The following is a 100,068-nucleotide window of genomic DNA, read 5'->3' as shown; positions in this document are numbered from 1 at the left end:
CTGAGATATGAACATGTTCATATCTCAGAAAAAAATTTATTTTATTCAACTGTAAACTTAAGTGACATCAGGTCAGTCCGAGTTTTTTTATTGCCCTGGCGGGTTTTTTGGCGATGCAATTTTTCCTGCTTTTCTTTCCTTATGCAGTCTGTAACGATAACCCGCTAGAATGATTGCAATCACAATCAGACATTCCGCTACCGGGTAAAAGGCACCGAAGAATGTTAAAAAGATGACACCAATAAACATCAAAATATAGATAACAATGGTTTGCCACCATTTTACTTTACGGGCGAAGCCTAAGTGATAAACAATCGCACAAAGTACAAATATTGTGATTAACAAGTACCACATTCCAGTATCAGGATTTGAATCCAGACCATATAATCTCCCGAAAAACGTTAATCTCTCTTGGACGTTACTAACATCCGATGCGTTTAGGAGAATGAGTTGGTTTAACAACTGCCTCACTCCACTTCAGATAATTAATTACTCTTCTTATTCGCTTTTTCACGTGCATTTTTTTCAAGAATTTTTTTACGCATACGGATTGATTCTGGTGTAACTTCAACGAGCTCATCGTCGTTAATATATTCTAGTGCTTCCTCAAGCGTTAAAGTTCTTGGTTTCTTCATTGTTGAAGTTTGTTCTTTAGTCGCTGAACGAATGTTATTCGCCGCTTTAACTTTAGTAATGTTTACAGCAAGATCATTTTCACGTGAGTTTTCTCCTACGATCATACCTTCATAAACTTCAGTTCCAGGTTCAGTAAAGTTTGTACCTCGACCTTCTAAAGCTAATATTGCGTAAGTACTTGCTGCACCTTTATCTATTGATACAAGTACACCATTTCTTCTACCACCGATGCGTCCTTTAACTGCTGGACGGTAATCCTCAAATGTATGGTTCATTATACCATATCCACTTGTCATGGACATAAATTCAGTTCTATAACCAATTAAACCACGAGCAGGAATCATAAATACTAAGCGTGTCTGGCCGTTACCAGTTGACGCCATATCTAACATTTCACCTTTTCTTTCACCCATGGACTCAATAATGCTACCTGTATTTGAATCTGGCACATCTATTTGTACACGTTCAAACGGTTCACATGTTACCCCATCTATTTCACGATGGATGACTTCAGGTTTAGACACTTGTAATTCATAGCCTTCACGGCGAAGATTCTCAACTAAAATGGATAAGTGTAACTCACCACGTCCCGAAACTCTCCATGCATCTGGACGATCAGTTGGATCAACGCGTAGTGAAACGTCAGTTTCTAATTCAAGTTCAAGACGTTCTTCAATTTTTCTAGCTGTAACATGTTTACCTTCTCTACCTGCAAATGGTGAGTTATTTACAGAGAAAGTCATTTGCAAGGTCGGTTCATCAATTCTTAAGACCGGCAATGCTTCTTGTGCATCTACAGGTGTAATTGTCTCACCAACGTTGATGTCTTCCATTCCACTGATTGCAATTAAATCACCAGCTTTGGCACTGTTAACCTCTACACGGTTTAAACCTAAGAAACCAAAGATTTTAGTGACACGGAAGTTCTTAATCGAACCATCTATTTTAAGTAGTGATACGGTTTGGCCGACCTCAATTGTTCCTCTGAACACTCTACCTACACCAATACGACCAACGTATTCGTTATAGTCCAGTAGCGCGACTTGGAACTGTAACGGTTCATCACTATTGTCTATAGGCGCTGGTACATAATCGATAATTGTGTCATAGATAGATTGCATGTTTTCATCTTGCTTATCAGATTCAAGACTTGCAGTCCCGTTCATAGCTGATGCATATACAACTGGGAACTCCAACTGGTCGTCATTTGCATCAAGCTCGATAAATAGTTCTAACACATCGTCAACGACTTCATTCGGACGTGCACTCGGTTTATCTATTTTATTAACTACAACAACTGGTTTCAAGTTTTGTTCTAAAGCTTTTTTAAGTACGAAACGTGTCTGAGGCATTGTACCTTCATAAGCATCTACAACTAAAATTACCCCATCAACCATCTTCATAATACGTTCTACTTCACCACCGAAATCGGCGTGTCCTGGGGTATCTAAGATGTTGATACGTGTACCGTTATAGTCAATTGCTGTATTCTTAGCAAGTATTGTGATTCCACGCTCACGCTCAATATCATTTGAGTCCATAGCGCGTTCTTCTACATGTTCATTTTCACGGAAGATTCCTGATTGTTTTAATAGCTGATCTACTAGTGTCGTTTTTCCGTGGTCTACGTGTGCGATAATTGCAATATTTCTTACATTTTCTCTCAGGTTCATCAAGAGGATTTTCCCTTCGTATATAGAGTTACTTTATAACCGTAACATTATATCATATAATTTACATATCTGAATATATTCTCATGCAATTTTTTTATGATATAATTTTGAATAAGACAAAAATTTAGGGGCTACGTTTCAAATGGAGAAAAAGAAATCTAAATCTATATTTTTTATACTTGCCTGTTTAGCAGTGGCAACCATGGTTGCATTTTCTGTTTTTATAGCTGAAGAAATGGTCATAATGGCAATCTTGTCAGTGCTGATTTTCATTGGTATTTTTGGCGTCGGCTTTACATTAAAAAAGAAATATCGTGAAAATGGTTGGTTTTAATACTAATTTTATAAAATTGTGTTCAAAACATAACAGTTTTAAGAATTTATACCGAAATTCTGCTAAAACTGTTATATTTTTTTGCATTTTTTAAATTATTGTCTTTTGACGACAATTTCTAAAAAATTAATAATGGTCTTATCATCAATAAGGAGACTATCTATGAAACCCAAAAATGAAAAACTGAAGGTTTACGAATTTCTTTATAACAGACTGCCTTTTAACAACGACGAAACTGAAGAGTACGAAGCCTTGCAAAAAATGGAACTTCTTGAAGAACACTTCGATTTGTATTTAAGAAAGATTGATTTAACAAATATTGAGGTTCACTGGCACTCTGAAATCTACATTGGTTCACAACATGAACTTATAAATGTGCTACTCGCAACAGAATACTGCTATTACTTATTTATACTCCATGATTTCTCTGGTGAACATTATATTAATCCATTCAATATATTAGTAAATCAAGCCCACGAGCCAGTCTATGATCTTAACAGATCTATATCAATCTATGAGAAATTTAAGGAAACCTTAATTGATGAAGGCAATTATCAGCGTCCTGTCATCGTTAAACATGTCGTATTAAATGAAACATTTAAGTTAAACAGACGCCCTAGTGAGAACTTCCTTTCCTTAAAAAACTTACCATTCTATTTAAGAGCCATCGAACATAGTGCAGTCATTAGAAAAAAGCACTTGCAGCCGGATTTAACAAAGTAAAGACGCCCCTTAATCTACCGGCTGCACGAAATAGAGCTTTCAAACAAGGTTTGAAATGTACAGATTGCCATAACTTTAATCTCTCGACGCTCAGTAGTAAACTAGTAATCTGTTCAGCTTGCCATACAATTCATAACCTTAAAGAACTAATCGTTGACTATTTCAATACTCTTTCTACAACAAACATCGCACTCTCTTTTTCAAAAAAAGAATTAAAAACACATATCGGATTATCACTCAGTAAATATACACTTTTAAAATACATTACGACCTTGTTTTATAAGGAATCAAAATATGGCCAACACTATCATTATAAATTATGAAAGTCATCGTGATACTTATGAAGCGCCTTATCGTCTTTAAAATACTGTAAAATTTCCTCGTGGATTTTAGGGTTACCACTGATTACACTTGTTGAATTAAATAACGGTAAGGATGAACCGTAAATATCGCTTGAGATATAGCCTAGCTCATTAGTAATAATAATGCCGCCTGCATAATCCCAGGGGTACAATCTGAAGAACAAGAGTGCTGAGATTTGTCCTTTGGCTAACATTGCAAATTCTAGAGCTGCAGACCCGTATGATCGTACACTTCTTGACTCCGCCATAATATTGAAAAATGAGTCCCTTGTTGTCTCTCCTAAGATTCTTTTAGGATTTACTGCTATCAATGAACTGTTTAATGGTTCATTTTTTGCTCGGTGTAATGGTTCATCATTTAAATAAGCACCTTCACCGAATTTAGCATGATATAAGTCGTGATTCATGCAATCATAGATCAATCCACAATAAGGTTTACCATCAATGAATACACCAATTGAAATGGCAAAATGCTCAGCTTGATGAACAAAATTTAAAGTACCGTCTATAGGATCGACAATCCAAATAACCCCTTCATCATCCTTAATATCTTCACCATGTCCCTCTTCACCTACTATTCTGTGTTCTGGGAAATGTTCTAAAATTTGATTATATATAAAGTTCTCAGTTTCTTTATCAACATCGGTTACTAGGTCATTTGGATTCGATTTACTATTTATATGAAAGCTTTCCAACATACGTTTTTCGATAAAACTACCAGCTTCTACAATTAAGCCTTTACCAAAGTCATATATATCCATGAAAAACACCTCAATTATTTGATTGCCGTGCATCTTTATTTTATCATAAGAGAGACCTTTTGAAAGGAGAACACATATAGATGAAATACGCATTTACACAAGCTGACTTTGATGTATTTAAAATCGATGGCCTCGATAATCGAATGGCAGAACTAATCGAACAAACAAGACCTAAATTAGAAAATTTAGGTGAGTATTTTGAAAATTATTTAACTGAATTAACTGGTGATGAAACAATTGCTCACGTCGCAAAACATGCACGGAGAACGACAAACCCACCAGATGATACTTGGGTTGCATTTAGTACCAATCCAAGAGGATATAAAATGATGCCACATTTTCAAATCGGACTTTATCAAGATCATGCATTTTGTATGTACGGTATTATATATGAGTCTAACGATAAGGAAAGGCTCGCTAAAAATTGGTTGAAAAATATAGATAAATTCGACAAACTTCCTAGAACATACCAGATATCACTCGATCATATGAAGCCAGAAAAAACGCCACTAAATAAGCTTAGCGAAGAAGAATTAGAAGCAGGACTCATTCGTCTAAGAGACGTTAAAAAAGGCGAATTCTTAGTCGGTAAAGTATATAAACCCGGTGACAAAGCATTTGAAAGTGATGAGGCCTTCATTAAAGACCTTGAAAAGGTAATGAAGCATTTACTACCTTTTTATAATGTAGACTAATCTTTATAGTTTTCATTTTAAACATATTAAAGCTTAAAAGGGGCAATCTCGATATCGAGATTGCCCCTTTTTAATACATTCATAATTTAACTCAATGAGATTCGTTCTTTTTCTACTGATGTGTGATCACATGAAGCTGCTAAGGTTTGAATTTCAGCCATTTTAGCTAGGTCTAAATTTCCACCACTCACGATTACACCAGTGTGTGTTGAGTCAATCTTGTCACCATATGCTAAGAGCGCTGCGAGTGCTGATGCACCTGCACCTTCAACCAATGATTTAGTACGCTCTAAGAGATAAATCATCGCATTTGCTATCTGACTTTCAGAAACACAGTATATCTCATCAACGTAGTCTCTTACAACTTGTTGAGTCAGCATTCCTGGAGCCTTAACTGCAATACCTTCTGCAATAGTTGAAGCTGAGGAAAGCATGACATGATCATCCTTAGTGTAATAAGACTTAAACATTGAAGGTGCATTTGCTGCTTGTACACCAATGATTTTAATAGATGGCTTGATCGCTTTTGCCGCTACAGCAATACCACTAATTAAACCACCACCACCAATCGGAGCAACAATAGTATCGAGTTCTGGTATATCTTCTAAGAATTCAAAACCAATCGTACCTTGCCCCGCCATAATGTCATAATCGTCGAACGGATGTATATACGTCGCACCCGTTAATTTCTTATGTTCTAAAGAAGCTGTGTAGGCCTCTTGGAAACTTTGACCAACTAGATTAACATCTGCACCGTAACCTTTTGTCGCCACTACTTTAGCACTTGGCGTGCCTTCTGGCATAAAGATTGTCGCTTTGGCACCGACTTTTTTAGCCGCTAATGCAACACCTTGGGCATGGTTTCCTGCTGAGGCAGTTACTACACCAGCTTCAATTTCAGCTAAGTTTAGTTTAGATATCTTATAAGATGCGCCGCGGAACTTAAACGCTCCCGTTTTTTGATGATTCTCTAACTTCATATATACGTTTTTACCTGTCATTCTATTTGTCGTTTGTGATGTAATAACAGGTGTTTTGTGCACACTTCCTCGCAAGTATTCCATAGCATCTCTGACTAAGTCACCATTTAACGAATTCCCAAAGAACCACGCTCCTCATATTGATTTATTTTATCTTCATTTAGTAAAGTAAGTGAAATATCATCCCAACCATTAATTAATTTTTCTTTATGATAGGCTGGTATGTCGAATTCAATTACTTCACTATCTGAAGTTTTAATTGTTTGATTTTCTAAATCTACATCTAAAGTAAATGTTCCATCTAAAGCTTTACCTTGCCATTCGTTTACTTTTTCTTCCCCTAGCTTTATTAATATCATGCCGTTTTTAAAAGCGTTTGAATAAAAGATATCGGCAAAACTCGGTGCAATAATGACTTTATAGCCATAGTCCAACAATGCCCAAGGTGCATGTTCTCTTGAAGAACCACATCCAAAATTATCTCCTGCAATTAGTACAGAAGCACCGTCAAACTCTGGGTCATCCATATTGAAATCAGTTCTTTTAGTACCGTCATCGTGGAATCGCCAATTATGAAATACAAATTCTCCAAAACCTGTACGTTCAATACGTTTTAAAAACTGCTTTGGAATAATTTGATCGGTATCGACATTCGAACGATTTAGAGGATACACTTTCCCACTATGATATGAAATTGCCTCCATTATTCTCCTCCTCCTTACGCCATTACTTTATGTTGATATCGTCTGACATCTACAAAGCGTCCGTTAATCGCTGCTGCTGCTGCCATTTCAGGGCTGACAAGATGTGTTCTTGCACCATTACCCTGACGGCCTTCAAAGTTACGATTTGAACTAGAAGCACAACGACCACCAGCTGGGACTTGGTCATCATTCATACCAAGGCAAGCACTACATCCTGCATTTCTCCATTCAAATCCCGCTTCAATAAATACCTTATCAATACCAAGTGCCTCTGCTTCTTGTTTAACAAGGAAGGATCCTGGTACCACAATCGCTTTGACACCTTCTTTAACTTTGTTTCCTTTGATGATGTCTGATGCACGTTGTAGGTCAAGCACTCTAGAGTTAGTACAAGAACCGATGAAGACGTGGTCGATTTCTATGTCAGTAATCGGTGTGTTTTCTTCAAGTCCCATATACTCCAGTGCACGCTTAGTACCATCTCGATCTTTTGACTCACTAATTGACGGTGTGGTTGCACTAATCGGTACAACCATGCTTGGGTTTGTTCCCCATGAGACTTGGGGTTCGATTTGACTGGCATCTATTTCAAGTGTGGTATCATACTCTGCGCCTTCATCAGTCGCTAGACTTAACCAGTCTTTGGCAAGCTCGTTGTATTCCGCTTCATCTCTCGGTACGTAGCGACGACCTCTAAGAAAGTCAATTGTCGTTTGATCTGGTGAAATCAGACCCGCTCTTGCCCCACCTTCAATGGACATATTACATACAGTCATACGACCTTCCATTGTTAGGTTACGAACTGCTTCACCTGTATATTCAACCACGTGTCCATTACCAAAATCGACACCAAATTTAGAGATGATTGCTAGAATTAAATCCTTAGCTGTGACACCCACACCTAGCTCGCCGACCACTTTAACATTCATTGTTTTTGGTTTTGATTGATTTAATGTTTGGGTAGCAAATACGTGCTCTACTTCACTTGTACCAATACCAAAGGCTAAGGCACCAAAGGCACCATGTGTTGACGTATGAGAGTCTCCACAAACGATCGTTTTCCCTGGTTGTGTTAAACCAAGTTGTGGTCCAATGACATGAACAATCCCTTGATCTGGGTGATACATATCCGCCAATTTAATACCAAAATCAGCACAGTTTTTCTTTAAAGCATCCATTTGTTTTTGAGCGATTTCATCTTGAGGATTCTCTCTATCTTTTGTAGGCACGTTGTGATCCATAGTTGCAAAAGTAAGGTCTGGACGTCGTACTTTCCTATTATTTAGCCTTAACCCTTCAAAAGCTTGAGGTGAAGTCACTTCATGGATGAGATGTTGATCAATATATAATAAATCCGGCTTTCCTTCTTCTTCATGAACGATATGACGTTCCCAGATTTTTTCGATGATTGTTTTCTGTTTTGCCATGTTAACCTTCTCCTTTACTTTATTTTAGGTAGCTAATAATTTTTTCTGTCATTTCCGTAGTCGATAAAACTGTCGCATCTTCAATTTTCAAATCTGTCGTTACATACCCATCATTCAACACTCTATCTACTGCGTCTTCTATATTTTTAGCCTGCTCATGTAAGCCAAATGAATATTTAAGCATCATAGCAACAGAAAGAATCATGCCGATTGGATTTGCTTTATTTGTACCTGCAATATCCGGCGCTGAACCATGAATCGGTTCGTAAAGACCAAAGTCATTTTCATTTAAACTCGCTGATGGTAAAACCCCTAGAGAACCTGTAATGACAGAGGCCTCATCACTTAAAATATCACCAAATAAATTTTCTGTAACAATCACATCAAAGGATGTTGGATTAGTGATTAATTTCATTGCTGCTGCATCAACAAGTTCATGATGAACATCCACTTCAGGATAGTTCTGACTAACTTCTTCAACAATTTCTCTCCACATTCTACTCGATTCTAAAACATTCGCCTTATCCACGGATGTTAGTTTTTTTGATCTTGCCATAGCAGTTTTAAAGGCGGTATCTATAATTCTAACCATTTCTTGTCTGGTGTACGTTAGAGAATCCACTACACTATTTCCACCATCGCGACGTTCACTAGGTTGACCAAAGTACAGTCCACCCGTCAGTTCTCTAACTATCATCAAATCACTATTAGTCACAATGCTTTCTTTTAGTGGTGAGGCATGTAACAGTGCATCAAAAATTGTAACGGGTCTGAGATTTGCATAGAGATTAAAATGTTTTCTAATCTGTAAAAGACCTTGTTCCGGCCTTAAAGTAGTGTCGGCCCATTTAGGTCCACCAACTGCACCGAGTAGGATTGCGTCACTTTGTTCACAAGCATTAATTGTTGATTCTGGTAGTGGCGCGCCATGATTATCTATGGCGCTGCCTCCTATGTCATGTTCTGACGTTGTTAATTGAATTTTTTCTGTCTCTGATATTGCAGTTATAACCTTTTTCGCAGCTGCCATTATCTCTGGTCCAATACCATCGCCAGGAAGTAGTGCTATATGTTTTTTCACTTTATACGCTCCTTCTACGATTGAACCGTCTCAATTTGATTATTTGCTTTCTCACTCATTAAATAGCGATTTACTGCATTTATATATGCATTTGCAGATGCTTCTAACACATCTTGAGCAGTTCCTCGACCAGAGAATCGGTTATTATTAACGTTAATCTGAACTCTTGCCTCGGCGAGTGCATCTTTGCCTCCACCAACTGAAGACAATTGATAATCTAAAAGGTTAGTCTGTTCACTTAAAATGCCTTGTATTGCTTCATAGAGCACTTCAACGCTACCTTTCCCTGTAACTTCATGAGTCGTTTCTTCATTTGTAGGTGTCGTAACGACTATACTCGCTCTCGTCTGTCCATCCTGTTCATAGTTAACTTGAAAATTATTTAAAGTGTAGCGTTCAAGATTGGCTGCATCAGTTTTGATTTCCATTATAATTGCGTAGATATCATCGTCTGTTACTTCTTTTTTATGGTCCGTTAGAACCTTGAAGTTTTTAAAAGCTTCACTTAGTTCATCTTCAGTCAATTCAATTTTGAACGACTTCACCTTATCTTTAAAAGCATGGCGTCCAGAATGTTTACCTAGGAAGAGCGTGTTTGCAGATTCTGCTGACACACCCACTAGAGCTGGTGAAATAATTTCATATGTTTCAGAATTTTTCAACATGCCATCTTGGTGTATTCCAGCCTCATGTGCATAAGCATTTCGACCGATGATTGCTTTATTTGGCTGAACTGACATACCAGTTAATTTAGCAACAATATCACTGGAACGTTTAATCTCATTTAATACAAGATTCGTCTTAAAATTGTATGCATCCGATCGAATATGAAGTGCGACTGCAATTTCCTCTAATGCTGCATTGCCTGCTCTTTCACCAATACCATTAATTGAAACTTCAATCTGACGTGCACCGTTTTCGATGCCTGCAATAGAATTTGCAACTGCCATACCTAAATCGTTATGACAATGCGTGGATAAAATTGCCTTTTCTATGTTCGGTACATTTTCACTCACATATTTAAACATTTCACCGTATTCTTTTGGAGTCGAATACCCAACCGTATCCGGTAAGTTAATGATTGTCGCACCGGCGTCAATTACAGCTTCTATGATTTCAGCGAGGAAAGGGAGTTCTGTTCTTGAAGCATCTTCTGCAGACCACTCCACTTCATCAAATAATGTCTTCGCATATTTAACCATCTCTACAGAGGTCTCAAGCACTTCTTGTTGTGTTTTTTTGAGTTTAAATTCCCTGTGGATCGGGCTTGTAGCCAAGAATACATGAAGTTTTGATTTCTCAGCATTCTTCAATGCTTCATAAGCTCGGTCGATGTCACTTTTCTTTGCTCTTGCAAGTGCGGTTACAGTAGAATTTTTTACTGTGTCGGCTATGAGTTTCACTGCTTGAAAATCACCTTCTGAAGAGGCAGGAAAACCCGCTTCTATGACATCAACTCCGAGTCGTTCTAATTGTTTTGCAATCTCCAGTTTTTCTTCTTTATTTAAATTGACCCCAGGAGATTGTTCTCCGTCTCTAAGTGTAGTATCAAAAATTTTAATGTCAGTAATATCAGTCATAACGAACTTCCTCTCTTCAGTGTTTTTTATCTAATTGGATTTTGGACAAAAGGCATTAGTTCTCTTAGGTTTTGTCCTACTTCTGTAATTGGATGCTTGTATTCACTATTGTTGATTGCGTTATATTGTGGTCTACCTGCTTGGTTTTCTGTAATCCAACCTTTAGCAAATTGTCCATTTTGAATCTCTTTAAGTACCTCACCCATACGAGCTTTCGTTTCTTCATTGATTACTCTAGGTCCACTTACGAAGTCACCCCACTGCGCTGTATCAGAAATTGAATAACGCATATTTTCAAGACCGCCTTCATACATAAGGTCAACAATTAGCTTTAATTCGTGAAGACATTCAAAGTAAGCAACTTCAGGCTGATAGCCCGCTTCGGTTAAAGTTTCAAAACCTGCTTTTACTAATGATGTTAAACCACCACATAGTACAGCTTGTTCTCCGAATAGATCTGTCTCAGTTTCCTCTTGGAAAGAAGTTTCTAATACACCGGCTCTAGCGGCACCGATACCACTTGCATAAGCCTTAGCAACTTCACTTGCCTGACCTGTTACATCTTGGAATACACCGTATAAAGCTGGCACACCTGCTTCTTCTTGGAATGTACGGCGGACTAAGTGACCCGGTCCTTTCGGTGCAACTAAGAATACATCGATATTATCTGGAGGTACGATTTGGTTAAAATGAATATTGAATCCATGGGCAAATGCCAAGGCACTATTTTCTTTTAAGTTATCTTTAATTTCATCTTCATATACCTTTGGTTGACCTTCATCTGGTAAAAGTACCATTGTGATATCCGCTTCTTTAACTGCTTCACTAACAGCTTTTACGTCGAAACCATCTTCCTTAGCTCTTTCAAATGATTTACCTTGACGAAGTCCGATAATTACATTATGACCACTGTCTCTAAGATTTTGAGCGTGGGCATGTCCTTGTGATCCATAGCCCACAATCGCTACTGTTTTTCCTTGTAATACTTCATTGTTGATATCTTTGTCATAGTAAACTTTAGTCATAATAATAACTCCCTTTTATATATAATTTATTTGATTAAACACTAAGTGTTTTTAAATCCTGAATATTCTTTTGCTGACCACGCCTGAAGGCTGTGACACCTGTACGTGATAAATCTTTTAATCCATATGGTGTTAAGAGTTCAATTAATGCATCCACCTTATCGGGCTTCCCGGTGACTTCGATGATTAATGAGTTTTTTGAAACATCAAGTACCCTGGCTCTAAAAGGCTCAATTATGCTTTGAATTTCTGCTCTTGAAGTATTATTTGCACCTACCTTGATTAAGGCAAGTTCTCTTGCAACTATTTTCGATTCAGTTATGTCATCAACTTTCAGTACATCAATTTGCTTGTGCAATTGTTTTGTTAATTGCTCTGCACTTTTATCATTTAGCATATCGACGACAATTGTCATCTTAGATATACCTTCAATTTCTGATGCACCTACAGTGATGCTTTCGATGTTAAATCCTCTTTTTGATAACATGCCTGTAATTCTGTTTAAGACCCCACTGGAGTTTTGAACGGTTAAAGTGATTACTCTTCTCATTTTTTCACTCCTATCATTTCATGATTCCCTTTACCTGCAGGTACCATCGGGCAAACGAGATCCAGTTTTTCTACTCTTGCATCGATTAATACAGGTTCATCAGAGTTTAGAGCCGCATATAATTCATTTGATACTTCATCACACTTAGTAAATCGATAAGACTTTATTGAGAAGCTTTCACCGAGTTTTACAAAGTCAGGATTAGTCTGCATCAATGACTCAGAATAACGCTCATCATAGAACGCTTCTTGCCACTGTCTAACCATTCCTAGCGCTTCATTATTAACAATGACAACTTTAACTGGTAAATTGTATTGTTTTAAAGTTGCTAATTCTTGCATCGTCATCTGAAAACCACCGTCACCAACGATTGCTACTACTTTCTTATCTGGACGCGCAAGCTGTGCACCAATTGCTGCGGGTAAACCGAAGCCCATCGTTCCAAGACCACCAGATGTAACAAAGTGATTTGGTTGATTAAACTGATAAAACTGTGCACTCCACATTTGATGTTGTCCAACATCTGTTGTCACAATTGCTTGACCTTCCGTCGCCTTATAGATATCTTCGATAAATTTTTGCGGTGATAGTAAATCTCTATCTTCGTCATACCAAAGTGGATACTCACTCTTATTTCTGGCGATTAACTGCATCCAAGCATCTGTGTTTTTCATTTCAAAGGATTCTTTGTTCATCATCTCCAAAGCTTCCTTAGCATCTGCAACAACTGGTATTTGTGTTTCAATGTTTTTACCGATTTCAGCTGGGTCTATATCAATATGTGCGACCTTGGCATGGGGTGCAAAGTCTGAAATCTTACCAGTCAACCTGTCATCGAAACGGGCTCCGATATTGATGAGTAAATCCGATTCATGGATTGCCATATTAGCAGTGTAGGTGCCATGCATCCCTGCCATTCCAAGGAAGTGCTCATCATCTGCTTCAAACACACCCAGACCGAGTAAAGTCGATACCACTGGTAAGTTGTACTGCTTAACGAATCGTTTCAATTCATCTGAAGCTTTAGCAAATTGAACACCTGCACCAGTTAGGACCACTGGCCTTTCTGCCTTTTCTAAGGCATCCATCAAACGGTTAATCTGTAAGGGGTTCGGTTTTGTTGTTGGTTGATAACCTGGTAGACGGAGGTCACTTGGATAATCACTTTCTACAGTTGCTTCTGAAATATTTTTCGGTATGTCTACTACGACAGGACCTGGTCTACCAGTTGATGCGATGTGAAAGGCTTCTTTTACTGTACGTTTTAAGTCTTTTACATCAGTTACTTGGTAGTTGTGTTTAGTAATTGGTGTCGTTAAGCCGATGATATCTGCTTCTTGAAAGGCATCTGTACCGATTACTTTCGTTGACACTTGACCAGTAAAAACGACTATTGGTAGAGAGTCCATCATGGCATCCGTAATACCTGTTATAAGGTTAGTAGCGCCTGGTCCACTTGTTGCGATAACAACACCAGGTTCTCCGCTTACCCTTGCATAACCTTCCGCTGCATGTATTAAGCCTTGTTCATGTCTACAAAGAATGTGTTTAAATGAACGCTCCTGGCGATATAAAGCATCGTAGATTGGTAAAACAGCACCACCAGGGTAACCAAACACTGTATCAACATTCTGTTCAGCGAGTGCTTCGACAAGTAGGTCTGCCCCTGTTTTTATATTCGTCATCACTTCTTCGGCACGTTCAACTTCAACTTTCATATTGTCTTCCTCCTTATAGCATAAACTTAAAATAAAAAATCTCTTTTCTCCTAAGAGTGTCATAATGACAATCTTGGGGAGAAAAGAGATTTCCACGGTACCACCCAACTTTACATATACCTTAAGATATATGCCTTAGAAACTAGCCAAAACGACTAGTTAAAATAAATAACGAGTTTTAACCCGTCCCAGCCTACTACTTTTCAGCCGGGCACTCAGGGATGAGAATCAATGCTGCGGTATTTCGGATTTCCACCAACCATCCGATCTCTGTGAAGTACACTTCAGCTTCGACGTTCCCTTCAACGTTTTGTTTTTAATTTTGAATTATTAGACTATTTAAATTTCTTAATGAATGTATAATAACCCGTTAAATTAGTAAAATCAACAGCTAAATCCAAATAATTTTAAATTATCTAACATTTCTGAAAATGAAATCGTTTACAACATTGTTATATCAATATTTTAAAATTTTAAAAGTTTTTGTGTATATTTACATCAAATTCTTATGATCGATTGGCTATAAAAAAGCTGCTACTAGACAACAAACGTCTAGTAGCAGTGATATTTTTAATTTTTATAATTTAGTTTTTACCTGCTAGATCATCTCTATTAAAGAAGTCAGTAATCGCACCCTTAGATGACGACGATACGATATGTGCATATTTACCAAGCACACCTTTAGAGAACAACGGTGGTAAAATTAAATCTGCACGACGTTGACTCAGTTCTTCATCAGATACATCGAAGGACAGTTCTTTTTTATCCTGATCGATTGTTACAATGTCACCGGTTTTAATTAAAGCGACATTCCCTCCATCTTGTGCTTCTGGTGCAATATGTCCGACAACTAAGCCGTGGGTTCCACCACTAAAACGTCCGTCAGTTAGGAGCGCGACATCTTCGCCGAGTCCCTTACCAACGATTAAGCTAGATAATGAAAGCATTTCTGGCATACCTGGACCACCTTTAGGACCAACATAGCGGACGATTACAACGTCACCTTTAACGACTTCATTGGCCATAACAGCTTCAATCGCCTCTTGTTCTGTATCGTAAACTTTTGCAGGGCCCACATGACGTCGTACTTTAACCCCTGATACTTTGGCAACAGCACCTTCAGTTGCTAAGTTACCTTTAAGTACGATAAGCGGACCGTCTTTACGCTTAGGATTCTCTAATGGCATGATAACATCTTGACCAGGTGTTAAATCTTCTACTTCATTAAGATTTTCAGCAACTGTCTTACCAGTTACTGTTAAGCAGTCACCGTGGATATATCCTCTGTCATAAAGATATTTCATAACACCATGAACACCACCGACTTTAAATAAATCTTGGAAAACATATTTGCCAGATGGTTTTAAGTCAGCAAGATGGGGAACTTTTTCTTGGAAAGTATTGAAATCTTCAATTGTTAAATCTACTTCAGCTGCATGTGCAATCGCCAGTAAGTGTAGAATAGCATTTGTAGAACCACCAAGTGCTAAAACGACAGTAATCGCATTTTCAAAAGCCTCACGCGTTAAGATATCTCTAGGGTAAATACCTTTTTCAAGCAAATGCATTACTGCCTTACCAGCTTCATATACATCTTGTTCCTTTTCCTTTGTTACCGCAGGATTAGATGCAGACCCTGGTAAACTTAACCCCATAGCTTCAATAGCAGCTGCCATTGTGTTTGCAGTGTACATCCCACCACAAGCTCCTGGTCCAGGACAAGCTGAACACTCTACACGTTTTAATTGATCATCTGTGACGTCACCATTGTTCCATTTACCGACACCTTCAAACACAGATACTAAGTCTATATCTTTACCTTCATGACGTCCAGGTGCGATCGTACCACCGTAGACAAAGACTGCTGGGATATTAGTATTCGCAATTGCTATTGCACAGCCCGGCATATTTTTATCGCACCCTCCGATAGCAACAAAAGAATCAAAGTTCTGACCCTGAACCATTGTTTCAATTGAATCAGCAATAATGTCACGGGACGGTAGGGAGAAACGCATACCTGGTGTCCCCATTGCAATACCATCTGCGACTGTAATCGTATTAAATTGAATTGGCACACCGCCGGCTTCTGCAACACCCTCTTTCGCGAATTTCGCAAGATCATTCAAGTGAATGTTACACGGTGTCGTCTCTGCCCAGTTACTAACGACACCAATTTGTGGTTTTTCAAAGCTTTCATCAGTAAAACCAACAGCTCTTAACATTGCTCTGTTTGGTGCTTTTACATTACTTTCTGAATAAACATGTGATCTGATTCTGATATCTTTCTTCCCTGTCATATTAGCCCCACCTTATTAATTCTTAATATTATTTAAGTTTTCTTCTGACATATTATTCTCCTGTTTACTATCTTGTGAATTCTGCTTCATCTTACTCATCCAGTTTGCTACGAGTGAACCTGATATATTGTGCCATACGCTAAATAGTGCACCTGGTACTGCTGCAATTGGAGAGAAGTGTGTTGTTGCAAGTGTCGCTGCTAATCCTGAGTTTTGCATGCCAACTTCTATAGATACTGTTTTAGTATCACTTAAGTCAAAACGTAAAACTCTACCTAGTAGAAAACCAACTAAATAGCCTAATAAATTATGCAAGATTACAACGCCAAAAATTAATAAGCCTGAACTGATAATGTTTTCTACATTGTTAGACACCACTGCTGATAACACTCCAATAATACCGATAACAGAAATCAGTGGGAGTATTCCTATTGCTTTTTCTACTTTATTACCAAGTAGATACTGCACTAATATACCTAGGGCAATGGGTAATAAGACAATTTGTATTATAGAAACAAACATTGAGGAAAATGACACTGGTAACCATGCACTAGCGAGTAAAAGTGTCAATGATGGTGTTATAATCGGTGCTAACAAGGTAGAAACAGCTGTTGCAGTTACCGATAAAGCCATATTTCCTTTGGCAAGATATGTCATTACATTTGATGATGTCCCACCTGGTGAACAACCAACAAGAATGACTCCAATCGCAATTTCAGCTGGTAATTGGAATAAAAAGACAAGTCCAACAGCAATGAGTGGCATGATTGTATATTGAGCAATTACTAAAGTAATTACCTCTTTAGGTGCTGTAATGACCTGTTTAAAATCTTTAAATTTTAATGTTAATCCCATACCAAACATAATGATACCTAGTAGGATATTTATGTATGGTGAAATCCATTGAAAACCACCAGGTACTACAAATGCTAGGACTGCAAAAATGATGACCCAAACTGCAAAAGTATTTCCTATAAATGTGCTAAAACGAATTAATGCATTCAAATGATGACCTCCATGGCGTTGTGATTTAGTTATAAAAGGTATCATATCAGAAAATTATGAGTTTTAGAATGATAATAATTGATTATTTATTAAATTCTGATAACTATATTTACACTTTTATTTTTAAATCATTTGATTTTATAGCATTGTTATCGTTTACAAACCTCTTAACTTTAAGTATAAATTTACACATAAAAATAACCAATCCCAGCACATACTAGGATTGGTTTTCTGTAAAATTCTATTCTCTATTTCTTCGATCTACATTATTTCGTCTTGTTTGTGACGGGTCTTCCCTATCGATATCATCAAAATCATCTAACTTACTTTCATTATTATAATCATACTCTTTATCTGTCGTTGGATGTTCTCTTGTGTCATTTTGTTGATAATCTGACTCATCTATACGATCGAATTTACGAGTACTTTCAATATCATCATTTGAGGTTGTCTCATCGACATAACCTGAGTTATCCGATTCATTCTCATAGCGTTTAACATCTTCATCTTCATGTCTGACAGCTTGACGATCTCGGTAGTTATTATCTAGCGCACTTTCTCTCTCTGGAGTAGCATCATGTTTGATTACAGTGTCTTTTCTAGCGAACAATAGAATTGCTGCAATTACAAAGAATAGTGATGAAATTAATGTAACAAATAATGGCGCTGCTAATATTGCTGCAATAAGTAAGAGAATGCCTGCTAGAATTCTACGTTTCATATTCACCAGACCAAGAATAGCAACTATTAATGGTAATGCTAGATATAAAGCAATAGCCCAGAAATTACCTAATATATCAATTGTCATATCTATGACCGCTTGAGGGTCAGTACCTTGTAAGTTTTGATTCGCTAACTCAGTTTCCATCTGTGATGTAAATTGATCAATTGTTGCCTGATCGTTCATATAAACTAAAGAAAAAAACAGTAGTCCTGCTGCAATAGCAAGTAAGATAAGCCATCCTAGCCATCCAAAAATTCTTTCAGCGATACGGCTAGCTGGTTTTACAGTTTGTACATACTCCTTTGCCATAGTAATCCTCCTAAAATGTCTTTGTATTGTTCATACCCACTAAAGACTAAAGTTAATCAAGCTTCATTTTAAATTCTAAAAAAAGTTCATTATAATAACTAATCATTTCAGGGCCTAAATCTCTGTACATCTCTAATGAGTCTAGGGCTGCTTCATCCGGATAAAAGCGCTCATCATTTTGTGTATCATCATCCATCATTGCTAAAGCGGCTTCATTAGGCGTGGAGTAGCCCACCCACTCTGTATTAGTTGCCGCAATTTCTTCTTCTAAAAGAAAATCGATAAAACGATGTGCACCTTCAGGGTTATTAGCATTTTTAGGAATTGCCATACCATCAAACCACAGATTAGAACCCTCGTCGGGTACTATATAATTTAAGTTCTCATTTTCGGCCATGGTATCTTTAGCCATACCACTCCATACAACTGCTAAACTTGCTTCATCTTCAGCCATCATAGATGAAATTTCATCACCAACAACACCTCGAATGTTTGGTGCTAATTCAAAAAGTTTTTGCTGTGCCGAGTTAAGAACATCTCGGTCAGTTTCATTTAAAGATTGTCCCATACTATTTAAAGACATCCCAATTGCTTCGCGAGCCCCATCTACCATGAGTATGTCATTTTCTAAATCATCATCCCATAATGTGTTCCAAGTGGTTAAATCTAAATCAGACACAACATCTTCATTATATAGAATACCTACAGTGCCATAGAAATAAGGCACGGTATAATCACTTAGACCGGGTGCTAATCGTTCAGTGATATCAGGATCAATATTGTCATCGTTTTTTAACTGTTCGTAATCTATCGGCATCAACATATCATCTTTAATCATTTTCTCAACTGCGTATTCACTTGGAAATACCACATCGTAATTTGTACCACCTTGATTGACCTTCACCATCATCGCTTCGTTGGAATCAAAAGTTTCATAGATTACCTTTATACCTGTCTCTTCATAAAACTTATCTAATAGTTCAGGGTCGATGTACTCACCCCAGTTATAAACATGAATGGTATTATTTGATGAAGTATCGGCATCATCTGTAAAGTTCGTTGACACTAAAAGTAATAGTCCTATTGCAAGCGGTAGGATAATGAGCGTTATAAATGTTTTCATTAAACACTACCTCCCTGCTTTTCTTGCCTTTTACTGATTAAATAATAGATAAATACACAAGTGAGAACAACGGCAAAAACCATGGTAGATATGGCATTAATTTCAAGCGTAATACCTCTACGTGCCATTGAGTATACCTCAACTGATAAGAGTGAGAATCCACTACCTGTTACAAAAAATGTAACTGCAAAATCATCTAAGGAATAAGTCAGTGCCATAAAAAATCCCGCAATGATACCCGGTTTAATATAAGGAATAATCACTTTCATAATCGTTGTCTTTGTATCTGCACCAAGGTCTTTTGCTGCATCAACTAATGATGTATTCATGCTATATAGTTTGGGGAGAATTAATATAACAGTTATCGGTACTGAAAATGCAATATGCGCTAAAATAACACTCACTGACCCTAAACTCATGCCAGCTAATGTAAAAAGTATTAACAATGACGCACCAATAATAACGTCAGGCGAAACAATCATGACATTATTAACAGCAAGTAGAATTTTCCTTCTTTTTTCTTTTATATTGTACAGGTACAAAGCACCACATAGTCCGATTAAAGTCGCTATACTACTAGAGATTAAAGCAACAGCAATCGTATTAAGCATGATGACAATCATTCTCGAATCTGTGAGTACTGATTTATAATAATCAAGCGTAAAACCATCAAAGTGACTCATATTACCTGCACTATTAAATGAGTAAAACATGAGGTAGAATATCGGAAAGTACAATAATAATATCGAGACAAGTAAGAAAATATTAGAGATCTTTTTCATAGTTTCATCACCCGTTTATCTGACTTTCCACTCGTTATCACCATGATTAAGAGCATAAATATCACTAGAAATATACCAATTGTGGAACCCATTCCCCAATTCTCATTTGTTAAGAATTGTTGTTCAATTGCTGTCCCTAAAGTAATTACCTTATTACCTGTAATTAGCCTTGTAATCATAAACAGACTTAAAGCGGGTATAAACACAACTTGAATGCCTGCTTTAATTCCATCAGCTGTTAACGGTAAGATAATCTTACTAAATACTTGAACACGTGTTGCACCGAGGTCTTTGGCAGCATTTAATAAATTATTATCGATACCGTTTATTGCATTAAATAATGGTAGAAGCATAAAGGGTAAGAAAATATAAACACTGACAATAATAAATGCTGTGTCGCTAAAGAGTAACTGCATTTCATCGATATTAAATACAGCAAAAAAATCATTTAAGATTCCGTTTTTCCCAAAAATACCGATGAATGCATAGGTTTTTAGCAGTAGGTTTATCCAGGTAGGTAAGATAATAATCAGCAGCCATATTGTCTGACGTTTTGTTGCATTTACAGCTAGTGCAAGTGGATAACTTACGACTAGGGTAAATAATGTGATTAAAAATGCATACCAAAATGACGATAAGGTCATCTGTATATAATTACTTGAAAAAAATGATGCATAGTTGTTCAAAGTGATATTACCAGATAAGTCTATAAAACTATATGCTGTCATGAGCAATAAAGGAAAGACGACAAAAATTAGCATCCATAGTGCATATGGAATCAGCAATAGTTTCTTCATTCGTCCTCACCTTGAAAAGATTCCAGTCGCTCTATAAAGTTTTCTTCATCTTCTCCTGGAATCATAATATGGATATCTTCCTTATCAAAATTTAAAGAAATATTACTCCCTACTTTAGCATTCCTCGTGGAGTGCATCACCCACTCGTATCCATCTTCGTCAAGGCAACAAATCTCATAGTGGACACCTTTAAAAAGTACTGAGTCAACCGTGACATTAAGTTTATCTTTATTGTGTTCACCAAAGTAAATATCCTCAGGTCTAATCATGACATCTACACTTGTATTAGGCATAATCCCACCATCAATGCAGTCATATGAGCGTCCATAAATACTGACCACTCTATCCTTGACCATCGTACCTCTTACAATATTGGATTCCCCAATAAAATCTGCAACATAACGGTTGAGTGGTTCATCATATATATCTTTAGGTGAGCCTGTTTGGACGATATTCCCTCGGTCCATGACGATAATTTCATCACTTAGTCCAAGGGCTTCTTCTTGATCATGTGTTACAAAAATAAAGATAATACCGAGTCGCTTTTGCATTTCTTTTAACTCATACTGCATATCTACTCTCAAGTTGTAATCCAGAGCACTCAGTGGTTCGTCGAGCAGTAAAATATCTGGCTCATTAATCACCGCACGCGCGATTGCAACACGCTGTCTCTGACCGCCAGATAAATCACCGATATTTCTATTTTTAAATTCTTCTAAATTGGTTAATCTCAAGACTTCATCGAGTTTTTTATCCATTTCTTTTTTTGAAGTCTTTTTAATTTTCAGGCCAAAAATAATGTTCTCTAAAACATTTAGATGTGGAAAAAGCGCATAGTCTTGAAAGACCGTATTCACCTTTCTTTGATTAGCTGGAATCTTGTTCATCACCTTATCATCAAAACGCACTTCCCCACTGTTCGGTTCGATAAAACCCCCAATAAGTTTTAGTATCGTCGTTTTACCACAACCAGAAGGCCCGAGAATTGTATAAAATTTATTATCTTCAAATGTATAATTTATATGTTTAAGAACTTGTGTATCTCCATATGTATAAGCGACGTTTTCTAGTTTAATTGTTGTCATGTATACCTCCTCGTTAAAATTAGTACAATTCATTATATGCGAGAAGGTATAGATATGACAATCAAATTTTTATGGTTTTAAAATGTCTTTAGGCTCACTATCTTTTAGCTGTTTAATAATTTTAAATGGCACCATGCCACTCGCTTTTTCAAAATCTTTAAATAGTGTTTTCTCTTCAGCTTTCGACGGTACAATTTCTTTGAAATCATCATAGGCTTCTTGAAATTTACCAGCAAGAACACCTTCTGTATAAGCAATCTCAACAGCCTGGTAGAAAGACATAACGTGAAGAATTTCTTCAGTCGACCAATCATAGTCTAAGGGATATGTGTATTCTTTATTTTCCATCTAACCTCTCCTAAAAAAATAAAGATCAGAGTAAATACCCTGATCTTTAATGTTTATATATTACATAGAGTGAACTGGACGACCTAGTGCAACTTCAGCTGCTTCCATAGGTACTTCACCTAGTGTTGGGTGAGCATGAATTGTCAATGCAATATCTTCCAGTGTCATTCCTGTTTCAACTGCTAAACCAAGTTCAGAAATGATATCTGAAGCACCGTTTCCTGCAACTTGTGCACCAAGTACTAAACCGTCTTCTTTACGGGCAACAACTTTAACGAAACCGTCTGTTTTGTTAAGTCCTAAAGCACGACCGTTTGCTTGGAACGGGAATTTACCTGTAGAGACTTCGAAGCCTTTGTCTTTAGCTTGTGATTCGTTAAGTCCAACAGTTGCTAATTCAGGTTCTGTAAAGCATACAGCTGGCATCGCAATATAGTCCACTGCTGATTTTTCTCCAGCAATCGCTTCTGCAGCAACTTTACCTTCATAGCTTGCTTTGTGTGCAAGTGGTAATCCATCAACGATATCACCAATTGCGTAGATGTTTGGAATACTTGTACGTGATTGCTCATCTACCTCAATGATTCCACGATCAGTCATCTTTATTCCAAGTTCTTCAAGACCAATTTCATCTGTATTCGGACGACGTCCTACTGTAACTAATACGTAGTCGGCTTCAACTTCATGAGTTTCATCTTTAGCTTCATATGTTACTTTAACGCCATTGTCAGTTTCTTCTGCTGATTTAGCCATGGCTTTAGTAACGATAGTCGCATTTTTAGATTTAAGATTTTTCTTAACTAACTGTGTCATTTGTTTTTCAAAGCCACCAAGAATATCTGCAGTACCTTCAAGGATTGTTACCTCTGTACCGAAGTTCGCATAAGCCGAACCTAACTCAGTACCGATGTAACCGCCACCGATAACGATAAGTTTCTCTGGTGCTTCTTCAAGTGCTAATGCACCTGTAGAATCTAATACTCTTCCACCAAATTTGAATCCAGGGATTTCAATTGGACGTGATCCTGTTGCAATGATAGCATTTTTAAATTCGTAAGTTTGAGATTGTTTTTCATCCATTACTTTAAGTTTATTGCTGTCTACAAAGTAAGCTTCCCCATTAACAACGTTTACCTTATTACCTTTAAGTAACATTTCAACGCCACCAACAAGTTTGTTAACTACGCTTTCCTTGAATGATTGCACTTTAGAGAAATCTAATTTTACACCTTCTGTAATGACACCCATATCTTCTGAATGTTGTGTTTCGTGGTAACGGTGTGCTGATGAAATCATTGCTTTAGATGGAATACATCCAACGTTTAAACAAACACCACCTACTTTATTTTTTTCTACTAATGTTACGTTTTGGCCAAGCTGTGCTGCTCTAATTGCAGCGACATACCCACCTGGTCCGCCACCGATTACAATTGTGTCTGTTTCAATAGGAAAATCTCCAACTACCATTTTACTATCCCTCCATAAGTAATAAATCCGGATTATTAAGCAGGCGCTTAATGTGATTCAATGCATTTTGAGCAGTTGCCCCGTCAATTTGTCTATGGTCGTAACTTAACGATAAGGCAAGTACACGCGCTGGTACAACTTCACCATCTTTAACAATTGCTTGCTCTTCAATACGTCCGATACCTAAAATCGCAACTTCAGGCTGGTTGATGACAGGTGTGAACCATTTACCACCCGCAGAACCAAGATTGGAAATAGTAACTGAACCGCCTTTCATTTCTTCAGACGTCAGTTTACCGTCACGTGCTTTTGTTGCTAAGTCGTTGATTTCATCTGAAATCTCAAACATAGATAACTTATCTGCATCTTTAACAACTGGCACAACTAATCCTCTTTCAGTATCTGCTGCAATACCTACATTATAGTAATATTTCTGAATGACTTCAAATGTTTCATTGTCAATAGAAGTATTAAGTACTGGGTATTTTTTAAGTGCAGAAACGAGTGCTTTAACCACATATGGTAAGAACGTTAATTTAACATTTTGTTCAGCTGCGATCTCTTTGAATTTCTTACGGTGTGCCCATAAGTCATCCACTACAACTTCATCAATGTGCGTCACATGTGGAGAAGTTTGCTTAGAATTCACCATTGCTTTAGCAATCGCTTTTCTCATTCCTGACATTTTCTCTCTAGACTCTAAATCACCAGTATTTTGAACTGGAGCTGAAACCTTGCTCTCTTCTTTAGTTTCAGAAGCTTGGTCAACAGCAGTACTTTCTTCACTACCGAAATTCTCAATGTCTTCTTTTAAGATACGGCCATTTTTACCACTACCTGAAACTTCCTTGATATTCACACCTTGTTCACGTGCAAATTTTCTTACAGCAGGCATAGCAATAACAACGGTATCATCTTTGTCTGAACTAGCTTTTGAAGCTGTCTGAGTTTCTACTTCGTTCGGTGATTCTTCTGTTACCTTGTCTTCATCAGCAGGTTTGTTTGCATCGTCAGTGACTTCTGTACTCTCTTTAGTTTCTTCTTTAGAAGATTCGCTTTCATCAGAAGCATCTCCACTGTCTTCTGAACCGTCATCAATGGTTACAATAGTTGTACCAACAGTCGTTACTTCACCTTCAGCAACATGGATTTTTGAAATTGTGCCATCTACAGGAGATGGGATTTCAACCACAGCTTTATCATTTTGTATTTCAGCTAATACATCATCTTCACTAATTGAATCGCCTTCAGCTACTAACCACTTAGCAATTTCGCCTTCGTGAATACCTTCACCGATATCCGGCAATTTAAATTCATATGCCATAGTAATTCCTCCTGTTTAATAGAGTTTAGAAATCTAGAACTTCTTTTGCACGTTCGATAATAAGATCTTTATTTGGAAGCCATACACTTTCTGCCTGAGTAAATGGATATACCGTATCCGGTGCTGTCACACGTAGGATTGGTGATTCTAAGTGTAATATCGCACGCTCTGATAACTCAGAGACAACATTTGCTGCAACACCAGCTTGACGTTGTGCTTCTTGGATCATTACAGCACGGTTTGTTTTCTTCACTGATTCAACTAAAGTTTCATAGTCAACAGGAGAAACCGTACGTAAATCAATTACCTCAGCACTGATATTTTCCTCAGCAAGTTCGTCCGCTGCCTTAATTGCTTCTTGAACCATTGCACCGTAGGCGATTAATGTTACGTCTTCACCTTCACGTTTTACGCTCGCCTTACCAATTTCAACTTCATACTCCTCATCAGGTACTTCTTCACGGAATGAACGATAAAGTTTCATGTGCTCTAAAAAGATGACTGGATCTTCTGAGCGAATAGCTGAAATTAAAAGCCCTTTTGCGTCAATTGGATTAGATGGAATAACAACTTTTAATCCTGGTGTTTGTGCCATTAAACCTTCTAGTGAGTCAGCGTGTAATTCAGGTGTGTTAACACCGCCACCAAATGGTGCACGTACTACGATAGGTGTTGTTTTTGATGCACCAGAACGAATTCTGTGACGTGCAATTTGACCAGCAATACCATCCATTGCTTCGAATAGGAATCCGAAGAATTGAATTTCAATGACTGGACGATAGTTTTCTAGAGTCAAACCAAGACCGAGTGACACGATTGCACTCTCTGCTAATGGTGTGTCAAATACTCTATCTTCTCCGAACTCTTTTTGTAAGCCTTCTGTAGCTCGGAATACACCACCGTTAACACCAATGTCCTCACCGAAAACCAAAACATTTTCATCGTTTTTTAACTCTGTTGCCATAGCATTAGTGATCGCTTGAATCATTGTCATTTGTGCCATATTATTTTGACTCCTTCCCTTTGTAGTACTCGTACTGTTCACTTAGGTTAGATGGCATTTCATCGTACATTAATTCCATTAATCCTGTAACAGTTTGTTTTTCTGTTGCGTCTGCTTCTTTAATAGCAGCTTTAATTTCTTCTTTCGCACGTTCGATAACTTCGTCTTCTTTTTCTTTAGTCCATAAATCTTTACCTTCAAGATAGGTACGGAATCTTACTAATGGGTCTTTCTTCTCCCATTCAGAATCTTCGTCAGAAGTTCTATATTTAGTTGGATCATCACCAGCCATAGTATGTGGACCATAACGGTAAGTTAACATTTCAATTAATGTCGGGCCTTCACCGTTAACCGCTCGGTCACGTGCTTCCTTAACCACTGAATAGACTGCAAGCGCATCCATACCGTCTACTAAGACTCCAGGGATACCTGCTGCTACTGATTTTTGAGCAAGTGTTTTTGCTTTAGACTGTAATTCTCTTGGTGTAGAAATCGCATAATTATTATTTTGTATTACGAATATTGCTGGTACATTATAGGCACCTGCAAAGTTGATACCTTCGTAGAAATCACCTTGTGAAGAACCACCGTCACCAGTGTAAGTAATCGCTACATTTTCTTTACCACGTTTTTTAAGGCCAAGTGCAACACCTGTCGTTTGCACAAACTGAGCACCGATAATAATCTGTGGGCTTAAGGCGTTCACGCCTTCAGGGAACTGGTTACCTTTATAGTGTCCACGTGAGAACAAGAAAGCTTTTGTCAACGGTAATCCATGCCAGATTAACTGTGGCACGTCACGATAGCCTGGTAATATATAATCCCCTTCAGATAATGCGTACTGACTTGCAATTTGTGATGCTTCTTGACCAGCTGTTGGTGCGAAGAATCCAAGGCGACCTTGGCGGTTTAAAGCAGTAGAACGTGCATCCAATACACGCGTCCAAACCATTCTAGTCATTAGCTCAACGAGTTGATCGTCAGATAAATCTGGAACTAAATCTTCGTTAACGACTTCCCCTTTTTCATTCAGAACTTGAAATGTTTCAAATTTAGCTTCAATATCTGATAGAACATCCACCGGGTTAAACTTTTCATTTGCTGCCATGTGTGTTCACAATCCCTTCTTGATATGATTAATTAATTTCATTCTAACATAAGGCTGTTATAACAGTAAAACTTATATAACTATAACAGAATGATACAGGTCTTATATATCAAGGGTTGTAATAATGTAACAGTTAAATCTGTTATAGTAACACTCTGGAATTAGCCTTATTGCGCTTCTAAAATTTGCTCAATTTCTGTTTTAATCTGATTTACTTTCTCTGTTTCCTCCGTAAATGTAGACGATGCTTCGTTAATCGGTTCGCTGTACTCTGCAATCTGATTTAGGTGTTCATCGATCACATCTTGTGTCACTTCTTCTTCACCAAGGTATTCAAATAATTCCATCTCGCTAGCTAAAGCTTCTTTGTATGTATTATTTAGCGTTTCATGAGCTTCAAAACGTGCCGCCATAGACTGAACAAGTGATTCTGCTTCTTGTTTATATGATTCATCAGATATTTCTTCTACAGATGTTTTTGCCTCTTCAAAAGCCTCTTTAGCACTTGTCATCATCTCTGATTCCTCATCTAATAATTCGAGACGTTGTTCAGTGTTCTCAATCAAGTCTGGACTAATATTATTAATTTCTTCTAAGTTTGCATCATTTAATTGTTCTTGAAGCTCTGACTTTTCACTTTCAAGCGTATTATATTCCTCGTTAATATCTGCCAAGTCTTTTTCTTCAGTTAAACTCTGAGTAAAATCATCGTAGAAATCATTTAATTCTGATTTCGCGTTGCTACATGCCGATAAAAATAGCAAAGCGCCTAATAGTAATATACTGAATTTTTTCACTGACTATATACCTCCAAAGTTAGTATCATTTAAAATATATTAAATCTGACAATATCATTTTAACTTAAATATATTGTATAATAAACAAGTGTTTGAATTGAGGAGGTTATATCATGCTGACAATGGCAGACATTGTAAAAGACGGAGCGCCGATACTCCGCACTAAAACAGAACCGATTGAAATCATAGATGATGAAACAATTGCCGAGTTAAAAAGTATGAGAGAGTACCTGGTTAACTCACAAGATCCTGAGATGAGTGAAAAATATTCACTCAGACCTGGTGTTGGTCTTGCAGCACCTCAAATCGGTTTAAATAAGAGAATGTTGGCAATTTATGTTGAGGGTGAAGATGGTAAACCGGAATATGATTATATGCTAATCAATCCAAAAGTAAAAAGCCATTCAGTTACAGAAACTTTTCTACCAAATGGTGAAGGTTGCTTGAGTGTTGATGAGGAAATTGAAGGCATTGTGCAACGAAAAAAACGCATAAGAGTAGAAGCACAAACTATTGAAGGTGAAAAGATTGAGATTAAAGCAAAAGGCTTTTTAGCAGTCGTTCTCCAACACGAACTTGATCATCTAAATGGCGTTATGTTCTATGACCACATAGACGATGATGCACCGTTTGAAGCGAAAAATGGTGCTCAACCACTCGAATAACAAAGTACTTAATTTAAAACCGTCCGTTAATTTCCCTTAGGGAAAACGGACGGTTAAATTTTGGCCAATTATATAAATTCATCTTTTCTAATCGTATAATAAATATTTTTATCTTTTAATTTATCTAGAAGTTCATTCATTTCATCTTCGTTCATAAAGACCGGATCACTATCATGCGGGATGATGAGGTCACCACCACTTCCCTGCTCTGTATTTTGATCTTGATCGTATACATAGTTCATTACAATAGTGTTGCCCCTTACGTTAAACTCCACACCAGTAAAAACCTTATCTGTACGTTCTTGTTGCCTTTCTACCCCTATCATAATCTGTTCTGCCTTCATCTTTCATCCTCCTTTTGAGTCCATTATAAAGTCTTTGCAAGTACTCGGTCTATAAGGTAAAATGAAATTAAGTATATAAGGGTGTGATCGTATGCTGAAAAAGTTACTCGGTAAGCTTAAGAAAAAGTTGAAGGGCATCCTAGGCAGGAAAGGTTTATTGCGCAATGAATATATGAAGGGTAAATAAACCCTGAAATAATGTGCCTTAAAACATATAAAAAGGCACATATTTTTATTGTGTAGACGACATAAAATATACAATTATCTAATTTATAAAGGAGTCATCATTTATGACAGTATTTAAAGTATTATATCAAGAAGACAAAGATACGCGTATCATTAGAGAAGATACTCAGATCTTATATGTCGAAGCTGAAACAGAAGAACAAGTTAGAAAGTCACTTAAAGACACTAACAGTAACATAGAATTTGTCCAGGCACTTAGTCCCGCGCATCTGGAATATGAAAAAAACAATAATGAAGACTTCAAAGTAGAGTCTATCGACTAATGTCATTAGAAACAAATGAAGTTGGTGTATTTTCTCTCGGGGGACTCGGAGAAATCGGGAAGAATACTTACTGTATCGAATACAAAGATGAAATTATCATCATCGATGCGGGTGTTAAGTTCCCTACAGATGACGAACTTGGCGTAGACTATGTCATTCCTGATTACACTTACTTAAAAGAGAACGAACACAAAATTAGCGCATTAATCGTAACGCACGGTCACGAAGACCACATCGGTGGCATTCCTTTCCTACTGCGCCAAATTTCAGTACCCATCTACTCAGGCCCACTCGCTTTAGGCTTAATCAGAAATAAATTGGAAGAACATAACTTACTAAGTCGTACAGAGCTTATTCCTATTGATGAAGACAGTGTACTTAAGTTTAAACATATGGATGTTGAATTTTATTTAACGACACACTCTATACCAGAGGCTTACGGTGTTATTATCCGTACACCTGAAGGTAACATTGTGCACACAGGTGATTTCAAATTTGACTTTACTCCTGTTGGTGAACCTGCCAACTTATCTAAGATGGCACAGTTAGGTGAAGAAGGGGTACTATGCTTACTTTCCGATTCTACCAACGCAACAGTGCCTAACTTCACCATTAGTGAAAAGGAAGTAGGTCAGAACGTCGAAGACATCTTCAGAAAATGTAAGGGGCGTATCATTTTCGCGACCTTCGCATCAAATATTTACCGTGTACAACAAGCTATAGAAGCAGCTGTGAAATTTGACCGTAAAATTTGCGTCTTTGGTCGTAGCATGGAAAATAACATCAAAATCGGTCAAGAACTCGGTTATATCACTGCACCACCTGAAACTTTTATAGAAGCAAAAATGATTAATAAGATTGATAAGCATAAGGTGATGATTCTGTGTACGGGTTCACAAGGTGAACCAATGGCTGCCCTATCACGAATTGCTAACGGCACACATAGACAGATCAGTATTATTCCAGAAGATACGGTAGTATTTAGTTCTTCACCAATACCAGGTAATACCTTAAGTGTGAATAGAACAATTAATGCACTTTATAAGGCTGGTGCTGATGTTATTCACGGAAAACTTTCTAACATTCATACATCAGGCCATGGGTCACAAGAAGAACAGAAATTAATGTTGCGTCTAATGCAGCCGAAGTTCTTTATGCCAATCCACGGTGAATACCGAATGTTGGATCTCCACAGACAACTTGCTATTTCAACTGGAGTTAAAGAAGATAACATCTTCGTCTTTGAAATCGGAGATGTACTCGCACTCACTAAAGATAGCGCAAGATTTTCTCACCGTGTTCAGGCAGGTACTGTTTTCGTCGATGGAAATGGTATCGGAGATATTGGAAACATCGTCTTACGTGACCGTAAATCACTTTCCGAAGAAGGCCTGGCTGTTGTTGTCTTAACAATTGACTTCTCTACCGGCGAATTATTAAGTGGACCAGACATCATCTCACGTGGATTTGTATATATGAGAGAGTCTTATGGTTTAATTAGAAGTGCAGAGAAGAAAATTAAAGATGAAGTCAATAAATTACTTAGTACCAAAGACAATGTGGAATGGTATAATGTCAAACAACTAATCATTGAAGAATTAAGTGGCTTCTTATACAACAAAACGAAACGTCGTCCAATGATTTTACCAATCATTATGCGTGTAAATGACGATAAATAGTAAAAAACCTGCGAATAATATTCGCAGGTTTTTGTTTATTTCAACCGATCCATCTTATCTTCAAATAGACCTAATTGTTCATCTGTACCGATTAATATTAATATGTCACCATCTAGTATCGTTGTATTTGCATCGGGGCTGACGATAATGTCGTGGTCTCTCTTTATTGCAATGATTGAAATCCCAAACTTCTCTCTTAATGTTAAATCCAAAATTTGTTTGTTTTCAAATTTTTGATTTGCACTAAATTCAATTATTGAATGGTTATGAGAGACTTCTAGGTACTCTACAACAGATGATGAGACCAACCTATGAGCAACACGTCTACCCATGTCTCTCTCTGGATGAATCACGGAGTCGGCACCAATTTTTTCTAACACTCTACCGTGATGGGCAGTTTGTGCTTTAGATGTTACTTTCTTTACACCCAAGTCTTTTAAAATTAAAGTCGTTAAAATACTAGCCTGGATATTATCACCAATTGCTACAATGACATTATCATAATTATCAATACCAATATTTTTTAGCATTGCCTCATCTGTTGAATCTCCGATAATACCTTCAGTAGAGAATTCTTGATACTCATTGACCCTATTCTCGTCTGAGTCAATTACTAATACATCAACATCCATATCGTGAAGTTCCATAACAATACTTCCGCCAAATCTTCCTAGACCAATTACCGCAATTTCTTTTTTCATGCTTTCAACCTACTCTATTTACTAGTATTTTTTATTTCCTTTAACGTAGTCTTTATCGAACAAGAATAATCTCGCTAAGAGAACAAGTGAAGGAATCAATATTAGTAAACCTAAAACAAAGACGATTGTCAATGCAAATGCCATGTTTTCATTCACTACTGCATCATTTATATTAATGTAAGGATAAAGGAGATAAGGTAACTTACTTATGCCATAACCGAAAAATGCAAAGGCAAATTGCAGCATAATTAAAATAAACGCTGTGCCGTAATTACGACGTCTCCATACTAAGAACACTGCTAGGATCATAGAAAGTAAACTTAGACCAAATAGATACCAATAGTTCTGAGCATTTTCAAAGTGTACCTGGTTGTGGTCTCTTAAACCTAGGAAAACAAACTGTGTGATGACCAAGGTAGGTAAACTCCAAATTAAGAACCAAGTTCTTGTAAGCTCACTTGCCTTTTCGTCTTCTGCCTTGTTGGCATAGAATGTTAGGAAACCACTTGAAATATATAATACTGAAATAATCGCTAAGAAAACAACTGACCAACCATAAGTTGAAAATAGAAGTTCTTCTACATTTAACGTGAGACCTTCAGCAGTTTCTTCAATATAGCCACCCTCTGAAATTACAAGTGCAATGGATAGCGAGGCAGGAATTAAAAGTCCTGTTAGACCATATAATGCATCCCAACTCAGCTTACTCTTAGTATTATAAGAGTTAAAGGCGTAGTATGCCCCCCTGATAGATAACAGTATGAGTGCAAGAGACCCTGGTATTAATAAGGAAGTTCCTAAATAATAAGCAGTATCAGGGTAAAAACCGACGATTCCAACGAAGAAGAAGACGAAGAAAACGTTGGTTGTTTCCCACACTGGGTTCAAATATCTTGAGATTATCGGGCTAATGATATTGTCATCACCAGTTAGTTTAGAATAAAAGTTAAAGAACCCCGCACCAAAATCTATGGAAGCAATGATCACATATAAATATAAAAAGCTCCAGAGCACCGTAATACCAATAATTTCATAATCTAAACTCATCATGGTAAACGACCTCCCGTCACATCTTCAGACTCGATGCCAGTTTCACCGTACCAATTTAGCTTCTCTTCTTCAGCGGACTTATCTTTAAACATCTTAATTAGTACATAGATTGACGTAATACCTAAGATGACATACAGCACTGCGAATGCAATAAGTGTAATACCGAGACCGTCTGCTTGTGTCACCGCGTCTGATACTCTCATATATCCTCTAACAATCCATGGCTGACGTCCCATTTCCGCTAGGAACCAGCCTGCTTCAATCGCTAAGAAACTAAGTGGTCCAGTTAAAGCGTAGAGGTAGAGTAAGAGCGGGTGGTGCTCATTAATTTTAGTCCATCGTTTCGTCCATTTTACTAGGAAGTAAACGATCGCAACGCCAAGTCCGTACATTCCAAAGAACACCATTAAGTCAAAGAAGTAGTGAATGATTAGAGGTGGGTGTTCATCTTCTGGTATATCGTTTAAACCTGTGACTTCAGTATCAAAAGAGTTACCTGCTAAGAAGCTAAGCGCCCATGGAATTCTTAGCTCATATTTTACCTCTTGGGTCTCTTCATCCAGAATACCGAATAATACTAAGTCTGCTCTTTCCTCTGTTTCAAAATGCCATTCAAAAGCTGCTAGTTTTTCTGGTTGTTCTTCGTGTAAGAATTTAGCAGATAAATCTCCTGCAAGCATAGTTAGTAAAGCCATCACAACACCGATTGACATCATGACTTTTAGACCTTTTTTATGATAGGTTTTATCCTCTGTAAATTTCGCTTTTAGTAATTTAACTGCACTAATTGTTGCGAGTAAGAAAGCAATTGTCATATATGCTGTCACTACAACGTGGAATACTCTTACCCATGTTGATGGGTTAAACATGGCAGCAAGTGGATCAATATTTAGAAATTCCCCATCGACAAAATCAAAACCGGCAGGTGTATTCATAAATGAGTTCACTGTCGTTATAAACACTGCAGATAAACTTGACCCTAGCACGATTGGTATAGTTAATAGCCAATGGTACCACTGATTTTTAAAACGATCCCATGTGTATAAGTATATGCCTAAAAATATTGCTTCAAAGAAAAAGGCAAATGTTTCCATAAATAATGGCAGTGCGATAATCTGTCCACCAAGTCTCATAAAATCAGGCCAAATTAATGACAGTTGCAAGCCAATAATCGTACCTGTCACAACACCCACGGCTACAGTTACTGTATATCCTTTGGCAATTCTTCTTGACATGGTTAAATAATGTGCGTCTTGCTTTCTAATTCCCAAAAATTCGAGAACCATAAATACAATTGGTACACCTACACCAATGGTGGCAAATATAATATGAAAACTCAACGTCATTCCTGTGAGTAAGCGTCCAATTAAAACATCATCCATAATTTTCACCCCGTATTCGTACTCTCCATTATAAACGCTTTTCCCTATTAACTTAAATGGTAAGCGAGAAGAAACATTGACATATTTGTGAAATTATTAACATTTAACTTCAGCTATATTTTAGGAGTGGGTAATTTTACTTTACTATGGAAATAAAGTCCAATTAGTACCATGAGTAATAGACTCGTTATTGCAATTCTTGATGCAATGGTCCCGAAATCACTTAGTACTAAAGTGATACTACCGTAAATAAATGGTCCAACGATAGCACTCATCTTGGCACTAAAAGCGAAAAGTCCAAAGAATTGACCTTCATGTCCATTTGGCGCTAATTCTATAATAACCGTTCTAGAAACAACCCAGACAGAACCCATGGCGATACCAAACATGCTGGCAGCGATCCAAAAAGTCCACATCGGCAAAGGCAACGCTGCAATTAAAATGGCTGTCGCTAAAATTATACTAATAATACTAAAGGTTGGTTTTGAGCCGTACTTTTGATTTATAAAGCCGAATACTAAGGCGCCGATAATAGAAAATAGCGTCGCAACCATGAATACAACTAAGAAAGCTGATGATTCAAAACCGACAACAGTCGTTGCATAAGGCTGCATCATAGCAATTGCTGTAGCCAATGCATCATTTATAAAGAAGTAAGCAATCATGAAAAAGAAAATAGATGGATGTTTTTTTGCTTCTTTAAATGATTGATAGATTTCTTTATAACCTGTTAAAAACGACGCTTTTGTTTTAGGTTGCTTTTTAACACGGTCCTTATTCACAAAGAACAATGGCAGTGAGAACAGCAAGAATAAGATTCCGCTTAGCCAAAATGCATTATGAATCGGTGCATCACCAACGATGATTAAGACGGAGAAAATACCTACAAGTGTTCCTAGATAACCTAGGGCAACACCAAAACCAGAAATTAATGGTACTTCTTTTTTACTCCCTAAGGATGACAACATACCATCGTAAAATACATTACCTGACCCATATGTAAACTTAGCAAAAACAAAGAATAAGATGGTTAAGAATAGGCCATTTGGTATGCCAAATATTGTGCCACTATTCATACCACCAAAGAGCCCCATCAGAATCGAAGCGACTACTGTAAGAATAGTAAATAAAACAACATATTTTTGTCTTCTGTTTGTTCGGTCCATTAGTACACCAAAAAGTGGCGAGAAGATGATTAAGAGAATTGCAGATGCTGCATTTGCATAAGCAATAACCGTAGAAGATATCTGTTCTAATCGTGCATTAGTCCCAACGATTTCTGTAATGTATTGCGGGAAGAAAAGCGTCACGATATTCGCTGAAAAAATAGTATTGGCAAAGTCATAAAGTGCCCATGCCAATATTGGCATTGAAAGAAATAAAGCGATTGGTTTTCTATTTCGTTCTTGCATATCGCACCTCGTTGTATAAATTTTTATGTTTTAAAAAAGACATGCAGTCTCCTCTGCATGTCCAGTTTACAATACAATATTTAATTTTAAGTTAAGTTTGTATATTCTTCGATTAAATAAAGTACATCTTCACCACTATCTACGTGTAATACACGTTCTGCTAAATGCTCCATGTCGGTCTTTTTAATACCTGAAATATACTCACGAATCGATAATATTTTTTTTGAAGGAACGGATAATTCATCAATACCGAACCCAATTAATAATGCTATGGACTTATAGTCTGATGCCATTTCACCACAAAGACCAACCCATTTGTCATACTTCTGGCCACTATCAATTACTTTTTTAATTAAGCCTAAAACACTTGGGTGATAGGGTTGATACAAATCACTCACTTGATGATTGAGTCGATCGGCTGCCATTGTGTATTGAATCAAATCATTGGATCCAATGCTAAAGAAATCAACATATTTTGCAAGTTGGTCACTTATCATAGCAGCAGAAGGTGTTTCGACCATGATCCCAGTAGATATTGACTCTAGTGTTTCACCTGTTTCCTTCTCAAATCGTTCTTTCTCTTCAATCAGCAAGGCCTTTGCACGATTAAATTCGTCTAAAGTTGTAATCATAGGAAACATAACTTTTAAATCACCATGAACACTGGCGCGCACTAAAGCACGTAGCTGTGTTCTAAAAATATCTTCATTTTTTAACAGGAAGCGAATAGAACGCTCACCTAAAAATGGATTTGCTTCTTTGGGTAGATTTAAGTAGGCTAGCTCCTTGTCTCCACCGATGTCTAGTGTTCTTATGATAACTGGCTTATCTTCCGCAGCTTCTAAAACCGTCTTATAAGCAGTGTATTGTTCTTCTTCAGTGGGTAGGTTCATACGGTTCATATACAAGAATTCTGTACGATAAAGACCGACACCTTCAGCATCGTTGTTTTTTACATCAACGACATCCTCCGGTCCCTTAATATTGGCAAACAGATTCACTTTAATACCATCTAATGTTGCTGTTTCTTTACCAATTAATTTTTGTAATTCTTCATTCTTCTTCTCTTCAGCTTTTTGCTTTTCACTGTAGGCAGCGAACTCAACTTCTGTCGGAGAGATAACAACATCTCCACTGAAGCCGTCTACAATAATGTCGTCACCTTCATTGACCTTCTCTACTATATCTTCAATCCCTGAAACGAGCGGGATATTTAGACTTCTAGCAATAATTGCTGCATGACTCGTCATACCGCCTTTTGCAGTTACGATACCATTTACATATTTGCTATCTAGTTGAGCGGAAGCTGAAGGTGTTAGCTCTTCAGCGATGATTACTACAGGTTCTGTCATATGCGTCAAATCAGTTACTTCAACACCACGAATGTTATTAATTAGTCTTAGACAAATATCTTTAACATCAAGTGCCCTAGCACGCATATATTCTGATTCAAGTGTTTCAAATTTCTCGACATATACTTTTCCTGCTGACTCAATTGCACTTTCAGCATTATTCTGTGCTTTGATATGTTCGATTATTTGTTCATTGAATCCTGGATCATCCAGCATCATAATGTGCGCATCAAAAATGGCAGCACTATCTTCGTCGAGATTTTCTCCTACATTCTCTCTCAACTTTCTTAGCTGGACATGAGCTTTTTGAACACTATCTTTGTATGCTTTTATTTCAGTTTCAATCTGATTACTTGCGATTATCTCTCTAGTAATTTCTACATCAACTTCATTTGAAATAATTATGCTTCCAAAGCCGATTCCTTCACTCAATTGATTCCCTGTAATAATTTCGGGCATTATTCAGTCAGTCCTTCACTTGATAAAGTTTCTGAAATTGCTTCGATTGCTTCTTCTTCATCTTTGCCATCAGTGTAGATAGTCACTTCTGCACCTTTACCTACTCCTAATGACATGACACCCATAATTGATTTTAAATTAACTTTCTTACTGTTGTATTCTAGTTCGATGTCCGACTCAAATTTAGTAGCTGTCTGTACTAGGATTGTAGCTGGACGTGCATGAATACCTGTTTCATCTATAATTAAAAAAGACCTGCTCTCCATTGACTTTTCTCCTTTAGGTGATATTTTATCTGTTGATTACATTCATTTTACAATATTTTTAAGATTCTTGCATTGAACCATCAACAATTTGTGCATTTAAATACGAAACGCATTTCTCAATGTGATCATCACCGAGTTTTTTCATTAGGAAATAAGAAATTAAAGCAGTCGTTCCTTGTGTAGCAATTGGAATGATACCAAACTGGCCGTTGGATTTTCGTTGTTTCTTGCTGATTTTATTCACAGCAAAACCGATGGATTTCCTTGCGACAAATTCACCGACTACACTCGAAGCCATAACAGCTGCACGTGTCTTCATATCGTCTGTATATTTTGTGATATCTTCATGTTCTATACCAAAAATTTCTTCAATATTATCATTGATTTCATTCATCATCTTCATGTCCGTACCCACATCAAGTAATGGTATCGGTAAAGCAGCAGCAAGTGCAGAATATCTAGCCTTAGATCTAACTAATTCTCTTGCTTCTTCTGCACGATTATTTATTTCTTCTTTAGTTAACATCGTAGACATACTTATCTTCTCCTTTAAAAGTTCTATTAAGTACTATACCCAATTTATAAAAGTTTGAACTTAATTGAACGGATTCACAGACAAAAATTTATAAATAATACTTGCCGCGAGTGCACTCGTTCGATCATTTTCATCTAGTGGTGGAGAAACCTCAGATATATCAAAGCTTTTCAAGTTGTCTAATCTTGAAAATTTTGCTATTAAATTATGAATTTCAAGCGCTGTATAACCATTTGGCGTTATTGCACTTACACCTGGTGCAGTTGCCGCTTCTACTGAATCCATACATAAGGTCATGATCACTGCATCGTAATCTCGAAGTTGTTTAAATACAGTATCAGCTGCCGCCGTTTCTCTGACCTCATCAATAGAATAGTAGTTAACATTAAAGCGGTCAGCAGCATCATATAAAGTTTTTGTGTTTCCTTGTTTCTGAAGCCCTAATACATAATAATCCACATCTTTATCAGCAGTTAGTATTTGATGAAACATAGTCCCAGACGATGGTCTTTCATCTCGTAAATCAAAATGGGCATCGAAATTTAAGATGGCAAGTTTCCCATCAAATGTCTGCCTTATACCGAGATAGTGTCCGTACAAGGTTTCATGTCCACCACCAATGATAATAGGAATACTACTCACCTCGTATATCTCAGCTAATTTCTCAGCAAGAGATTTTTGAGAGGCTTCTAAATCTTCATCCCCGATAATTGTACCTGCATCATAGAGTGTATCGTTATAAGCATATGATGATAATTTTTCTCTCACTTTAAACGGTGCTTCTTTTGCACCCAGGCGCCCTTTGTTTCTTTTTATACCTTCTTCAGAACTAAAACCAATAATGACGGGCGCCTTAGTTTGACCATTAAAATCCTGAATTTGTTGGTGAATACGCTCATTTAAGTCTTTCGTGTCTATACGACCTGAGTATTTATGCTTCCTTATCTCGTGCATCACTTCGACCTCCCTGAAATTCTTTGAAAATACTAATTATCAACAACGGTGTCAGAATCAATACTAAGAATACATTGAACGGTAAAATAAAGAGTGAAAGTTCTACGTCTTTAAAGAGTGTAATGTAGAGACTGACTGTCACATTTAACCAAAGTATGAAGATGGTGATCATCTGTCTATGGTAGTGAGAATTTCTCAGTATAACCATGACCGTAAAGTAGATATATAGCACAATCAAAACAAGTGAGATTAAGAGATTTACCCATTCGTAAATTGTCTGCATATCACTTAGTTTGAAATACCCTTCAACAAAAACACCGTTACGATTGTTGAACTCTAAGAAAATAAAGAATAAGGACACGAAACCAAGAAGCAATTCTAAGTAAGACACCTTAAACCATGAAGGTAGATCTGTTTCAAAGAATTGTTTCAATTTATCGAGTAGTCGATTTCTAAAATCATATAATTCCCGAGAGAAGCCTAAGTACTTATCGACTTTAGACGTGTTAAGCGATTTACGATTTTTATTTAAGCGTGATAGCTGGTCTTCTTTTTCTATACCAGGTTTTTTTAATATATTCGTGGACTTCAATAAAAACACTCCGACCCATAAGGCCATATAAGATGACACCCAAACTAAGGCGAAGAATACATTTATAGATAAGACATCGGTTGGCGTGATAGTCGATTCTATATTTGAATACACTGAGTTTTGTGTAAAGAAATATGCAATACCATAGAAGAACAAGATAATCATGTAATGTTCCTTACGGTGTGCTGGATTTAAGTACTCATTAAAAATACTAAATAATAAATGAATAATAAAAGCAAATAAGAATAGAAAGGCCCATGAGCCATATACTTCTGTCATCAATATAGTTGTAATGATAAATAATCCTAGAGATAATCCTAAGTAGAAAAATGTCAGTACAACATCGTATTTTGTCGTTGATCTTATCCAGGAAGCGACCTTAAACATAAAAATACCAAAGCCAATAATTAATATTCCTCCGATGATTGGAAAGCCTCCAATCATTGTTGAAAGCATGTTTAACACTTCGAGGAAGAAGGCATTGATTAAATCGAAGACTGTCTCAATGCTATTCTCATTGACTTCTTGCTCCTCACCGCGTAGTGCTCCAGTGTTAAACAAAATAAAAATACCTAAAACTATAAAAAATACACCTAATACATAGCTGATTAATACTTCACTACTATTTCTTAATTTACTTATCATGTGGTCACCTCTAGACTTACAGTATATAAAATATCAACATAAATTTCATTTAATGCAATATTAGTGTTTAAAAGCTATAAAACTGGATATATATTAATTAACAGAAAATAATATAATTGATATCTACATATCCAAAAAGTTTTGCAAGAAAATATGAGCTATAATGATTACAATGTGTCATTATACCATTTTTGTACTCTATACTCATGTAAAAAGAAACTGAATTTACCTAGCATTCCTATAATTTATAGGGGTGCTTTTTTTAACACGAAAAAAAGCATGTTCCCTTTAACTAGAAAACATGCCTTAAAACCAGGTCCTAATTTGATAATAATGCACGATGTGCAATATCGGTACGATAAAAGACCTCACCCTCATTAAATTTTATTTCTTTAATACTGTCATAGGCAGACTTGAAAGCACCTTCAATCGTATCCCCTGTTCCAGTAACAAGCATGATACGCCCACCTTTTGAAATATAGTCACCCTCTTCTGTTTGGGCAATACCACTAACATAGCTTCGTTCCATAATGCTATCGTCAAACTGAATGGCTAAGCCTTCCTTATACTCGTATGGATAACCTTCAGTTGCAAGCATGACCCCAACAGTGTATCCAGACTTCCATTTTATTGTAAAGGGCCGTTTAGCCTTTAAGTCCTCAAGTAGTGATGCAAAATCACTCTCGATCATATTAAGAAGCACTTGTGCCTCAGGATCTCCAAATCTTGCATTATATTCTAAAACCTTAACGCCATCATCGGTAATCATGGCACCCAGATATAATACTCCGAAATAGCTTAATCCCTCTTTTACCATAGCATCAACTGTTGGTTCGATTATCGTTTTGACAGTTTCTTCTCTTACCGTTTCACTAATATGTGTGACTGGTGCATAGGCGCCCATACCTCCAGTATTCGGCCCTTTATCCTTACCGAAAGCTTTTTTATGGTCTTGGGCAATAATTTCAAAGGCATGTGAAAAGTCTTCATTTACAAATACCATCAATGAGAATTCTTCACCTTCTAAATACTCCTCAATAATAAGTGGTTCGAATTGCTCGCTAGCTTCAGAAGTCAACATTTCTAACGCTTCTAAACCATCTTGAGTGTCCTTAACAATCATGACACCCTTACCTTCAGATAGACCATCCTTTTTTATTACAAACGGCGTTTCTCTCGATTCTATATGAGCTTTTGCTGTTTCATAACTTGTAAATATTTCATAATCCGCAGTCGGTATATTGTATTTTTTTAACAAGTTTTTAGTGAAGCTTTTACTTGTTTCCATTCTAGCTTCTGACTTTCTCGGACCAAACACTGTCAAACCATATTCATCAATTAAAAAATCAGCAAGTCCTAATGATAATGGTTTAGCATCCCCTATGATGACCCAATCCACTTGTTTTTCTATGCAAATACCGGCAATCGCATCAAAGTCATCTTCAGATACTCTGTACATGACTTCACAAATTTCTCTCATGCCAGCATTACCTGGAATCGCAAAAATTTGATCGACACTGTCGGATTTACTCAACATTTTGACAATGGCGTGTTCTCTCCCGCCCTTGCCAATTACTGCAACGTTCATAGTGATTCCCCTTTCAATTCTGTTACAGACTCTTAATATGAACTTTACATCAGTATATCTTAAATCTTTGCACTCTACTAATTTCTTGTCATAAAACAATTAGTATTTTCATAGCTTTTTCTTATGACTTTAGAGATAATAAGATAGAGAAACTTTTTAGGAGGGTTTAAGAATGACTGCAGAATTACTAAACGGACGTGAAATCGCTAAAGATTATCGTGCCGGATTGCAAGAAGAAGTAGAAAAATTAAAAACACAAGGTGTTGTGCCTAATCTTACGGTAGTCATCGTAGGAAATGACGGTGCTTCATTAAGTTATGTCCGTTCTAAAAATAAAGCGGCTGAAAAAATTGGTATGGAATCCGCAATTGTACATCTACCAGAAGAAACTTCTGAGGATGAAGTACTACAAAAAATTGATGAGTTAAATAACGATGACAGTGTGAGTGGTATCTTAGTCCAAGTACCCCTACCTGAACAGGTTGATGAAAACAAAGTACTTGAAGCAATTGCACCACATAAAGATGTTGACGGGTTTAGTCCTGTTAATATTGGTAGACTATATACTGGTCAACGTACATTCGTACCATGTACGCCACTTGGTATCATGGAATTATTAAAACACACAGGATCATTAGAAGGTAAGACTGTAGCAGTAGTCGGTCGTTCACACATTGTTGGACAACCAGTTGCTAAATTACTTACAAATGAAAACGCAACGGTTACTTTAATGCACTCACGTACCAAAGATATGGTCGCACAACTTAAAAACTTCGACGTTGTCGTAAGTGCCGTAGGTAAACCAGGATTAATTTCAGGTAAAGACCTTAAAGAAGGAGCGATTGTCATCGACGTTGGTAACACAGTCGTTGATGATAAGCTTGTTGGTGATGTTGACTTTGAAAGTGCAAAAGAAGTTGCAAGTTACATTACTCCAGTTCCAGGTGGTGTGGGCCCATTAACAATTACGATGGTATTAAATAACACACTCCTTGCAGCTAAATGGCACAACGGATTTGAATAATATAATAAATCGCCCGAGTGTTAGGCAGATGCCTAACACTCGGGCGTTATTATATTAAAACAACTCATATAAATGCTAACTTTTTAAGATTTAATCTCTTTAAATCTACCTGTTGAAAATTTCTCTGCAATTTCTCTTTGCATCAAAGTCAGCTCCTTAATTCACTAACCTCTTAAGATAATGTAAGTGAGATATACTAAGTAGAATACTAGTAAAATTATGCCCTCTATCTTTGTAAGTTTCTTTCTCCACAAAGCTAAAACTAGGAGTAAGACTGTTGCTGCTATTAGTATCCATCCATCGATGATAAAGTCACCACTAACATTTAGTGGTTCAATCGTTGCTGTAAGTCCAGTAACGAAGAATATATTGAAGATATTACTTCCGACAATGTTACCTATTGCCATAGATGCCTCGCCCTTTAGTGCTGCAGTAATCGATGTCACAAGCTCTGGAAGTGAAGTACCAATTGCTACTATAGTTAAACCAACGAGAGCTTGACTCATACCTAAACTGATTGCGATAGATGAAGCATTAGATACAACCATTTCCCCACCAAGCACAATTCCTATTAAACCAATAACAAATAAGACGATGCTTTTTAACCAAGACATATTCTGACTATCATCCGCACTACGTTCTTCTTTTAAATGTTTGGAGCGTTTTGTCTTAATAAGAATATAAAAAATAAATAGTATAATACCAACGAGTAGAATAATACCATCTGCTCTACCGACAATGTTTGTGGCACTAGAAAATAAAATGGCATCCGACATCAGAATCAATAATAGACCTGCTGCGATTAAAGAGTAAGGTAACTCTCTTGTACTTGTCTGTCTATCAATAATTAAAGTAGACACCAAGGCAGTGATGCCGAGTAAAAGTGTGATATTGATGATGTTACTTCCAATTATATTTCCTAATACCATATCTCCATTTCCTTCTAATGCTGCAATGATACTAACTACAGCCTCAGGTGCACTAGTACCAAATGCAACAATAGTTAAACCAACTACCATAGGTGAGATATGTAGCTTTTCTGCTATAGAAGAGGCGCCATCGACAAAAAAGTCAGCCCCTTTTATTAATAGTAAAAAGCCAATAACTAATAAAATCCATTCCATATATTTAACTCCTTTTTGTTATTCTTGGTCGTCCCTATATCATTATGATAAAATTAAAACAATTCTATTACCAGCTCTGGAGGTATAATATATGAACTCTGAAAGTCTTATAAAATTCATGATCGGTATTTTACCACTTGCTCCAGCAGTAAATACATACCTAGATCAAGATACTGAACAAAATACATCCGAAGAAACGCCTGAAGATTATACTGGGCCGACCATGGAAGAAGAAATAAATAATCATACAGGTAATTTACCTGCTATAAAAAATGTTGAAAATGTTAATGTACAAAACGGTGATGATTTTGATCCTTTACAAGGTGTCTACGCTGTCGATAATACAGACGGTAACCTGACTGAGGAAATTGAGGTTACTGAAAACAATGTAAACACCTCACAAAATGGTACGTATAACGTATCTTACAGAGTAGAAAACTCAAATGGTGGTTATTACACCTATGTTCGTGTGATTACAGTTTCCGATGCTCCATCTGATAGTTTACCACAAGTACCACCAAGTGATGGTTCAAGTGAATCAGACAATGAAAATTCCAATGAAAGCAGTAATGCTGAAGTCCTATTTGAAGGTGTAGATGACCTTACGATTACAGCAGGCGAAGAATTTGATGCTAAAAGTGGTGTTAGAGTCACTGATGTCGATGGTACTGATATTAGCGATCAGCTCTATATATCAGGCGAAGTTGACACACAAACACCGGGTGAATATACAATTGCCTATGCTGTTTTTGACATCTTTGGCAATCCAAATGCTGTCGGACGTACAGTTACAGTTCAATAACATAGAAAAAGACTGCAGATCATCTGCAGTCTTCTTACTTACTGGGCTAATTGACGTTTGATTTCACCATTGAATTCATCTAAGTCAGCAGGTGTACGGCTTGTTACTAAATTACCGCAAACCTCAAGTGCCTTATCGTCCCAGTTTGCACCAGCATTAATTAAATCGTTTTTTACATTTTTCACGCTTGTTACATGTCTATCTTTTAATAGATTCGTATCTACTAATAATTGTGGACCATGGCAAATCGCAAATACGGGTTTGTCATTTTCTAAGAAATGTGTTGCAAATTTACCAAAACGGTCTTCTTTGTCCCCTCTTAAACTATCAGGTGAGAATCCGCCTGGGATAAGAAGCGCATCATAATCACTCGCTGATACGTCTCCAATAGCGTGATCTGATTCAAATTGACCACCCTTTTTACCTTCGACTGTTTCACCCTCTGGAGAGATAAGATCAACCTTATGTCCTTCCTGTTCCATTGTTTCTTTAGGGCTAGTATATTCAATATCTTCTACTAAGTCTGTCATAATTACAGCAATATTTTTAGTCATTGTAACATTCCTCCATTATGATTTCTTGCATTATATAATATTCCCGTAGACAATATTTTTAAACATCTTTATAAGTATCAAAATACCCTAAAAGTTTAAGATAGACTTTTAGGGTATTTACTCTATTCACTAGAAGTGACAAGTGAATCATCACTACTTTGTAACTCATTATTAACTTCTTCGACATGCTTTATGTATCTGTCACTATTTGAAATATGAACATCCATGAATGCCTTATGCGCTTCTTTTTTGTTGGCAATCATTGATTTAAATTCTAAGATAGCAAGTGTTCGATTCGATATTGCGAGCAAGAGATCTTCTTTCATCTTCGATAGGTGTTCTCTTTCCTTATCAGCGAGTTCTGTAGGAATTGATATTTTTGAAATCTCGGTTTCTAATTCACTATAACGTTCGTTTAAATCTGTTATCATTTCGGCAGCTTCATCAATTTCTAATAAATTGTAGTTATATTCAGTATACATCGGAATAAAATTTTCATTCCAAATCGATGATATACTCGCACCTGTCTCATAAAGTTGCGCGCTGACATACTTCAAAGATGGCATCTGAATATTTTCTAATTCGATATCTGACAATCCATCGACGGTAAAGACATCTTCACGATCAACTATGTCTGTATTTGCATCTTCTCCCACTGAATCAATAACGAGATGATTAATCGTGGTGTGCGACTTAGTGACAAGTGGCAAATTTTCAGTTCTTGATAATTTGTCTGTTGTACTGCACCCTGTTAGAAGTATGACAAATACTGTTAGAAGTATTTGTTTCAAAAGAAAGGACCTCACAAATTAAAGTTTTGGTTGATTCTCTTTCGTATTGTAACATAGCTGTAATTTAATTGAAACATCTCATTAAAAGTCTATTAATACCATACAAAATAAATGATAAAACAAGCAACTACCATAACAATTAACGACAATGGTGTACCGACTTTTAGATAATCACTAAATTTGTAACCACCTGGCCCGTATACTATTAGGTTGGTTTGGTAACCAATCGGTGTCATGAAACTTGCAGATGCTGCGATGGCAATTGTAACAACTAAGCCCATATAATCGACGTTAATCGCATTTGCCATCTCTATAGCAATTGGAAACATTAACACTGATGCTGCACTATTTGTAATTACTTCTGTAAAAGTATTCGTAACAAAATATATAATAAAGATAACGCCAAGAACACCAAAAGGCGTAGACAAGTACGTTAAACCACTTGCAACATATTGTGCAAGACCCGACTCAGTCATCGCTGCACCAACACCAAAGGCGCTGGCAATGAGTAGAATGACATCAAACTGAATGAAACTTGTTATCTCTGTCGGGTTAATAAATCTAAACCCAACCAATAAGACAACAAGTACTAACATTGCTTCTAGCATTGATAACCAGCCCATAGTGACAACTAAAATCATCAGCAAGAGGGCAACCAGGCCAATCCAGCCTTTAGTCATATCTTGTTTTAGTTTCTCAGGCGGTTGCACAGGCGTAATAACATAAAAATCTGACGAATGTTTGTTTCTATCTATAAAGGTTTGATCTGCAATAAGTAGTAAGGTGTCACCTGTCTTTAATACGATATCGCCAACACGACTTTTGATGCGCTGATTATTTCTATGTATAGCAATAACTCCAGCATTGTACCTATTTTTAAAATTCACTTGCTTAATTGTTCTATTTAAAAGTGATGAATTATGAGAAACGACTGTTTCAACTAACACATTATCATCATTTTTAAGATCTTCTAAAGTAAGTTCTGTACCCGTTTTTACACTGACTCCTTTTTCCTTTTGAATTTTTGCGATGGTATTTAAGGAACCAGAAAAAATAATATGGTCCCCTTCTTCAACAACTGTCATACCATTAATAGGAAAAACCCTTTTGTTATTTCTTAAAATTTCGATTATATAAATGCCATCAAATACTTCTTTTCCTAACTCTGTCACCGTGTTCCCTGCAAGTTCAAATTCATCTTCTATAACCGCTTCAGCTAAAAATTCTTTTGTTTCTTGGCTAATTTGCTGTTTGGCTCCTAAGTGTTCAGGTAATAAACGGTAACCAATGGTTAATAAGAAAATTAGCCCCACTATAGTAATGGGTATTCCGACAACTGAGAGTGTAAAGAAACTAAAACCCTCAAGACCTGCACTTAGTAATAAGCCATGTACAACTAGATTCGTCGATGTACCAATCATGGTAATGGTCCCACCGAGAATTGTCATATAAGATAAGGGCATTAAAAATTTTGAAGGGCTGTAATTATTATCTATAGCCCAGTTTTTCAAGATTGGGGTTAAGGCAACGACAATTGGAGTGTTGTTTAAAAAACCAGACGATAGACCTAAAGGTAATAATACTTTTAACATACTTGCTTTGATATTTTTACCTTTCCCTAAAAGACGATATACTACAAGTTCTATAATGCCGTGCTTCTGGATTGCACCAGCAACTATAAATAATAGAAGTATAGTGAGCATCCCTTCGTTTGCAAAGCCGCTAAGCGCCTCTGTATTGGAAATGACTCCACTTAATAGAAATACAACCAAGGTGAGAAATATCAAAAAATCCGCTCTCATCACTTCAAATAACAAACCAAGCAACATCAATACGATGATGATAGCAACAAAAATCATCTCTCCAGTCAAAGTCGTCACCCCCTATCAATATTTTCTAAATCTTAAAGGTATCTTATCATATTTATAGATATCTCTATATAAAAAAAGAGCATATAAACTGCTCTTTAATTTTCAGATATAAAATTCACTAGCTCATCTGACATAGCTGGAGTCACTTCTTCAAGTGGTAATTCGAGACGAGGCTCACCAGCAGCCGGACTTGCGATTTCTTCTTGGTCAAAATTAAAAATAACACTTTCCTTCGTTATGTCTACATTACTAAAGGTCTTGGCCTCATTGTGTACCCAGTCAGATAACTTGTCTCGGTCGATATACGCACTGTACATTTCCATTTCAGCTAAGTTTCGGTTCAACACTTCAAATAGGTAATCTCTTTTTTCTGAAGATTGATCGAACAAACGATCTTCAATTAAGGTCGACGCTTCTTCGACATCGACGAACATAAAGGCTACACGGTTAATATCGTTGGTTTGATTCAACTGACTGTTTATATTAAATCTCAAGGCAAACACATCCTCATTTAACTGAGTCGGTGTAACTTGAATGTTTAAACTTGCATTAAATTCTTCATCAGCATCATCAGCACTGGTAAGATTATTGAACACTTCTATTTGTTCGTTCTTAAAATCAATTATGCTCTCATCAATAGACGCTATTTCAAACTTTGGGTATTCCACAGACACAATTTTATTGTCGTCTTCATCAGCCTCAGTTACTATTTTTAAACCCTCTTCTTCTGATTCCGTCAATTGTTTATCGTTAGCAGGTGCATCTTTGTCTTTATTTTCATAATGCCCATTTTCTAGCATTCCTAGCGCTTCTTCATTACCTCTTGGTTCGTTTTCTTCAGTGCTACAAGCTTGAAGCATTAAAACCATCATGCCAATCATCATTAAAACTATCTTTACTTTCATCCAATATGCTCCTACTATATTTGTAGTTAACGTATGCCATCTCGTGATGATCTTGATTTTGTTTTAGAAAAACCTAATTTTTTCATAATCCATTTTATACCGGGTGTGTGTAATAACATAAACTCCAACACTTTCATATCTCGTTTCAAACGATTAGGTTCTTTTAATAATCGGTATAGCCATTCGAGTTGAAACTTTATCCAAATTTCTGGTGCTCTTTTGATGTGACCACTTAAAACATCAAAGCTACCGCCTACACCAATAAAAATGCCCTTATCGAACGATTCTATATTATGGTATATCCATCCTTCTTGACGTTTGGCACCAAGTGCAACAAAAACGATATCAGGGTCTGAATCTATCACTAACTTTGAAACCTCTTCATCAAAACGGTTAAAATAACCATCCCTTCTACCCGCGATAACAACACCCGGAAAATCCCTTTCAACAATTTTAACGACATCTTTGTTTACAAGTTCACTTGCCCCTAAAAAGAATACACGTTTTTTATAGTCATTCGCGTATTGCAACAAGTCATACATGATGTCTACACCAGTCACACGTTCTTTTAACGGTGTACCTTTAAACTTCGATGCATTCACTACACCAATTCCGTCAGCGACAACATAATCCGCACTTTGAACAATTGCTTTAAAATCAGGATCATCTCTTGTTTCGATAACGACTTCTGGGTTTGCAGTCACTATGAAACATTTTTTATTTTCTTCTATTGCTGGATAGACGATTTTCTTTAGCAAAGAATACCTGGAAATATTAATAAATTCTATATCCATTAGTGTCACTGTTTTCTTTATCTCTCCCATGTCGTTACCTCCTTTTCAAAAGAAATCTTTACAATTTATATACATTAAAATGTTACACTATTTTTAGAATTAATATTTGTTTGGAGTGTGTTGTATGATTAAAGTATTTGCCCATAGAGGTGCTGAGTCCAGTCGACCTGAAAACACTAAAGATGCTTTTCTATACGCCTTAGAACTTGGTGCTAAGGCAATCGAACTCGATGTTCAACTGACTAAGGATAATGTACCTGTTGTCATTCATGATTATACCTTAACGCGTTATAATAAAGATTACACACTACCAGTAGATAATTATACATATGAGGCATTAAGCCAAATTGATGTCGGTTCGTATTTTTCAACTGATTATAGTCATTTAAGAGTACCAACCTTATCCTCAATCTTAGAAATCATACCACAAAATGTCTTATTAAATATCGAGATTAAAAATACTCCTAAAAGACATCAGGGCATTGAAAAAAAAGTTGCTGATTTAATCTCAGAATACCGTGAGATCGATAATACAATCGTATCTTCATTTGATCATATTGCTCTAAAGACAATCAGTGAAATTAATCCAAATTTGAAGCTCGGCTTTTTAATTCACTATCCAATGATTAATCCAGGTCAATACGTTCATAGCACGGGCTTAAACGCTGTCAGCATTCATCCTAATAAAAATATAGTCAATGAAACATTTATTCAAGAATGTAAACAATATGGTTACAAAATATATCCATACACTGTAATAGATGAAACTGACTACACCCGCCTAACTGAGCTCGGTGTCGATGGCTTTTTTACTTCTACAGCAGACTATTATTAAGAAAAGAAGAGGTGCCTAGGGCACCTCTTTTTTAAAGTGTATCTAGTTCTTCTGTCGAGGTTACAACATTATTACTATGGATCCAAACTAAGTCTGAACCCTTGTCAATCGTCCCTCTATACCAAGTGTTGTTTCCGACCAGTACCGTCTCAACAACGTTAAATTCTAAGCCCGCATGATGTTCTAAACTTTCATGGACATATTGTCTTTTACCACCCCAAGGCTCAGTTGACGCAAAACCACGACCAAGTAAATAAAATGTCTTTTTGTCGAAATCAACCACAGTGTGAACGTGTGAGGATGTTTCAATTCCTCTAATCCATCCGATAACGCCGTCCACACCACTTGGTTCTGTGCTCAGTAAGTAATAGTTCTCAAACTGATAAGTCGCTTCTCGTTTTACATAGTACACTTTATTTTTTAATATTTGTGCATCTCTTTTATTTTCATCACTATTCGGTGCTTCAAAAATATAAGTAGTATAGGCTTTTAAGTGTGCAAGTTTACTCACAGGACGAATGGAATAGGTATGTGATTCTTCCAATTCTTCTTCATTATCTAAAACCATTAACTTGCCCATTTTTTTATATTTGATATTTTTCGGATCCATCGCCATTACTTTAGAACGATATAAGTCCTTTTCTTCCTTTTGCATGTTCTGCCACTTGTTTAAGAAGGCTTCATACAGAGGTAAAACATCCTTCACATCGCCGTAGGCTTTGACTCTTCCAAACTCAAGCCATAATATTTTATCACAGAAAGTCTTCATTTGACCAATGGAATGGCTGACAAAAATCATCGTCTTTCCTTGATCTTTGAATTCCATCATTTTTTTTAAACTTTTATCCGCAAATGCTCTATCCCCAACGGATAAGGCCTCATCAATAATTAATATATCCGGATCAACCTTTACACTTATAGCAAAACCCAGTCTAGATTTCATCCCACTAGAATATGATTTTACAGGTTGATCTATAAAGTTTTCCAACTCTGAAAACTCTATAATTTCTGGCTCAAGCGCCTTAATTTCTTCCTTAGAAAAACCGAGCATCAGACATTTTAATTCAATATTGTCCCTACCAGTTAAGTCATCATTTAAGCCTGCCGCAACTGCGATTAAGGCAGGTTGGCCGTTGACTTGTACATCACCGCTCGTTTCTGGCACTATACCAGCAATGATATTGGATAAGGTAGATTTACCAGAACCATTGATTCCGATAAAACCAACGACATCGCCTTTGTCAGCTTCAAAGGATACTCCATTCAAGGCATAAAAGTTATCCCCATGTTCTTTTGGACTAATTAGGTCCAACATGCGTTCTTTAGAGCTCTCATACAATTTATATTTTTTTACGACATCTTTTGTCACTATAGCTTTTGTCATAGTACGACCCCATTATAAGTAATCAATAAAATTACGTCTGAATTTCATATGCAGTACTGAACCAATTAGCAGCATTACGAACATTAATACCCAATAATAAATAGTGTATTCCCAGTTTTCAATGAAGAACCATTCTGTACCAAAGAATGATGCACGATAACCTTCAATTAGGTACACCAATGGATTCAACTTCATAATAATCATCAAAGTCGGAAAATCTGACAACATCGATAATGGCCAAAGTACACCTGATAGATATAGGGCCATACGTAACAATGAATTCAAAAGTAAGTGTACGTCTCTAATCAACGTCGATAGTGTCGATGTAATCAATGCAAATGAATAGATTAATACGTAAGTTGCAAAGATATAATAGAACAACTGCACAAAGTAAAAGCTCACATAATAGCCAGCAATTTGAAATACAATAAATGCTAATACCAACATAATGATATGCGTATAAAACTTAGAAAATATAGGAATATTCGGTATTACACTTAAAGGAAAATTCATTTTTGATAGCATCTTCAGTCTCGTATATATCGACTTTGATGCCTCAATACTTGCTTGGTAGAAAAATGTCCACACAATAAAACCAATGAACAGCCAATAGAAGAACGGTACTTCCATTCCGTTCATTTCAATCGGCGCTCTTTGTCTTAAGGTGCCGAAGACGAACCAGTAAATCATAATTGAAATTACAGGTGTTAAAACTTCCCAGACAATGCCTAAGTAGTTGTTTTGATTCTTACTCTTTACATCATAGGTCGATAATCGTCTCACTAAGTAGAAGTGAGCGATTTGTTCTTTTAGTACATTAAGCATGGATTTCATCTTAGTCACAACCTCAATTTTTCATCAATGGTGCATTATACAATCTTATTTCTTAGATGACAAATAACTTCCTCTGCCACTCTTTCAGAAGCATGTCCATCTTCTAATGAACAGAACTTGTCTCTAAACGATTTAGTATTATAGGTTTCATTAAAATCTGAGTTTTCCGTTTCTTTAATTGCATTAATTAAAGCATCAGTTGTTTTCACGAGTGGTCCCGGCGCCTTGTTCTCAAAGTCGAAGTAGAAGCCACGGAGTTTATCTCGGTAGTTATCAATGTCGTAAACATAGAAAATCATCGGACGTTCTAAGTTCGCATAATCGAAGAAAACAGATGAATAATCTGTTATCAGTAGATCTGAAATAGAATATAGTCCTCTGATATCTTCATACTTAGAAAAGTCATATATAAAGTCTTCATATTCTGATATATCTAAGTTTTCACTGACGAGATAATGTAGACGAAGTACGATAACATAATCCTCACCCAAAGCTTCATACATTTTTTTCAAATCAAATTCTAAATTGAATTTGTAACGTCCTTTAGCATGATAGGAATCGTCTCTCCAAGTCGGTGCGTAGAGAATAACTTTCTTATCTTCTGGTAGGTTAATTTCTTTTTTAAGATTACTAACGGCCGCTTCGTCACTATTTGTGTATAAGAAATCATTTCTTGGATAACCAGTCTCTAATACTGTCTTATCAAATTGAAAGGCACGTCTAAATATTTCCGTTGAATATTCATTGGGAGATATTAAAAAGTCCCACTTAGCCGACTCTTTTGTAAAGTTACGCTTATACTTTTCTGTATTTGTACCAGGCATGTAAACTTCATCCATATCTGTTGCTAATTTTTTTAGTGGAGTCCCGTGCCAAGTTTGAACATAAGTCGTCGTCTTAGGTTTAGGTATCCAGAGCGGTAGTCGACTATTTGTAATCCAAAGTGTCGCCTTATTCATATAAATCATCCAGTTCAATGAAAATCTCTTAATGTAGGGTAGGTCATAGTGTTCAAATGTTTCAGCATAACGCTTATCAACGCTCCATAAGAGTCTGTATTCTGGATGATGTATAGACATATATTCATACAGCGCTCTTGGATTGTCACTATACTGCTTGCCGAGAAAACTCTCAAAGATAATCAAGGAGTGATCCTTATTAAATAATTTACCACATAACCAAAATGATGCTTTATATAATTTTAAGCCTAAACTTTTTAATTTTTTCATTTTCACCACACCTGAATCATATTCAATATAATATTATGCTATAATTCATAATACTACAAAATAGATTAACATTGCCTTAATTGGAGGAAATTTATCATGAAAAAAGTCATAACATATGGAACGTTCGACCTATTACATACAGGTCACATTAATATTTTAAAAAGAGCAAAGGAATTAGGGGACTATTTAGTTGTTGCTGTATCTACAGATGAATTTAATATGCTTAAACATAAAGAAGCCTATCATTCATTTGAAGAAAGAAAGCAAATCTTAGAAGCCATCCGCTATGTGGATGAAGTCATTGGTGAAGATTCTTGGGATCAAAAGAAAAAGGATGTTACAAAACATAATATCGATGTCTTTGTTATGGGGAATGATTGGGAAGGAGAATTCGACTTCTTAAAAGACCAATGTGAAGTCGTTTACTTACCAAGAACAAGTGGAATTTCAACAACCAAAATTAAAGAAGAACTAAAGGGTTCAGATGCTTAAAGAGCTCGCTATAAGTCTGTATTTAGCCTTTATACGATGCTTGTTCGAGGTCTTTAAAACCGGACCATTAAAAGATCGTACAGTGATGCTCGCTTCTTTTGGCGACAATATTAAGCATGTCATCGATGAAGTCCATAAGGAAACATCACTAGACATTATTGTTCTTAAGTCACAATCTTGTAAACTCAGCTTTAGAAAGGCGAAAATCACACTCAACTTTTCGATAAAACAACCGATTCACTTTATAAGAGGAATCTATTACCTTGCAACGAGCAAGCATATTTTTATCGATAACTATCAAGTGGAACTTGCTGCTTGTGACTTTAAAGATGAGGTCACCTGCACTCAACTGTGGCACGCTAATGGTGCAGTAAAATATTTTGGACTTAGAGACAAAACCATTAAAACAAGGTCTAAAAGTGCCCATGAACGCTTTAGAGAGGTCTACAAGAGATTTCATAAGGTGGTTGTATCTTCAGATGATATGGCTTATATCTTTAAAGAAGCCTTTGATTTAAGAGATGAAAATATCTTAAAGACGGGTTTACCGAGAACGGACTATTATTTTAATCAAACACTCGTATCACAGCGACGTGAAGAAATAAGGTCAAAACTCAAAATACCCAATGAGAAAAAAGTCGTGCTTTATGCACCTACCTATCGAGATGGTCAGTTAGATGAATATAAGTTACCACTCGATTTTAAGCAGCTTGAACAAGCATTACCAGACTATTGCTTTTTAGTGAAGCTGCATCCGGCTGTACAGGAATGTAGGATAGATGATTCTAATTTCGTTAAAAATGTCAGTCATGGCTATAAAATAGAAGACTTGATGGCAACATCAGACATACTAATCACAGACTATTCGTCCATCCCATTTGAATATTCCATCCTCAATAAACCGATGGTGTTTTTTGTTTACGACATCGACACATATGAAGAACAAAAAGGCATTTGGTTCGACTATGAAAAGTATATGCCAGGACCAGTTGTGAAAACAAACTCAGATTTAATATCCGTTTTAAAAGCAGAGAAATACGTTCTGGATGAAGTTAAGCAATTCAATCATAGAGTAAATCAATATGCTGATGGTCAAGCAACAAAAAAACTTATCCAAACACTGTATAAATAAGGACATGGAATCATATGACTCCATGTCCTTATTTTAGTTAACCTCGTCATCAGTTTGTTCTAATTCAGTAATCTTCTCTAACACACTATGATATATTCTCTGTGAATTATTATGGTCTTGATAATCAAAAATGCCTGATATATCAATATCTCCTGGTTTGAAGTTTAAATGAATTTGCTGTTGAATCAGATCTACTAATTCATCTTCTGTTCTCGCAATACTACCAATAAAAGTTTGATATAAAGGTCTTAACTTACCTTGTCTAAAGAACTTTCTCACATCAAAATGATAGTAGATTACCGGCTTATTCATTAACGTAAAGTCAAAGCTTACACTTGAGTAATCTGTTATCAACAAGGAATGCTCGATTAGCAAGTCTTGAACAGTCTTAGACCCTAACTGAATAAAGTTTATATTTTTACTTGGATTTAGGATTTCATTGTTAAAGTACATCTGAGCTCTATAGTGCGGGTAAAAGTTTAATCTAACATCATTGTCTTCTAAGAGCTTAATCAATCTTTCATTGTGAATCAGATTGTTGTAGTTGTTAAAGTATTGACTTGAGAGGAACTGCTCATCTGTATTAATCCAATCACGCCAAGTTGGCATTAGAAGGATATCCCTTGTCTTATTCCCCCTTGGAAGTGAATCAAAGCGTGCAAGGCCTGTAACAGCTACTTCATCTTCATAGTAGCCAAGCTTCTTCACAACTACATTCTCCTTTTCTGGTGTGCTCGAAACAATAAATAAATTAAATGGTAAATCATAGTACTTTCTGTGATATTCCACTCTCTTACGACCTAATACACCATGTTGTAAAAATACTTTTATAGTGTCTTCGTAGTTAAAGAAACCTCTTGCGGGTTTATACGGTAAGAGATTTTCTAAATCATGTGTCCCTAATAAGACGCCAGCTTTAAATGAAATCTGATAATGTGCATTAGAACCGAAGGCCAGCACATTAGGGTCTGATGAAATATTCTTATAGTCAGGTGCAGTGTCTTCAATGACATAATAAGCATTGATATCTGTGTTTTCTCTTAAATATTTGTAAAAAGCATATCCGTTGTCTTGAGCAGTGTCATATCGCTCTCCAACTAACCAAGTTGAAAAATCTTTTTCAGGTTTTTCCATTGGCAATGGTACACCTTTTGGAATGACGAAACTTTCAACTTTTAGATTATTAAATGGTGTAGTCGTCACTAAGAAATAATGTGTATTGCCTTCTCCATCTTTCTCTGTTTTTACACCATAGTAATTATCTTTCTTATAGTCTGAGTACTTATATTTAATCTTCTCTTTTCTAATAATTTCCCCATTCTCATGCACCATACCAATAAAGATATCTATAATTGTCTTATCCTTACTTTTAAGTCCCTTTAAATCAACCCCAGATAGATCCATATTAAATTCTACATCAATTGGTACAAGCGCTTGTTCCTTTGAATATCGATCTTCGAATATCATGAACATACTTGATTCAGTAAAGTTCTCTCTACCTCTCGTATAACCTTTAAGGTGGAAGTTTTCTATTTCTGTGACTTGTCGCTTAATTCTTGGACGAGTCAAATTAAAACCTAAACCTTGATCCTTCCTTCTATACAACCATATTTTTATATTTTCATAGTGATAAGAAATTAGGTGCCTTTCTCCGATTTTCGAATTTTCATAGTCACTTAAATCAGGTTGCATAATAACAGGTTCATTGCCTCGACTTAAAATGCTAAATCTCTTTCTAGAAAAACCATCCAACAATTCCTCAAATGGGATGTTTGTATAATACAATCCGGTGCTATCAACACTGACATCAAATGTTGTGGCGTCATTAGTGACAGTGTCATTTAGAATAACAGAGTCGACACCTTCACCAATATCGCACTTAAAGATAAGCTGCATGTAATCACTAGAAACCTTACTTTGAATATCAGTTAATATCACACTGTGATTCTCGATAAACACCAAGGATTCTCCATTGTAATTTTCTACTGCTAAATGATGCGATTTAGTTTTAAGAGTTTTCTTTGACCCTGTATAAGAGACTGGTGTTATCACCAAATCTTCTAAAATACATAAGGTCGCTCTTCCCATTGTTACATATGTGAAATCGTCCGCTGTAATATTTTGACCACTTGATTTTTCACCAAGTTCGACAATTTTGTTAGGGTATAGGAGCGCAAGGCATGCATTTTTATAGAAGCTCTCTTTTACCGATACTGACATTCTTTCATAGGCTACTGAAATATCATTGACTTCAATGCTCTCTTCATTAAAAGTGTATTCATTAAATAGCTGTTCAAGAATGATTGTCCCATTAACAAGTAGGTTATAGTATTGCTGATTCTTTAAAAATGAAGTTTTTGTTTGAAGATTATTACTCATGCGTATAATCATGTTTTTTCCTTCAAAACTCATTTTAATAGTTGAGTTACCTTCTAAATGCTCAAAGATATCATTTGTCAAAATAAGCGATACACTATTTTTATTTAATTCAAAGTCTAAGGGCACATTATAAGCACCGTTAGATAAGGTGAAGACGACAGACTTACTAGAATTAATATTATAAAAATGCCTTAAAGATAAATTGATGACAATCATCTCTTCAAAAACAGAGATACCCTCTACAGACACTTTTTTAATTATTAATTCACGCATACTTTTTGGTATCATGGTTCTCAATCTATTTTTGAATGAACTCATTTTTAAAACTCCTAAATATTAATGGAAACTATTGTTATTGATAAGTTCATTTTACATGAAAATATCTTTACATTACATTAATAAAAGAGCCTGAACAACAAGTAGTTGTTCAAACTCTTAATTCTCTAAGAAATTCTCTAATTTCTTAATGTTTCTTTCCCATAGAAAATCTGATTCTAATAGATTTCTCGCATTTGTTCTAAGTAAATTTTCATGAGCTTTATCATTCTTAATTTGTCTAATTGCTTGTACAAGCTCACTTGTCGTTGCATTTTCTTTAGCATAACCGACCAAATTACTATTTATGAGTGTGCTTGTATAACCGCCTAGATTAGTCACAACTGGTACACCTGAAGCAATACCGTCGATAACCTTCCCTGGTAAGACCGTTAAAAAGACATCACTCTCTTTTAAGATAGACAGCTGAACATTAGATGAGCGAATATCTATTAGACACTCTTCCCTTGTTTTTTCCTCTTCAAAGGTCACATATTTAAAATCATTGTACTCTATATATGATTGAAAAAGATGTGCATTTACACCATACCCAATAATTTTAAAGTGAATTTTTTCCTTTTCAAGTTGATGGGCCATCTCCTGAAGCTTTTCATAACTTTGTGCAAATCCAATATTTCCTGTATAGATGACTCTGAAATTATCCGGAGCCACTTCGAATGCAACTTCTTCTTCTGTAAATGCATTAGGTAAGTATAGTTGAGGTTTTTTCGGCAAAATATTACTAATATAGGACCTAAACCCCTCATTATTAATGACGATTTTATCCGATTTTTTATAGAGCATCTTCTCCATAAATTTTAAAACTGGGTAGAATAAATCAATATTCATCTTATCGATATCTTTAACGCTATCTGGCCAGAGATCACGTACTTCTAATATTCGTTTTACTTGTTTGTTTTTCTTTTGGAAGAATGCTGCCCAAGGTATAAAGATATTAGGTGTTGTAACGTACACCACGTCATATAAATGCTGGTACTTCTTGACGTATACTCTCACCTTGTAGGCAAGCTCGAAATAATACAATAGGCGCATTGCCATCGATTTACTTTGCTTATCAGTACGCATTTTCAAGCGCATGATGTCACTTGACTCATTCATCTGGGCATTATTCCAATACTTTTCCTCATCATACATTTTTTGATTAGGATATGAGGGATGTGTCGTCAACACTTCCACCTCATTATTTATAGATAGATATCGATATAAATTTTTCAATCTATTGGCACCCGACCCGATTTCGGGGTAAAAGTTTTGTGTGATTAGTAAAATCTTCATAGGTCACCTATCGTCAATTTTTTATGTCTATTAATTATAACAAAGCTAAAGCCTTAATAAAATCAAAGTTTTTCATATAAGTCTTGTAAGATAGTTTTATCCACTTCCCAATTATACTTATATTTCGCTGCCTTTGTATTTTCTTTAAAATGCGTTCTTAAGTCGTCATCATCGATTAATTTCTGTAATTTTTCACTAAGGGCTTTAGTGTCACCTGCTTCGACAGTTAAACCAACTTTTTCCCCTTTAATCACTCGTTCTATTTCAGGCAACTTAGAACCCAGTACAGGTACATGTGCCATCAGGTACTCAAAGAGCTTATTTGATGACGCTGAATAGTGATTAAAATTGGTATTCTCTAGAAATTGAATACCAATGTCAGCAGCCTTTGTGTATTTTCTTAAATCAGCATACGGTACACGCTCGATGAAGATTACTTTTTCTTCTAAATTGAGTGCTTTCATCTTAGAGATAAGATTATTTCTTTCCTTACCGTCACCAATCATAAATAAAACCGCGCCTTCTAAATCTTTGAAGGATTCTAGAAGTTTAAACAGACCTCTTCCTTCTTGCATACCACCTTGGTAGAGGACAATTTTAGTCTCATCCGCCACATGATACTTTTCCCTTAGAGGATACGTTTCGTAGTCATCTATATTATAAAGTTCAGAATAGTTATGTATAGCCAGTGGTTTTTCCTTATAAAGATCATAATGATAATCACGACGCGTTTCATTTTCGACAATAACTTCGTCGACAAATTTTAAAAGAAATTTTTCGATTTTATATATCTTATTAAAGTTATAGTGTGTACGACTTGTTTGTACTTCATGTGAATCATAGATAAGTTTCTTTGGCTTAAGACGTAATTTCGCTGAGGCAATGCCTTGAATTAATGTATTAAGATCATGTGAATGATACACATCAGTCTTATAGCGTCGACCTAATATGATCATCTTAAACATCAAGAGTGCATTAGGAATATGCTTTGATAAGATAGATGACTTTAATTTAGACGTTAAAAATTGTGGTAACTCATACTTTAACGGACGATTGACCACTATGTTCTTTTCAATTTCTTCAACTGGTTTTAGTTTCATCTCAGTCAATTCTTTTTTTGCTATAATAGTTACAGTATAATCAAGCTCAGCGAGCGCTTTGGCTTCACGTAGCACACGCGCATCATTTATAAAATTATTCCAAACAAACATCGTTACACTTTTCATTTGATTCCCTCAGTATTTTAAGATATTATTTTAACTTACGTTTATAACACATTATAATAGAGTTTAATCTATTTTAAAATCTAAAGCAGAAATGAGACTTTATTTTGACTAAAAAAATCTTTTGGACAATTGTCGTTGTCCTATTAATTGTACTAATTGGCGTTGGGATATACATTTTCAGTCTTTATAATACATTCGATAAAGGTGTCTCAAATTCTTATGAACCAACAGACAGGGAGCGTTCAGATTTAAGAGAGGAAGATGCTTCAGTAGAAGATAGTTTTACAGTGCTTATTTTAGGGACTGATGAAAACGAATCAAGGGCAGAAAAAGACAACCTTGAAGGTGATAATTTTAGAACTGATAGTATGATTCTAGCGACCTTCGATAAGAATGAAGACGATGTAAAACTTGTGAATATTCCGAGAGATACACTATCGTACCTTGATACAGAAGGCTACTTCGATAAAATCAACCATGCTCATATGTACGGTGGTCCGAGCGGCTCTATGGAATCAGTTGAGGATCTCCTGAATGTGCCTGTAGATTACTATGTGAGACTCAATATGGCTGGTGTCGTTGACATCGTCGACTCTGTCGGAGGAGTGGAGTTCGATGTTCCATTTGACATGAATGAACCAAACCAAAACGATACGGGTCGTGTCAAACTAGAAGCTGGCACTCAAGAATTAGATGGTGAAGAAGCACTTGCAGTTGTAAGAAGCCGTCGAGTCGACTCTGACCTAGGCCGTGGTAACAGACAGATTGAATTAATTGAAGCCGTTCTAAATAAAGTTAAATCGTCCGGTGGTTTAAATAAAATCGATGACTTAATTGAAGTTGTAGCAGATAATACCCGTCACAGCTTTACGACTGGTGAAATAAGAAGTATCGCTTCTTATTATGCTTTTAATGATATTACTTTTGATTCGACACAATTAAGAGGAACTGACTATTGGGCACAGAATGGTGGTTACTTCTATCAAGCAGATGAAGAACACCTATTTGTCCTATCAAACACTATCCGTTCTATTTTGGAAATGGACCCTTCTGCTCCTAACGATTTAATTAATATTAGACTAAGAGAATACCTCGTCCCTTATGAGTATTTTGATGACTATACTATGGAAGAATACGAGCCACAAGAATTGCCTTATTATGCCGAAGAAGGATATGAAAGTCCTTATGGCGATGGCTTTGATACTGAAGAATTCGACTATGAAGAATCTGATGTCGAAGGTGAGACAGATTTAGAAGAAAATCCTGAAAATAACACCGAAGAAGAACAAAATACACCTGAACAAAATGGAGCAAACGAGGATAGTCAGGGTCAAGGTCAGTACAATGAAGGCCAATACGAGGAAGGTCAGAATAATAATAACGGTTATTATGATAATCCTAATCAAGGTCAAGAATCTGGTGGTTACTACGATAGCTACGGCAACTACATTGAAGGCGATCAAAACAACACTAATGAAAACGGGAATTACTACTAAATCATGATGTGAGGTGATTCGCTTGAGAAAATCACATGACAAAGTTACAAATATTAAAGAAATGATGGATAGTCTAGAAACACTACTTAAGGATAGTAAAACACCAAAAATTGAAAATGAATATTTCTATGTAAATCATAGACATAAGGAATTGTATCTTTCTCTCAGGAGTTATTTTTCTGAGAGTGAGGCCAATACAGAAGTTGACGCAGCATGTTATGTAACAGCCCTGCCTGAAGTCTATGAGGTTGTTGATATCTTTGAATGTATTCATCCTATTGACTGGATTTCAGACAATGGTCGTTTATCAGCACCTTTTAAGAAACTTAGACCCCATATTCAATACATTGCACTTGCAGCAGCGGAAGCTAGTAACATTAAGTTTAATACTCGCCCTGCCCTTTCACTCGGCTTAGAGTACTGGAACATCGAACAGTTAAAAGTATTTTGGCAGTATACGATTATAAGAAGAAAAAATGCAATGTAGGTGATTATATGGAATTAAAAATTAGTGATGACAACAAGTATTACAATGATTGTTTAGAAATTAGAAAAGAAGTATTTGTAGAAGAACAGAATGTACCTTTAGAAATAGAGGTCGATGAATTCGAAAAAGAAAGCGTAAATATCATACTATTAATGGACGACCGTCCCCTCGGTACTGTAAGATACCGCGACATTGGTAATGGTACCGCTAAGATAGAACGTATGGCAGTTAGAAAAATTGCTCGTGGCCTTCATCTAGGACAAGCATTGATGAACTTTGCCCACATTCATGCAGAAGAAAATGGATTTAAAAGAACCAAACTCGGTGCACAAGTCCATGCCCTGAATTTCTATGGAAAGATGGGATACGAAGTTACATCAGATGAGTTTGACGATGCAGGGATTCCCCACAAATATATGGAAAAACAGCTGGAAGTATAAACTTCCAGCTGTTTTTTATATATTAAATGATTTTAATATTTCTTCAATTTTTTCTGTATCACTTAACTCACTTCCAAATAATGAATTATCTTCCTCAATTAATTGTTGAAGTACGCTACCTTTTTCATATAAACCCCAAATGCGACTTCCTGAAGTAATATAATCACTATATTTAGATGGTAAGTAAGGATTAATTTTCTTATAATCTTTCGTGTTCGCATCACTTAATATCAGACAATCAAAGTCTTTTGTTACATTTAGAAATTCAAAATACTTTAGGTAAGTATAAACATTTACAATTTCTGATACACCTTCTTTAATAACCTCACTTCTAACTTTAGAAGTATTATTAGTGAAAATGTATAGTTTTGCTTTTAAATTTAATGTTTGTATCTGTTTGGCGATGCTTAATATATCGTTGGCACTTCTTGTTTCGTAGAAGTTACCAAAATATCCAATATTAAATTCATTCTGGTCTAGATTGACATAATGTTTTTCAATATTATAGTAATATTCATCTAATGATGGGTGTATTGAGATTGTCGATTTTGATTCAACCATTTCTCTAAAATTATCATCAAAACGCGCTAACATAGACTGTTGCTGATTCAAGTTTGTAAATACAATTTCATCTGCAAAAACAAAAGGTAAAACTTCGCACATGTTAAAAAGATTAGTATCAAAATACTTACCGTAATCTTCAGGTGCCTGTGCTTGTAGCTTTTTGACTTCTTTTAATGTAAAGTAAGTCCCTTTTCTTTCTTCATTTTTTATATCTTGGAGAATTGGGTCTGAAAATTCAGCAACCCAGCGTAAATTATTCCCCGCTTCTCTTAGATCAAATGCAGCCATATGAGATCCTGGCCAGAGTGCCCGTGAGTATATTTCATCATATTTGTTTAAATCAGTTCGGTTAAGCGCCTTTTCTACAAAAGCTTTTATGTGCTGTGGATTAGAAAATGACGATACTGAATTAATCATGTGACTCGAATCAATATATGGATTTGCAATGAATTCAAGTGAAGGGTCCATACCGCGTACAGACGTCATGTCATTGTAGATGACGTCTACCGGCTGTTTTTTTTCATTAATACGCTTAGCCATAACCACACCACTTGTATCAACAAATGGTGGGAAACAGTAAGATACATATAAGGTTTTACTAAGCTCCTTATTCACCTGTTGATATGGGTAAAATTCGTCTTGTTTATAACGAATTAAGTCCGTCACCTTAGAATAATCGTCCATATTATTCACTAGATACTTGTTTATAAATAATGCTTGCGAACGCATTCTATCTATCAAGAGATTTCTAACATCTAAATCATCTTCATAACGTAACAATTCTTGCATTGCATCTATGACATGTATTCTATCTAGAACATTAAATTGGAAGGTTACCTTCGCACGTGATAAAGTACCCTGCCCTTTATATCGATAGTAGATTGCCTCTTTTTGATTAATCTTCACAATCGGTTTAAAGACAGTAACAATTTCAGCATATAGGGCAACATCTTCGCCATTATTTAATTCTTCATCGAATTGTGTATTCAATAAGAAACTTGTTGGTACAACTTTTGCACCGTTTAAAGATAAGTTCTTACCCACATCAAAATATTGATCTGGATATTGGTTTTTATTTTTAAGTTCTCTATTGATGACATTATTACCATGATCGTCTCTGCCATCTACAATCTCATGTAATTGATTAAGTACAATAGTATATGGTTCCGCTTCTTCTAAGGCATGTTTTAAATAGTCTACAGATAAGGTATCATCTACATCTAAAAAAGTAATATATGCAAATGATGCATTGTTAATTCCGAGATTTCTTGCACGTCCGACACCTTGTTTTGCATACAAGACTTTATGTTTAAAAGGCTTATCTAAACTGTTAAATATTTCTTCTGAAGCTTCGTATTCTCCATTGAAAATAAACAACACTTCGAAGTATCTACTATCAAGAGATTGTTTTGTAATGGATTCAATTAATTCTTTTATAAAATCTTCACCACGGTGGACAGGTATAATTACACTGACACCATGAGATAGGTCAACTACAGGGAAAGGTGATTGTTCCTCAGGTACTTGTTGGTCATTTAGTATGGAGTTTTTAATTTTTTTTATTTGTTTTAAACGCTCTCTAATTTTTAAATTAGACATACTCATACACTACTTTCCGACAAACTTTTTCATCTTCAAACCTAATTTAATAGGAAAAAAACTTTGATATTTTTTAATTTGACGATTTAACCTGTCATTTTCATTTTTTAATACTGATATTTGTCTATCAATATTTTTAAGTTCATTTAGTGCGCGTTCTTCTTTATTAAGTGACTCCAAAGCTAAGTTTTTTAATTCTTCATAAGTTAATTTTTCCATATCACATACACCTTATAAATATTGTAACGCTTGTAAGTATCCCATAATCACTATAATAACTGATAGAAGACTTAAAAGCATGCCGTTACCTATACCAAACCTTGTGTCATTTTTCTCCATCGGTGCTTGTGAGGCACGTTGACCATCAACCATTGCTTTCTTATAGCGTTTTTGAACATGTTTTGGTTTTATGTTGTATCCTCTGACAAATCTAGCATATAGTCCGACTACTGGAATACAATCTCCATATTCTTTTAGTTCTCCAAAATGAATCCATGCTGCCTTATTACACATTTTCTGTATTTGAGGTATAGAGTGACTGACAAAAAAGATTGTTTTGCCTTCTTCTCTAAAGCTTTTCATCTTCTCAATGCACTTATTAGCAAAAGTATCATCACCGACTGACAGTGCCTCATCCACAATAAGTACATCTGGATCAGTATGCACTGCAATAGCAAAGCCCAGTCTTGACATCATCCCGCTTGAATAGTTCTTAATCGGTTGATCTAGGAAGTCCTCAAGTTCTGAGAACTGCACAATATCATCATAACGCTCTTCGATTTCTTTCTCACTCAAACCGTGCATCAAACACTTCATATGAATGTTTTCTTCACCTGTTAATTCAAAGTTTAAGCCCGCAGAAATTGCAATCAAAGACGGTTTACCATCGACATAAATATCTCCTGTTGAAGGTGATGTGACACCGCCTAGTAAGTTAGATAAGGTCGATTTCCCTGAACCATTAAGTCCAACAATACCGACAGAGTCTCCAGGTTCGACTTCAAATGATACATCTTTTAAAGCATAGTAATATGCTTCTTCTTTATTTAAAAATGGAAATAGAATCTTCCATAATTTCCTTTGCTTGCTCGTTGTATTAAATACTTTAGAGACATTATTTACTTTTACTTTATAAGTCATTTAATCACTTCCATCTCGAGTGTTATTTAGAACACTTGATGTTTTTTACTTGATAAGTCGTTTTATCTATATCGTTAGCGAGCTGTTTAAAGGTCGATGCATACTTTTGATAATCGTGTTGTCTTGTAATATACAGCTTCTCTTCATCCGTCTGGTCTAAAATACTCTCTCTTTCAGTAAATGCCCAAATATTTGAAAGACTACCACGATAATCACTGAGTTTTGAAGGCACATATGGATTATATGGTTTAATGCCAACTGTTTCTGCATCAAATATTAATAATGCATCCATTAGGTCTGTTAAGTTTAAAAACTCGAAGTACGGTGCATATTGGTTCATCACAATGTAATCCTTAAAGGCGCTTTGATTGTAAAATCTCATCGTCTTACGGTTTAAGTTAGTAAACACGTGAATCGTAAAGTTATTAATATTGGCTTCGTATAGGTATTTCGCCACTAATTCGATTTGTCTAAAACCACGGGTATCGTAAAAATTACCAAAGTATGCAATATTGATCTTATCCTGTTCAACCTTATAGAAGGATTTCACGAGTTGATACATATCTCTAGGTAAGGTTGGGTGCTGACTAATAATTGCCTTTGATTTGACCAATTCTTGAATATCTTCATCATACCTTAAAAGCATATAATCTAGCTGATATTTGTTTGTAAAGATGAGTTCATCAGCATACAAGAAAGCAACAACTTCACAGACATTAAATGAATTGTCATCAATTAAATCACTATATTTTGGCCCAACAAAGGCTTTTAAATCTTCGATATAGTCATCATCTTCAATAGGTGCATGCCTTAAATTAGAAGACACATCTGTTACCAAGGGATCTGAAAACTCTGCAACCCATTTAATTGATTGGTTAATTTTCTTTAATTCGAATGCTGCGAAGTGAGAATGTGGAAACATAACACGAGAGTACATTTCATCGTACTTGTCACTGTACATCTTGTATGCATGTAACACACCATCTATATAATCTTCGATACTTTGCCAACTACTAAAGGCCTGGGCACCATTTAAAACAATTTGCGAATCTAATAAGTGACTCATAATGTTCATGAGTTTTTGGTCTTTTTTTCTAATTCTACTCATGTCATTGGAAATCACATCCACGACTTGTTTGTCTTCAAAAATACGTTTTGCCATCACATTACCACTCGTGTCGTTAAACGGAGGGAAACAATAAGCCAAGACTAATTTTTTAGCATCGCCCTTATTTAAGGCTGCATAATAAATGCTCTTAATACCATAGGATTTCAATTTCTCAATTAATTCATCCTTTGAAATAAGACCCTTATCAATGTAGTTTCTTAAATGAGACGTAAACATCTTATTGAAGTGATTCAATACGCCTGCAACTTCATCATCAAAACGTTTTTGTAGTATGTTATCCACGTATTTAATTAGATTGATAATGCCATCTAAGTCATTTGTTAACCCACGAGATAACTTCCCTGAAACCTTTAGTGAATCACTTCTTCTAACATGACCATTAAGATTTACTAGAGCAAGTAAGTTTGTCATCCAAACATTGAATCTAAATGTAATGTTCTCACTAAATTCATGGTAGAAAATTAAATCACTCGGTATTAGACAGTTGGTCTCTTTAATGATTTTATCGATGGTAAAGCCATCAAATTTATAGTCTTCAATATGATTGTCTGATAAAAATTTCTGATAGATTTTAGCATCGACTGATTCATTATTATCTACATCGATGAGATATAACTTATCCGCTTCTAATCGAAAGGCTTCATCACCTAGTTTAATGGATAACGATTCATCTAAAATCAGTACATGCGAAAGGCCGATATAGACTTTTGCATCTTCAACATTGCCCTTTAAAACAAGCTGGTTATCAGCTTTACAATGACTATTTAGAGACTCGTAAACTCTGTCATCTGAAGTGACCAAGATCATCTCAAGGTCAGATCTTCCTGCTACTTGTTCTAAATTTTTTAAAGCGAAATTCGTATTTGATACGACCTCTTGGATGATGGTCAGGCCTTGTTTATGTTTATGAGACAATGAAGAAATGACACTATTAATATATTCAGAATTAGCATCTTGAACGTTGACTCTATTAACTAACTCCATTAATATCCTCTTTTCTTGTTCCAGTATGCAACTTGAAGTTTGCCGAGCTTAGATTCACGGAGTTGTTCAAGTCGTTTTAAGGCTTGCTTATATTTTTCCATTAGATCTAAATAACGTGTTTCAAGTTCATCATCATTGATTGCACCTGATGATTGTTCAAGTAATTGCTTCTCTCTTTGTAACTGGGCAATTTTCTCATTGTTCTTACCCTGTTCTCTTAGCAAGCTTTCAACAATCTGAAGCTCATATGATTTATTTTTCTCTTGAATGTTAATGTTTAAACGCTGATATTTCTTCAGTATATGGTCACTTTTCTCACCAAGTGTGAACACAAAAGCATCAGATTTATAATCTATATCTGCAATGTTTACAGCTGAACTTAATAAGGTGTCATTTAGCTGGTCATCGTTGATGATGAGTTGCAGTTCACTATCAGTCTTTAATTCATTAATAATCGTCCAAACATCAATCACCATCAGAGGCCTTAAGTCAAGGTATCTCGTTGTGTCATATTGTTGTAGTTTTGACAATAGAGTCTGATATCCTTCTTTGGTATCTAAGACTAGAGTCGCTGACTTAGCAGTTTCATTGTCATCATATTCAAGGAGAAACCTACTCATTTGACGCCACCTTCTTAAAATTGACTGTGGATTTATCAAAGACACGAGAATTTTCTTTTTGACTTTCCTTAGCATATGCTGTAATCGTGTATCGGCCTTTTGGAATATCGAAGCTAAAGGTATTCGACTTTTGATAGCCGGTTTTTATCGTTTCAATCTTCCCTTTTCGGTCGATTAAATCAACTGCATATTCCATCTGTTCACCCGTTGCATCAATTATGATATCAAGCGTGTGACTTTGTTCAATATAGACATCGTTAAGCCTTAACTTTGGTGATGCATTATTTACGAGCTCACTTGTCTCTATTAGGATGCCTTCTATATGCGCTTCTAAATCGTGATATGCTTTCTCCCAATTAACTCCAGCCATCTGTAATCACCTCAATTTCTTGATTTATAACGGTTTCTACCCCTGCTTGTTTACGGATACTTGCTGCAGCTTGTTGGCTAATCTTCTTAAATTCTTTAGTGTGTTTATAGAGATAGTCAATGGCATCGACCATGTCATCTAGATTATCTCTTTCTGCCAACATACCTGTCTTCTTATGTTCGATAAATTCCGGTATACCACCAATGGCATTCGTTACCGGAACTAAGCCACTACTCATCGCTTCTCCTAGTGAGACACCTTGTGAGTCGTGTCTAGATGGCCCTAAAAATATGCCATGTGCCTGATGGATTTCTGGAATGTCATCCTGTTTTACAAAACCTTTATGAAGATGAACGTTATCAAACTTCTTTAAAGGGTTAGTAATTACATTAAATAGCTTGCCATCACCATATAGATTAAATTCTAGCTTGTTGAAGTACCTTTTTGTACTTAACTTCTTAATGACATCAACTGTTATATCATTCGCATAGTTTTTTGCTGTGTAAGGTCGGATGCTGCATATATTTAAGCGGTCATCCTTAGTTTTCTTCTTGTAAGTAAATAGTGCATCATCAATGATGTTATGAATGACATAATTACGTTCTGGTACGACACCAACAAAAGGATCCACGTAAAGTTCTTTGAAACGCTTAGAGACATAGACGAACTTAATGTTTAATTCTTCTCTCGTCATGATATCTCTTAAAAACTCTCTTTGCGGTTCAAACACTATTTCTTTTCTTTGAAGTTGAGCATCTAATTGGCCAACGTCACTTAAGAAGTTATAGTAACGTCGGTGCCAGGCCTCAGCTTCAAAACCATGTAACCAGACAACAATATTCGGTTTTCTATGGCTAGGTAATTGATCTATGCCATAAAACATCTTTGGATTAATAAAGTGAAACAACACGGTCTTAAATGAATGTTCTTGTAAGTAGGATGCAATTTGATATTCATCCATGTATTTAATATGAACCCCATCGTAGAATTCATCTTTTTTTACTTTTGTTGTAATGACAACGACGTCTACAAATAAGCCCTTTTGTTGATAGGCTTTGACTCTTCTATGCAAAAAACTATTCGCATATAGATTGCCCATTGTTGGGTAGGCGTTACATATCATTAGGTAATTATGCATGGTTTACCACCTTATAAGTAATCGATTAGTTTGTAACGGAACTTTATGTGTAGATAAGCACCAATGACTAAGAGACTCAATGTAATGCCCCAGAAATAAATATGTTGCTCAAAACTACCATATAGAAGTCCGTCTCCATATATTAAAGCATTTCTAAAGTTCATCACTAGATATGCGAACGGGTTTAAATCAGAAATCATCTGTAATAATCCCCCACGTTCTCCTGGCTGCCAAAAGATGGGTGTTAGGAAAAATCCCATCCGAATGACATTTTGTAGCACATTCCTAAAATCTCGAACTAAAATAATGAGCGTACTCATTATTAAGTTTATCGCAAAAATGATTAAAAAAGATGCGATTACAAAATAAATTAGAGTTAAGAAATAAAGTGGATTCACATATCCTGAAACTAGCGATATTACCATAATAATAAATGTCATAAATGATAAGTTAATCAGACTATTTGTAAATGAAATTGACAGTAAGACACTCGAAGGAAACCTCATTTTAGTGACCAGTCCAAGCTGAGCATAAATTGCGTTAGATCCACCATTGATTGCTTGTGATATAAATAACCAAGGGAACAGACCTGAAATTAAATACACAATAAATGGAATTCCTGCTTCAGGTGCAGTTGCACCCCTTAAACCTAAACCAAAGATTAAATAGTAAATCGCTGCTTGCATTAGCGGTTGTAATATATTCCAGAATAAGCCTAGGTAATGATTAGAATATTCACTTTTAACATTATAAATAGATAGTTTCCAGATGAGGTGAATATTTTGAAATTGTTCTCTAAATAATGCAATAACGTGGTTCATGGCTTTCCCTCTCATACATGAGTTTATATTTCTACATCTTGTTTATTATAATCGTTATCCCCTAAGGTGTCATTTAAAACCCTAGACTGAAAAAGTAAAAACTACGCCTCTTTACCACTAATTGAGTAAACGAAGCGCAGTTATAAAATTTGATATATTAATGGCCTATTATTTTGCACTTAAAAATAATACCCTTGTTGTTTTTGTTAAGCTAAATAAATAACCGAGTATGACAGTGATAATTACACCAAAAGCTGTAAATTCGAAAACTGTGACATCATAGTTTAACACTGTTCTAATAAATATATTTACAGGAAGGTGTAAGTACATAATAACAATCGAGTATCTACCCACTGTTTTAAACACTTCTTTTATCGGGAACAGGGAAATTAAATGACTGATATAAATTACTGGCATAAAGAACAGTAATGGGATAATTAAGTCAAGAATAACATAGTTATATGAACTCATTTTTAAATTTAAGTAAAAATCCATATAGCCGGATGCATTCAAATAAATGGCAGCAACGGCTAAGACTAAGGAAATCAATGCTATCACTAAAGAGTCCTTATACTTTCTTATAAAATCTTTACAAAATGTTCCTAATGAATAAAAGAACAATGAAATCATGACGACATTCGCATTCCAAGGCCAATTGTATGCGGTGATTACCTCACTATGTCCGAGTATGAATAATCCTAGAACAATTATAAACTTCAACCAGTTATTCAATTTACTGATGAGACCAAATAAAAGTTGAGTTAATAGGAGTACGGTTATAAACCAAAAGATACCGTATGGTCCTTGTAACTCACTCCCACCGTATATGAGTGCTTGTAAGTGCGGGAAGAACCCACTTAAATCATCATAGTTAAACAGGAGAAAAATCGCGATACCGTACACAAAGTAGGGTAACATCATACGATAGGTCTTTTTACCAGCCCACATAGGAAATTTTTTCAGTTCTATTTCTTTAAACAGTATGCCTGATAAGAAAAAGAATAATGGCATTCTAAACCAGCCCAAATATATATCTAAAAAAGCGTGGCCAGCATGTCCAAGTACGACCAATGTAATACTAATTGCCTTAGCAATATCTATCCATTCAATTCTATCTTTCTTCACTTAATCACTCTCTACACACTCTAATCTCCGAAGAAATTAAATTTTTTCATGGTACCTGGATTATACTACCACAATATTTTTATTTTGTACTTCTTTCTACAATACGTTCTAACTGAGCCATATCTACAAAACCTATAGAGTTCTTTTCATTAAGCTGCACATATGATGGCAACTTATTCTCTTTAACGAAATCTGTATTATTTCTCTGGAACTTACCAATAACAACCATCACACGGTGCACAAGTGTAGTTAATTCATTAATAATACCTTGGTTCAACTTCGATACTTCTAGATGAATGATTGGATTGATTCTTTCTTTTGCAGGAAACATAATCGTTCTAATCCACTTCAATTCACTTTTAGTGAGTTCTTCTTTTGTTTTCAATTCCAGTATTAAGAAAGGAAAACGGTCCTCATCTTTAAATGCATTTTCATACTGTAATTTGAAGTGATAGAACTCAAAGCCATGTTCTTCGTAACGAACCAAATATTGGTGTTTTTCCTGTTGAATAAAAAAGACAGTTCCATATAATGTTTCAGGGTCTTTCTCTTCTGCTTTAAATTTGTCGATAACATTGACTAGCTGTGAGTAATCTAAGAGTAACTGACCTGCCTTGTGTCCCGACTCATTACGCTTTTGTGTTAATGTTAGTTCTACTCTGTCTGAAGCCATTACAACCTTTTCAAAACCGTGAAATAAACTATTTGTCTTTAATTTATGCATTTCCCCATATGAATAGCCATTGACTTTCATAGTCGGCAAATAGGATTCAAAGATTAATCCTTCTTGTAACAACTTTCCTAATAGAAAGTCTACTGTTGATTCTTCGGGGATATCAATCTTAGTTATAGAAACGCCAAGATCAAAATCCTTCACTTTAACTTTTAACTTCAAGATGCTCTCTCCTTCTCCAACTGCAGAAATGCTTCTAATATATTTACTCTCATGACAACTAAGTCATCATTCTCATACATAGATTGTACTTTAACATCTCTTAGTTGAGAACTATTAGAAGGAATTTTGTCTGTAATAAATTGCATGAAAGTAATCGCATAGTCTTCTTTCACATTAGTCGCTTGGTATGGTGTATAAAATGCAGTTACATTATTATTATAGAATCCTTCAATCTGGGCCTGACTTTTACCTGAATTTTCATGCCACTGTTCATCGTATTGATTCCAAAATCGATTTCTAAAGTCATCGAGAATTGTATTTTCCTTTAGACAGTTTAAATCTGTAGTATCACAGTCATTAGTGAAATCATCAATTGGTAATGAGTATAAGTGACCGAATTCATGGATTAAATTTCTATATTTGGATGGTTTGTCTAAATTATCTCTGACATCTATGCCTAAGGTCGTTCCATCTCTTTCAATTGAAACAAAAGCTGCAGTATTCCCTTCACCATCAGAGAACAAACGGTAAGTATGTATAGCGTCTAAATATTGCTCGGGAAATACCCTTGTCAATGTGTGCCACAGATCTATAAACTCACCTTCATTATCAGCTGGTAGGTCCCCTTTCACCGTTATATCTGTTAACTCAGTACCTTCAACCTGATAATCTATAAAATATTCTCTTGAGCGATTTTCAAAGAATATGTGTGGTTCATCACCAAAATCAATATATGTACTGAGCTCATCGAGATATGAATCCCCGAGCGCTTTACATTCAAGTACTGTCTGGCAGTCTGGATGATCAATGGATTGTGACCACTCTATATTGCTTTCAATATGGCTTTCTGTCCCACTCAATCGGTCCATCAGTAAAAATCCAAAGTAAGCTACCAGAAATAGACCGAGACCGATAAAGATTAACTGTAAAATATTTTTTCCTGCCTTGTTTATTTTAGTTGGTGGCAAGTTACGATGTTTCACACGTTTGGTATCAATAATATTGTTTTGCTGTAAGTGCTTAATAATTTTTTCTTTGTGTAGATGATAATTCGGCAAGCCGGAATCATCCACTTCAACAATCGACATATTTTCAGCATTTCTTATTTTAAATTCATTACATGTAAAGACAGTAATAGGAATCTTATGGTTAACTGCAAAATTTTTAACCACTCTATAATCACGTTCATTGATATCAGTGGTCAATATAATTTGGTTAATATTCTTTAAGTATTTTTCATTGTTCTTAAAAGTCTCAAACAAATTAGAACCAGCATGAAAAGTATCAGCATATAATGTACCGTAATCTACCGCAACGGATTTTGCATAATCTGTAATTATACCTTGCTGTCTCAATTGCTTTTTTATTATTCTCGTCTGATTATATTCAGTCGTACTAAAGTTTGTATGCAGGTGAATGTCATCATTAGTAAATTGACTTAACAATTCAGCTATGGAATAACCTCCCACAAAACGGCCATCTTCTTGTTTATACAAGCCAGTTACCAGCAATAGACTCATCTAATCACTCCGTTATTTTGTCAGTGAAATACTGCCGCATTATATCATTATGTTTAACCGTTCTATCTAATATATGTAAGGTGTTATCATATTGCTTCATTGCACGTTTATAGTCATAATCCACTGTGACTTCCATTCCAGATACAAATTTAATCACTAAATGATGTCCAGATTGTCTAAACTCTAAAAGTTGTCTTAAATTTACCCAAAAAGGATTCTTAAAACGGCTACTGTTTAAAGGGAATAATACAAAATGAAACTTTTCATCAATCACTATAGGTTGTAACTTATGTATGTTATGTATCAGTTTAACATTTTTACGCTTAACTTTAAGATTAGAAGAATAAAAATAGATTAATATATCATCTATCCATTGTTCAGATGATTTTTTACTTAAAACTTTCCTATCCTGGTAGACTGCTTGACATAAGTGATGGACATCTAAAATTGGCTCAATATATAAGACTTGGGGTGTCAATTCTGGAACAGTAAGCATATAGTCACCTCGTTATCAAATTTAGAAGACACACTTATTGTAACCTGCAGAGCGCTTAATTAACATTATTAAACAATATATTTAACAAAATGTAACATAAAGTTGTTTTAACATTCAATTTTTTACTTTAAGCACTTATCTTTTTTCTATAAAAATTTATATATTGTAGGTATCCGGAAATAAGAAGGAATCGATTCAGTTAGGACTTAACGTGCTTGATGGAAAAATTTTAGCTTATGAACCAATGATACACAGTATTATATTCAAACTTAATATAAAATTCGAACAGGATGAATATATGCAACTCGGTAGAATTGCAACTTTTGAGGCTTTAAAGAAGTTTGACTCATCTCGTACATCTTGTTCAGAAGCACAATTTGTCTATACGATTGTTAAACAGAGACTGATAGATCAGATTAGAAAAACATCACGGTATCAACACGCAGTACAAACGTTTCAGAGCCAAAGTACCAATGTGACTTATAATGATATATACGATTTTCTTTTCAGCTATACTAAAAACTTAAACAATAAAGAAAAACAATGGTTGGAAGATAGTTTATTAGGCTTTCCATTATCTCACACTGCAAGAAAATTAAATGTCAGCCTTTCTACTGCTAAAAATATTAGACGAACGACCAGAGAAAAAATTAAAAAGGAATTCTATTTGTGAAGAAACGACAACGATTTAACCCGACCTACTGGTTTTTTATCCAAAGTATGGTATAATGTCAGACATTATGTTCTAGAACAGTGGAGGAATTGACATGGACGCGAAAAAGAAAGACAAAGAAGAATTAGATGTAAAAGTAGGTAACATTGTTAAATTTGATGGTATGCTTGGTAAAGTTGAAAAGATTAATGACAACTCTGTAATAGTTGATATTACAATTAACGACAACTTTGACGAACATGAAATGTTCGAGAAAACAGTTGTTAACCATAGAAGATATGAAATTGTAGACGATACGACTGCATAAATCAAAATGTACCAGGGTTAGAATGAATCGTTCAAATCCTGGTTTTTTATTGCTATTTTTGAATACTAACTACATGCTATGATTGACATTGAATGACCATAAATATATATTTACATTAACATTGAAAAAATTCTAAAGTGGGTAATAAAATGAAAAAAATTCTCTGGACTTTATTTATTATTCTAGGTGTCGTCCTCCTAGCTGCTGTAATTTATATTCTTTACCTATTTAACATGTTTAACAGCGGGGTCTCTGATTCATATGAAGAGATTGACCGTGACCGCTCTGAACTGCGTGTAGATGATGTTGATGCTTCGAATGATAGCTTTACTGTACTCATTCTCGGTATTGATGCTGATGCAGAAAGAACCCAAGATGGACAAATCAATGCGGATAATTTCCGTTCCGACAGTATGATCTTAGCAACTTTCGACCGAGAAAATGACGATGTAAAAATGGTAAACGTTCCTCGTGATACTTTATCTTATATTAGTTCGGTAAATTATTTCGATAAAATCAACCATGCTCACGCATTTGCAGGTCCAACTGGTGCTATGGATTCTGTTGAATCCCTATTGAATGTGCCTGTCGATTACTTTGTTCGAGTCGATATGAACGCAGTTGTTGAGATCGTAGATGCGATTGGTGGCGTTGACTTTAACGTGCCTTATGACATGAACGGTTTACAAGCAGGAGAGCAGCACCTTGATGGTGAACAAGCACTTGCTGTCATTAGAAATAGAAGTGTTGACTCCGACCTTGGTCGTGGCGTGAGACAAATGGAACTGATTGAAGCTGTTATTAAACAAGCACAATCACTTAGCTCACTGTCCCAAGTTGATGACTTAATTCAAATCTTTACGAGCAATACGAGTCACAACTTTGCAACGAGTGATATTCGTTCACTTGCATCTCATTACTTATTTAACGATGTAGCTTTTGAATCAACACAACTCCAAGGTACAGGCTTTACAAGTGAATCAAATGGCATCTATTATGCATGGCCAGATGAGGAGCATTTATTTGCGCTCTCTAATTCAATTAGAGAAATGCTTGCATTAGATCCATCTGAACCAAATGATCTTATTAATATTAGATTGGGTGAACAAATCCAACCCGTTACGGAAGTCAGTACAGACTTACTTGAAAATTATGAATTAGAATCTACGCCACCTTATGCTGAAGAAGGTGCTGAGAACCAGTACGGAGATGGTTTTGGAATTGAATAGGCAAGTAAAAACCTAGGCAATCAATTGATTGCCTAGGTTTTTTATAGATAGCGATGAACTAAGTCCAAATATTCAATGTCTTCTCTTAACTTCGCAAACTCTTCATCACGCATTGCTAAACTATGTCCAAGATATTCAAATGTATTTACTCTAGTTTTAAATCTAATGTCCAGTTCCATAATATGACCATTGTGTACATGATGGAATAATGGAACAGCTTCCCCATGTTTACGACTAATGGTCATACTTTCTGTTTGCTTTTTATAATCACTTTCATAGTCTGCCCCAGTAATTAATATACCTGCACCTTCGATACTATTTTTAAGTGCATCGATGTGTTGCTCGTCTATTAGATTGGAAACAAAGACGATCACATAGTCCGGATTTTCTAAACTATGTATATATCTCAGCCACTTTTTCAAGGAAATCTGTAAGTTTTCAATGGCTACTTGCTTTGTCTTCTCTTCCTCATACCCACCGTATGCCCCTAGTACAGCGATTTTCATTCTATTAACATTTAATATGCGGTAAGGTTGGCCAAAATATGGCTCATGCGTATGTTTCTGCACCACATTCGTACATACCCACGGGAAATATGTTGCCCGCATTGCCTTACTTGTACGATCCAAATAGTTCAAATCCATATCGTTTAAAGTTGCAAAGCGATACTTTAAATAATTCATACTCATGACGTGAGGATCCTGAGGCACTTTTATAGTTGAAGCACCACCTAGAGTTCCACCTAAGTCACAAAATACAGGTCGTTTTAAACCCTCAGTCAATTTCATACTGTTGACAGCACTAGATATTTTACTAAAGGTTACACCTTCTTTTTTTCCCAAACGATCATGCATATGCTGTGTGATATATAATTTGATATTAAAAAATTCCGACACCATAGAGGGTTCCTCCTCGTCTTATCCAACCATTAGTCTTTCTTCAGGATAGCGGTAAGTCAATTCTCTTTTCTTACCAGCAATAGATAACAGGAATGACACAAATCCAATTCTACCTATGAACATGAATAGAATAATAATTACCTTACTTAAAATTGATAAGTCTGGTGTAATCCCTGTTGATACCCCAACAGTACCAAAGGCTGAAGTCACTTCAAAAATAATTTGAATGACAGTAAACTTGTCACCTTCAGTAATTAATATTGTTAAAACACCAAAGAAGACTAATATCATCGCCAAGACAAATACTGCAAAAGCTCTATCGATATCTATTTTAGCGATACGTTTCTTAAAGACATTTACATCCTGTCTTCCTTTTACAAAGCTAACCAAAAATAAAACTAATATTATAAATGTAGTCGTTCTTATACCACCACCCGCACTAGAAGGTGAAGCACCAATAAACATGAGCATACTCATAATAACTTGTGTAGGTTCAGCCAATTGATCAACAGGCACTGTCGTAATACCTCCACTTCTTGTCGTGGTAGATAAAAACAAACTGTCAACAATGGAATTTAAGATATTCTTGTCTTTAAAAAATCTTGGTAATTCTAATAGTAATATAAAAAACATACCTATAACTAAAAGTATTGCATGAGTGGACACTGTTACTTTAGTGAATAATGAAAAATTAAAACCAGGTGATTTCTTTCGAAAATAATGCTTCACCTCTATTAATACGGGGTATCCAATCGCACCTAGAATGATTTGACACATTACTGGAATCTGTATTATAAAGTTACCACTTTGATGGACTAGAGAATTACTGTATAAATCAAGCCCACCATTGGTAGTCGCTGAAACAGATAAAAATGTACCATGTAAAAGTGCATAAGCGAAATCACCTGTTGCATTATAAAAATAAGAAACATAAATTATCGCGCCTATAAATTCAACGAGTAACAAGACAGAAAAGATGTCTAAGACCATACGAACTGCTCCAGAAGTCTGATGACGCGCATTATCCGTCATAATTTGTCTTCTTTCCCTAACGCTGATCTTACGACCGATTAACAACCAAACCAAAGTCCCTACTGCCATAATCCCAATACCACCAAGGTTCATTAAAAACATAATGATGATATAACCTGCTTGGTTGAATGTTTCAACTAGAGTTACAGTACTCAAGCCTGTCACTGACAAGGCTGAAGCAGCTATAAATACTGTATCTATAAAGGGAATTGATCCATCAGAGTAAATTACTGGGATACTTAATAGCCCTGTTGCCAATATTAAGGCAATCAAATAGTACATTAAAATTGCTCGCTGAGGGCTCAAACCATTAGTTTTTTTAGCATCTCTCAACAATTTACTATCCCCAATCCATTTCTAAATGTTTTATTACAGTCATATTATACACGAAATTATTCTTAGGAAAAGAGTGATAACGATAGTTCGTCAAATAAAACGGTGATTTCTGTAATGAACAGAAATCACCGTTTCTAATAAATATTGAAGTTTTTACAGCCTATCTTTCATCTACTCTAAAGTGACAGTTAATGATTCTTGTTGACCATCTCTATAAAAATCGATAACCATCTCTTCGCCAGATTGTTTTTCATAGTAGAGATGCTGTCGTAGCTCAACCATATTTTTAATTGGTTCACCGTCTAACTGTGTGATGACATCGAGTTGTTGAAGACCTGCTTCTGAAGCAGGTGAACCATCTTGGACACTAGTAACAATGACGCCACCTTTAACATCTTCAGGTAAGTTCAATTGATCATAGACTTGTGACGATGCAACATTTAACAAGTCCTGTAAGGTAATGCCTAAGAATGGTCGAATCACTTCACCATTTTCTTCAAGCTGACTTGTTACTTCTTGCACTTCATTTACTGGAATTGCAAATCCAATTCCTTCTACGGAAGCAATACCGACTTTCATTGAATTAATTCCAATCAGTCGACCATTACTATCAATTAAGGCACCACCAGAGTTACCTGGATTGATGGCTGCATCGGTCTGTAATACACTCGCTTCCCAGTCGTTAGAGCCATCACCATCTAAATCTACTGGTACAGACCGGTCTAAGCCAGAAATAGTACCTTGAGATACAGAGCCAGAGAATATTTCACCGAGTGGCGAACCGATAGCAATTGCTGGTTCACCTACTAGTAAATCACTACTATCCCCAAACTCAATTGTACTCTCTACAACATCTGCTGGAATACTTAAGACAGCTAAATCCGTCCAAATATCAGTACCGACAATATCGGCATCGACAGAATCGCCACTTTCTAAGTTGATTTTGACTTGTTCAGCACCATCGACAACGTGGTGATTCGTTACAACATAGGCAAGGTCGCCATCTACCTTATAAATAACACCAGAACCACTACCCGCTTCTTCCGCTTCACCAGAGTCCGTCGTCATGCCTGGAATTATAGATTCCATTCTCTGCATATTAATGACTGAAACAACAGCAGGTTTTGCTTTTTGGACTGCTGCAGTTGTATCTGTGATAAGCTTACCTTCATTATCAGCTTCTAATTGTTCCTTGACTTCAGAAACATCTTGGTTAGAATCGACGTCAGCTGCCGTATTCTCATCCGTACTCTCTTCGTTGTCAGAAGTAAATAATGCGTACACACCTAAAACGAGTAAGGCACCAAGAATACCAGCAAGTAAAGGTATTAAGAATGATTTAAAACCGGAACTACCCTTAGTTTTTTCTTTAGCATCATGTGAATCTCTCGTTCTATTTTCCATCGTAACTGATTCCTCATTGACATTATCATCTTTAGCTTCTTCGTGAGTGACTGCTTCCTCACTTCCGCCAAACTCCCTGTCATATTCTCTTTGTCTAGAGAATTCATAACGATCCTTATCTCTGGCATCGTCACTTTTTCTATCAGTGAAATTTCTCGCTGTACGTCTGTACTTATCACGGTCAATCGGACGTTTTCTTTCGTCTGACATTCATATCACTCCATCCTAATTACTTATCAGTAATTATAAGACCTTTTAAAATGACATGCCAATTAAAACCATTAGGATTTAGGTTCTGTAACATTTTGTTCTTTTTTAGAACCACCGAACCAACCTGCTAGAACAATAATCAACATTACTGCCCAGAAGATAATCTTCCAAGTTGTTGAGTGTGGGAAGTCGTGAGGAATAACACCTATCGCATCATGCGCTAGTGTTAAGACCGCAAGTTTTACACCTACCCAGCCAACTATGACAAAGGCTGCAACTTCAAGTGATGGTCTTTTTGCAAGTAATTCAACAAAGTAGTTCGCGAAGAATCTCATGATAATGACACCTATTAAACCACCGATTAACATGACTGTATACTGACCCGCATTAACACCAAAGAAATCTCCACCAACAGCCGGTAAAGCAAGTGCAATTGCTGCAGCTGCTAAGATAGAATCTACTGCAAAGGCAATATCGGCTAACTCAACTTTTAACACTGTCATCCAGAAACCAGACTCTTTCTTATCTTTCTGTATCTCTGCAAGTTCTTCAGTTGAAGTATTTGATTTCTTCTTAATTTCGATTAAGTGTGATATTGACACATAGAACAAGTAAAGCGCACCTAAAGCTTGTACCCACCACCATTGTACGAGCCAAACAAGTAATAAAATAGCAATAACACGGAAAACAAAGGCTCCTAAAAGGCCGTAGAACAAGGCTTTCTTACGTTTTACAGGCTCTAAATGTCTAACCATTACTGCAAGTACAACTGCATTATCCGCAGCAAGTAGTCCTTCTAAACCTACTAAGACGATTAAAACCCATAGGTATTCTAATAAAACCGCTGTATCCAAAATAATTCCTCCCATATTAAAATATTTCAAACACAAAAAGAGACCTATAACAGTGCCTAGACTTTGGCCTAAGCTCTGTTAAGGTCTCACGATACAATATTATATATTGCTCAGTACACCGGGATTACTCCGTAGTGACGACGCACTGATAGTTTCCTATTCGTTACTCCCCTTATAGAAGGTTCGTCTTATGTGTTTGTTAATTCTTTTATAATATATGCTATCTACTGTAAAAAGTAAAGTTATTTTTATAAAAGACTATATAATTTAATCTCAGGATACTTCTCACTGAACCAACGCATAGCAAAATCATTTTCAAAAAGGAAGACCTTATTGTCATAGCGATCATATACCAAGTTCGCTCTTGGTGAATGCATCGCATCTGTAATATCTTCTTCATTCTCTACCCAACGCGCAATTTTCTTACCGATTGGTTCCATAATTATATCCGTATTGTACTCATTCTTCATACGATGTTCGAAAACTTCAAACTGAAGCTGACCAACAGCACCAAGTATAGGCTGATTTGTATGCATTGATTTATAATATTGAATTGCACCTTCTTGAACGAGCTGTTCAATACCTTTATAGAAATGCTTTTGCTTCATCACGTTTTTAGCAGTGACTTTCATAAAGATTTCAGGCGTAAATTGTGGTAAATCTACATACTCACGTTTTTTGCCATTATACAAAGTATCACCGATTTGATAGTTACCTGTGTCATATAGGCCAATTATGTCACCTGCATAGGCTTCATTAATCGTTTCTTTATCATCAGCCATAAACATTGTAGCTCTGGTAATCTTAGATTTCTTTCCGGTACGTGCAAGCGTTCCGTCCATACCTCTGGTAAATTTCCCTGAGACAATTCTCATAAAGGCTAGGCGGTCACGGTGTCTCGGATCCATGTTCGCTTGAATTTTGAAGATAAAACCAGAAAACTCATCATCTTGAGGCTCTACTGTTTGGCCTTCTGTCGTTTCACGTCCCGTAGGTGCTGGTGCAAAATCTACATAAGTGTCTAAAAACTCTTCAATACCAAATGTTGATAAGGCTGAACCAAAGAATACTGGTGTTAAATCCCCACTGGATATCTTAGCTGGGTCAAATTCATCACCGGCTTCTTCAACCAACATAAACTCTTCAAGTGAGGCTTGAAAAGCTGAGTCCTTCGAAATATCGTGTGGTTCTGTTAACTCATAATCCTCATTTAGTGCTAATTGACCTTCTTCTCTAAATGGATTGATTGTCTTCGTCCGACGGTTGATAATACCGAAAAAGCTTTGTCCCATACCAATTGGCCAAGTCATTGGGTACGTTTCTATATCCAATGTCGATTCAATTTCTTCTAACAACTCAAAAGGCTCCTTACCCACACGGTCGAGCTTATTAATAAATGTGAAAATTGGTATACCACGCATTTTACAAACTTTAAATAGTTTTAAGGTTTGAGGTTCAATCCCTTTTGCAGCATCGATTACCATGACAGCCGAGTCAACTGCCATCAAAGTACGATACGTATCTTCTGAGAAGTCTTCGTGTCCTGGTGTATCAAGGATATTAATTTTATAACCATCAAAATCAAATTGCATGACAGAACTCGTCACACTGATACCACGCTCTTGTTCGACTTTCATCCAGTCACTTGTTGCAAATTTCCCCGTCTTTTTACCTTTTACAGTTCCGGCTTCTCTAATCGCACCACCAAAAAGCAATAACTTTTCTGTTAGCGTTGTTTTCCCAGCATCCGGGTGAGAAATGATTGCAAAAGTTTTTCTCTTATTAATTTCCGTTTTAATATCCATTTTAATCTCCTTAAATCTTGCCGATTGCTAAGCCAATTTCGTTGGCAATTTCACTACTTTCCCTCTCATCCATAAAAGAAAAAAGATGTAACATCGCTTCTTGTTCAATTTCATTGGCCGTCATATCCTTTTCTATTTTCATAGCAAAGGATAGGTCAGGTATGCTTATGATATAATTCATTTCATCTAGAACAACATATACACTCATTGTTATACCATTAATCTTAATCGAGTGTTTTTTCATAGTCATCGCCTTTGTATTTTCTGTATGCTGCGTCTAGGGCAATAAGATCGTCTCTATGAGGCATTTTTACATAATTTTCGACAATTTGATAAGGTTCTCTTCCTTTACATGCCAAGACAATAGTATCACCGGGTTTAGCAATATCTACAGCGTGAATAATACCTGCTTCACGGTCTGTATAAGATACGAAGTTTTCATGCGTCGCACCTTCCTCTAAGAGCTTAACCAGCATTTTTGGATCATCATTAGCTGGATTATCAGGCGTAAAGATTGCATAGTCTGCTAAGGTTGCAATCTCTCCCATTTCCTTAGCTTTTGTATAATCTCGTTCCCCTGTCATACCCACCAGACAGATCAACTTGCCATTTGCAAAAGGTTGAACTGTATTAATCACTTTTCTTAAGGCATCGGGCGTATGTGCAAAGTCAATGATGATATTGATTGGTAATGTCGGATCTAGCACTTCAAGGCGACCTTCAACAGGCTTCATTCCAGGTACTGCTTGTAGTATTTGTTCAAAAGAATAACCTTGTAACCATTCAGAAATAATCGCGCACATCAGATTTTGTATATTATAGTCACCGACAAATGGAGAGTTCACTTGATACTGTCCTTCGGGTGTATTCAAAGTAAAATTAAACCCTTCTAAACTCCCCTCTATATCAGTAGGGTAAAAATCTGCTGTGTCATGCATACCGTAAGTAATTGTTTCAAATGGCGTCATATCTTTATAGACATTTGACCAAGCATCATCATCGTTTAAAATGACATATTTATGTTTTTTAACATCTTGGCCAAGCTGTGAGAATAAAAGTCCTTTAACATAGCCGTATTCGTCCATACTATGGTGAAAATCTAGGTGGTCTTGAGTCAGATTGGTAAACACTGCGATATCAAAATTGATTCCAAACGTTCGCCCGAGCTTTAAACCATGAGACGAAACTTCCATCGTAAATACTTCTGCGTCACTATCACTCGCATCTTTTAGACGTTTGTGTAATCTAGTTGTCTCTGGTGTAGTATTGACGGAATTCGTGTGGATATCGTTTATCATAAAACCATTGGTTCCAAGATAAGCGCTTTTTTTACCTAAAGCCATGCTCAAATTATGAATCATCGTGGAGACTGTTGTCTTGCCGTTGGTGCCTGTTACACCTATCATCGTCTGTGTTTCGTGTGGGAAGTCATAAATATATTCAGAGAACAGGGCTGCTGTTTTAGCTGGATCCTTTACAATTAATAACCCTACATTGTCTGGTAATTCAACATAGCGATCTGACACTATAAAACGACACCCTTTGTCAATTGCATCCTCGACAAAAGATAAACCGTCCGTTACATGTCCTTTAAGCACAACAAAGACTGAGGTCTCGTCCACTTCTCTTGAATCTGTTGTTATATCTGTTACAACATCAGGAAAAGTACCATGTGTTTTTTTAACTTTTATTAGAGATAGAAGCATTGTTGTTTTCATTTCAGCTTACCACCTTTCAACTTAAATAATTATACATGAAAATTGACGCTTATAGATAATATTATATAGATTTTAACAAAAAACAGGCTAAGCAAGCTGCTTAGCCTATTCCAATCAGTGACCGTTTTCAATTATGGATTTTTTTGTGCCTTTTTCTCTTTTGCCGCGTCTCGTCTTTCCTTACGTCGAATCAAGATAATACTTACTTCATAGAGTAGTATCATCGGTATTAAGGTAACAAGATGGGTAAAGACATCAGGTGGTGCAATGAGTGCTGTAATTACCATCAAGATAAAATAAGCATATTTACGCATAGATGTCATTACATCAACACTCAAGAGTTCAATATGATGAAGGAACATTGCAACAACTGGCAATTGGAAAACAAGTCCAAAAGGTATTGTTGTAATAAGTAGAAACGACATGTACTCATCAGCAGTCACAAGTACGTTAAAGTTTTGCTCTCCCATTTCAATTAAGAAAAAGTAACTTAAAGGATGTACAATAAAATATCCAAAGGCTAAACCAATACAAAATAATATAAGCATGACTGGTAAGGAACCTTTTAGAAACTGCGTTTCCTTATCAACAAGTCCCGGTCTCATAAACTGCCATAAAAACCAACAAATGAATGGTATTGAGAAACCAATACTAATTGCACCTGATGTTCTAAGATAAAATCGAATTACTTCAAATGGTCCTAAAACAACGATATCCGCACCTTTTGAAACGACCGGAAACCACCAACCAACAGTAGAAAATATGATTAAGAACATAGCAAATATAACTAAGGCTGACTTAATGAGTACACGTCTTAAGTCTTCAAGATGGTCAGTAAGCGGTGCATAAGGGTCTTCTTTAGTTACCTTTTTGCGTTTTCTGACTACCTCTTCTTCAGTATGTTCTGTCACTTCCCGCTTCTTTCGACTGTCCTTGTTTTCTGGTTCCATTTGACATCACCTAACTTCTATTCTAAGCGTCCGCCGTCTTCAGCATATCTAATTATACCTTCTGCACAACGATATGCCAATGCCCCAACAGTAGCTGTTGGATTATAACCACTATTATGTTGGAAATTACCGGCACCCACTACGAATAAATTGTCACGGTCCCAATGTTGTAAATAATTGTTTACAACACTGTTGTCAGGGCTCGCACCCATAGTAGTACCACCGGTGTTGTGTGTCGATTGATAAGGGACAATATCGTAATCGCCTAATTCACCATCTTTAAGTATTTCTTTAGCGCCCATTTCTTCTAAAATTTCCGCACAACGTTCAACTAAAAATGCTGAGTTATTTTCATCTTGTTCTTTAAAGTTATAAGTCAAACGAACTAGTGGTACACCGTAGGCATCATTGTAATCTTCATCCATGGAGAGATAGTTATCTCTGTGCGGCAGTGTACATCCTTGTCCTTGAACACGTAGTGTACGAGTATAATTGTGTATTGAAGCTTCTTTAAATTCTTCGCCCCATGATGGAGTGCCTTCTGGCACAGTGTTACTCAATATTGGTCTCGCACCTGTTTGTGTAATGGCAATATTACCACCATGTAAGAAATCTAAATCAGAATGATCAAAGTTATCTCCATTGTAGTTGTCTAGAGCCATACCAAGTGCACCAGCACCCATAAATGTGTTGAACTGTTCGTCAAAGAATCCAGATGCACCGCCGAAGATTTGATAACAGTAGTTACGACCCAGTGTACCTTCACCAGTTTCTGGATCATACTGTTCACCGATGTCTGACACTGCTAACAATTTATAATTGTTGAACACATAACTTGTTAATGCAACAACATCTGCTGGTTGAATAAATTCTTCCCCAGTGATAGTATCGACAAATTTCACACCAGAAACCTTGCTATCATCATCTTCATCAGTGATAATTTCAACAACATTTGCATTTAAGCGTAAGGTAAAATCATCACTCTCTTGTGCCTTTGGAATAACTGTAACTTCAGGAGTAGATTTAGCTCCATACTCACAACCGAAACGTTCACAGAAGGCACAATACTGACAGGCATTAATTGTTTGACCATCTGGGTTTTCATACTGTTCACTTAAGTTTGCTGAAGGCATCATGATTGGATCTAGTTCTAATCCTTTAGCCGCTTCTTCAAACATTTTTAATGTCTTAGACTTAAGCATTGGCGGTGTTGGATATGGTTCAGAGCGATGTCCACCAAGAGGGTTTTCTTCACCTGAGATACCAGCAGTTTTTTCAAAAGTATTGAAGTAAGGCTCTAACTCATCGTAAGTGATACCCCAGTCTTCAATTTGGTATCCTCTTTCATCTTTTAGTTTTTCTGCACCGTATCTTTCTTCAGTCATGGAACGAATTTCAAAGTCATAAGGTAAGAATCTCCATGTCTGACCATTCCAGTGCGTACCTGCCCCACCAAGGTTTTCTCCTAATAAGAATGAACCTTGTTGACGCATTGGCAGTGCTTTTTCATCAGGGCTGTTTCTAAATGTTAGTGTTTCTTTAGAAATGTCCTGCATTAACTCATAACGTACTGCATATTTTAGTTCATCATGCACGTGCTGGTAGTCTTCAGTACCACGTTTAACTCCACGTTCTAATCCAACTACGCTTAAGCCTGCTTTAGTCGCTTCTGCTGCAATAATACCACCAGTCCAGCCTACACCGACCGTTACTACATCTACTTTATCTAAAGTTGTTGCCATAATTTATCCCCCTATAAATCTATATATACTTAACTTTTAATGTCCCATACCATATACAGGTAATGGTTCAATTTCATGGAATTCATCATCTTCGATATATTGAATATATGACATTTGGTGGCCAGGGAATTGCTTCATCTTCCAGCCTGCCATGTCTCTATTTCCTCTGTAGACTGGATCTGCATAAGCACCTTCGATTGTGGCTGAGCGTAGCATAGTAAAGAAATAGCTACTTGTCGCTGTATGACTTGGTACATCGAACTCAACATTACCTTCTTGGAAGTCAGTTAAGATTTCATCCATTTGTCCAGCTTCTAAATCAGCAAAGTTTGCATCATGTCTACTGTTTGCTTCTTCATTTAATTTTCTAATACCGAGCATGAAATAGTCTCTTCGATTAAGATTAGATTGATAACCTTGAGTCGGTAGGGCCTCTTCGAAAGGACCTTGCATGTATTCTTTTGAGTTAAAACCATATTGACCCATTAGTTGTCCATCTAAATAGTAGGCACATCCTAGTTCTTCTGCACCTGGCCCTACGTCACTTTCTGGGAAAATTCTTTCCATTGCTGCTGTGACTGTATCAAAATCAGTGTCATTGTGGAAAAACATTCTTGCGTTGTCAGTCGTTCCACCGTTAGAACCTGATGATTCTTCCGAGGCTGTCTCTTCTGAAGTTTGACTCTCAGAACTTGAGGAATCGTTTAAGTTAAATCCTACAAGCCCACCTAAAAGTGAACCTCCAATAATTCCACCTGTTGCTGCACCGGTTGTCTTTAAGAAGTCCCGTCTAGAGAATTCTTTTTCACTACCTTTTTTATTCGCCATTTTAATTCCCCCTCAAAATTCATGTACATTACTTAATACTTCTTATTAACAAAATTTTACTCCTCATTTACTGATAAGTCTAGAGTCTTTAAGAAATTAAAATAATTCCAATTTAAGCCATATTGATTAAAAAAATAATGTATAATAAGATTAAATCAATAGATTATTATCTATACTTAAAGAAGGCGGTGAAAATTTATGTCATTTTTTAATCTACTAACGTGGAAAAATAATCATATGGATCTGCGTTACGTCACAGATGAACTGCATGGAAATATTAAAATTAATAAGCTATATGTGGATGGTCGTGATGTTGACATGAACAAGGTCAATGAAAAGTATGCTTCAAGACTAATGGATGCACAAAGAAAAATCACTTCTTATAGAATCCTCATGCTCGTATTATTTACTTTAGTCGTATTTATGCCTGCACTTCTACTTAGTGTCATTCAAGCGAATGTCTTACTTATTGGCGGTATCATTGTCTACACAATCGTTGCCTACTTCCTTGTTGAAGCAGTAAACCAAGTCGAAATTAACAAAGTGCTCTATGAAATTGATAACGATGAAGAAATCCATGTACAACACTAAGGTTGTACATGGATTATTTTATTCTTTCCCTTTTGCTGTATTTAAATGTGAAATCTCTCCAAATAACTTGGTATCTGTAAAATTGACTTGAGATATTTTTTTACCTGCTGCAATAAATACAGTCTTCTTATTTAAAGTACATCGTAACCACCAGTAGCCATCATTCTCGTATAATTTATCGAAGTAGAACTTCATATTTTTTCTTGTAATCCCTAATCTTTTTGCCTTTACTGAAGGATAATCTCTTATGTTAATTGGATATTTAGTTAAAAATCCACCGCTCCAGAGCCAAGCTTGCTTATAAGTTTTTGGACTCACATAGATAGCTAGTGGGTTAATTCCAGTGCAGACAAAATTTCTTTCCCCCACTATAAACCCATATTTTTGAAATTGGATATGAAGGTGACTGGCCATAGCTACGTTATCGTAATTCGTATTACTTTGATATCCTATAATGTCCCCTTGTTTAACTGACTGGCCTATTTTGACTGAAAGTGGTCGTTTTAGATGACCATAAATCACCTGGTAGCCAAGGTTCTTATTAGCAATCACTACGGTACCACCAAAATTTCCGAAGTCACTCGTACCTGAAGTGACCACACCATCAAAAACTGCGGGAATCGGTGCTCGGTCATATTTGGCTAAATCATATGCTCTGTGATACCCTCCACAAAATTGATCGTAATTGTAACCCCTCACAGTGTAATTTCTCAACCCCCAAACACCACTTTGATAACGATTTGGATCGGATGTCACTGTAAATCCCTTATTAATAAGATATGCGATTGGATTCATTTGTTTGCCTCCTTATGTGTTCTATTACTTATATCGTTTGAACAAATAGAAAAGACAAAAAAGCAGGAAAATCTCTATAGAGACCTTCCTGCTTTTTAGTTAAGTTAAGCTTTATTTGAGATGTCACTGAGCATTGTATCTTTAAGATTCTGACGATATCTCCAAATATTTTGAATGATTGTCTTAATGACAGCATAGGTTGGAATCGCAACTAAAATTCCTATGAATCCTGCGATATTACCTGCTGCAAGGACAATTGTAATTACAGTTAATGGGTGTAGAGCAAGCGACTGTCCCATAACATTCGGTGTAATCAAGTTACTTTCAATTTGTTGAGCCACAAGCGTAATTAGTGATACCCAAATAAACATAATTGGATCTTGTATTAGGGCGAGTAAACCTGCAGGTATAAATGCAACCCAAGGACCAACGAATGGTACGATGTTCATGAATAAGGCAAAAATTGCTAGTAGTAAAGCATAATCAAGACCGATTAGTGTATAACCGATATATAAAATTACACAGAGTATAGATGATACTAGCATCTGACCTTGGATGAATGAACGTAATGTTCTGTCAATGTCATATAAAAGCTCAATTAAGAACTGCTTAAATGTCCCAGAAAATGGAGAAGTGACTGATGGAATGAATTTTTGGTGGTCCTTCAACATAAAGAAGAAGAAGAAGGGTCCAAGAACAAGCATCAATAGCACACTCACTGTACTTGAGACAATTGAAATCGCATTTGATACAAAACCACTTAGCATATTTGTACCAACATCTAATGCATCTTGAGTAATCGACTGTAGATCAATATCAAATGGCAAACGATCTCTTTGACTGAGTAAGTAATTTACTGTGTTTTCAACTTCACGTTGTAAAATAGGTAAACGTGAAACTAGATTTTGAATTTGTTCTGTAACCATCGGAATGACGGTTAGAGTTACTATTGCAATAACAATTAAAATAATGATGAATATAGAGAGGATACTTACCAACCTATTGGCTTTCCTCTTCTCTAAAAATCGCTGTATTGGTTCAGTAATATAGTATAGCATTCCCCCGATTAATACCGGGAAGAAGATCGTCATAATTATCGTTAAAAACGGCTCAAATATTACTTGAACCTGCATAATTAATAAGATAATGACAAAAGTAATTATGAGTGCTATACCACTTTGGAACCAAAGTTTATTAGTCATAAAGCGGCACCTCTAACCTTAGAATGTGTTCATATTGTATCACTGTTATATAATATTTCCTACTAAATTGAAAGCTTAAACTAAATACATGTTATCTTAATACATAAGTTGGTAATATACATGAGTAAGGAGGAAATTATATGGATAAAACACCAGGGAAAGTTCATACAGTTTCTATCGAGTCTAGTGCTTGTAATGAAACTTTTGATGTACAGTACTACCTACCTAAGTCTTACTCTGACCTTTATAAGTATAATGTCATTATAACATTTGATTCACAAGATTTTTTTAAATATGGTCAGATAGAAAGATTGATTGAAAAACTAGAAAAAACAGAGGAAATTGAACGCACAATTATTGTAGGCGTGCCATATCCTTCTGTTGAGTGGAGAAAACATTATTTCAACCCTAACGGAGAACACCATGAAAATTTTGTAACATTTGTTGGACGAGAATTAAATAGTTTTATAGATAATCATTTCTCAACTTTAAAAATGGCAAACTCCAGACTGCTCATGGGTGAAAGTTTAGCAGGTAGCTTTAGTTTATCCACTGCTTTAACTTATCCGAATACCTTTGGCCAAGTACTTGCCTTCAGTCCATTTGTAGATGACGAATTTATAAACCGTTTCAAGGATAATATGAATTTAATAAATTTAAATATCTATCATACTATCGGTTTAGAAGAAGATGATTTTACAACGATTATGGGCGAACAAGCAGACTTCTTAACACCGAATAGAAAGTTAAACGCAGTCCTAGAAGAAGAACCATTAGAATACGAGTACAAGGAACTCGAAGGTGGGCACATCTGGAAGACTTGGAAGCCGGAATTAAAAAATGTGCTGTTATACTTTTTCCAATAGAAAACGTATACATTTTTTTTCTGAAAGTGATATACTTGAAACATATCGTTTAGGGAGGCATTTTAAATGAAATTTGGAATCGCACTTTTTCCTTCAAAAAAACTTCAAGACACTGTAAACCAATATCGTAAACGCTACGATTCTAGATATGCATATATCGCACCACATATTACAGTAAAAGAAGCTTTCGAAGCTGAAGAACATGAGAAACCGCAAATTGAATCATTTATTAAAAGCGTTGCGGCTCAACACAAACCAACTGAGATCGAGATTAAAAAAGTTTCTAGCTTTGCACCAACAGCTCAAGTAATTTATTTTAAGGTCGAGCCTAACGAAATACTAAATTCTATCCATGAAGCCTTTAATAATGGAGATTTTTATGGTGAAGCAACTCACCCATTTGTCCCTCATTTCACATTGGCTCAAGAGGATACGACACAAAAATTCGAAGATGTATATAGTCACCTAAAAATGATTGGTATTGAGCACAGTGAAGTGCTAGATAAGATTAGTCTCTGTGTCCAACTTGACAACGGAATTTGGCATGTTACTGATACATTCAAACTTGGTGAGTAATTTATATATAAAAATAACCTGGAAATCAGTTAAGACTTCCAGGTTATTTTTTATGCCATGATGTGATAACCACTATCAACATGTACGACTTCACCAGTAATACCACTAGATAAATCGCTAAGTAAGAAGGCAACCGTGTTACCCACTTCAAGCTGATCTACATTACGACGTAACGGTGCACGTTGTTCAATCTCTTTAAGGATTGTTTTAAATTCACCGACAGCTGATGAGCTAAGTGTACGTATTGGTCCAGCAGATACCGCGTTAACACGGAATCCTGACTCTCCTAGGTCATATGCTAAGTAACGAACGTTAGCATCTAGGGCAGCCTTAGCAACACCCATAACGTTATAGTTAGGCATTGCACGCTCTCCACCAAGATAAGTCATTGTAACTAGGCTTCCACCTTCATTCAGGATACCTTTAGAGTGTTTAGCTACACTTAATAGTGAATATGCACTGATATCTAAGGCAAGTTTGAAGCCTTCTCTAGAAGTTTCACTGATGCCACCTTGTAGTTCATCTTTATTTGCGAATGCGATAGCGTGAAGCACACCATCAATTCCACCCGTTTTTTCACCGATTTCCTTGAAAGCTTGTTCGACGTTCTCATCATTTGATACATCACACTCAACGATGATGTCGTGGTCACCTTCTAATTCTGTAAGTAATTTATCAATTTCTTTTCTAAAGCGTTCACCTAAAATAGTGAATACTAACTTTGCACCCATTTTGTCTAGTGCACGTGCAGCACCCCAAGCAATACTTCTCTTGTTGGCAACGCCCATGATTACATATGTTTTACCTGATAAGTCCATTAAGAACTCCTCCTAATTCATCCCTAGTATTAGTACCTACTACTAATCTACATTTAATTAGGTCGGAATGCAAGAAATATCACTATAATAAACTTGCCATAAAGACATTTGCTAAGGCGAAGTATATCAATAAGCTTATAATGTCGTTTGCTGTTGTAATGAATGGTCCACTCGCAATTGCTGGGTCAATACCCGCTTTGTTCATTACCAACGGTACAATCGTTCCGATAATTGTCGCGACTGACATTGATGCGAGTAGACTTCCACTTACGATAATTCCTAGTATAGGTTCCTGGTACATCACAATAATAATTAAGAAAATAACGACACCACAAACTAAACCTGTAAGAAAACCTGAACCTAATTCACGTCCGGCAAGCTTCATCTTACTGGACTCTTTAATTTCCCCTGTGGAAATACCACGTATCGCAACAGCGAGTGACTGTGTCCCGGTGTTACCTGCCATCCCTGAAATTACAGGTATAAAGGCACTTAGGAGTACAACCTTAGCAAGCGTGTCTTCAAAGAATGAAAGCATCCAAGCTGTAATCATTCCCATGAAGGTAAGCCCTATAAGCCAAGGCAAACGCTTTTTAGCTGTCATTAGTGCTGTGTCCGATGTACTTTCATTATCACTCATACCGGCAAGTCGAGAGTAGTCTTCTCCAGCCTCTTCGTGAATAACGTCCATGATGTCATCGGCTGTGATGATACCGACTAAATGATCTTGGAAATCCACAACCGGTACGGCAAGGAAGTCATAATCTCTCACAATTTGAGCAACTTCTTCTTGGTCATCAGAAATACGAACGGAAACGACACGTTCAGTCATGACATCTCCAATGTAATCATCATCATCTGCGACAATCAATTCCCTTAAGGAGATAATACCGACTAAATGATTGTCTTGATCGACAACGAATAAGTAGTAAATCATCTCTTTGTCGGGTGCCATTTCTTTGATGTGTTTCATAGCTTCTCTTACTGTCATCAAGGTATTTAAATTGATGATTTCAGTAGTCATGATACCACCGGCGGTATCTTCCTCGTAGTTCATTAAGCCCCTGATTTCTTTAGCATCATCTTTATTCATCAATGATAGATAGGTTGTCATTTTCTCACGAGAGATTTCATTTAAAATATCAACTGCGTTATCGTACTGCATAGCGCCAATGATATGGGCTGCATATCTTGCATCAATTTGGTCAAATAAATCTTCATACTCATCTGGTTCTAACTCCAGGTGATCGAAGAAATCCCCCACTTCTTCAGGGCTTAGGAATTTATAAAGGTTTTGCTGTTCTTCCTCGCTTAAAGTTTGAAAGATTTCACTTTGTTCATAATTGTGAAGATCTGTAAAAAGTTCTCTAAATCCATCTAAGTTCTCTTCACGAAGGTAAACCTCTATTTGTTCTCTTAGTGCTTCAAAATCAATATCCATTTCTTCTCTAGACATCTCTTATACCTACCCTCATTAATTCTTTAAGAAATAAATGAATCATGCACACGTTGCCAAAATGGAAATGGTCTAAAGCGTGCAAATTTTATTTTTTCTTCTGCAACAGAATACTGTATTGACTTTACACCTCGGTGTACGAGATTAATATGGTCAATCGTCATCTGGTATTCTTCACTATTCACTGGCCTTACATTGACAAAATGATGTTTTGGTAAGACAAGCGGTGAGCCCACCGTTCTGAATACCCGATTATTAATCGATGCAATTTCAGTCATTTGAACAGCTTCTATAGATGGATGAATAATTGCCCCGCCTAATGCCTTGTTGTATGCAGTGGAACCAGAGGGCGTGGAAATACATAAGCCATCACCTCTGAATCTTTCAAAATGACGATTTCTAATTTCTACGTCCATGACTAGAGTGGAACCATTCGTCATCCTTAAAGTCGCCTCATTTAAAGCGAGGTACTTAGTTTCCATACCGACTGACTCATAATGGATTAATACTTCAACAAGTGGATATTCTACAGTTTCAAACTCATCATTCTTTAAAGCGACAATTAAACGCTCTACTTCATCTTGACCCCAATCTGCATAAAAACCTAAATGTCCAGTATGAACACCGACAAATGATACATCACTGACAATATGTTGGTAGCGATGGAAAGCTTGTAAAAGTGTGCCATCGCCACCGACAGAAATGACAATTTCCGGTGATTCTTCATCGAAAACCATGTTCATACCAAGCATATAATTCATCATCTTATCAGTCAGTGCGTTAGATTTAGTATCTCCTTTAGAGACAATTGTAAATTTCATAAGGTCACCTGATTTCATTAGATATTCCGCTTTTTAGAAAAATATTTCTGTGCTTCTTGGACTTCTTCTCTGATTTCAGACATTTCTTTATCCAGTAAGTATGCCGCTTCTGCAGCATTCTGCAATCTATTTTTAATTTCAGGAGGATACTCCCCTGAATATTTGTAATTCAATGTATGTTCTATGGTTGCCCAAAAGTTCATCGCTAATGTACGAATTTGAATTTCAGCTAATATTTTAATGCGTCCATTCACACTTTCGACTGGATATTCAATTATTATATGGTAAGAACGATAACCGCTCTCCTTAGTGTTTTCGATATAATCTCTTTCCTCAATAACGCGCATATCGTTTCTCGAGCGAATATGTTCGGTAATCACGTTAATATCATCCACAAACTGACACATGATTCTTATACCTGCGATATCGTACATCTGAGCCCTTAAATTGTCATAGGGTATATTTCTTGTACTGGCTTTTTCGATAATACTTTGCACCGGTTTAACACGTGAAGTGACAAATTCAACAGGTGAAGATTGACTGGTAATCTGATAGTCTTTCCTGATTCCTTTTAACTTAATTTTAAGTTCTTCAACAGCCTGCCTATAGGGTGCTAAAAAAATACTCCATTCTTCCATTCATACCTTCCTCCTTACACCCGTTCATTCATACTTTTCTACTCTAACGGTATTAATTTTACCATATCAAACGAATTCTTCTATATGTAATCTGTTTGCTTTACACCTTAAATATAATTGAGCATAATACTGATTAAGGAGTGATTACTTTGTTTGAGAAAGAAATAGAGTTTAAGAATATACTTCTAGAAGAAGAATATAAGCAAATTAGAGCATCACATTTTAACGATGAAACTCCACTTATACTAGATAATTACTATATAGATGATAATAAATTAACACTCATCAACAGCTACTTAATGCTGAGAATCAGAACACAAGACCATAACCAGATCATGACCTTAAAAGTACCAGAAAGTGCACATACTGTCTTAGAATATTCTGGGCACGTCAACTTTAATTTATTAGATGATTCACCGCTTAATCAAGATGATATTCCGGCCAACATAAAAGATAAACTAGAAGCTTTAAACATCAGTATAGAAGGTCTTAGAATTCAAGGTAATCTAAAAACGGAGCGCCTAGAAAAACCATATCGTAGTGGCCTACTCGTCTTGGATAAGGCTGACTACCTCGGCCAAACGGACTATGAGCTCGAATTTGAAGCACCTGATACAGCGAGTGGCCAAGCAGATATTACACATATCCTTAACAAATATGGTATTGTACGACGAGAAGAATCTGTGAAGAGTGCACGTTTCTATGAGGTACTAAAACGTCAGAAAGAGGGAATTTAATGCCTTTAGTCTATAATATTATCGGTCAGGAAAAATTATATGAGATGATTGATATCTTTTATGATTACGTTAGTAAAGATGACCGCATCAACCATCTCTTCCCAGATGACCTATCAGAAACAGCTTATAAACAAAAGCTCTTTCAAACTCAATTTTTAGGCGGACCCAATCTCTACAATGAAACATATGGACATCCGATGATGAGAGCCCGCCACATGCCATTCAAAATCACACCGAAAGCAAGAGAAGCTTGGTTAGAAAATATGAATCAAGCAATAAAAGATGTCGGTATTGATGAAGAAATACGTGAGTATTTAATGGCTCGTTATTCACTAACAGCAAACCACATGGTAAATAGTGAAGACTGATTGAGTGCATATAATATAGAGGTGAAAAAGCGTGAGCAAAAATAATAGTGATGAGCTCTTCTTATTTGAGCAGTCGAATCACTCGGTCGAAATATTTTACTTTTTCGATCCGTTCTCAAATGAATGTATTGCGATGGAGCCGATAGTTAACAAATTACTTATAGAATATCGTGGTCACGTAACAATTAAAAAAATTCTCGCCCCGTCTCTGTCTGTGTTGACTAAATGCCAGGCACAGTCGACTTCTAGTGAGGATAATGTAGCGCTCGCCTATAAAGCTGCAGAAATCCAAGGACGCTCTAAAGCGCGTGCGTTTATACGTTATATCTTTAATCGAATCAATCCATCAAACACAATTTGCAGCAAAGAAATGATAGATGATTGTGCACGTCTATCCGGTATAGATTTATCTACTTTTCATGAAGATTTGCATTCACCCACACTAGATGCGATGTTGAAATATGATTTAGCAGTATTCAGAGAAATGGATATCGAATCCTTGCCTTCAATGGTATTCTTTTCAGGAGATGAGCACACAGAGGGTGTAAAAATTGAAGGCGCCTACCCTTACCATATTTACACATATATTATTAATGAACTGATAGATGTTGAGATTGAGAAGAAACAATTGCCAAGTATTATTGATTATATTCGTGCGCATGAACTTGTTAGTTTTGAAGAACTAAAAACAATTTTTGAATGGCGAGCAGGTTTGTTACTCAATGAATTGAAAAAATTAAGATTGCAGCGACTCATCGAAGAAATAAATGTAGACAGTCAATCTTATTACCAGATTAAATCACCAGTTAAATCCATTAAAACAAAGTCTTAATTCAATATTAAATTTAAAT

At 36.1% G+C, this 100,068-nt stretch carries 97 protein-coding genes, 1 pseudogene and 1 other annotated feature; of the genes and pseudogenes, 23 read left to right on the top strand and 75 right to left on the bottom strand.

Annotation, left to right across the window (positions count from 1 at the left end):
* Positions 1-87: 87 nt before the first annotated feature.
* Together V6E76_RS05900 and typA are read right to left on the bottom strand one after the other, a co-directional pair.
* Positions 88-462: a YlaH-like family protein gene (locus V6E76_RS05900; RefSeq protein ID WP_235678920.1), complete on the bottom strand. Its 375-nt coding sequence runs from the start codon at positions 460-462 to the stop codon at positions 88-90.
* Between the two features lie 23 nt (positions 463-485).
* Positions 486-2,312, bottom strand: coding sequence for a translational GTPase TypA (gene typA, locus V6E76_RS05895; protein ID WP_247350842.1), 1,827 nt, complete (start codon positions 2,310-2,312; stop codon positions 486-488).
* A 139-nt stretch (positions 2,313-2,451) separates the two neighbouring features.
* Between typA and V6E76_RS05890 the strand changes: the two genes are divergently transcribed.
* Together V6E76_RS05890 and V6E76_RS05885 are read left to right on the top strand one after the other, a co-directional pair.
* Positions 2,452-2,643, top strand: coding sequence for a DUF5325 family protein (locus V6E76_RS05890; RefSeq protein WP_026867503.1), 192 nt, complete (start codon positions 2,452-2,454; stop codon positions 2,641-2,643).
* Positions 2,644-2,805: 162 nt separating this feature from the next.
* A complete protein-coding gene (locus V6E76_RS05885; protein ID WP_247350828.1) occupies positions 2,806-3,366 on the top strand; it encodes a hypothetical protein in 561 nt (186 codons plus the stop codon).
* Positions 3,367-3,676: 310 nt separating this feature from the next.
* Here the strand turns inward: V6E76_RS05885 and V6E76_RS05880 are convergent, their stop codons facing one another.
* Positions 3,677-4,489, bottom strand: a complete 813-nt coding sequence (locus V6E76_RS05880; protein WP_247350827.1) for an inositol monophosphatase family protein — start codon at positions 4,487-4,489, stop codon at positions 3,677-3,679.
* A gap of 80 nt (positions 4,490-4,569) precedes the next feature.
* On the opposite strand from V6E76_RS05880, the gene V6E76_RS05875 reads away from it, so the two are divergent.
* Positions 4,570-5,184: a DUF1054 domain-containing protein gene (locus V6E76_RS05875; protein ID WP_247350824.1), complete on the top strand. Its 615-nt coding sequence runs from the start codon at positions 4,570-4,572 to the stop codon at positions 5,182-5,184.
* 86 nt (positions 5,185-5,270) lie between these two features.
* Here the strand turns inward: V6E76_RS05875 and V6E76_RS05870 are convergent, their stop codons facing one another.
* From V6E76_RS05870 to V6E76_RS05770, 21 genes are all read right to left on the bottom strand, one after another.
* A complete protein-coding gene (locus V6E76_RS05870) occupies positions 5,271-6,248 on the bottom strand; it encodes a threonine ammonia-lyase (RefSeq protein ID WP_499797727.1) in 978 nt (325 codons plus the stop codon).
* Between the two features lie 23 nt (positions 6,249-6,271).
* Positions 6,272-6,868 (bottom strand): 3-isopropylmalate dehydratase small subunit, encoded by a 597-nt coding sequence (gene leuD, locus V6E76_RS05865; RefSeq protein WP_166627158.1) that lies wholly within the window; start codon positions 6,866-6,868, stop codon positions 6,272-6,274.
* Between the two features lie 14 nt (positions 6,869-6,882).
* A complete protein-coding gene (leuC, locus tag V6E76_RS05860) occupies positions 6,883-8,295 on the bottom strand; it encodes a 3-isopropylmalate dehydratase large subunit (RefSeq protein ID WP_247350820.1) in 1,413 nt (470 codons plus the stop codon).
* Between the two features lie 19 nt (positions 8,296-8,314).
* Entirely contained in the window at positions 8,315-9,376 is a 1,062-nt protein-coding gene (gene leuB, locus V6E76_RS05855; protein WP_247350803.1) for a 3-isopropylmalate dehydrogenase, read from the bottom strand.
* Positions 9,377-9,390: 14 nt separating this feature from the next.
* On the bottom strand, positions 9,391-10,947 hold the full coding sequence (locus tag V6E76_RS05850) for a 2-isopropylmalate synthase (protein ID WP_247350856.1): 1,557 nt from the start codon (positions 10,945-10,947) through the stop codon (positions 9,391-9,393).
* Positions 10,948-10,982: 35 nt separating this feature from the next.
* A complete protein-coding gene (gene ilvC / locus V6E76_RS05845) occupies positions 10,983-11,981 on the bottom strand; it encodes a ketol-acid reductoisomerase (protein ID WP_247350785.1) in 999 nt (332 codons plus the stop codon).
* 34 nt (positions 11,982-12,015) lie between these two features.
* Positions 12,016-12,531, bottom strand: coding sequence for an acetolactate synthase small subunit (gene ilvN / locus V6E76_RS05840; RefSeq protein ID WP_247350782.1), 516 nt, complete (start codon positions 12,529-12,531; stop codon positions 12,016-12,018).
* Positions 12,528-14,249 (bottom strand): biosynthetic-type acetolactate synthase large subunit, encoded by a 1,722-nt coding sequence (gene ilvB, locus V6E76_RS05835; RefSeq protein ID WP_247350765.1) that lies wholly within the window; start codon positions 14,247-14,249, stop codon positions 12,528-12,530. Before ilvB ends, ilvN begins: the two co-directional genes overlap by 4 nt.
* Positions 14,250-14,320: 71 nt before the next feature.
* Positions 14,321-14,564, bottom strand: a binding site (T-box leader).
* Positions 14,565-14,833: 269 nt separating this feature from the next.
* Positions 14,834-16,546 (bottom strand): dihydroxy-acid dehydratase, encoded by a 1,713-nt coding sequence (gene ilvD / locus V6E76_RS05830; RefSeq protein WP_247350754.1) that lies wholly within the window; start codon positions 16,544-16,546, stop codon positions 14,834-14,836.
* 15 nt (positions 16,547-16,561) lie between these two features.
* Entirely contained in the window at positions 16,562-17,551 is a 990-nt protein-coding gene (locus V6E76_RS05825) for a bile acid:sodium symporter family protein (RefSeq protein WP_247350746.1), read from the bottom strand.
* Positions 17,552-17,792: 241 nt separating this feature from the next.
* Positions 17,793-18,584, bottom strand: coding sequence for a DUF4064 domain-containing protein (locus tag V6E76_RS05820; protein WP_247350743.1), 792 nt, complete (start codon positions 18,582-18,584; stop codon positions 17,793-17,795).
* Positions 18,585-18,636: 52 nt separating this feature from the next.
* Positions 18,637-19,707: an ABC transporter substrate-binding protein gene (locus V6E76_RS05815; RefSeq protein ID WP_247350740.1), complete on the bottom strand. Its 1,071-nt coding sequence runs from the start codon at positions 19,705-19,707 to the stop codon at positions 18,637-18,639.
* Complete coding sequence (locus V6E76_RS05810) at positions 19,707-20,489, bottom strand: ABC transporter permease (RefSeq protein ID WP_247350738.1); 783 nt, start codon at positions 20,487-20,489, stop codon at positions 19,707-19,709. The genes V6E76_RS05815 and V6E76_RS05810 overlap by 1 nt, the downstream gene beginning before the upstream one ends.
* Entirely contained in the window at positions 20,486-21,286 is an 801-nt protein-coding gene (locus tag V6E76_RS05805) for an ABC transporter permease (RefSeq protein ID WP_247350736.1), read from the bottom strand. The genes V6E76_RS05810 and V6E76_RS05805 overlap by 4 nt, the downstream gene beginning before the upstream one ends.
* Entirely contained in the window at positions 21,283-22,371 is a 1,089-nt protein-coding gene (locus V6E76_RS05800; protein ID WP_247350734.1) for an ABC transporter ATP-binding protein, read from the bottom strand. Before V6E76_RS05800 ends, V6E76_RS05805 begins: the two co-directional genes overlap by 4 nt.
* Before the next feature lie 69 nt (positions 22,372-22,440).
* On the bottom strand, positions 22,441-22,719 hold the full coding sequence (locus V6E76_RS05795; RefSeq protein WP_026867485.1) for a UPF0223 family protein: 279 nt from the start codon (positions 22,717-22,719) through the stop codon (positions 22,441-22,443).
* Between the two features lie 60 nt (positions 22,720-22,779).
* On the bottom strand, positions 22,780-24,186 hold the full coding sequence (gene lpdA, locus V6E76_RS05790; protein ID WP_026867484.1) for a dihydrolipoyl dehydrogenase: 1,407 nt from the start codon (positions 24,184-24,186) through the stop codon (positions 22,780-22,782).
* Between the two features lie 4 nt (positions 24,187-24,190).
* Positions 24,191-25,510, bottom strand: coding sequence for a dihydrolipoamide acetyltransferase family protein (locus V6E76_RS05785; RefSeq protein WP_026867483.1), 1,320 nt, complete (start codon positions 25,508-25,510; stop codon positions 24,191-24,193).
* Positions 25,511-25,535: 25 nt separating this feature from the next.
* On the bottom strand, positions 25,536-26,513 hold the full coding sequence (locus V6E76_RS05780; protein ID WP_026867482.1) for an alpha-ketoacid dehydrogenase subunit beta: 978 nt from the start codon (positions 26,511-26,513) through the stop codon (positions 25,536-25,538).
* A gap of 1 nt (position 26,514) precedes the next feature.
* A complete protein-coding gene (gene pdhA / locus V6E76_RS05775) occupies positions 26,515-27,621 on the bottom strand; it encodes a pyruvate dehydrogenase (acetyl-transferring) E1 component subunit alpha (RefSeq protein WP_026867481.1) in 1,107 nt (368 codons plus the stop codon).
* Between the two features lie 167 nt (positions 27,622-27,788).
* Positions 27,789-28,418: a YkyA family protein gene (locus V6E76_RS05770; protein WP_247350719.1), complete on the bottom strand. Its 630-nt coding sequence runs from the start codon at positions 28,416-28,418 to the stop codon at positions 27,789-27,791.
* Between the two features lie 113 nt (positions 28,419-28,531).
* On the opposite strand from V6E76_RS05770, the gene def reads away from it, so the two are divergent.
* Complete coding sequence (def, locus tag V6E76_RS05765; protein WP_247350716.1) at positions 28,532-29,083, top strand: peptide deformylase; 552 nt, start codon at positions 28,532-28,534, stop codon at positions 29,081-29,083.
* A 68-nt stretch (positions 29,084-29,151) separates the two neighbouring features.
* Here the strand turns inward: def and V6E76_RS05760 are convergent, their stop codons facing one another.
* Complete coding sequence (locus V6E76_RS05760) at positions 29,152-29,427, bottom strand: hypothetical protein (RefSeq protein ID WP_247350700.1); 276 nt, start codon at positions 29,425-29,427, stop codon at positions 29,152-29,154.
* A 290-nt stretch (positions 29,428-29,717) separates the two neighbouring features.
* Here V6E76_RS05760 and V6E76_RS05755 point away from each other — a divergent pair, with 290 nt between their 5' ends.
* Together V6E76_RS05755 and rnjA are read left to right on the top strand one after the other, a co-directional pair.
* Positions 29,718-29,936: a DNA-dependent RNA polymerase subunit epsilon gene (locus V6E76_RS05755; RefSeq protein ID WP_026867477.1), complete on the top strand. Its 219-nt coding sequence runs from the start codon at positions 29,718-29,720 to the stop codon at positions 29,934-29,936.
* Positions 29,936-31,615 (top strand): ribonuclease J1, encoded by a 1,680-nt coding sequence (gene rnjA, locus V6E76_RS05750; RefSeq protein ID WP_247350699.1) that lies wholly within the window; start codon positions 29,936-29,938, stop codon positions 31,613-31,615. The genes V6E76_RS05755 and rnjA overlap by 1 nt, the downstream gene beginning before the upstream one ends.
* 35 nt (positions 31,616-31,650) lie before the next feature.
* On the opposite strand, the gene V6E76_RS05745 is transcribed toward rnjA, so the two are convergent.
* The 10 genes from V6E76_RS05745 to purD all read right to left on the bottom strand — a co-directional run bounded on the left by V6E76_RS05745 (position 31,651) and on the right by purD (position 42,551).
* The gene (locus V6E76_RS05745) at positions 31,651-32,316 is read right to left on the bottom strand and encodes a potassium channel family protein (RefSeq protein ID WP_247350696.1); all 666 of its coding nucleotides are present in this window, start codon (positions 32,314-32,316) and stop codon (positions 31,651-31,653) included.
* A gap of 21 nt (positions 32,317-32,337) precedes the next feature.
* Entirely contained in the window at positions 32,338-33,366 is a 1,029-nt protein-coding gene (locus tag V6E76_RS05740) for a cytochrome d ubiquinol oxidase subunit II (protein WP_247350693.1), read from the bottom strand.
* Positions 33,363-34,748 carry a cytochrome ubiquinol oxidase subunit I gene (locus tag V6E76_RS05735; RefSeq protein ID WP_247350679.1) on the bottom strand — a complete coding sequence of 462 codons (1,386 nt, stop codon included), beginning with the start codon at positions 34,746-34,748 and terminating at the stop codon, positions 33,363-33,365. The genes V6E76_RS05740 and V6E76_RS05735 overlap by 4 nt, the downstream gene beginning before the upstream one ends.
* A 113-nt stretch (positions 34,749-34,861) precedes the next feature.
* Positions 34,862-36,160, bottom strand: coding sequence for an MFS transporter (locus tag V6E76_RS05730; protein WP_247350677.1), 1,299 nt, complete (start codon positions 36,158-36,160; stop codon positions 34,862-34,864).
* Between the two features lie 86 nt (positions 36,161-36,246).
* The gene (gene ptsP / locus V6E76_RS05725; RefSeq protein WP_247350675.1) at positions 36,247-37,971 is read right to left on the bottom strand and encodes a phosphoenolpyruvate--protein phosphotransferase; all 1,725 of its coding nucleotides are present in this window, start codon (positions 37,969-37,971) and stop codon (positions 36,247-36,249) included.
* A complete protein-coding gene (locus V6E76_RS05720; protein ID WP_026867471.1) occupies positions 37,971-38,237 on the bottom strand; it encodes a phosphocarrier protein HPr in 267 nt (88 codons plus the stop codon). The genes ptsP and V6E76_RS05720 overlap by 1 nt, the downstream gene beginning before the upstream one ends.
* A 58-nt stretch (positions 38,238-38,295) precedes the next feature.
* A complete protein-coding gene (locus V6E76_RS05715) occupies positions 38,296-38,772 on the bottom strand; it encodes a YcjF family protein (protein WP_247350654.1) in 477 nt (158 codons plus the stop codon).
* 60 nt (positions 38,773-38,832) lie between these two features.
* A complete protein-coding gene (locus V6E76_RS05710; protein ID WP_247350649.1) occupies positions 38,833-39,726 on the bottom strand; it encodes a formimidoylglutamase in 894 nt (297 codons plus the stop codon).
* A complete protein-coding gene (auxA, locus tag V6E76_RS05705; protein ID WP_247350648.1) occupies positions 39,704-40,963 on the bottom strand; it encodes a lipoteichoic acid stability factor AuxA in 1,260 nt (419 codons plus the stop codon). The genes V6E76_RS05710 and auxA overlap by 23 nt, the downstream gene beginning before the upstream one ends.
* 319 nt (positions 40,964-41,282) lie before the next feature.
* The gene (gene purD, locus V6E76_RS05700; RefSeq protein WP_247350638.1) at positions 41,283-42,551 is read right to left on the bottom strand and encodes a phosphoribosylamine--glycine ligase; all 1,269 of its coding nucleotides are present in this window, start codon (positions 42,549-42,551) and stop codon (positions 41,283-41,285) included.
* Between the two features lie 172 nt (positions 42,552-42,723).
* On the opposite strand from purD, the gene folD reads away from it, so the two are divergent.
* Entirely contained in the window at positions 42,724-43,575 is an 852-nt protein-coding gene (gene folD / locus V6E76_RS05695) for a bifunctional methylenetetrahydrofolate dehydrogenase/methenyltetrahydrofolate cyclohydrolase FolD (RefSeq protein WP_026867466.1), read from the top strand.
* 164 nt (positions 43,576-43,739) lie between these two features.
* On the opposite strand, the gene V6E76_RS05690 is transcribed toward folD, so the two are convergent.
* On the bottom strand, positions 43,740-44,699 hold the full coding sequence (locus V6E76_RS05690) for a calcium/sodium antiporter (RefSeq protein ID WP_247350631.1): 960 nt from the start codon (positions 44,697-44,699) through the stop codon (positions 43,740-43,742).
* A gap of 91 nt (positions 44,700-44,790) precedes the next feature.
* On the opposite strand from V6E76_RS05690, the gene V6E76_RS05685 reads away from it, so the two are divergent.
* On the top strand, positions 44,791-45,501 hold the full coding sequence (locus tag V6E76_RS05685) for an immunoglobulin-like domain-containing protein (protein WP_247350625.1): 711 nt from the start codon (positions 44,791-44,793) through the stop codon (positions 45,499-45,501).
* Positions 45,502-45,539: 38 nt separating this feature from the next.
* On the opposite strand, the gene V6E76_RS05680 is transcribed toward V6E76_RS05685, so the two are convergent.
* The 5 genes from V6E76_RS05680 to V6E76_RS05660 all read right to left on the bottom strand — a co-directional run bounded on the left by V6E76_RS05680 (position 45,540) and on the right by V6E76_RS05660 (position 50,446).
* A complete protein-coding gene (locus tag V6E76_RS05680) occupies positions 45,540-46,055 on the bottom strand; it encodes a type 1 glutamine amidotransferase domain-containing protein (protein ID WP_247350623.1) in 516 nt (171 codons plus the stop codon).
* Positions 46,056-46,177: 122 nt separating this feature from the next.
* Positions 46,178-46,846 carry a hypothetical protein gene (locus V6E76_RS05675; RefSeq protein WP_247350620.1) on the bottom strand — a complete coding sequence of 223 codons (669 nt, stop codon included), beginning with the start codon at positions 46,844-46,846 and terminating at the stop codon, positions 46,178-46,180.
* 92 nt (positions 46,847-46,938) lie between these two features.
* Positions 46,939-48,726 carry an SLC13 family permease gene (locus V6E76_RS05670; protein ID WP_499797726.1) on the bottom strand — a complete coding sequence of 596 codons (1,788 nt, stop codon included), beginning with the start codon at positions 48,724-48,726 and terminating at the stop codon, positions 46,939-46,941.
* An 86-nt stretch (positions 48,727-48,812) separates the two neighbouring features.
* Positions 48,813-49,622 carry an RsiV family protein gene (locus tag V6E76_RS05665; protein ID WP_247350614.1) on the bottom strand — a complete coding sequence of 270 codons (810 nt, stop codon included), beginning with the start codon at positions 49,620-49,622 and terminating at the stop codon, positions 48,813-48,815.
* A gap of 26 nt (positions 49,623-49,648) precedes the next feature.
* Positions 49,649-50,446, bottom strand: coding sequence for a WecB/TagA/CpsF family glycosyltransferase (locus tag V6E76_RS05660; protein ID WP_247350612.1), 798 nt, complete (start codon positions 50,444-50,446; stop codon positions 49,649-49,651).
* A 94-nt stretch (positions 50,447-50,540) separates the two neighbouring features.
* Between V6E76_RS05660 and V6E76_RS05655 the strand changes: the two genes are divergently transcribed.
* Positions 50,541-51,251, top strand: coding sequence for a glycerophosphodiester phosphodiesterase family protein (locus V6E76_RS05655; RefSeq protein WP_247350611.1), 711 nt, complete (start codon positions 50,541-50,543; stop codon positions 51,249-51,251).
* Between the two features lie 31 nt (positions 51,252-51,282).
* Here the strand turns inward: V6E76_RS05655 and tagH are convergent, their stop codons facing one another.
* The 3 genes and pseudogenes from tagH to V6E76_RS05640 all read right to left on the bottom strand — a co-directional run.
* Entirely contained in the window at positions 51,283-52,635 is a 1,353-nt protein-coding gene (tagH, locus tag V6E76_RS05650) for a teichoic acids export ABC transporter ATP-binding subunit TagH (RefSeq protein ID WP_499797725.1), read from the bottom strand.
* A 12-nt stretch (positions 52,636-52,647) separates the two neighbouring features.
* Positions 52,648-53,469: an ABC transporter permease gene (locus tag V6E76_RS05645; protein ID WP_166627289.1), complete on the bottom strand. Its 822-nt coding sequence runs from the start codon at positions 53,467-53,469 to the stop codon at positions 52,648-52,650.
* A 35-nt stretch (positions 53,470-53,504) separates the two neighbouring features.
* Positions 53,505-54,695: pseudogene (locus V6E76_RS05640) on the bottom strand (CDP-glycerol glycerophosphotransferase family protein); the annotation flags it as partial.
* A 99-nt stretch (positions 54,696-54,794) separates the two neighbouring features.
* On the opposite strand from V6E76_RS05640, the gene tagD reads away from it, so the two are divergent.
* Positions 54,795-55,190, top strand: coding sequence for a glycerol-3-phosphate cytidylyltransferase (gene tagD / locus V6E76_RS05635; protein ID WP_247350608.1), 396 nt, complete (start codon positions 54,795-54,797; stop codon positions 55,188-55,190).
* The gene (locus tag V6E76_RS05630; protein ID WP_247350605.1) at positions 55,183-56,322 is read left to right on the top strand and encodes a CDP-glycerol glycerophosphotransferase family protein; all 1,140 of its coding nucleotides are present in this window, start codon (positions 55,183-55,185) and stop codon (positions 56,320-56,322) included. The genes tagD and V6E76_RS05630 overlap by 8 nt, the downstream gene beginning before the upstream one ends.
* A 33-nt stretch (positions 56,323-56,355) precedes the next feature.
* Here the strand turns inward: V6E76_RS05630 and V6E76_RS05625 are convergent, their stop codons facing one another.
* The 3 genes from V6E76_RS05625 to V6E76_RS05615 all read right to left on the bottom strand — a co-directional run bounded on the left by V6E76_RS05625 (position 56,356) and on the right by V6E76_RS05615 (position 61,538).
* Positions 56,356-59,019 carry a CDP-glycerol glycerophosphotransferase family protein gene (locus V6E76_RS05625; protein ID WP_247350603.1) on the bottom strand — a complete coding sequence of 888 codons (2,664 nt, stop codon included), beginning with the start codon at positions 59,017-59,019 and terminating at the stop codon, positions 56,356-56,358.
* A gap of 117 nt (positions 59,020-59,136) precedes the next feature.
* Positions 59,137-60,171 carry a glycosyltransferase family 4 protein gene (locus tag V6E76_RS05620; RefSeq protein WP_499797724.1) on the bottom strand — a complete coding sequence of 345 codons (1,035 nt, stop codon included), beginning with the start codon at positions 60,169-60,171 and terminating at the stop codon, positions 59,137-59,139.
* Between the two features lie 203 nt (positions 60,172-60,374).
* Positions 60,375-61,538, bottom strand: a complete 1,164-nt coding sequence (locus V6E76_RS05615; protein ID WP_247350599.1) for a glycosyltransferase family 4 protein — start codon at positions 61,536-61,538, stop codon at positions 60,375-60,377.
* A 104-nt stretch (positions 61,539-61,642) separates the two neighbouring features.
* On the opposite strand from V6E76_RS05615, the gene V6E76_RS05610 reads away from it, so the two are divergent.
* From V6E76_RS05610 to V6E76_RS05600, 3 genes are read left to right on the top strand one after another with little or no spacing between them, the layout of a single operon-like run.
* Entirely contained in the window at positions 61,643-63,034 is a 1,392-nt protein-coding gene (locus tag V6E76_RS05610; protein WP_247350596.1) for an LCP family protein, read from the top strand.
* A gap of 22 nt (positions 63,035-63,056) precedes the next feature.
* On the top strand, positions 63,057-63,521 hold the full coding sequence (locus V6E76_RS05605) for a DUF2538 family protein (protein ID WP_247350593.1): 465 nt from the start codon (positions 63,057-63,059) through the stop codon (positions 63,519-63,521).
* Positions 63,522-63,529: 8 nt separating this feature from the next.
* Positions 63,530-63,961 carry a GNAT family N-acetyltransferase gene (locus V6E76_RS05600; RefSeq protein WP_247350590.1) on the top strand — a complete coding sequence of 144 codons (432 nt, stop codon included), beginning with the start codon at positions 63,530-63,532 and terminating at the stop codon, positions 63,959-63,961.
* A gap of 15 nt (positions 63,962-63,976) precedes the next feature.
* On the opposite strand, the gene V6E76_RS05595 is transcribed toward V6E76_RS05600, so the two are convergent.
* The 12 genes from V6E76_RS05595 to V6E76_RS05540 form a co-directional block, all read right to left on the bottom strand.
* Positions 63,977-66,124: a glycosyltransferase family 2 protein gene (locus V6E76_RS05595; RefSeq protein WP_247350574.1), complete on the bottom strand. Its 2,148-nt coding sequence runs from the start codon at positions 66,122-66,124 to the stop codon at positions 63,977-63,979.
* A 9-nt stretch (positions 66,125-66,133) separates the two neighbouring features.
* Entirely contained in the window at positions 66,134-66,343 is a 210-nt protein-coding gene (locus tag V6E76_RS05590; protein WP_026867446.1) for a hypothetical protein, read from the bottom strand.
* Positions 66,344-66,355: 12 nt separating this feature from the next.
* Positions 66,356-67,264 carry an ABC transporter ATP-binding protein gene (locus V6E76_RS05585; RefSeq protein WP_026867445.1) on the bottom strand — a complete coding sequence of 303 codons (909 nt, stop codon included), beginning with the start codon at positions 67,262-67,264 and terminating at the stop codon, positions 66,356-66,358.
* Between the two features lie 22 nt (positions 67,265-67,286).
* Positions 67,287-69,377 (bottom strand): hypothetical protein, encoded by a 2,091-nt coding sequence (locus V6E76_RS05580; RefSeq protein WP_247350570.1) that lies wholly within the window; start codon positions 69,375-69,377, stop codon positions 67,287-67,289.
* Positions 69,377-69,997: a hypothetical protein gene (locus tag V6E76_RS05575; RefSeq protein ID WP_026867444.1), complete on the bottom strand. Its 621-nt coding sequence runs from the start codon at positions 69,995-69,997 to the stop codon at positions 69,377-69,379. Before V6E76_RS05575 ends, V6E76_RS05580 begins: the two co-directional genes overlap by 1 nt.
* Positions 69,990-70,367, bottom strand: coding sequence for a hypothetical protein (locus V6E76_RS05570; RefSeq protein ID WP_026867443.1), 378 nt, complete (start codon positions 70,365-70,367; stop codon positions 69,990-69,992). Before V6E76_RS05570 ends, V6E76_RS05575 begins: the two co-directional genes overlap by 8 nt.
* Positions 70,354-71,505 carry a glycosyltransferase family 4 protein gene (locus V6E76_RS05565; RefSeq protein ID WP_166627192.1) on the bottom strand — a complete coding sequence of 384 codons (1,152 nt, stop codon included), beginning with the start codon at positions 71,503-71,505 and terminating at the stop codon, positions 70,354-70,356. The genes V6E76_RS05570 and V6E76_RS05565 overlap by 14 nt, the downstream gene beginning before the upstream one ends.
* Positions 71,506-71,516: 11 nt before the next feature.
* A complete protein-coding gene (locus tag V6E76_RS05560) occupies positions 71,517-72,326 on the bottom strand; it encodes an ABC transporter permease (RefSeq protein ID WP_247350568.1) in 810 nt (269 codons plus the stop codon).
* Positions 72,327-72,494: 168 nt separating this feature from the next.
* On the bottom strand, positions 72,495-73,451 hold the full coding sequence (locus V6E76_RS05555) for an acyltransferase family protein (protein ID WP_247350565.1): 957 nt from the start codon (positions 73,449-73,451) through the stop codon (positions 72,495-72,497).
* 79 nt (positions 73,452-73,530) lie between these two features.
* A complete protein-coding gene (locus tag V6E76_RS05550; protein WP_247350562.1) occupies positions 73,531-74,346 on the bottom strand; it encodes a hypothetical protein in 816 nt (271 codons plus the stop codon).
* On the bottom strand, positions 74,343-75,866 hold the full coding sequence (locus tag V6E76_RS05545) for a hypothetical protein (protein ID WP_247350559.1): 1,524 nt from the start codon (positions 75,864-75,866) through the stop codon (positions 74,343-74,345). The genes V6E76_RS05550 and V6E76_RS05545 overlap by 4 nt, the downstream gene beginning before the upstream one ends.
* 4 nt (positions 75,867-75,870) lie before the next feature.
* Entirely contained in the window at positions 75,871-76,362 is a 492-nt protein-coding gene (locus V6E76_RS05540) for a competence protein ComK (protein WP_499797723.1), read from the bottom strand.
* A gap of 211 nt (positions 76,363-76,573) precedes the next feature.
* On the opposite strand from V6E76_RS05540, the gene V6E76_RS05535 reads away from it, so the two are divergent.
* The 3 genes from V6E76_RS05535 to V6E76_RS05525 all read left to right on the top strand — a co-directional run bounded on the left by V6E76_RS05535 (position 76,574) and on the right by V6E76_RS05525 (position 78,571).
* Entirely contained in the window at positions 76,574-77,035 is a 462-nt protein-coding gene (locus V6E76_RS05535; protein WP_247350553.1) for a sigma-70 family RNA polymerase sigma factor, read from the top strand.
* 94 nt (positions 77,036-77,129) lie between these two features.
* Positions 77,130-77,342: a DUF2187 family protein gene (locus tag V6E76_RS05530; RefSeq protein WP_035857234.1), complete on the top strand. Its 213-nt coding sequence runs from the start codon at positions 77,130-77,132 to the stop codon at positions 77,340-77,342.
* Positions 77,343-77,491: 149 nt separating this feature from the next.
* Positions 77,492-78,571 carry an LCP family protein gene (locus V6E76_RS05525; protein WP_247350552.1) on the top strand — a complete coding sequence of 360 codons (1,080 nt, stop codon included), beginning with the start codon at positions 77,492-77,494 and terminating at the stop codon, positions 78,569-78,571.
* Between the two features lie 41 nt (positions 78,572-78,612).
* Here the strand turns inward: V6E76_RS05525 and V6E76_RS05520 are convergent, their stop codons facing one another.
* The 10 genes from V6E76_RS05520 to V6E76_RS05475 form a co-directional block, all read right to left on the bottom strand.
* A complete protein-coding gene (locus tag V6E76_RS05520) occupies positions 78,613-79,470 on the bottom strand; it encodes a bifunctional UDP-sugar hydrolase/5'-nucleotidase (RefSeq protein WP_247350548.1) in 858 nt (285 codons plus the stop codon).
* 18 nt (positions 79,471-79,488) lie between these two features.
* Positions 79,489-80,784: a TrkH family potassium uptake protein gene (locus V6E76_RS05515; RefSeq protein ID WP_499797722.1), complete on the bottom strand. Its 1,296-nt coding sequence runs from the start codon at positions 80,782-80,784 to the stop codon at positions 79,489-79,491.
* Between the two features lie 225 nt (positions 80,785-81,009).
* A complete protein-coding gene (locus V6E76_RS05510) occupies positions 81,010-82,452 on the bottom strand; it encodes a trypsin-like peptidase domain-containing protein (protein WP_247350543.1) in 1,443 nt (480 codons plus the stop codon).
* A 71-nt stretch (positions 82,453-82,523) separates the two neighbouring features.
* Positions 82,524-83,306 (bottom strand): TerC family protein, encoded by a 783-nt coding sequence (locus V6E76_RS05505; protein ID WP_247350540.1) that lies wholly within the window; start codon positions 83,304-83,306, stop codon positions 82,524-82,526.
* A gap of 248 nt (positions 83,307-83,554) precedes the next feature.
* Positions 83,555-85,111, bottom strand: coding sequence for a peptide chain release factor 3 (locus V6E76_RS05500; RefSeq protein WP_247350537.1), 1,557 nt, complete (start codon positions 85,109-85,111; stop codon positions 83,555-83,557).
* A gap of 10 nt (positions 85,112-85,121) precedes the next feature.
* The gene (locus V6E76_RS05495; protein ID WP_499797721.1) at positions 85,122-85,355 is read right to left on the bottom strand and encodes a YueH family protein; all 234 of its coding nucleotides are present in this window, start codon (positions 85,353-85,355) and stop codon (positions 85,122-85,124) included.
* Positions 85,336-86,829, bottom strand: coding sequence for a UDP-N-acetylmuramoyl-L-alanyl-D-glutamate--2,6-diaminopimelate ligase (locus V6E76_RS05490; protein WP_247350531.1), 1,494 nt, complete (start codon positions 86,827-86,829; stop codon positions 85,336-85,338). Before V6E76_RS05490 ends, V6E76_RS05495 begins: the two co-directional genes overlap by 20 nt.
* A 131-nt stretch (positions 86,830-86,960) precedes the next feature.
* Positions 86,961-87,779 carry a twin-arginine translocase subunit TatC gene (gene tatC, locus V6E76_RS05485; protein ID WP_247350529.1) on the bottom strand — a complete coding sequence of 273 codons (819 nt, stop codon included), beginning with the start codon at positions 87,777-87,779 and terminating at the stop codon, positions 86,961-86,963.
* Positions 87,780-87,796: 17 nt separating this feature from the next.
* The gene (locus tag V6E76_RS05480; protein ID WP_247350511.1) at positions 87,797-89,521 is read right to left on the bottom strand and encodes a GMC family oxidoreductase; all 1,725 of its coding nucleotides are present in this window, start codon (positions 89,519-89,521) and stop codon (positions 87,797-87,799) included.
* Positions 89,522-89,557: 36 nt separating this feature from the next.
* On the bottom strand, positions 89,558-90,349 hold the full coding sequence (locus V6E76_RS05475) for a gluconate 2-dehydrogenase subunit 3 family protein (RefSeq protein WP_247350508.1): 792 nt from the start codon (positions 90,347-90,349) through the stop codon (positions 89,558-89,560).
* A 198-nt stretch (positions 90,350-90,547) separates the two neighbouring features.
* Between V6E76_RS05475 and V6E76_RS05470 the strand changes: the two genes are divergently transcribed.
* Positions 90,548-90,940 carry a hypothetical protein gene (locus tag V6E76_RS05470; RefSeq protein WP_247350506.1) on the top strand — a complete coding sequence of 131 codons (393 nt, stop codon included), beginning with the start codon at positions 90,548-90,550 and terminating at the stop codon, positions 90,938-90,940.
* Positions 90,941-90,958: 18 nt separating this feature from the next.
* On the opposite strand, the gene V6E76_RS05465 is transcribed toward V6E76_RS05470, so the two are convergent.
* Together V6E76_RS05465 and V6E76_RS05460 are read right to left on the bottom strand one after the other, a co-directional pair.
* The gene (locus V6E76_RS05465; RefSeq protein WP_247350503.1) at positions 90,959-91,735 is read right to left on the bottom strand and encodes a M23 family metallopeptidase; all 777 of its coding nucleotides are present in this window, start codon (positions 91,733-91,735) and stop codon (positions 90,959-90,961) included.
* 104 nt (positions 91,736-91,839) lie between these two features.
* Positions 91,840-92,937, bottom strand: a complete 1,098-nt coding sequence (locus V6E76_RS05460; protein WP_247350501.1) for an AI-2E family transporter — start codon at positions 92,935-92,937, stop codon at positions 91,840-91,842.
* A gap of 140 nt (positions 92,938-93,077) precedes the next feature.
* Here V6E76_RS05460 and V6E76_RS05455 point away from each other — a divergent pair, with 140 nt between their 5' ends.
* Both V6E76_RS05455 and V6E76_RS05450 read left to right on the top strand, forming a co-directional pair.
* The gene (locus V6E76_RS05455; RefSeq protein ID WP_247350499.1) at positions 93,078-93,803 is read left to right on the top strand and encodes an alpha/beta hydrolase-fold protein; all 726 of its coding nucleotides are present in this window, start codon (positions 93,078-93,080) and stop codon (positions 93,801-93,803) included.
* A gap of 66 nt (positions 93,804-93,869) precedes the next feature.
* Positions 93,870-94,379: a 2'-5' RNA ligase family protein gene (locus V6E76_RS05450; RefSeq protein WP_026867423.1), complete on the top strand. Its 510-nt coding sequence runs from the start codon at positions 93,870-93,872 to the stop codon at positions 94,377-94,379.
* A gap of 50 nt (positions 94,380-94,429) precedes the next feature.
* On the opposite strand, the gene fabI is transcribed toward V6E76_RS05450, so the two are convergent.
* The 4 genes from fabI to yjbM form a co-directional block, all read right to left on the bottom strand.
* Positions 94,430-95,197 carry an enoyl-ACP reductase FabI gene (fabI, locus tag V6E76_RS05445; RefSeq protein ID WP_247350483.1) on the bottom strand — a complete coding sequence of 256 codons (768 nt, stop codon included), beginning with the start codon at positions 95,195-95,197 and terminating at the stop codon, positions 94,430-94,432.
* Between the two features lie 82 nt (positions 95,198-95,279).
* On the bottom strand, positions 95,280-96,653 hold the full coding sequence (mgtE, locus tag V6E76_RS05440) for a magnesium transporter (protein ID WP_247350480.1): 1,374 nt from the start codon (positions 96,651-96,653) through the stop codon (positions 95,280-95,282).
* A 26-nt stretch (positions 96,654-96,679) separates the two neighbouring features.
* Positions 96,680-97,474 (bottom strand): NAD kinase, encoded by a 795-nt coding sequence (locus V6E76_RS05435; RefSeq protein WP_247350463.1) that lies wholly within the window; start codon positions 97,472-97,474, stop codon positions 96,680-96,682.
* A 17-nt stretch (positions 97,475-97,491) separates the two neighbouring features.
* On the bottom strand, positions 97,492-98,112 hold the full coding sequence (yjbM, locus tag V6E76_RS05430) for a GTP diphosphokinase (RefSeq protein ID WP_026867419.1): 621 nt from the start codon (positions 98,110-98,112) through the stop codon (positions 97,492-97,494).
* A gap of 149 nt (positions 98,113-98,261) precedes the next feature.
* On the opposite strand from yjbM, the gene V6E76_RS05425 reads away from it, so the two are divergent.
* The 3 genes from V6E76_RS05425 to V6E76_RS05415 are packed head-to-tail and all read left to right on the top strand — an operon-like array spanning position 98,262 to position 100,049.
* Complete coding sequence (locus V6E76_RS05425; RefSeq protein WP_247350455.1) at positions 98,262-98,849, top strand: CYTH domain-containing protein; 588 nt, start codon at positions 98,262-98,264, stop codon at positions 98,847-98,849.
* Positions 98,849-99,217 carry a globin domain-containing protein gene (locus tag V6E76_RS05420; RefSeq protein WP_247350436.1) on the top strand — a complete coding sequence of 123 codons (369 nt, stop codon included), beginning with the start codon at positions 98,849-98,851 and terminating at the stop codon, positions 99,215-99,217. Before V6E76_RS05425 ends, V6E76_RS05420 begins: the two co-directional genes overlap by 1 nt.
* A gap of 31 nt (positions 99,218-99,248) precedes the next feature.
* On the top strand, positions 99,249-100,049 hold the full coding sequence (locus V6E76_RS05415; RefSeq protein ID WP_026867416.1) for a DsbA family protein: 801 nt from the start codon (positions 99,249-99,251) through the stop codon (positions 100,047-100,049).
* Positions 100,050-100,068: the final 19 nt, after the last annotated feature.

The organism is Jeotgalicoccus huakuii (assembly GCF_036665975.1).
Classification (GTDB): domain Bacteria; phylum Bacillota; class Bacilli; order Staphylococcales; family Salinicoccaceae; genus Jeotgalicoccus; species Jeotgalicoccus marinus.
This window is presented reverse-complemented; position numbering and strand designations above follow the sequence as displayed.

What these genes read in the sequence shown, in the direction of transcription:
- V6E76_RS05890 (WP_026867503.1), top strand. Translation starts at nt 2,452, where the DNA reads ATGGAGAAAAAGAAATCTAAATCTATATTTTTTATACTTGCCTGTTTA.
- V6E76_RS05885 (WP_247350828.1), top strand. Translation starts at nt 2,806, where the DNA reads ATGAAACCCAAAAATGAAAAACTGAAGGTTTACGAATTTCTTTATAAC.
- V6E76_RS05880 (WP_247350827.1), bottom strand. Translation starts at nt 4,489, where the DNA reads ATGGATATATATGACTTTGGTAAAGGCTTAATTGTAGAAGCTGGTAGT.
- V6E76_RS05875 (WP_247350824.1), top strand. Translation starts at nt 4,570, where the DNA reads ATGAAATACGCATTTACACAAGCTGACTTTGATGTATTTAAAATCGAT.
- V6E76_RS05870 (WP_499797727.1), bottom strand. Translation starts at nt 6,248, where the DNA reads ATGGAATACTTGCGAGGAAGTGTGCACAAAACACCTGTTATTACATCA.
- leuD (WP_166627158.1), bottom strand. Translation starts at nt 6,868, where the DNA reads ATGGAGGCAATTTCATATCATAGTGGGAAAGTGTATCCTCTAAATCGT.
- leuC (WP_247350820.1), bottom strand. Translation starts at nt 8,295, where the DNA reads ATGGCAAAACAGAAAACAATCATCGAAAAAATCTGGGAACGTCATATC.
- ilvC (WP_247350785.1), bottom strand. Translation starts at nt 11,981, where the DNA reads ATGACTAAAGTTTACTATGACAAAGATATCAACAATGAAGTATTACAA.
- ilvN (WP_247350782.1), bottom strand. Translation starts at nt 12,531, where the DNA reads ATGAGAAGAGTAATCACTTTAACCGTTCAAAACTCCAGTGGGGTCTTA.
- ilvB (WP_247350765.1), bottom strand. Translation starts at nt 14,249, where the DNA reads ATGAAAGTTGAAGTTGAACGTGCCGAAGAAGTGATGACGAATATAAAA.
- ilvD (WP_247350754.1), bottom strand. Translation starts at nt 16,546, where the DNA reads ATGACAGGGAAGAAAGATATCAGAATCAGATCACATGTTTATTCAGAA.
- V6E76_RS05820 (WP_247350743.1), bottom strand. Translation starts at nt 18,584, where the DNA reads ATGGCAAAGGAGTATGTACAAACTGTAAAACCAGCTAGCCGTATCGCT.
- V6E76_RS05815 (WP_247350740.1), bottom strand. Translation starts at nt 19,707, where the DNA reads ATGAAAACATTTATAACGCTCATTATCCTACCGCTTGCAATAGGACTA.
- V6E76_RS05810 (WP_247350738.1), bottom strand. Translation starts at nt 20,489, where the DNA reads ATGAAAAAGATCTCTAATATTTTCTTACTTGTCTCGATATTATTATTG.
- V6E76_RS05805 (WP_247350736.1), bottom strand. Translation starts at nt 21,286, where the DNA reads ATGAAGAAACTATTGCTGATTCCATATGCACTATGGATGCTAATTTTT.
- V6E76_RS05800 (WP_247350734.1), bottom strand. Translation starts at nt 22,371, where the DNA reads ATGACAACAATTAAACTAGAAAACGTCGCTTATACATATGGAGATACA.
- V6E76_RS05795 (WP_026867485.1), bottom strand. Translation starts at nt 22,719, where the DNA reads ATGGAAAATAAAGAATACACATATCCCTTAGACTATGATTGGTCGACT.
- lpdA (WP_026867484.1), bottom strand. Translation starts at nt 24,186, where the DNA reads ATGGTAGTTGGAGATTTTCCTATTGAAACAGACACAATTGTAATCGGT.
- V6E76_RS05785 (WP_026867483.1), bottom strand. Translation starts at nt 25,510, where the DNA reads ATGGCATATGAATTTAAATTGCCGGATATCGGTGAAGGTATTCACGAA.
- V6E76_RS05780 (WP_026867482.1), bottom strand. Translation starts at nt 26,513, where the DNA reads ATGGCACAAATGACAATGATTCAAGCGATCACTAATGCTATGGCAACA.
- pdhA (WP_026867481.1), bottom strand. Translation starts at nt 27,621, where the DNA reads ATGGCAGCAAATGAAAAGTTTAACCCGGTGGATGTTCTATCAGATATT.
- def (WP_247350716.1), top strand. Translation starts at nt 28,532, where the DNA reads ATGCTGACAATGGCAGACATTGTAAAAGACGGAGCGCCGATACTCCGC.
- V6E76_RS05760 (WP_247350700.1), bottom strand. Translation starts at nt 29,427, where the DNA reads ATGAAGGCAGAACAGATTATGATAGGGGTAGAAAGGCAACAAGAACGT.
- V6E76_RS05755 (WP_026867477.1), top strand. Translation starts at nt 29,718, where the DNA reads ATGACAGTATTTAAAGTATTATATCAAGAAGACAAAGATACGCGTATC.
- rnjA (WP_247350699.1), top strand. Translation starts at nt 29,936, where the DNA reads ATGTCATTAGAAACAAATGAAGTTGGTGTATTTTCTCTCGGGGGACTC.
- V6E76_RS05745 (WP_247350696.1), bottom strand. Translation starts at nt 32,316, where the DNA reads ATGAAAAAAGAAATTGCGGTAATTGGTCTAGGAAGATTTGGCGGAAGT.
- V6E76_RS05740 (WP_247350693.1), bottom strand. Translation starts at nt 33,366, where the DNA reads ATGATGAGTTTAGATTATGAAATTATTGGTATTACGGTGCTCTGGAGC.
- V6E76_RS05735 (WP_247350679.1), bottom strand. Translation starts at nt 34,748, where the DNA reads ATGGATGATGTTTTAATTGGACGCTTACTCACAGGAATGACGTTGAGT.
- V6E76_RS05730 (WP_247350677.1), bottom strand. Translation starts at nt 36,160, where the DNA reads ATGCAAGAACGAAATAGAAAACCAATCGCTTTATTTCTTTCAATGCCA.
- ptsP (WP_247350675.1), bottom strand. Translation starts at nt 37,971, where the DNA reads ATGCCCGAAATTATTACAGGGAATCAATTGAGTGAAGGAATCGGCTTT.
- V6E76_RS05720 (WP_026867471.1), bottom strand. Translation starts at nt 38,237, where the DNA reads ATGGAGAGCAGGTCTTTTTTAATTATAGATGAAACAGGTATTCATGCA.
- V6E76_RS05715 (WP_247350654.1), bottom strand. Translation starts at nt 38,772, where the DNA reads ATGTCTACGATGTTAACTAAAGAAGAAATAAATAATCGTGCAGAAGAA.
- V6E76_RS05710 (WP_247350649.1), bottom strand. Translation starts at nt 39,726, where the DNA reads ATGCACGAGATAAGGAAGCATAAATACTCAGGTCGTATAGACACGAAA.
- auxA (WP_247350648.1), bottom strand. Translation starts at nt 40,963, where the DNA reads ATGATAAGTAAATTAAGAAATAGTAGTGAAGTATTAATCAGCTATGTA.
- purD (WP_247350638.1), bottom strand. Translation starts at nt 42,551, where the DNA reads ATGAACGTTGCAGTAATTGGCAAGGGCGGGAGAGAACACGCCATTGTC.
- folD (WP_026867466.1), top strand. Translation starts at nt 42,724, where the DNA reads ATGACTGCAGAATTACTAAACGGACGTGAAATCGCTAAAGATTATCGT.
- V6E76_RS05690 (WP_247350631.1), bottom strand. Translation starts at nt 44,699, where the DNA reads ATGGAATGGATTTTATTAGTTATTGGCTTTTTACTATTAATAAAAGGG.
- V6E76_RS05685 (WP_247350625.1), top strand. Translation starts at nt 44,791, where the DNA reads ATGAACTCTGAAAGTCTTATAAAATTCATGATCGGTATTTTACCACTT.
- V6E76_RS05680 (WP_247350623.1), bottom strand. Translation starts at nt 46,055, where the DNA reads ATGACTAAAAATATTGCTGTAATTATGACAGACTTAGTAGAAGATATT.
- V6E76_RS05665 (WP_247350614.1), bottom strand. Translation starts at nt 49,622, where the DNA reads ATGAAAGTAAAGATAGTTTTAATGATGATTGGCATGATGGTTTTAATG.
- V6E76_RS05660 (WP_247350612.1), bottom strand. Translation starts at nt 50,446, where the DNA reads ATGGGAGAGATAAAGAAAACAGTGACACTAATGGATATAGAATTTATT.
- V6E76_RS05655 (WP_247350611.1), top strand. Translation starts at nt 50,541, where the DNA reads ATGATTAAAGTATTTGCCCATAGAGGTGCTGAGTCCAGTCGACCTGAA.
- tagH (WP_499797725.1), bottom strand. Translation starts at nt 52,635, where the DNA reads ATGACAAAAGCTATAGTGACAAAAGATGTCGTAAAAAAATATAAATTG.
- V6E76_RS05645 (WP_166627289.1), bottom strand. Translation starts at nt 53,469, where the DNA reads ATGAAATCCATGCTTAATGTACTAAAAGAACAAATCGCTCACTTCTAC.
- tagD (WP_247350608.1), top strand. Translation starts at nt 54,795, where the DNA reads ATGAAAAAAGTCATAACATATGGAACGTTCGACCTATTACATACAGGT.
- V6E76_RS05630 (WP_247350605.1), top strand. Translation starts at nt 55,183, where the DNA reads ATGCTTAAAGAGCTCGCTATAAGTCTGTATTTAGCCTTTATACGATGC.
- V6E76_RS05625 (WP_247350603.1), bottom strand. Translation starts at nt 59,019, where the DNA reads ATGAGTTCATTCAAAAATAGATTGAGAACCATGATACCAAAAAGTATG.
- V6E76_RS05620 (WP_499797724.1), bottom strand. Translation starts at nt 60,171, where the DNA reads ATGTATGATGAGGAAAAGTATTGGAATAATGCCCAGATGAATGAGTCA.
- V6E76_RS05615 (WP_247350599.1), bottom strand. Translation starts at nt 61,538, where the DNA reads ATGAAAAGTGTAACGATGTTTGTTTGGAATAATTTTATAAATGATGCG.
- V6E76_RS05600 (WP_247350590.1), top strand. Translation starts at nt 63,530, where the DNA reads ATGGAATTAAAAATTAGTGATGACAACAAGTATTACAATGATTGTTTA.
- V6E76_RS05595 (WP_247350574.1), bottom strand. Translation starts at nt 66,124, where the DNA reads ATGTCTAATTTAAAAATTAGAGAGCGTTTAAAACAAATAAAAAAAATT.
- V6E76_RS05590 (WP_026867446.1), bottom strand. Translation starts at nt 66,343, where the DNA reads ATGGAAAAATTAACTTATGAAGAATTAAAAAACTTAGCTTTGGAGTCA.
- V6E76_RS05585 (WP_026867445.1), bottom strand. Translation starts at nt 67,264, where the DNA reads ATGACTTATAAAGTAAAAGTAAATAATGTCTCTAAAGTATTTAATACA.
- V6E76_RS05580 (WP_247350570.1), bottom strand. Translation starts at nt 69,377, where the DNA reads ATGGAGTTAGTTAATAGAGTCAACGTTCAAGATGCTAATTCTGAATAT.
- V6E76_RS05575 (WP_026867444.1), bottom strand. Translation starts at nt 69,997, where the DNA reads ATGAGTAGGTTTCTCCTTGAATATGATGACAATGAAACTGCTAAGTCA.
- V6E76_RS05570 (WP_026867443.1), bottom strand. Translation starts at nt 70,367, where the DNA reads ATGGCTGGAGTTAATTGGGAGAAAGCATATCACGATTTAGAAGCGCAT.
- V6E76_RS05565 (WP_166627192.1), bottom strand. Translation starts at nt 71,505, where the DNA reads ATGCATAATTACCTAATGATATGTAACGCCTACCCAACAATGGGCAAT.
- V6E76_RS05560 (WP_247350568.1), bottom strand. Translation starts at nt 72,326, where the DNA reads ATGAACCACGTTATTGCATTATTTAGAGAACAATTTCAAAATATTCAC.
- V6E76_RS05545 (WP_247350559.1), bottom strand. Translation starts at nt 75,866, where the DNA reads ATGAGTCTATTGCTGGTAACTGGCTTGTATAAACAAGAAGATGGCCGT.
- V6E76_RS05540 (WP_499797723.1), bottom strand. Translation starts at nt 76,362, where the DNA reads ATGCTTACTGTTCCAGAATTGACACCCCAAGTCTTATATATTGAGCCA.
- V6E76_RS05530 (WP_035857234.1), top strand. Translation starts at nt 77,130, where the DNA reads ATGGACGCGAAAAAGAAAGACAAAGAAGAATTAGATGTAAAAGTAGGT.
- V6E76_RS05525 (WP_247350552.1), top strand. Translation starts at nt 77,492, where the DNA reads ATGAAAAAAATTCTCTGGACTTTATTTATTATTCTAGGTGTCGTCCTC.
- V6E76_RS05520 (WP_247350548.1), bottom strand. Translation starts at nt 79,470, where the DNA reads ATGGTGTCGGAATTTTTTAATATCAAATTATATATCACACAGCATATG.
- V6E76_RS05515 (WP_499797722.1), bottom strand. Translation starts at nt 80,784, where the DNA reads ATGTACTATTTGATTGCCTTAATATTGGCAACAGGGCTATTAAGTATC.
- V6E76_RS05510 (WP_247350543.1), bottom strand. Translation starts at nt 82,452, where the DNA reads ATGTCAGACGAAAGAAAACGTCCGATTGACCGTGATAAGTACAGACGT.
- V6E76_RS05500 (WP_247350537.1), bottom strand. Translation starts at nt 85,111, where the DNA reads ATGGATATTAAAACGGAAATTAATAAGAGAAAAACTTTTGCAATCATT.
- V6E76_RS05495 (WP_499797721.1), bottom strand. Translation starts at nt 85,355, where the DNA reads ATGAAAAAACACTCGATTAAGATTAATGGTATAACAATGAGTGTATAT.
- V6E76_RS05490 (WP_247350531.1), bottom strand. Translation starts at nt 86,829, where the DNA reads ATGAAAACAACAATGCTTCTATCTCTAATAAAAGTTAAAAAAACACAT.
- tatC (WP_247350529.1), bottom strand. Translation starts at nt 87,779, where the DNA reads ATGGAACCAGAAAACAAGGACAGTCGAAAGAAGCGGGAAGTGACAGAA.
- V6E76_RS05480 (WP_247350511.1), bottom strand. Translation starts at nt 89,521, where the DNA reads ATGGCAACAACTTTAGATAAAGTAGATGTAGTAACGGTCGGTGTAGGC.
- V6E76_RS05475 (WP_247350508.1), bottom strand. Translation starts at nt 90,349, where the DNA reads ATGGCGAATAAAAAAGGTAGTGAAAAAGAATTCTCTAGACGGGACTTC.
- V6E76_RS05470 (WP_247350506.1), top strand. Translation starts at nt 90,548, where the DNA reads ATGTCATTTTTTAATCTACTAACGTGGAAAAATAATCATATGGATCTG.
- V6E76_RS05465 (WP_247350503.1), bottom strand. Translation starts at nt 91,735, where the DNA reads ATGAATCCAATCGCATATCTTATTAATAAGGGATTTACAGTGACATCC.
- V6E76_RS05460 (WP_247350501.1), bottom strand. Translation starts at nt 92,937, where the DNA reads ATGACTAATAAACTTTGGTTCCAAAGTGGTATAGCACTCATAATTACT.
- V6E76_RS05455 (WP_247350499.1), top strand. Translation starts at nt 93,078, where the DNA reads ATGGATAAAACACCAGGGAAAGTTCATACAGTTTCTATCGAGTCTAGT.
- V6E76_RS05450 (WP_026867423.1), top strand. Translation starts at nt 93,870, where the DNA reads ATGAAATTTGGAATCGCACTTTTTCCTTCAAAAAAACTTCAAGACACT.
- fabI (WP_247350483.1), bottom strand. Translation starts at nt 95,197, where the DNA reads ATGGACTTATCAGGTAAAACATATGTAATCATGGGCGTTGCCAACAAG.
- mgtE (WP_247350480.1), bottom strand. Translation starts at nt 96,653, where the DNA reads ATGTCTAGAGAAGAAATGGATATTGATTTTGAAGCACTAAGAGAACAA.
- V6E76_RS05435 (WP_247350463.1), bottom strand. Translation starts at nt 97,474, where the DNA reads ATGAAATTTACAATTGTCTCTAAAGGAGATACTAAATCTAACGCACTG.
- yjbM (WP_026867419.1), bottom strand. Translation starts at nt 98,112, where the DNA reads ATGGAAGAATGGAGTATTTTTTTAGCACCCTATAGGCAGGCTGTTGAA.
- V6E76_RS05420 (WP_247350436.1), top strand. Translation starts at nt 98,849, where the DNA reads ATGCCTTTAGTCTATAATATTATCGGTCAGGAAAAATTATATGAGATG.